The 115,343-nt window shown below is 49.5% G+C and carries 105 protein-coding genes (1 of these 105 cut by a window edge); 61 read left to right on the top strand and 44 right to left on the bottom strand.

Annotated features, from left to right (window positions below):
• The first annotated feature begins 393 nt into the window (after positions 1-393).
• From CHB92_RS04820 to CHB92_RS04805, 4 genes are all read left to right on the top strand, one after another.
• Positions 394-1,353, top strand: a complete 960-nt coding sequence (locus tag CHB92_RS04820) for a ribonucleoside-diphosphate reductase small subunit (protein ID WP_089318051.1) — start codon at positions 394-396, stop codon at positions 1,351-1,353.
• Positions 1,354-1,708: 355 nt separating this feature from the next.
• Positions 1,709-4,093 (top strand): ribonucleoside-diphosphate reductase subunit alpha, encoded by a 2,385-nt coding sequence (locus CHB92_RS04815; RefSeq protein WP_089318050.1) that lies wholly within the window; start codon positions 1,709-1,711, stop codon positions 4,091-4,093.
• Between the two features lie 140 nt (positions 4,094-4,233).
• The gene (locus CHB92_RS04810) at positions 4,234-5,271 is read left to right on the top strand and encodes a hypothetical protein (RefSeq protein WP_089318049.1); all 1,038 of its coding nucleotides are present in this window, start codon (positions 4,234-4,236) and stop codon (positions 5,269-5,271) included.
• Between the two features lie 835 nt (positions 5,272-6,106).
• Positions 6,107-6,625, top strand: a complete 519-nt coding sequence (locus CHB92_RS04805) for a transposase (protein ID WP_089318048.1) — start codon at positions 6,107-6,109, stop codon at positions 6,623-6,625.
• Between the two features lie 270 nt (positions 6,626-6,895).
• Here CHB92_RS04805 and CHB92_RS04800 read toward each other — a convergent pair whose 3' ends face one another.
• The gene (locus CHB92_RS04800; protein ID WP_089318047.1) at positions 6,896-7,606 is read right to left on the bottom strand and encodes a hypothetical protein; all 711 of its coding nucleotides are present in this window, start codon (positions 7,604-7,606) and stop codon (positions 6,896-6,898) included.
• Positions 7,607-7,772: 166 nt separating this feature from the next.
• Positions 7,773-8,171: a Dabb family protein gene (locus tag CHB92_RS04795; RefSeq protein WP_089318046.1), complete on the bottom strand. Its 399-nt coding sequence runs from the start codon at positions 8,169-8,171 to the stop codon at positions 7,773-7,775.
• Between the two features lie 278 nt (positions 8,172-8,449).
• On the opposite strand from CHB92_RS04795, the gene CHB92_RS26075 reads away from it, so the two are divergent.
• A complete protein-coding gene (locus tag CHB92_RS26075; RefSeq protein WP_089318045.1) occupies positions 8,450-9,982 on the top strand; it encodes an FAD-dependent oxidoreductase in 1,533 nt (510 codons plus the stop codon).
• Positions 9,983-9,989: 7 nt separating this feature from the next.
• Here CHB92_RS26075 and CHB92_RS04785 read toward each other — a convergent pair whose 3' ends face one another.
• Positions 9,990-10,457: a hypothetical protein gene (locus CHB92_RS04785; protein WP_179222954.1), complete on the bottom strand. Its 468-nt coding sequence runs from the start codon at positions 10,455-10,457 to the stop codon at positions 9,990-9,992.
• Between the two features lie 517 nt (positions 10,458-10,974).
• Here CHB92_RS04785 and CHB92_RS04780 point away from each other — a divergent pair.
• A complete protein-coding gene (locus CHB92_RS04780) occupies positions 10,975-11,361 on the top strand; it encodes an Hsp20/alpha crystallin family protein (RefSeq protein ID WP_245842288.1) in 387 nt (128 codons plus the stop codon).
• An 83-nt stretch (positions 11,362-11,444) separates the two neighbouring features.
• On the opposite strand, the gene CHB92_RS04775 is transcribed toward CHB92_RS04780, so the two are convergent.
• The 3 genes from CHB92_RS04775 to CHB92_RS04765 all read right to left on the bottom strand — a co-directional run bounded on the left by CHB92_RS04775 (position 11,445) and on the right by CHB92_RS04765 (position 12,341).
• Complete coding sequence (locus CHB92_RS04775) at positions 11,445-11,702, bottom strand: hypothetical protein (RefSeq protein ID WP_089318044.1); 258 nt, start codon at positions 11,700-11,702, stop codon at positions 11,445-11,447.
• Positions 11,703-11,855: 153 nt separating this feature from the next.
• Positions 11,856-12,035 carry a hypothetical protein gene (locus tag CHB92_RS25460; protein ID WP_144266268.1) on the bottom strand — a complete coding sequence of 60 codons (180 nt, stop codon included), beginning with the start codon at positions 12,033-12,035 and terminating at the stop codon, positions 11,856-11,858.
• 78 nt (positions 12,036-12,113) lie between these two features.
• Positions 12,114-12,341, bottom strand: coding sequence for a hypothetical protein (locus CHB92_RS04765; protein ID WP_089318042.1), 228 nt, complete (start codon positions 12,339-12,341; stop codon positions 12,114-12,116).
• A gap of 262 nt (positions 12,342-12,603) precedes the next feature.
• Here CHB92_RS04765 and CHB92_RS04760 point away from each other — a divergent pair, with 262 nt between their 5' ends.
• From CHB92_RS04760 to CHB92_RS04740, 5 genes are all read left to right on the top strand, one after another.
• Positions 12,604-13,065 (top strand): GNAT family N-acetyltransferase, encoded by a 462-nt coding sequence (locus CHB92_RS04760; protein WP_089318041.1) that lies wholly within the window; start codon positions 12,604-12,606, stop codon positions 13,063-13,065.
• A complete protein-coding gene (locus CHB92_RS04755; protein WP_089318040.1) occupies positions 13,062-13,367 on the top strand; it encodes a hypothetical protein in 306 nt (101 codons plus the stop codon). Before CHB92_RS04760 ends, CHB92_RS04755 begins: the two co-directional genes overlap by 4 nt.
• 54 nt (positions 13,368-13,421) lie before the next feature.
• Complete coding sequence (locus CHB92_RS04750; protein ID WP_089318039.1) at positions 13,422-14,180, top strand: hypothetical protein; 759 nt, start codon at positions 13,422-13,424, stop codon at positions 14,178-14,180.
• 152 nt (positions 14,181-14,332) lie between these two features.
• Entirely contained in the window at positions 14,333-14,776 is a 444-nt protein-coding gene (locus CHB92_RS04745; RefSeq protein ID WP_089318038.1) for a septal ring lytic transglycosylase RlpA family protein, read from the top strand.
• 162 nt (positions 14,777-14,938) lie between these two features.
• Positions 14,939-15,289, top strand: a complete 351-nt coding sequence (locus CHB92_RS04740) for a hypothetical protein (RefSeq protein WP_089318037.1) — start codon at positions 14,939-14,941, stop codon at positions 15,287-15,289.
• A gap of 24 nt (positions 15,290-15,313) precedes the next feature.
• Here CHB92_RS04740 and CHB92_RS04735 read toward each other — a convergent pair whose 3' ends face one another.
• Positions 15,314-15,652: a DUF962 domain-containing protein gene (locus CHB92_RS04735; protein ID WP_089318036.1), complete on the bottom strand. Its 339-nt coding sequence runs from the start codon at positions 15,650-15,652 to the stop codon at positions 15,314-15,316.
• Positions 15,653-16,020: 368 nt separating this feature from the next.
• On the opposite strand from CHB92_RS04735, the gene CHB92_RS04730 reads away from it, so the two are divergent.
• Positions 16,021-17,862, top strand: a complete 1,842-nt coding sequence (locus tag CHB92_RS04730; RefSeq protein WP_089318035.1) for a M61 family metallopeptidase — start codon at positions 16,021-16,023, stop codon at positions 17,860-17,862.
• 225 nt (positions 17,863-18,087) lie between these two features.
• On the opposite strand, the gene CHB92_RS04725 is transcribed toward CHB92_RS04730, so the two are convergent.
• The 6 genes from CHB92_RS04725 to CHB92_RS04700 form a co-directional block, all read right to left on the bottom strand.
• Positions 18,088-18,843, bottom strand: coding sequence for a ZIP family metal transporter (locus tag CHB92_RS04725; RefSeq protein ID WP_089318034.1), 756 nt, complete (start codon positions 18,841-18,843; stop codon positions 18,088-18,090).
• A 9-nt stretch (positions 18,844-18,852) separates the two neighbouring features.
• Positions 18,853-19,587: an SAM-dependent methyltransferase gene (locus tag CHB92_RS04720; protein WP_089318033.1), complete on the bottom strand. Its 735-nt coding sequence runs from the start codon at positions 19,585-19,587 to the stop codon at positions 18,853-18,855.
• Positions 19,588-19,759: 172 nt separating this feature from the next.
• Positions 19,760-20,071, bottom strand: coding sequence for a hypothetical protein (locus tag CHB92_RS04715; RefSeq protein WP_144266267.1), 312 nt, complete (start codon positions 20,069-20,071; stop codon positions 19,760-19,762).
• Between the two features lie 107 nt (positions 20,072-20,178).
• The gene (locus CHB92_RS04710) at positions 20,179-20,679 is read right to left on the bottom strand and encodes a hypothetical protein (protein WP_245842286.1); all 501 of its coding nucleotides are present in this window, start codon (positions 20,677-20,679) and stop codon (positions 20,179-20,181) included.
• A gap of 203 nt (positions 20,680-20,882) precedes the next feature.
• Complete coding sequence (gene nadC / locus CHB92_RS04705) at positions 20,883-21,743, bottom strand: carboxylating nicotinate-nucleotide diphosphorylase (RefSeq protein ID WP_089318030.1); 861 nt, start codon at positions 21,741-21,743, stop codon at positions 20,883-20,885.
• A gap of 68 nt (positions 21,744-21,811) precedes the next feature.
• On the bottom strand, positions 21,812-22,225 hold the full coding sequence (locus CHB92_RS04700; protein ID WP_089318029.1) for a DUF4783 domain-containing protein: 414 nt from the start codon (positions 22,223-22,225) through the stop codon (positions 21,812-21,814).
• Between the two features lie 253 nt (positions 22,226-22,478).
• On the opposite strand from CHB92_RS04700, the gene gpmI reads away from it, so the two are divergent.
• From gpmI to CHB92_RS04685, 3 genes are all read left to right on the top strand, one after another.
• Positions 22,479-24,005 carry a 2,3-bisphosphoglycerate-independent phosphoglycerate mutase gene (gpmI, locus tag CHB92_RS04695; protein ID WP_089318028.1) on the top strand — a complete coding sequence of 509 codons (1,527 nt, stop codon included), beginning with the start codon at positions 22,479-22,481 and terminating at the stop codon, positions 24,003-24,005.
• The gene (locus CHB92_RS04690; RefSeq protein WP_106219066.1) at positions 23,995-24,585 is read left to right on the top strand and encodes an RNA-binding protein; all 591 of its coding nucleotides are present in this window, start codon (positions 23,995-23,997) and stop codon (positions 24,583-24,585) included. Before gpmI ends, CHB92_RS04690 begins: the two co-directional genes overlap by 11 nt.
• Positions 24,586-24,742: 157 nt before the next feature.
• Complete coding sequence (locus CHB92_RS04685) at positions 24,743-26,251, top strand: M43 family zinc metalloprotease (protein WP_089318026.1); 1,509 nt, start codon at positions 24,743-24,745, stop codon at positions 26,249-26,251.
• A gap of 68 nt (positions 26,252-26,319) precedes the next feature.
• Here CHB92_RS04685 and CHB92_RS04680 read toward each other — a convergent pair whose 3' ends face one another.
• The 3 genes from CHB92_RS04680 to prfA form a co-directional block, all read right to left on the bottom strand.
• Positions 26,320-26,739, bottom strand: coding sequence for a secondary thiamine-phosphate synthase enzyme YjbQ (locus CHB92_RS04680; protein WP_089318025.1), 420 nt, complete (start codon positions 26,737-26,739; stop codon positions 26,320-26,322).
• Between the two features lie 39 nt (positions 26,740-26,778).
• On the bottom strand, positions 26,779-28,152 hold the full coding sequence (locus CHB92_RS04675) for a hypothetical protein (RefSeq protein WP_089318024.1): 1,374 nt from the start codon (positions 28,150-28,152) through the stop codon (positions 26,779-26,781).
• A 126-nt stretch (positions 28,153-28,278) separates the two neighbouring features.
• Positions 28,279-29,355: a peptide chain release factor 1 gene (gene prfA, locus CHB92_RS04670; RefSeq protein ID WP_089318023.1), complete on the bottom strand. Its 1,077-nt coding sequence runs from the start codon at positions 29,353-29,355 to the stop codon at positions 28,279-28,281.
• A gap of 309 nt (positions 29,356-29,664) precedes the next feature.
• Here prfA and CHB92_RS04665 point away from each other — a divergent pair, with 309 nt between their 5' ends.
• Together CHB92_RS04665 and CHB92_RS04660 are read left to right on the top strand one after the other, a co-directional pair.
• The gene (locus CHB92_RS04665) at positions 29,665-29,985 is read left to right on the top strand and encodes a thioredoxin domain-containing protein (protein WP_089318022.1); all 321 of its coding nucleotides are present in this window, start codon (positions 29,665-29,667) and stop codon (positions 29,983-29,985) included.
• Between the two features lie 9 nt (positions 29,986-29,994).
• Positions 29,995-30,237, top strand: coding sequence for a DUF6952 family protein (locus CHB92_RS04660; RefSeq protein WP_089318021.1), 243 nt, complete (start codon positions 29,995-29,997; stop codon positions 30,235-30,237).
• Between the two features lie 64 nt (positions 30,238-30,301).
• Here the strand turns inward: CHB92_RS04660 and CHB92_RS04655 are convergent, their stop codons facing one another.
• The 8 genes from CHB92_RS04655 to rbfA all read right to left on the bottom strand — a co-directional run bounded on the left by CHB92_RS04655 (position 30,302) and on the right by rbfA (position 39,786).
• Entirely contained in the window at positions 30,302-30,913 is a 612-nt protein-coding gene (locus CHB92_RS04655) for a TetR/AcrR family transcriptional regulator (RefSeq protein WP_089318020.1), read from the bottom strand.
• Between the two features lie 142 nt (positions 30,914-31,055).
• Complete coding sequence (locus CHB92_RS04650) at positions 31,056-31,727, bottom strand: carotenoid biosynthesis protein (RefSeq protein WP_089318019.1); 672 nt, start codon at positions 31,725-31,727, stop codon at positions 31,056-31,058.
• Positions 31,728-31,729: 2 nt separating this feature from the next.
• On the bottom strand, positions 31,730-33,217 hold the full coding sequence (crtD, locus tag CHB92_RS04645; RefSeq protein ID WP_089318018.1) for a 1-hydroxycarotenoid 3,4-desaturase CrtD: 1,488 nt from the start codon (positions 33,215-33,217) through the stop codon (positions 31,730-31,732).
• Positions 33,218-33,283: 66 nt separating this feature from the next.
• Entirely contained in the window at positions 33,284-33,727 is a 444-nt protein-coding gene (locus CHB92_RS04640; RefSeq protein WP_089318017.1) for an SRPBCC family protein, read from the bottom strand.
• Between the two features lie 269 nt (positions 33,728-33,996).
• On the bottom strand, positions 33,997-36,930 hold the full coding sequence (locus CHB92_RS04635) for a DEAD/DEAH box helicase (RefSeq protein ID WP_089318016.1): 2,934 nt from the start codon (positions 36,928-36,930) through the stop codon (positions 33,997-33,999).
• Between the two features lie 179 nt (positions 36,931-37,109).
• Positions 37,110-38,333, bottom strand: coding sequence for an ABC transporter permease (locus CHB92_RS04630; RefSeq protein ID WP_089318015.1), 1,224 nt, complete (start codon positions 38,331-38,333; stop codon positions 37,110-37,112).
• A gap of 229 nt (positions 38,334-38,562) precedes the next feature.
• The gene (locus CHB92_RS04625; protein WP_089318014.1) at positions 38,563-39,372 is read right to left on the bottom strand and encodes a class I SAM-dependent methyltransferase; all 810 of its coding nucleotides are present in this window, start codon (positions 39,370-39,372) and stop codon (positions 38,563-38,565) included.
• Positions 39,373-39,393: 21 nt separating this feature from the next.
• On the bottom strand, positions 39,394-39,786 hold the full coding sequence (gene rbfA, locus CHB92_RS04620) for a 30S ribosome-binding factor RbfA (protein WP_089318013.1): 393 nt from the start codon (positions 39,784-39,786) through the stop codon (positions 39,394-39,396).
• A gap of 229 nt (positions 39,787-40,015) precedes the next feature.
• Between rbfA and CHB92_RS04615 the strand changes: the two genes are divergently transcribed.
• The gene (locus tag CHB92_RS04615; RefSeq protein ID WP_089318012.1) at positions 40,016-41,419 is read left to right on the top strand and encodes a hypothetical protein; all 1,404 of its coding nucleotides are present in this window, start codon (positions 40,016-40,018) and stop codon (positions 41,417-41,419) included.
• A gap of 118 nt (positions 41,420-41,537) precedes the next feature.
• Here the strand turns inward: CHB92_RS04615 and rpiB are convergent, their stop codons facing one another.
• From rpiB to CHB92_RS04580, 7 genes are all read right to left on the bottom strand, one after another.
• Positions 41,538-41,975: a ribose 5-phosphate isomerase B gene (rpiB, locus tag CHB92_RS04610; RefSeq protein ID WP_089318011.1), complete on the bottom strand. Its 438-nt coding sequence runs from the start codon at positions 41,973-41,975 to the stop codon at positions 41,538-41,540.
• Positions 41,976-41,977: 2 nt separating this feature from the next.
• Positions 41,978-42,820: a twin-arginine translocase subunit TatC gene (gene tatC / locus CHB92_RS04605; RefSeq protein ID WP_245842284.1), complete on the bottom strand. Its 843-nt coding sequence runs from the start codon at positions 42,818-42,820 to the stop codon at positions 41,978-41,980.
• 37 nt (positions 42,821-42,857) lie between these two features.
• The gene (gene glyA / locus CHB92_RS04600; protein WP_089318009.1) at positions 42,858-44,132 is read right to left on the bottom strand and encodes a serine hydroxymethyltransferase; all 1,275 of its coding nucleotides are present in this window, start codon (positions 44,130-44,132) and stop codon (positions 42,858-42,860) included.
• Between the two features lie 167 nt (positions 44,133-44,299).
• Positions 44,300-44,992, bottom strand: coding sequence for a metallophosphoesterase family protein (locus tag CHB92_RS04595; RefSeq protein ID WP_089318008.1), 693 nt, complete (start codon positions 44,990-44,992; stop codon positions 44,300-44,302).
• A gap of 90 nt (positions 44,993-45,082) precedes the next feature.
• Positions 45,083-45,337, bottom strand: a complete 255-nt coding sequence (locus CHB92_RS04590) for a hypothetical protein (RefSeq protein ID WP_089318007.1) — start codon at positions 45,335-45,337, stop codon at positions 45,083-45,085.
• An 84-nt stretch (positions 45,338-45,421) separates the two neighbouring features.
• Positions 45,422-45,724 (bottom strand): hypothetical protein, encoded by a 303-nt coding sequence (locus tag CHB92_RS04585; RefSeq protein WP_089318006.1) that lies wholly within the window; start codon positions 45,722-45,724, stop codon positions 45,422-45,424.
• A gap of 90 nt (positions 45,725-45,814) precedes the next feature.
• The gene (locus CHB92_RS04580; RefSeq protein ID WP_089318005.1) at positions 45,815-46,672 is read right to left on the bottom strand and encodes an SDR family oxidoreductase; all 858 of its coding nucleotides are present in this window, start codon (positions 46,670-46,672) and stop codon (positions 45,815-45,817) included.
• A 127-nt stretch (positions 46,673-46,799) separates the two neighbouring features.
• Between CHB92_RS04580 and CHB92_RS04575 the strand changes: the two genes are divergently transcribed.
• From CHB92_RS04575 to CHB92_RS04550, 6 genes are all read left to right on the top strand, one after another.
• Positions 46,800-47,054 carry a 4a-hydroxytetrahydrobiopterin dehydratase gene (locus CHB92_RS04575; protein WP_089318004.1) on the top strand — a complete coding sequence of 85 codons (255 nt, stop codon included), beginning with the start codon at positions 46,800-46,802 and terminating at the stop codon, positions 47,052-47,054.
• A gap of 117 nt (positions 47,055-47,171) precedes the next feature.
• Positions 47,172-47,882 (top strand): 16S rRNA (cytidine(1402)-2'-O)-methyltransferase, encoded by a 711-nt coding sequence (gene rsmI / locus CHB92_RS04570; RefSeq protein WP_089318003.1) that lies wholly within the window; start codon positions 47,172-47,174, stop codon positions 47,880-47,882.
• 1 nt (position 47,883) lies between these two features.
• Entirely contained in the window at positions 47,884-49,116 is a 1,233-nt protein-coding gene (locus CHB92_RS04565; RefSeq protein WP_089318002.1) for an Lnb N-terminal periplasmic domain-containing protein, read from the top strand.
• Positions 49,113-49,916, top strand: a complete 804-nt coding sequence (locus tag CHB92_RS04560; protein ID WP_089318001.1) for an inositol monophosphatase family protein — start codon at positions 49,113-49,115, stop codon at positions 49,914-49,916. The genes CHB92_RS04565 and CHB92_RS04560 overlap by 4 nt, the downstream gene beginning before the upstream one ends.
• Positions 49,917-49,949: 33 nt before the next feature.
• Positions 49,950-50,129 (top strand): hypothetical protein, encoded by a 180-nt coding sequence (locus CHB92_RS04555; RefSeq protein WP_089318000.1) that lies wholly within the window; start codon positions 49,950-49,952, stop codon positions 50,127-50,129.
• A 156-nt stretch (positions 50,130-50,285) separates the two neighbouring features.
• Positions 50,286-50,624, top strand: coding sequence for a hypothetical protein (locus CHB92_RS04550; RefSeq protein WP_089318184.1), 339 nt, complete (start codon positions 50,286-50,288; stop codon positions 50,622-50,624).
• 56 nt (positions 50,625-50,680) lie between these two features.
• Here the strand turns inward: CHB92_RS04550 and CHB92_RS04545 are convergent, their stop codons facing one another.
• From CHB92_RS04545 to CHB92_RS04525, 5 genes are all read right to left on the bottom strand, one after another.
• Positions 50,681-51,625: a mechanosensitive ion channel family protein gene (locus CHB92_RS04545; RefSeq protein ID WP_245842282.1), complete on the bottom strand. Its 945-nt coding sequence runs from the start codon at positions 51,623-51,625 to the stop codon at positions 50,681-50,683.
• A gap of 27 nt (positions 51,626-51,652) precedes the next feature.
• A complete protein-coding gene (locus tag CHB92_RS04540; protein ID WP_089317998.1) occupies positions 51,653-52,675 on the bottom strand; it encodes an SPASM domain-containing protein in 1,023 nt (340 codons plus the stop codon).
• 121 nt (positions 52,676-52,796) lie between these two features.
• The gene (locus CHB92_RS04535; protein ID WP_089317997.1) at positions 52,797-53,987 is read right to left on the bottom strand and encodes a baeRF3 domain-containing protein; all 1,191 of its coding nucleotides are present in this window, start codon (positions 53,985-53,987) and stop codon (positions 52,797-52,799) included.
• Positions 53,988-54,214: 227 nt separating this feature from the next.
• Positions 54,215-55,594, bottom strand: coding sequence for a DNA repair protein RadA (gene radA / locus CHB92_RS04530; protein ID WP_089317996.1), 1,380 nt, complete (start codon positions 55,592-55,594; stop codon positions 54,215-54,217).
• A 146-nt stretch (positions 55,595-55,740) separates the two neighbouring features.
• The gene (locus CHB92_RS04525) at positions 55,741-58,686 is read right to left on the bottom strand and encodes a CHASE domain-containing protein (RefSeq protein ID WP_089317995.1); all 2,946 of its coding nucleotides are present in this window, start codon (positions 58,684-58,686) and stop codon (positions 55,741-55,743) included.
• Between the two features lie 261 nt (positions 58,687-58,947).
• On the opposite strand from CHB92_RS04525, the gene CHB92_RS04520 reads away from it, so the two are divergent.
• The 5 genes from CHB92_RS04520 to rlmF all read left to right on the top strand — a co-directional run bounded on the left by CHB92_RS04520 (position 58,948) and on the right by rlmF (position 63,810).
• Positions 58,948-59,430, top strand: coding sequence for an Mpo1 family 2-hydroxy fatty acid dioxygenase (locus CHB92_RS04520; RefSeq protein ID WP_089317994.1), 483 nt, complete (start codon positions 58,948-58,950; stop codon positions 59,428-59,430).
• A 25-nt stretch (positions 59,431-59,455) separates the two neighbouring features.
• A complete protein-coding gene (locus tag CHB92_RS04515; protein ID WP_089317993.1) occupies positions 59,456-60,172 on the top strand; it encodes a hypothetical protein in 717 nt (238 codons plus the stop codon).
• Positions 60,173-60,275: 103 nt separating this feature from the next.
• Positions 60,276-61,673 carry a class II fumarate hydratase gene (gene fumC, locus CHB92_RS04510; RefSeq protein WP_089317992.1) on the top strand — a complete coding sequence of 466 codons (1,398 nt, stop codon included), beginning with the start codon at positions 60,276-60,278 and terminating at the stop codon, positions 61,671-61,673.
• A gap of 140 nt (positions 61,674-61,813) precedes the next feature.
• Positions 61,814-62,635 carry a TIR domain-containing protein gene (locus tag CHB92_RS04505; protein WP_089317991.1) on the top strand — a complete coding sequence of 274 codons (822 nt, stop codon included), beginning with the start codon at positions 61,814-61,816 and terminating at the stop codon, positions 62,633-62,635.
• Between the two features lie 209 nt (positions 62,636-62,844).
• The gene (gene rlmF / locus CHB92_RS04500) at positions 62,845-63,810 is read left to right on the top strand and encodes a 23S rRNA (adenine(1618)-N(6))-methyltransferase RlmF (RefSeq protein ID WP_089317990.1); all 966 of its coding nucleotides are present in this window, start codon (positions 62,845-62,847) and stop codon (positions 63,808-63,810) included.
• A 111-nt stretch (positions 63,811-63,921) separates the two neighbouring features.
• Here rlmF and CHB92_RS04495 read toward each other — a convergent pair whose 3' ends face one another.
• A complete protein-coding gene (locus tag CHB92_RS04495; protein WP_089317989.1) occupies positions 63,922-65,529 on the bottom strand; it encodes a S8 family serine peptidase in 1,608 nt (535 codons plus the stop codon).
• Between the two features lie 234 nt (positions 65,530-65,763).
• Positions 65,764-66,075 carry a hypothetical protein gene (locus CHB92_RS04490; RefSeq protein ID WP_245842281.1) on the bottom strand — a complete coding sequence of 104 codons (312 nt, stop codon included), beginning with the start codon at positions 66,073-66,075 and terminating at the stop codon, positions 65,764-65,766.
• 558 nt (positions 66,076-66,633) lie between these two features.
• On the opposite strand from CHB92_RS04490, the gene CHB92_RS04485 reads away from it, so the two are divergent.
• The 3 genes from CHB92_RS04485 (at position 66,634) to CHB92_RS04475 (ending at position 68,391) form a co-directional block, all read left to right on the top strand.
• On the top strand, positions 66,634-67,410 hold the full coding sequence (locus CHB92_RS04485; RefSeq protein ID WP_089317987.1) for an SDR family NAD(P)-dependent oxidoreductase: 777 nt from the start codon (positions 66,634-66,636) through the stop codon (positions 67,408-67,410).
• A 223-nt stretch (positions 67,411-67,633) separates the two neighbouring features.
• Positions 67,634-68,032, top strand: coding sequence for a methionine-R-sulfoxide reductase (locus CHB92_RS04480; protein ID WP_089317986.1), 399 nt, complete (start codon positions 67,634-67,636; stop codon positions 68,030-68,032).
• 44 nt (positions 68,033-68,076) lie between these two features.
• Positions 68,077-68,391, top strand: coding sequence for a peptide-methionine (R)-S-oxide reductase (locus tag CHB92_RS04475; protein ID WP_089317985.1), 315 nt, complete (start codon positions 68,077-68,079; stop codon positions 68,389-68,391).
• Positions 68,392-68,394: 3 nt separating this feature from the next.
• On the opposite strand, the gene CHB92_RS04470 is transcribed toward CHB92_RS04475, so the two are convergent.
• Together CHB92_RS04470 and msrA are read right to left on the bottom strand one after the other, a co-directional pair.
• Positions 68,395-69,321, bottom strand: a complete 927-nt coding sequence (locus CHB92_RS04470; RefSeq protein WP_089317984.1) for a hypothetical protein — start codon at positions 69,319-69,321, stop codon at positions 68,395-68,397.
• Positions 69,322-69,458: 137 nt separating this feature from the next.
• Complete coding sequence (gene msrA / locus CHB92_RS04465; RefSeq protein ID WP_089317983.1) at positions 69,459-70,142, bottom strand: peptide-methionine (S)-S-oxide reductase MsrA; 684 nt, start codon at positions 70,140-70,142, stop codon at positions 69,459-69,461.
• A 140-nt stretch (positions 70,143-70,282) separates the two neighbouring features.
• Here msrA and CHB92_RS04460 point away from each other — a divergent pair, with 140 nt between their 5' ends.
• The 3 genes from CHB92_RS04460 to CHB92_RS04450 are packed head-to-tail and all read left to right on the top strand — an operon-like array spanning position 70,283 to position 71,585.
• Positions 70,283-70,663, top strand: coding sequence for a diacylglycerol kinase family protein (locus tag CHB92_RS04460; protein WP_089317982.1), 381 nt, complete (start codon positions 70,283-70,285; stop codon positions 70,661-70,663).
• 54 nt (positions 70,664-70,717) lie between these two features.
• Complete coding sequence (locus CHB92_RS04455) at positions 70,718-71,107, top strand: DUF6970 domain-containing protein (RefSeq protein ID WP_245842280.1); 390 nt, start codon at positions 70,718-70,720, stop codon at positions 71,105-71,107.
• 1 nt (position 71,108) lies between these two features.
• Positions 71,109-71,585 (top strand): DinB family protein, encoded by a 477-nt coding sequence (locus tag CHB92_RS04450; RefSeq protein ID WP_089317981.1) that lies wholly within the window; start codon positions 71,109-71,111, stop codon positions 71,583-71,585.
• A 201-nt stretch (positions 71,586-71,786) separates the two neighbouring features.
• Here the strand turns inward: CHB92_RS04450 and CHB92_RS04445 are convergent, their stop codons facing one another.
• Entirely contained in the window at positions 71,787-74,807 is a 3,021-nt protein-coding gene (locus CHB92_RS04445) for an AsmA family protein (RefSeq protein ID WP_089317980.1), read from the bottom strand.
• A gap of 149 nt (positions 74,808-74,956) precedes the next feature.
• Here CHB92_RS04445 and CHB92_RS04440 point away from each other — a divergent pair, with 149 nt between their 5' ends.
• The 4 genes from CHB92_RS04440 (at position 74,957) to CHB92_RS04425 (ending at position 78,175) form a co-directional block, all read left to right on the top strand.
• Positions 74,957-75,970 carry a PorP/SprF family type IX secretion system membrane protein gene (locus CHB92_RS04440; RefSeq protein ID WP_089317979.1) on the top strand — a complete coding sequence of 338 codons (1,014 nt, stop codon included), beginning with the start codon at positions 74,957-74,959 and terminating at the stop codon, positions 75,968-75,970.
• Between the two features lie 62 nt (positions 75,971-76,032).
• Positions 76,033-77,265, top strand: coding sequence for a gliding motility lipoprotein GldJ (gene gldJ / locus CHB92_RS04435; protein ID WP_089317978.1), 1,233 nt, complete (start codon positions 76,033-76,035; stop codon positions 77,263-77,265).
• A 149-nt stretch (positions 77,266-77,414) separates the two neighbouring features.
• Positions 77,415-77,828: a DUF4265 domain-containing protein gene (locus tag CHB92_RS04430; RefSeq protein ID WP_179222953.1), complete on the top strand. Its 414-nt coding sequence runs from the start codon at positions 77,415-77,417 to the stop codon at positions 77,826-77,828.
• An 8-nt stretch (positions 77,829-77,836) separates the two neighbouring features.
• Positions 77,837-78,175 carry an alpha/beta hydrolase gene (locus CHB92_RS04425; protein WP_089317976.1) on the top strand — a complete coding sequence of 113 codons (339 nt, stop codon included), beginning with the start codon at positions 77,837-77,839 and terminating at the stop codon, positions 78,173-78,175.
• A 55-nt stretch (positions 78,176-78,230) separates the two neighbouring features.
• On the opposite strand, the gene CHB92_RS04420 is transcribed toward CHB92_RS04425, so the two are convergent.
• Positions 78,231-78,923: a ComF family protein gene (locus tag CHB92_RS04420; protein ID WP_089317975.1), complete on the bottom strand. Its 693-nt coding sequence runs from the start codon at positions 78,921-78,923 to the stop codon at positions 78,231-78,233.
• A 90-nt stretch (positions 78,924-79,013) separates the two neighbouring features.
• Here CHB92_RS04420 and CHB92_RS04415 point away from each other — a divergent pair, with 90 nt between their 5' ends.
• The 11 genes from CHB92_RS04415 (at position 79,014) to CHB92_RS04365 (ending at position 94,213) form a co-directional block, all read left to right on the top strand.
• A complete protein-coding gene (locus CHB92_RS04415) occupies positions 79,014-79,367 on the top strand; it encodes a carboxymuconolactone decarboxylase family protein (RefSeq protein WP_089317974.1) in 354 nt (117 codons plus the stop codon).
• Between the two features lie 58 nt (positions 79,368-79,425).
• Complete coding sequence (locus CHB92_RS04410) at positions 79,426-79,791, top strand: hypothetical protein (protein WP_089317973.1); 366 nt, start codon at positions 79,426-79,428, stop codon at positions 79,789-79,791.
• Positions 79,792-79,954: 163 nt separating this feature from the next.
• A complete protein-coding gene (locus CHB92_RS04405) occupies positions 79,955-80,716 on the top strand; it encodes an exodeoxyribonuclease III (RefSeq protein WP_089317972.1) in 762 nt (253 codons plus the stop codon).
• Positions 80,717-80,860: 144 nt separating this feature from the next.
• The gene (locus CHB92_RS04400; RefSeq protein WP_089317971.1) at positions 80,861-84,172 is read left to right on the top strand and encodes a DUF4175 family protein; all 3,312 of its coding nucleotides are present in this window, start codon (positions 80,861-80,863) and stop codon (positions 84,170-84,172) included.
• A gap of 33 nt (positions 84,173-84,205) precedes the next feature.
• The gene (locus CHB92_RS04395; protein ID WP_089317970.1) at positions 84,206-84,631 is read left to right on the top strand and encodes an ATP-binding protein; all 426 of its coding nucleotides are present in this window, start codon (positions 84,206-84,208) and stop codon (positions 84,629-84,631) included.
• Positions 84,615-85,043 carry an rRNA maturation RNase YbeY gene (gene ybeY / locus CHB92_RS04390; RefSeq protein WP_089317969.1) on the top strand — a complete coding sequence of 143 codons (429 nt, stop codon included), beginning with the start codon at positions 84,615-84,617 and terminating at the stop codon, positions 85,041-85,043. The genes CHB92_RS04395 and ybeY overlap by 17 nt, the downstream gene beginning before the upstream one ends.
• A 64-nt stretch (positions 85,044-85,107) precedes the next feature.
• The gene (gene mnmG / locus CHB92_RS04385) at positions 85,108-86,970 is read left to right on the top strand and encodes a tRNA uridine-5-carboxymethylaminomethyl(34) synthesis enzyme MnmG (protein WP_089317968.1); all 1,863 of its coding nucleotides are present in this window, start codon (positions 85,108-85,110) and stop codon (positions 86,968-86,970) included.
• Positions 86,971-87,858: a class I SAM-dependent methyltransferase gene (locus CHB92_RS04380; protein ID WP_089317967.1), complete on the top strand. Its 888-nt coding sequence runs from the start codon at positions 86,971-86,973 to the stop codon at positions 87,856-87,858.
• A gap of 73 nt (positions 87,859-87,931) precedes the next feature.
• A complete protein-coding gene (locus CHB92_RS04375; protein WP_089317966.1) occupies positions 87,932-89,539 on the top strand; it encodes an Ig-like domain-containing domain in 1,608 nt (535 codons plus the stop codon).
• 1,977 nt (positions 89,540-91,516) lie between these two features.
• On the top strand, positions 91,517-93,595 hold the full coding sequence (locus CHB92_RS04370; RefSeq protein WP_089317965.1) for a cation:proton antiporter: 2,079 nt from the start codon (positions 91,517-91,519) through the stop codon (positions 93,593-93,595).
• A gap of 159 nt (positions 93,596-93,754) precedes the next feature.
• On the top strand, positions 93,755-94,213 hold the full coding sequence (locus CHB92_RS04365; RefSeq protein ID WP_089317964.1) for a hypothetical protein: 459 nt from the start codon (positions 93,755-93,757) through the stop codon (positions 94,211-94,213).
• A 269-nt stretch (positions 94,214-94,482) separates the two neighbouring features.
• Here CHB92_RS04365 and CHB92_RS04360 read toward each other — a convergent pair whose 3' ends face one another.
• Entirely contained in the window at positions 94,483-95,616 is a 1,134-nt protein-coding gene (locus tag CHB92_RS04360; RefSeq protein WP_089317963.1) for a hypothetical protein, read from the bottom strand.
• A 238-nt stretch (positions 95,617-95,854) separates the two neighbouring features.
• Here CHB92_RS04360 and CHB92_RS04355 point away from each other — a divergent pair, with 238 nt between their 5' ends.
• The 5 genes from CHB92_RS04355 to CHB92_RS04330 all read left to right on the top strand — a co-directional run bounded on the left by CHB92_RS04355 (position 95,855) and on the right by CHB92_RS04330 (position 107,052).
• Positions 95,855-97,354, top strand: coding sequence for a glycine--tRNA ligase (locus CHB92_RS04355; protein WP_089317962.1), 1,500 nt, complete (start codon positions 95,855-95,857; stop codon positions 97,352-97,354).
• Positions 97,355-97,635: 281 nt separating this feature from the next.
• Positions 97,636-99,297 carry a mechanosensitive ion channel family protein gene (locus CHB92_RS04350; protein WP_089317961.1) on the top strand — a complete coding sequence of 554 codons (1,662 nt, stop codon included), beginning with the start codon at positions 97,636-97,638 and terminating at the stop codon, positions 99,295-99,297.
• A gap of 1,183 nt (positions 99,298-100,480) precedes the next feature.
• On the top strand, positions 100,481-102,982 hold the full coding sequence (locus CHB92_RS04340) for an efflux RND transporter permease subunit (RefSeq protein WP_089317959.1): 2,502 nt from the start codon (positions 100,481-100,483) through the stop codon (positions 102,980-102,982).
• Positions 102,963-106,316 carry an isoleucine--tRNA ligase gene (ileS, locus tag CHB92_RS04335; protein ID WP_179222952.1) on the top strand — a complete coding sequence of 1,118 codons (3,354 nt, stop codon included), beginning with the start codon at positions 102,963-102,965 and terminating at the stop codon, positions 106,314-106,316. Before CHB92_RS04340 ends, ileS begins: the two co-directional genes overlap by 20 nt.
• 109 nt (positions 106,317-106,425) lie before the next feature.
• The gene (locus CHB92_RS04330; RefSeq protein WP_089317957.1) at positions 106,426-107,052 is read left to right on the top strand and encodes a lipoprotein signal peptidase; all 627 of its coding nucleotides are present in this window, start codon (positions 106,426-106,428) and stop codon (positions 107,050-107,052) included.
• 220 nt (positions 107,053-107,272) lie between these two features.
• Here CHB92_RS04330 and CHB92_RS04325 read toward each other — a convergent pair whose 3' ends face one another.
• Positions 107,273-107,878 (bottom strand): HAD family hydrolase, encoded by a 606-nt coding sequence (locus CHB92_RS04325; RefSeq protein ID WP_089317956.1) that lies wholly within the window; start codon positions 107,876-107,878, stop codon positions 107,273-107,275.
• Positions 107,879-108,064: 186 nt separating this feature from the next.
• Between CHB92_RS04325 and CHB92_RS04320 the strand changes: the two genes are divergently transcribed.
• The 6 genes from CHB92_RS04320 to CHB92_RS04295 form a co-directional block, all read left to right on the top strand.
• Positions 108,065-109,894, top strand: a complete 1,830-nt coding sequence (locus CHB92_RS04320; protein ID WP_089318182.1) for an ABC transporter ATP-binding protein — start codon at positions 108,065-108,067, stop codon at positions 109,892-109,894.
• Positions 109,895-110,120: 226 nt separating this feature from the next.
• Positions 110,121-112,400: a ribonuclease R gene (gene rnr / locus CHB92_RS04315; RefSeq protein WP_089317955.1), complete on the top strand. Its 2,280-nt coding sequence runs from the start codon at positions 110,121-110,123 to the stop codon at positions 112,398-112,400.
• Positions 112,401-112,407: 7 nt separating this feature from the next.
• Positions 112,408-113,382 (top strand): polyprenyl synthetase family protein, encoded by a 975-nt coding sequence (locus CHB92_RS04310; protein WP_089317954.1) that lies wholly within the window; start codon positions 112,408-112,410, stop codon positions 113,380-113,382.
• Positions 113,383-113,493: 111 nt separating this feature from the next.
• On the top strand, positions 113,494-114,117 hold the full coding sequence (locus CHB92_RS04305; protein WP_089317953.1) for a rhomboid family intramembrane serine protease: 624 nt from the start codon (positions 113,494-113,496) through the stop codon (positions 114,115-114,117).
• A 247-nt stretch (positions 114,118-114,364) separates the two neighbouring features.
• Positions 114,365-114,796 (top strand): hypothetical protein, encoded by a 432-nt coding sequence (locus tag CHB92_RS04300; protein WP_089317952.1) that lies wholly within the window; start codon positions 114,365-114,367, stop codon positions 114,794-114,796.
• Between the two features lie 172 nt (positions 114,797-114,968).
• A protein-coding gene (locus CHB92_RS04295) for an SLC13 family permease (protein ID WP_089317951.1) crosses the window boundary here: on the top strand, positions 114,969-115,343 show its 5' end (the start). It continues 1,404 nt past the right edge of the window; only the first 375 of its 1,779 coding nucleotides appear in the window; it begins with the start codon at positions 114,969-114,971; its stop codon lies beyond the right edge, outside the window.

The following is a 115,343-nucleotide window of genomic DNA, read 5'->3' as shown; positions in this document are numbered from 1 at the left end:
GCCTTAGCACCTGAGCTCACCCCGCATCCTAACAAACGCCACCCCCTCAGCCTCAAAAACACGACTCACAGCCCCTATAAAGCCTTTTCACAAGCTCTTGAGCAGTACTTAACATTGATTTAATATATAAATACAAATATTTATATTAATATATGTTTTCAACAAGGCGTGTGGAAAACAATGTTATTAACCCCAAAAATGCAGCAAAACAGACGACTGAGAGCGTGTGTATAAATTGAACAACTTTCGGGGCGAAATTCAAGTTCTAATTTCTATATTTGAAATCACAATGCTGTAGGAGCAAGTGTTTCTATGGCTGCTTTAACTTTCCGGATTTCAGGGCTGGCACACCATTTCATGCTTAGCCCTTCATTATAAAACGCTTACTTGCTTATGGAGCCAATACTGAAAGAGAACCCAAACCGCTTTGTCCTGTTCCCGATTCAAAACGATGAGGTGTGGCAGATGTATAAGAAGGCCGAGGCCAGCTTTTGGACGGCAGAGGAGATCGACCTGGGCCAGGACCTGAAAGACTGGGAAAACCTGAACGACGGAGAGCGTCACTTCATCAGCCACGTACTGGCCTTCTTCGCTGCCTCTGATGGCATCGTGAACGAGAACCTGGCTGTGAACTTTATGAACGAGGTGCAGATACCCGAGGCGCGTTGCTTCTATGGTTTCCAGATCATGATGGAGAACATCCACTCAGAAACCTACTCGCTGCTCATCGACACTTATATAAAGAAGCAGTCTGAAAAAGACCACCTGTTCAACGCCCTGGAAACAGTACCAGCTGTGGGCCGAAAAGGAGAGTGGGCCCTGCGCTGGATCGAGAGTGAGCATTTTGCAGAGCGCCTGATTGCTTTCGCCGCGGTAGAGGGTATTTTCTTCTCCGGCTCTTTCTGCTCCATCTTCTGGTTGAAGAAGCGCGGCCTGATGCCCGGCCTGACATTCTCTAACGAACTGATCAGCCGTGACGAAGGCCTGCACTGTGACTTTGCCTGCCTGTTATACTCTATGCTGCAAAACAAACTGCCGGAAGAGCGTGTTGTAGAGATCATCCGCGACGCGGTGAGCATTGAGCAGGAGTTTGTGACGGATGCCTTACCGGTAGACCTGATTGGCATGAACGCCAAGCTGATGAGCCAGTACATTGAGTTTGTGGCAGACCGCCTGTTGGTAGAACTCGGTTGCAAAAAGATTTACAACTCTGCGAACCCATTCGACTTTATGGAGATGATCTCGCTGCAGGGCAAGACCAACTTCTTCGAGAAGCGCGTGGGCGACTACCAGAAAGCCGGCGTGTTGGGCGACAAAGACAAAAACGTGTTCTCGCTGGACGAAGACTTTTAACTGTTCAGAACATTTCTTTAAGTATGGGAGGGCGTCCTGTTCCCCCTCCCATACTTACCTTTAGTACCTTTTTCCGGCAGGCACCAGGAGCACAGCGGCGACCGCAGCCACAGCCGGAACCCAATATGGCATCATCGCCAGTTTTACAGGGCATCTCAGTCCTACTATATAGTAAAAGGCTTTTGCTTTATCTATAATTGTTTGTACTGCAACGGCTTATGCGTTCGATCCCGTATGAGCTGACTGTATGTAACACCAGAGGTATTACCGCCGGCTGCAGCGGCAGCGGCTCATCTATATACTTGTACCTATTTATAAAAACCCGAGGCCTTTAACCTCGCTAACTGTATACGCTATGTTAGTAGTTAAACGAGACGGCAGACGCGAATCTGTCAAGTTCGATAAGATTACCGCACGCATCGAGAAGCTGTGCTATGGCCTGCACATGGACTATGTGTCGCCGATTGAGGTGGCCAAGAAGGTAATCGACGGCATTTACGACGGGGTAACCACCGTGGAACTGGATAACCTGGCAGCTGAAACGGCCGCGTCGCTTACCACCAAGCACCCCGACTATGCGGTGCTGGCAGCACGCGTGGCCATCTCTAACCTGCACAAGGTAACAAGCAAGTCGTTCTCCAATACCATGAAGCGCCTCTATACCTATGAGGACCCGAAGACAGGGGAGAACGCCTCGCTGATCGCGAAGGACGTGTACGAGATCATCCGGAAGAATGCGGCCCTGCTCGACTCTACTATCATTTACGACCGAGACTATAACTACGATTACTTCGGATATAAGACACTGGAACGCTCTTACCTCTTGCGCCTGGACGGCAAAATCGTGGAGCGCCCACAGCATATGTTGATGCGTGTGGCCGTGGGTATACACAAGGAGGACATCGAATCTGCCATCGAGACTTATAATCTCATGTCTGAAAAGTGGTTTACCCACGCCACCCCAACATTGTTTAACGCCGGCACGCCGAAACCGCAGCTGTCGTCCTGCTTCCTGCTGACGATGAAAGACGACAGCATCCCGGGCATCTATGATACCCTGAAGCAGTGCGCGCAGATCTCGCAGAGTGCCGGTGGCATTGGCCTGAGCATCCACAACGTACGTGCGACAGGCTCTTACATCAAAGGTACGAACGGCACTTCCAACGGCATCATCCCGATGCTGAAGGTATTTAACGACACAGCCCGCTACGTAGACCAGGGCGGCGGCAAGCGCAAAGGCGCCTTTGCCATTTACCTGGAGCCATGGCATGCCGATATCTTCGACTTCCTGGATCTGAAAAAGAACCACGGTAAGGAAGAGAACCGCGCCCGAGACTTGTTCTACGCTCTCTGGACGCCGGACCTGTTCATGAAGCGCGTAGAAGAGAACGGCGACTGGAGCCTGTTCTGCCCGCACGAAGCACCAGGCCTGGCAGAAAGCTGGGGCAAGGAGTTTGAGCGCCTCTACGAGAAGTATGAGCGCGAAGGCCGTGCCCGTAAAACAGTAAAAGCACAGGAACTGTGGTTTGCCGTGCTGGAGTCGCAGGTAGAGACCGGCACCCCTTACATCCTGTACAAAGACGCTGCGAACGGCAAGAGCAACCAGCAGAACCTGGGTACTATCAAGAGCTCGAACCTGTGCACCGAGATCATGGAGTACACCAGCCCTGATGAGGTAGCGGTTTGTAACCTGGCCTCGCTGGCACTGCCACGCTTCGTGAAAGAAGACGAGCACGGGAACAAGACCTTCGACCACCAGAAGCTGTTCGACGTTACCTACCATGTGACGAAGAACCTGAACAAGGTGATCGACATCAACTACTACCCAGTACCGGAGGCACGCAACTCTAACCTGCGTCACCGCCCGATTGGCCTGGGTGTACAAGGCTTGGCCGATACCTTTATTCACCTGCGCATGCCGTTCGAAAGCGACGAGGCGAAAGGGCTGAACAAGGATATCTTTGAGACGATCTACTTTGCCGCCATGACGGCCTCTAAGGACCTGGCGAAGAAGCAAGGGGCTTACGAGACCTTTAAAGGATCTCCGCTGTCTGAAGGCAAGTTCCAGTTCGACCTATGGGGTGTAACGCCGGAGAGCGGTCGTTGGGATTGGGAAAGCCTGCGTAGCGAGGTAATGGAGCACGGCGTGCGCAACTCGCTGCTGGTAGCGCCAATGCCTACTGCTTCTACAGCACAGATCCTGGGCAACAACGAGTCGTTCGAGCCTTATACGTCTAACATTTACCTGCGCCGCGTACTGTCTGGCGAGTTTATGGTGGTAAACAAGCACCTGCTCAAAGACCTGATCGCCCTGGGCATCTGGAACGACAGGATGAAGAACGATATCATCGCGGCCAACGGCTCTATTCAGGACATCCCGGCTATTCCGCAGCACATCAAAGACCTGTACAAGACCGTGTGGGAGATCAGCCAGCGTACGGTAATTGACATGAGTGCCGACCGTGGTGCTTATATCTGCCAGAGCCAATCGCTGAACCTGCACGTGCAGAACGTAAACTTCGGCAAGCTGACCTCGATGCACTTCTACAGCTGGAAGAAAGGCCTGAAGACCGGTATGTACTACCTGCGCACCAAGTCTGCCGTAGACGCCATCAAATTTACTGTAGAGAAACAGGCCGCCGAAACCCTTTCGCCGGTGTACAGCAACCAAGACCAGAACCGCAGCGACATGAGCTGCAGTTTAGACAACCCAGACGCTTGCGAAGCTTGCGGATCGTAATTAACTAAAGAAGGAGGGCACATCACCCTCCTTCTTCTTTTCCTACCTAATTAAAAGGCTATTCCCGTGTCACTGCTGGTTCCCCGCTAGCAGGTGGGATTGTATTGCCTATACTTTTCCCCACTCTAAAAACAGAACAGATGAAAATAGTATGCTTCATTGGAAGCGGCTTTAACTATATGTTAGCTGATATAGTTAAGTCACAAAGCATATATACAAAAGATGATATACCTCTTCATGAAAAACTTATTAGTTTGAATAATCTTTGGTACCAACTTGAACCTCTTTTCTTGCAGTTTCATGAGTTCATTCCAAACAGACATGGTGAACTAATGTTAGAGGCTCTTGATGGCATTCAAGCAATGCTGCAAAAGACAGCAACTAGAGGTAATGCTTCCTCCCTAGTTGACCAATCACCACTTTTTACTGCAAACCTTCTTATAAAAGAAGAAATGAGAAAAGTTGGAGAACATTTTACAATGTTCGAGAGAAACGAGGGTTACTCCACTATACACAGGGCTTTACCTAATTTTGGAAGAGCTTTTAATGGTCTGCTAAGAAGTCAACTCGTGAGTGATTTGTATCTATGTACAACAAACTACGATGGAATAATAGATAGTCTTCTAACATACTACTGTAGAGAAAGTAAGAGTAGTAAGTTCATCATGAAAGACGGATTCATACATGGCCGATTTAATGAAAGTTTTTTTAGAAACTCACGTTATAAAATAGCCCATATCCATGGTTCTTACAGGTACTTCCAAGGCAACAACTATACAGAAAAGCTTAAGAAAGAAACAATCAACAGTAGTCCTTTGATGGTATATGATAATCCAATACGCAAAGAAGCTACAATCTTACAAAACGAAGTACTTGCAGCCAACTATCGGGAGTTGAGGCGTCAATTAACAATGTGTGACAAGGTTATTACTATAGGAAACTCATTCAAAACCGAACCACACCTACAACGGCTTATAAACACTCACTTCAATAGACCAAACACACAGCTCTTAGTCTGCTCTGATAAGCCAGAAGAAGTAGTATCGGAATTAGAGCCGTATTACAATTTCCAAATCAACACTCAGTCAACAGAGCATGTGAAGTCTGAGAAGCAGCTTATAGGGTTATTTGATCGGCTGTTAAGTGCAAAGAGGATGGCAACACTAGCAAGAGCGTAACTCAAATTGAAAGTATATCCTACAGACCTCGCGGTGTCCTTATCCCGCGAGCGTCTAGCCCTCCAAGGCCCTATCCACGCAGCTACAGCCTATCCATTCCAGACGCTCACAAGAGCTGCGCACGCTGTGAGGTCTATTCTATTCGCGTTGCGAAGTATTTTATGCTTGGCTATAGCTCGTCTTCACCTATGAGTGGCGCGATAGGGATGAGATGCAGCGTTTTCCTCGTGAAAAGCTTTGTACCCCTCTCTGCCTCCGAACCACTCCAGCACCTCTTCCCGCTGCAGCGCAGTTTTACTTCTGGAGAGGATACTGTGATAAGAGGAGTAGGGCCAGTCGCTAAAGTCATCTATCAGGCCGTGGTGCTGCGGGTTGAAATGAATGTAGTAGATAAGTCGGGTAAAGTAAGCCTCGGAGACTACTCCCTTTTCCCGCCGTTGTTGGTGTTTTCACCAACAACTAAACTCCAGCCACGAAGCTGTAGCTTTACCTTTCGACAAAAGCCTACAACATACAACTTAAGATGGGGCTATAGTGCCCCTAGGTGCTAATGTGGTTGTTGGTGAAAACACCAACAACGGCAGAAACAACGGCAAAAAAGACATCCTTTCCCCTTAGCCTAACGGCTATGGAGAGAACACCAACAACGGCGAAAGAAGGGCGAAATGGCCAAGGCTGGAATGGTAACGGCAAATACTGAAAGCGGCAAAAGCGCCAGCATCAGTAAGAGGAAAAGCAGATACGACCTCCGTGGCATAGCGGCGGGCAAACCACTACCAGAGCCTAAGAACGACAGAAGTACAACTCAAACAGAGACACCGCAGTACTTTAACACATGTTCGAGCAACGGCATATCGCCTTCTTCACAGCTACAATATTAGAGTGGAAACATCTGCTGAAACCAGATAAGTACAAGGCCATCGTTCTAGCGAGCCTCAGATACCTCGTAGCGAACAAGCGTGTAAAAGTATATGCCTTCGTTATCATGCCAAACCACCTGCACCTGCTCTGGAAAATGGAAGAGCCCCATAAACGAGAAGACGTGCAACGAGACTTTCTTAGATTCACGGCACAGAAGATTAAGTATGACCTGGTTAAGAACCATCAGGCAGTGCTGGAGAAATTTAGAGTAGACGCTAAAGACCGACAGTACCAGGTGTGGGAGCGCAATCCGCTGTCGGTGTATTGCTACTCTGTTAAAGTTACAGAGCAAAAGCTGGACTATATACATCAGAACCCCACACAGGAGAAGTGGCAGCTAGCGACACTACCTGAGGAGTACTTCTACTCTTCTGCCAGCTTCTATCATAACAATACGGATGCATTCAGCTTCTTAACACACTACCTCGACTAAGACAACAGGCACGTTGTTGGTGAAAAATATCAACAACGGCAGAAGTAACCAGCAAAAGTATCTACATAAGGCGCTACATACTTGCGGTAGTTTGCAGGAAATGATGGTAGCCGTCCGGATCCCGGAACAATGTTTCCTATTTACTGCCCCGCGTATAGAGGTGATAGAATTTGGCTGGCTCCAGCGAAGCTGTCTGCTGCATCTGTACCTATGTGCGTGCTCCAACACATTTGACCAAAAGCTCCTGCCATCATACTCCTACTCACCGCATCAATACGCTAGCTCCACTTTAATGGTATTGTAGTAGACTGTAGTGGTGCCTTCAAAGCCAGAATCGGTACCGACAATAAGCCACAGGTTGCCTCTGTCGTCGGTGGTTATCGGAACAGGGTTCTGCAGGTTATCCCGGCGAATGAGTTGGTACTTCTCCTCACTGCCCGGTATACCGATGTTGCCTAGTACCACCATGTCTTTACCACTCTGTGCCTGGTTCCCTTTGTCGATGTTTATCCTTATATCATCGCCCTCCTCCACCGGCACAGGCTCTACAGGAGCGCCTCCTGCTTTCAGGTAAACACTTGCCCCGGGGCTGCCGCCTATCCCGAAAGACTCCTCGGGGTACTTGGAGGTCAGCTCTACCTCAAATGTAGCGTTATAGGTGTGATTGGGCCTGAGCCCGCTTATCTGCTTCTTCGTAAACAGGAACAGATCATCGCTTAGGTTTCTGCCCGATAGCTTTAGTGCCATTCCGTTTTCACTCACCTCTGCAGGAAGGCTCTCGTGGGCAAAAACAAACTCCAGCCGGTCCCGGTCCCAATCCTCCGGAAAGTCCGCCATTCCACCTTCCCAACCTTCGGCTCCCTGCTCAAAGCTATAGGAAAGGCTGTGCACAGGCATTATCGTAGTACCATCCTCATCGTTGCAGCCAAAACTAAACACAGCCCAAAGGCTGAGAAGGCAAAGCTTTACATGCGTTTTCATAGCTTTTGGTGTTAGACACTGTTTCACTATAAATACGACACCAACACGGAAAAGGAAGCCCTTCCCCCATAAGCTTTGCGCTGCATCTCCTCCTTTTAGTAAGTCATGAAACGGTAGCACAGGAACCGCGGAAAAGCCACCTTCCTATTTAAGGTAAAAGCTCTGTTTAAGGCGCAACAGGCGTATAATCCACCACAAAAGCATCTTCCAGCACGCCTAACCGGCCTAGCAGTGCACCGAACTTCTTGTGTTCCGGATGCGGCAGGTAGGCATCTCGTGCAGCAGCATCTTCAAAGGTTAGCTGATAGACGTGGGTAAAGCCGAGGTTCTTGTTCTCGGGGCTGTTGTTAACACCGTGCTCAAAGGCAATGATGCCCGGAATCTTGTCTTGCAGTTCCCCGAAGGCTTTAGTTACCTGCCCGATCTGGGCTGGGGTAGCGCTTGGCTTATACTTAAAAACAACGATGTGTCGCATAGGCTCTTTTCCTGAGGTTTGAAACGCTGATAGCAGTAGGGTAGCGGCGAGTACTGCCACCACGACGCTTAGTCCTGTTGTTTTGTTCATGCTAGATTTGTTTTAAGGCTTATGACAGCTAAATATCAACCTATTATAGTCATAATTAACAGGATATACAAAAGGCTATTTTCAGAACAACCGGGCTAAGGCTGCCCACGCATTTACAGAAAGGAGGCTTACCAACCTTCTTCACCTCTTTTCCTTTTTAATATAGCTAGCTTACCATGCCTTTTAAACCTCTCTACAATAACTTTCCGTGCTCCTTATAACCTGAGGGCTCCGATTTGCGAAAGCTTTAAGAAGCATAATCTTAAAGCAGAAACAGGATGGAAAAGCAACACATTACGGAGGCCTTATGGAGCGGAACGACAGCGTTTAAAGAATATCCCCTGCTACCAGGCGATATAGAAGTAGACGTAGCGATAGTAGGAGCGGGAATTACCGGCATCAGCACTGCCTATACCTTAGCGAAGGCGGGCAAGCGGGTAGCCGTGCTGGAGGCCCTGAAAGTAGGTTCTGGCACTACAGGCTCCTCTACAGGCAACCTCTACGCACCCATAGACGAGCGCCTGCACTCCGTAGAGACGAAGTTCGACGAAGAGACGATGCGCACCGTGGCTGCCGCCAGAACCGCCGCCATAGACTTTATCGAGAAGCGGGTACAGGAGTATAACATCGACTGCGAGTTTAACCGTGTGCCCTGGTACCTGTTTACGACCCCGGAAACGAGCAGCCAGAACAGCCAGGTAGAAAAGGAGCTGGAAGCGTCTAAAAAAGCAGGTTTACCTGTCAGTGGCGAGGCCCCTGCCAATTTCCCTTACGAGGTATCGGCCATCACCAACATTGCGCACCAGGCACAGTTTAACCCCCTGAAGTATGTACAGCACTTAGCCGCTGCCATTGTGGGCGATAACTGCCAGATATACGAGGGCACCAAGGTAACGCAGGTAGAGGACGGGGAGCCTTGCGTGGTACACACGCAGCACGGCAAAGTAACTGCCAGGCACGTGGTGATGGCCACCCACAGCCCGAAAGGGATTTATGCCGTGCATACCGAGATGGAGCCCTACCGTGAGTACGCCATGGCCGTGCGCCTGAAGGGCGACCCACCGGCAGGGGGCATTTACTGGCATCAGATGGCCAAACAGCACCACTCGGTGCGCCCTTACAGCAATGCCCAAGGCAACTTCCTGCTGGTGCTGGGCGAGCCGCATAGGGTGGGCCATAAGGAGCACAACGAGGATAGCTTCCTGAAAATAGAGGAGTACATGACCAAGCACTTCGATGTAGACCATATCGTGTACAAATGGGCCGCGCAGAACTACAAGCCTGCCGACAACCTGCCCTACATCGGCACCAGCCTAACGCAGGACCATACCTACATTGCCACGGGTTTTGCCGCCGACGGACTTACCTGGGGCACGGTGTCCAGCATGATCATCCATGATTTGATTGTGGGTAAGGAGAATGAATGGGCCAGAACCTTCGATCCAAAGCGCTTTACACCAGTTGCTTCTTCTAAAAAGTTTATGCAGGAAAACGTGCACGTTGCCAAACACCTGATCAAGGACTACTTCTTTTACGACAAGGATGTGCAGCTAAAGGACCTGAAGCCAGGAGAGGGGAAAACCCTGGAAATAGACGACGAGAAGCTGGCTGCTTACCGCGACGAAGAGGGCAAACTGCATGTGGTGTCGTCGGTATGTACGCATATGGGTTGCGTGGTGCACTTTAACAACGCCGAGAAGAGTTGGGATTGCCCTTGCCATGGTAGCCGCTTCTCGGTAGAGGGGGAGGTACTGGAAGGCCCTGCTTATGATAACCTGGCAAAGCCAAACACCACCAAGAACGAGCAATAGGTATAACTTAAGAAAGAGCGTTCTTCTGCGATGCTTTCTGTTGCGTGGAAGAACGCTCTTTTTCTTCCTCCCACGGCTCCTGCAGCCAGGCCATCGCCTCTTCCTTTTCTTCGAAGTTACGGATAGCTAACTGCTGACCTGAGCCATTGCACTTATCCACCATGGAGTCGATCGCCTGCCGGTTTTCTTCGTGCTCAGATGGCAGGTTTGCCAGCCGTAGCAGGGGGCTCTCAACCAACTGCGGCACAAACACCTCCATGCTCCACTGCAAGTCGGCTGGGGCAACGGACTTCATCTTCCGGTTGTCTCCCAGCCAGCCCTTCAATTCGAAGCGGTCTATCAGGTAGAGGCAGAGTAAGACCGCTTCCCTAAATTCCGCTCCCTGAAGCTCTCCCTGCCATTCGGCACCGCCTATTTTCAGGGCTTTATCATAATAGAGGCTTACAAAAGGGTTCTTAAAGTAAATGTTCTTCATACAACTGCTTTCTCTTAAAGTAAGAATATTATCCCCGAAAAAGAAATCAGGCCAAGGTAAACATGGAGTTTTACCCTGGCCTGACGATGCTTCATTTTATGAAAACAGAGCTTTTTTTAACCATTTGTACCGGCCTTACTGCTCTCACACGATAACCTCTATACAGCCTGTCTGCTAACAACCTGCAGGAGCTGGGTTTGTAGCCCCGGAACTGTTTTCACCTATTAACCAAACTTATGGCAGGAGAGCTCAACTTACTGCTTTCCTGGAGCCACCGCCCCACAGCCCCTACTGGGTACGCACCAAAATATTCAGCAGCAGCATCAGGCTGTACTTATTGCACTAATCTTATCCTTTCTCGATCATAAAACTGTCATGTTGGCGTAGGTGTAAAAGATAAAAACATCCAAATAAAGCCATAATGACACATAACATGACAAAGTTTGGCTTTAATACAGGAATACATGCTTGGCACCTGATTTGCATTATACTCCCTGAAAATGAAATAAGGAGAAAGATGAAACTGATAAATAATAAAGAGTTTTTAAAGAGTATTGCACAGCAGATCGACTTACTGAACACCATTGGTGGTGGCGTAAGCGAGACGTATGTGGATATCCAGAAATATAAGAAAGGTGCTGTTATTAACGTATGGGCTGCGGGTGTAGACCCAGAGGCTTTTAAAGTAGTGTTGAACAACAACCAGTTAACAATGTTCTCGCTACTACACAGCAAAGAAAACGCTGAAATGGCCGCCCCTTTGTTTAACCGTACATTCATGTTGCCACCGCAGGTAGACTTGAGCCGCGTAGAGGCCGTGTACCAGGAGGGACAACTACAGGTAAGACTGCCTTACTTAGAAGGAGCCGGTCAGCCAAGAGAGATTGAGATCAAGCAACTATAAGCTATAAGCAAACAAGGTTACAGAAAGGCTACCCAGTGGGTAGCCTTTTCCTTTGTAGCTCCGGTATGCAAGCAAAGCGTTTGCTACACAAACTTAGCCTTGATGATGGACGTGAGGTAATCGTAGACTTCTACCGTTTCCTTATCAAAGGAAAAGGTCTGATAGGCTTCCGCAGTTGTTTGCATCACACGGCACCCGTTCTCTACCATCATATAAATCAGTTCGCGCAAGCGGTACGGGTGCCCTGCAATATTTAACATACATATGGCGTCGCTGCTCTCCACATGCAGAAACATATGATGCACATGGTTCTCATCCGCCATTATTTTCTCTTCTGACATACTACTCTGAACTTTGGCTTACCTATAAAGCAAATCGAGTGCTAAAAAGTGCCCCTGCAGCACCGGTTCTCGCTAAACAAGAGAAAAATCTTGCTTTTAGCACTTATTATACTTTAGGATGTACAAAGCCACAAAGCGCGGGACTGCTTTTCGCTATTGCCGGGGGTGCTCCTTGCGCCAGCCCACCACAAACAAGATAAACCAGATAGGGTAGAGCGGCGAGAGAATGGAGGCGAAGTACGGGTCTACTACAAAGAACAGCACAAGCTGCAGAACCAGATTCAAGACAAAGCCGATGACAGCGATTTTGTAATAGAAGTTACGGAGTTTCATGTACAGGTATACGCAGAAAATAAAAAAGGCTGGCTGAAGGGAGGAAGCACCGGTGGCAAGGCATAAAAATACCCGGCTTTAGGGCCGGGTATTGATTAAACGGAAGGCCTGTGCCCTCGTAATGTCCTTCTCTACAATCAGCGGCGGGTCATCTTCTTTCGCTACTACCAGTTTAAATCGGTTTTGAGCATCCTGGTAATAGATAAGGGTCATGATATCTTCATAGCCCCTGCTAAAGATCTTCCTCGTCTTCTGATCATTAAAGAAATTATAATTATCTAACTTTATGTTACGTATTAACTTCATATCCCTACAATCTCCTAGTATTTTAACGGCATCTCCCCCTATTTATGTTTCAAATCCTGCAAAGGTCTAAGCTTAATCTATGGATAATGCAAGCGCTTCGTGGCCGGCTTTTATGAAAAACTAAGCCAGTATTAGCACCAGAACCTTATATTTGTTATGCATAAAGAGTATCAAGAATGCAGTGCGTCTCAGGAGTCTTTGCTACAATGCCGGGAACTACCAAAAGACAGCAGGCAGGCTAAGAGGAAACACATACTGTTACATGAGGAACCAAGCAGAGTTACCCGGTAGTGGCTACCAGATTCAGGAAATAAAGGGCCTGGAGCATATGCTGCGGCAGCACCGCCTTATCCAGCAACTGAACCCGTCCATGACGCTGGCGCGCTACGAGGAGCTGCTACGGCAAATGCTGCCGAACGGGTACCGCATGGTAGGCGCTTTCGATGGGGTGGGTACTTGCGTGGGTCTCTCCGGGTTCTGGATTAACACCAAACTATACAGCGGCAAGTACTTGGAGCCAGACAATTTCGTGGTGGAGGAAGCGCACCGTTCTGGCGGGGTAGGCAAGCTCCTGTCGGACTGGATGTTGGCAGAGGCACAACGCCACAACTGCGACACCGTAATGTTGGATGCCTATGTTACAAACAGTGCCGCCCATCGGTTTTACTTCCGGGAAGGGTTCCATGTAAAAAGTTATCACTTCTTTAAAAGCCTCAAAGTATGAGCTCAGGCAAGCACAGCTGGCTGCTCTGGCTGTTTTACTTTATTGTATTTGAGCTGATAGTCTTCTTTGGGCTACAGTGGCTGCTGTCGGGCATGGGCATGAGCAACCAACTGCAGCCCGAGAACACGGTGGTGCCGAACTGGGTAAAAGCGGTTACTTTTATTCTCCTCTACATCCTCCTGCTCCTCTTTATGGTCATGCTGATCAGCAACACCGTACCCAGCAAGCACCGCACGCAGTTGATGCGCTGGGTGTACCTGGCCCTTATAGGAATGGTAGTGATGCTCTTTCTTCTCTTTTGAAAAATATGCCGCTTGACGCAATAAAAACACGACAAAAGCTTTATATATAAGACAATGAAAAAAGCACTCTTATCTCTGATACTCTGCCTCATAGCTGCATATTCCGGCTATGCGCAGATCCAAAACAACCGCTCCGGGCGTTACTTCATCCAACTCCAGGACGGACGCGTGATATATGCTGACAAGATCCAGTATAAGTCGCCTATCTTTAAGTCCAGCTATTTTCTGCTGGATGATTCTCTGAAGTTTAACCCCAGCACAGTGAACGTCTTCCAGGATGATGAAGGCTTCTTTGCCCGTGTTTCGTATGGCAACAGCCCGGATGCCTTTGCCAAGCGCATTATGGATGGCCCGCGGATAGACAGGTTCTACACCTCCCGCACTTCTTACGATTACTCCCCGTACGGCTACGGTTACGGGGGCTATTCGCCTTATGGTTTTGGAGGTCCGCGTACCAGCCGCAAGCGCATTTACTTCTTCTCGAAAGATAATGGCCCGCTCTACCAGGTAGAATACGAGACCCTACGGGAAGCCCTTGCCGATAACGCCTCCAGTATGGCCTTGCTTGGTAAGTACCGGAAAGAAAAGCTCATCAACACGGGCGTGTCTGTCCTTGGTGCGGGCTTGCTTGCCGCCGGAGCTATTGTTTCTGTAAACAACTCACAGGAGGTAGGCAATGGAGGAAACCTGAACGTGTCGCCGCTGGTGTATGCCGGCGCAGGGGTGCTGGGCGCCCAGTTCGTGATCAACCTCTTCCAGAAAGATAAGTTAACCCAAGCCATAGAGGTCTACAACTATCAGCTAAAGCAGTAAAGGCGGTTAAAACCAAGGTCAGGGAGCCGGGGCAGAAGAAACTGTCCCGGCTCCCTTGTTTTAGGATTACAGGCATAAATGCGTATATTTGATCAGGTAGCTTTTACGATTTAAAAACAAGCAGCCAGTTTCGTTTACCAATACCCGTACCCATGTACCTGTGTTTACCCTTCACCCGCTTCTCCGCCCAACCCGTGCTTACCTGGGCGAAACGCACCTTCGCCTTTGCCTGTTTTGCTGTCTGCCTTAGTTCCTGTGCCGGCTCAGCGCCTGCTTTTGGGGAACGCGGCTATACCGAAGAGGGGAAAGCCTCTTACTACGCCCGCAAGTTTCAGGGCCGTAAGATGGCCAATGGCGAGCGCTATCGTCGTGGCAAACTCACCGCAGCCCACAAAACGCTGCCTTTCGGCACCAAAGTAAAGGTAACCAATGTGCGAACGCACAAAACGGTAAAGGTACGCATCACAGACCGGGGCCCCTTTGTAAGCGGCCGCATTGTGGACCTCTCGGAGAAAGCCGCCAGGCGGCTCGGTATGATCAAGGCAGGAGTCGTGCCCGTGAAGGTGAAAGTGATAAAGCCCGCTCCAGAAAGCTGATAAGGCTCTCCTGCCATACCGCTATGTGTTTGCCCGCCAAGACTGTAGCTCCACTTAAATCATAAATATATTCTCCATATTATCCAAGTACTTTCTTGCTTTTTGCAAGGGAAATGGATACTTTTGGACATGGAAAACCTATGGCGGCGAATACAGGAATACATGCCAATAGTAGCGCTGGTGCTACTAAGCATACTTATTATGCCTGCCGCCCTGGCAAATGGCAATAACAATGGCAACAGTGCCACCGTAAGCGCCTCTGCCACTCCTCAGGTTAGTCCCCTTGCCACCGAAGATACAAAAGCCTCTAAGGCAACCCCTGCAACCAAAGTAGCGCCAAAGCCAAAGGAAAAGTCTGTACTGGATGCAGAAGTGCTTGAGAGCCCCATGGAGTACTTTAAGAAAGCCTTCTCTTCCGATGAGGAGGGAGGAGCAGACACAGCACCGAACTCAGGCGCCGCCATGATGACGGTGAAAGCCCTGGTCGCCATGCTGCTTTCCACGATTATATAACAAGCTTCTTTTTACAGGTAGTCCCTATGCTTTAGACTCGCTTCTAAAGCCCTGCTTTCTGCGTAAAATATCAAAGAAAAGCTTAAGGTCAGAGGCAAGGCTATAAAACGGGTACCGGAACGTAGCAGGCTTGTTATGCTCAAAGAAAAAATGGCCCACCCACGCAAAGCCGTAGCCAATGACCGGCACAAACAGCAACCATGCATACTTCCCTAGTACGACAGCTACAATAGCGAGCATTAGCAGCAGCCCTGTTCCGACAAAGTGCAGTACCCGGCAGGTTGTATTTTGGTGCTCCGATAAGTAATAAGGGTAAAACTCTTTTAAAGAAGTGTACTCTTTTGCTTCTGCTGTTGTGCCCATAACTTTTCCTTCCGTTGTTTCTTTAAGGTACTTAAACCACTGTTGCTGGTCAACTCATTCAGCGACAAACTTTCTGGCCATCACCAAACATTAAGCCGGCAACCTTGTTTTAAAACTGAAGAAAAATCGTAGCTTTATTGTTCCTTTTTTAGTTTAAAGTTTATTCTGGCCGGGGCTTTCGCTTCGGCCTTTCCTTTTCGCCTATAGTCCCCCTTAAAACAGAAGCACAGCCGCCACCAGCCCTACTCCTGGCGAATAACACCTTCAAGAAGAGAAAGATAAACGAACTTTCTGCTTATATTTCGTATGTGTTGCCGGCCTTGGCACAAACTTGGCTTTAGCAGCAGAAAAACTTAAAGACCTTTCTGATGAAACGAATCGCTTTACTCGGCTCTCTGCTCATGCTATCGTCAGTAGTGCTGGCACAAGAGTCCTATACTGTCTCCCTGGACCTTAAGAACGTCGTGAATGACAAGGTGAAGGTAGTGGTGCAGACACCGGAGGTAAAGGAAAACAAGGTTACCTATGTTATTCCCAGCGTTATCCCGGGCTCTTATGCCAAGAAAGACTATGGCCGCTTTGTAAGCAAGTTTAAAGCATACGATGCCAAAGGCCGTAAACTGAAGACCACACAACAGGGAGAGAATCTTTTCGTGATCGAAAAAGCAAAAAAACTGGCCCGCCTGGAGTACCTCGTGGATGATACCTGGGATGTGGAGGAAGACGACAATTATATCTTCCAGCCCGGCGGCACCAACATCGATGCGGACAAAAACTTTGTGGTGAACCACTTTGGCTTCTATGGCTACCTGGATGGCTATAAGATGCTGCCTTACACAGTAAACGTGCAGAAGCCTGCAGCCCTCTATGCCGCTTCTTCGCTACCCGTTAACCGACAGTCGGCAGAGCAGGACGTAATACAGGCTACCGATTACGTACGCCTGGCAGACGCCCCGATCATGTACAGCCTTCCCGACACGGCCAGCTTCCGCACTGGCAATACCACCGTCTCCGTGTCTGTTTACTCCGAAACAGGGGTGGTGAAGGCCGACAGCATCAGCGAGATGATTAAGCCTTTGGCCTCCGCCCTGAACAATTTCTTTGGTGGCATGCCGGTAGACCGCTACCAGTTTATCATGTACTTCCCAAAGATGGGGCAGTCTGAAGTAACGAAGCATGGAGGCTTTGGCGCCCTGGAGCACTCTTATAGCTCCATGTACTTCTTGCCGGAGCAAACGGGGGAGGACCTTCGCAGCATGGTACTGGATGTGGCCTCCCACGAGTTCCTGCACATCCTTACGCCCCTGAACGTGCACAGTGAGGAGATCGAGTACTTCGACTTTAAGGACCCGAAGCTTTCCCAGCACCTGTGGTTGTATGAAGGGGTAACTGAGTACTTCTCGCAGCTGGTGCAGCTGCACGAGGGGCTGAAATCGTACGAGACCTTTCAGGAGGAGATGATGGACAAGATGCGCCGGGCCAGTGAGTACAAGGATGTATCCTTCACCGAAATGAGCCGCCGCATCATTGAGCCGGAGTTCCAGGACATGTACAGCAACGTGTATCAGAAAGGGGCGCTCATAGGTTTTCTGCTCGACATCCGCCTAAAGGAATTAAGCAAAGGGGAGATGGGCCTGCGTGAGTTGATGCTGAAGTTATCGCAGCAGTATGGTCCGAACAAGCCTTTTAAGGATGACGAGCTGATTGACGTGATCGTGGCCAATACTTACCCGGAAATCCGCCAGTTCTTCGACGACTACGTGATCGGTGATACGCCATTGCCGTACGAGGAATACTACAACAAGATAGGCTGGAGCTTTAAGGATAAGGAACCAGGCAAGAAGCTAACCTACGGGGAGTTTCGGCTGGGCTTTGAGAAAGAGCAAGGCTTTTTCTGGATAGCAGAGCCGATGGATAACAAGTTCGGCCTGGAGAAGTATGACATCCTGTATGCCGTGAATGGCGAGCAACTAACCGAGGATAATATTTACCAGTTGCTAAAACCTGTTCTGGAAGTAGAGAAACCGGACATGGTAGAACTGACTTATATCCGACAGAATGAGGTGTACAAAAAGACCTTTGCCCCGACAGAAGAGGACGTAGAGTTGACCTTCGTCGTAGCAAACGACACCAATGCCACACCAGAGCAGCAGCAGTTACGCCAGCAGGTACTTAAGCAAGTACCGGGGCAAACAGAGGCAGATCTGTAAGAGACACATAGCATTCTAAGCAGCAGCAGGAGCTTTTATAAAAGCTCCTGCTGCTGCTTATGGCTAAAGCTGTGCGCATCAAGCTTTCCTACAACCTGTAAGGCTAATGACAGGAGCGCAAAGGCAGATGCTACAAAGAAGGGTATATATGGCCCTGGGGTCAACAGTCACTACAACAGCTTAGTAAATAACGCTGTAATGCTATATGGCCTCAAGACACTACAACTATATAAAGTCACTAACCACAGCCAGTGTTAAACCCAGTAGGGTAGCAATGAGCTTGGTGCGGTTGAAATGGTGATCCGGGCTGGTTTCGAAAAGGATGGTCGTGGAAATATGCAGGAAGTTACCAGCCACAAGCCCTGTGAGGGCAGTATAGATCAATCCCCCCGGCGCTTCCTGCGATAGGATTGTGTTACTCATGATAATGCCCAAGGGAGAGCCCACTGCAAAGACCAGCAGCCACAAAAAAGCCTTCCGGAAGTTCTCCAACCTGGAGAGCAGTACCGACATCAGGGCAAAGGCCGCCGGGATGTGGTGCAGCGTGACCCCTAACAGTACCAGGTAAAAACTGTCTCCGGAGTAATGCGCATGCGCGTCAGGGGAGTGCCTCTGCTCTACTAGAATGCTCCCTTCCAAAAACGAGTGGACAAATAGCGACCCTAGCAGCAGGAAGGGCAGCGTTCCCACCTGCTCCTTGTGGTGGTGATGAATATGCCCGTGCTCTACCCCATGAGAGAAAAGCTCCAGCACTAACTGCAGAAAGAAGCCTGCCAGTACCCAATAACCAACGCCATGGGCACTGGTACTACTGTTTACCAGCACATCCGGCAGAATATGGATAATGGTAATCGTAAAAAGGTAGGCCCCACTAAAGGCCAGCGCCATCTTCAGCCATTTGCTGTTGCTCGGGGGGAAGACTTTTACCAGAAAGCCAGAAAGTACCACCGCAAAGAAGAGGGCAAGTATAGCTATGATCATGCAGGCGGGTTATTTCTTAAGCACAAAGATCATCCGATCGCTTTTCTCACGATCGTAGGGGGTAAGGTTGTAATCTCCGAAAACCTCTACCAGGCGCAGCTGTGCTATCTTAAAGTACTCCAGAAAGTCCTCCTCCCGCAAGGCCCGTACCCGCTCTTCAAAACGGAACAGCTGCCCATTGTCTTCGAAGCTGATGGTTTTCACGATAAAGCCCTTCTCTACGCCGCGCTTTATTTTAAAGTTTATGCCCTGCACCTCTTTCTCTTCCTCAGCCACCAGGTGCTCAATCGTCTTGTCCGTGTTCATGAAGTCTATCACCAGTTTACCGCCGGGTTTCAGGCTACCGGCAGTAGCGCATAAAGCGACAACATTCTCGGTCTCGTTGTCGAAATAGCCAAAACTGGTAAACAGGTTTACGATAAAGTCGAAGTGCTCTGGCTTGTACACCTTGCGCATGTCCTGCACCTCAAAGTGCAGGTGCTCGTTCTCAAAGGCTTTGGCAAAGGCAATGCTCTGCTCAGAAAGATCGATTCCTGTTACGTCGTATCCCTTTTGATTAAGGTACAGGGAGTAGCGTCCCTTGCCACAGGCAAGGTCCAGGATTTTATCGTGGGGCTTAGGGTGGAGGTAGACCAGTAGCCTGTCCATAAAGGCTTGTGCCTCCTGCACGTCCCGATGACTATATAAAATGTGGTAGTACGGAGAGTTGAACCAGGTACTGAACCATTCTTCCTGTAACGACATGTAATGGTCTAAAAGCGATAAGACTGCAAATATAACCGATTTTAGCGGAATAGGGGTGCAACACAGACAAGGTTAAGGCAACGGTGCTGCCATTACAGCGGTAACGGCATAAAAAAAGCCTGCCGCCACTGATTTGCTCAGTGGCGGCAGGCTAATGTTTCTTGTTAACAAGTTAAGGGTTTGTTACCGCTTCAGCCTCGTTGTACTCGGCCTCTTCGTCGATGCTGTCGCCTTTGATAAGGGAGTTAGCTCCCGGATCGTGGTTCAGCATGCCTTCGTCTTCTACGTCAGGACCAAGCCCCTGCACTGCATCTTCAGTTATTTCCGGAGAGCCGGCATCGGTTATATTAAAGGTGTTACGAGTGCCGGGTTCAACATACTCCGTAGATACCTTTTGATCTGGCCTGTAGTCAGATGGAGTGCCACAAGAGGCAATTGCCACGCTGCATACAGCGGCAAATACAATTATTAGATTCTTATTCATTTTTGTACGTTTTATACTTTTCCCTATAGCTATCCCGCCCATCTTAGCAGGCACAAAGCTTTATCTACTAATTATTTACGAACAAAGGCTGTGCTTTGGTTGTGGTACTATTGTGCCAGCAGATTCTTGCGGCGCAACAGGCTTTCCAGCAGCTTTAAGTCATTCTGACTGTTAAAGATGCGGAAGGGCAGGTAAATAAAGATGGGGGTCTGGAAGTTACGGGCTACCCAACCCTTCCAGCCTGTTGGCAGCTGCGCATCGGCGGCAGGTTGCAGCCACAGCATGTAGGCATCCTGCTGGCGCTCTGCCGACTGAATCATGTCCCAGGTCAGGGCCATTCCCTCGCGCTCGTTGCGCTTCATCAGCACCTGGCGCTGGTCTATCTCATACGTCAGCTTCTCGAACAGGGGGTTGCCCTGCTCGATCTGCGTTACCCCCATCACCTGTGCCGAGCGGAGCAGCACAAACAGAAGCGTAACGATAACAGCTGCTACAACCCACCACCAGGAAAAACTGAAGAAAGCGGGCAATAACAATAACACGAATGGGATAAGGGCATACCACCAGTCCTTGCGCCATACCTTTGCCAAGGCCAAACGGGTATACATGTTTTTGTCTAGCTGGTACTTTTTAGTGCGGATTCCTTGCGGAGAAGGTCCCTGAGGGCTTCTAAAACCTCTTTGATTTGGTCGCTGCATATACTTTTTAACTCTCGAGGCCCTAGCCCTGCCAACGCTACACCTTGGTCTTGCCTGTAGAGTGGGCCTCTTTTACTTTAATCTTTGCTGCGGCAAAGGTACGCTGTTTTAATTTATTTAAATGCCTTCAAGCTAAGATCCATGCTTTTAATCGAGTGAGTGAGGGCCCCTACAGAGATATAATCCACACCGCATTCTGCCACAGCACGTATAGTTTCCTCCGTAATTCCCCCTGACGCCTCCGTTTCGTACTTTCCGGCGATCAGTTTTACAGCCTCACGCATGGTAGCCGGGGCCATGTTGTCCAGCATGATACGGTGCATGCCTCCTGTCGCCAGCGCTTCTTTTACCTCCTCCAGGTTACGGGTCTCCACTACAATTCTCAGGTCTTTGCCTTTCTCCTGCAGGTAGTGCTGCGTAGCTGTGATGGCCGCTCGAATCCCCCCGGCATAATCCACGTGGTTGTCTTTTAGCATCACCATATCAAACAGGCCGAAGCGGTGGTTGTGGCCTCCCCCGATCCGTACGGCCCATTTCTCCATCATCCGGAAGTTAGGCGTCGTCTTGCGGGTATCCAACAGCTTTGCCCCTGTACCTTCTATCAGCTGCGCCAGGTGCCTGGTGTAGGTGGCGATGCCACTCATGCGCTGCATGCAATTTAATACAAGGCGTTCCGCAGTCAGGATAGACCGGGCTTTGCCGCTTACATGAAAGGCAACATCCCCGTGCTTTACCTGGGTGCCGTCCTGCAGCATAACTTCCAGCTGCAGGCCTGGGTCAACCGCATGAAAAACGTAGCTTGCCAGCTCTACACCCGCCAGCACACCCTCCCCCTTTACCAGTAGCTTGGCCTGGTTCCGGGCATCAGCCGGGATGGAGGCAAGCGAGGAGTGGTCTCCGTCGCCAACGTCCTCTGCCAGGGCTCTTGCGATAAACTCGCGTATACTTTCTTCGGTCAGGTATGTCGCTTCCATAGTGCAAAAATAAAAAAAGGCCCGGATATACTCCGGGCCTTCTTAAAATTCTCATTATTATCTGCTTATTAATCTTTGATAAAGTTCATCGAGTGGATCAGGTACCTGCCGTTTGCGGACTTCATTCGGATAAGGACCGTATAGGAGTCGCCTTTGGATGTGTAGGTGCCGATGGCATACAACTGCCCTTTGTCGGAGGTTCCGTTGTGGTTCACACTGAAGTCTACGGGCGCGTTCTTGGCGAAAAAGTTCTTCATCACAAACTCCGCCTGCGTGTTGCTGTAGCTTGTCGCCTCTCCACCATCTAAGGTCAGCTCTACCATGCTGCTAAAGTTTTTGGATAATTCTTTGGCTGATCCCGTTTTCATCGCCGCCTTCACGCTGCCCATGGCATCACCCTGTGCTACAGCCTGCCCTGCCGTAAAAAACACAGCCACCAATAACACAGAAAATACTACTGCAATGTGTTTAAAATTTTTCATAATGCTGTTTGTGATCTTGCCCTCATCTCAGCTAAAACTATGCCAAGAGAGGAGACAAGCCTTTTCGCCCCTAAATTAATTAATAGTATTCTTTAAATATACGAAAAGCATAGGTATCATGCCCAATTCTTTGCTCGTACACACAAACCTTAAAGAGAATTAAACAGTAGCTGCAATAACAGGCTGAGCCAGAGGAGAGGATTCCCCGCAAGCCTGGGACCGTGTTTTTAAAGATTATAGCTATATTTGTGGCATGGATAAAAAGGTACTCTTAGTGATTTTGGATGGGTGGGGTATTGCCACAAATCCAGAGGTGTCGGCCATTCAGAAGGCTGAAACCCCTTTCATAGATTCTATTCTTGCGAAGTACCCAACTACTACGCTGCAGGCTTCTGGCGAGGCCGTGGGCTTACCAGAGGGGCAGATGGGTAACTCGGAAGTAGGGCACATGAACCTGGGGGCCGGGCGCGTAGTATACCAGGACCTGGTGCGTATTAACCGTACCATTGCCGACCGTAAACTGGCCGCCATGCCCGCTTTGGCAAATGCTTTTGCTTATGCCAAGGAAAACAAAAAGCCTGTGCACCTGATTGGTTTGGTATCAAATGGCGGGGTACACTCCCACATCGACCACCTGAAGGCACTTTGCTCTGCAGCGTACGATCAGGAACTGCACGACGTGTACATCCATGCTTTTACAGACGGCCGTGACACAGACCCTAAAAGCGGTGTTAAGTTCATCAATGAGCTGGAGCAGCACCTGGAGCACGCTTCCGGTACGATCGCCTCGATTGTGGGCCGTTACTACGCGATGGACCGCGACAACCGCTGGGAACGTGTAAAAATGGCCTACGACCTGCTGGTAAAAGGAGAGGGGGAGCATTCTCAGAACCTGATTAAATCGATGCTGGCCTCTTACAATGAGGGGGTAACAGACGAGTTTATCAAGCCTATCGTGAAAGTGAACGATAACCAGGAGCCTATCGCCACTATAAAGAACGGTGATGTGGTGATCTGCTTTAACTTCCGGACAGACCGTGGCCGTGAGATTACGCAGGCCCTGACGCAGCGCGACTTCCCGGAGCAGAATATGCAGAAGCTGGACCTGCGCTACATTACCATGACGAACTACGACGAGACGTTTAAGGGCGTAGAACCGATTTTTGAGAAAGATAACCTGAACAATACTTTGGGTGCGGTACTGGCCAACCATGGCAAAAAACAGATCCGCATAGCAGAAACAGAGAAATACCCGCACGTAACCTTCTTCTTCTCAGGCGGACGCGAAGAGCAGTTTGAAGGAGAGAGCCGTTTGCTGTGTCCTTCGCCTAAAGTAGCCACCTATGACCTGCAGCCGGAGATGAGCGCCTACGATATCCGCGATGCGATTGTGCCGGAGCTGGAGAAGAAGAGTGCTGACTTCATCTGCCTTAACTTCGCCAACCCAGACATGGTAGGCCACACCGGCGTGTTTGACGCTGCCGTAAAAGCTTGCGAAACCGTAGACAAGTGTTCTGAGGCCGTTATTACCACTGCCCTAAACAATGGCTATGATATCATTGTAATAGCTGATCACGGCAACGCGGACTACATGGTCAACGAGGACGGTACTCCGAACACGGCTCATACCACTAACCTGGTGCCTTGCGTGCTGGTGAGCAATGATTTTGAAGGAAAGCTGCACCCTGGCAAGCTTGGCGACATCGCGCCAACTATTCTGGAACTGATGGGCGTTCCGAAGCCAGCGGAAATGACCGGAACTTCACTTATTGATAGATAAAGAACTGATGGCCAAGTATACCCCCATCTTATTGGGCCTACTGCTGGCCATTACTGCTTGTGAGAGGCCAGCTCCGCCTGTATCTGCCGAGGCGGAGCCCCCTTACAACCTGCTTGCCTACCTGCAACACCAGGTAGAACTCCTGGAAGCGAAGCAACCGATGGTGCTAAAATCAGTTACCACGGGTGAGGCGCCAACCGAAACCATAGAGACAGATGAGATCGGCTGGGAAAACGAACTAGCCGTGTTTGAAACGGCTGACCTAAACCGCTCCACCCTGTTAGAAAATTATGCCATGGAGGAGCAGGTATTACCCGATGGGAACATTTCAATTAAATACGTCCAGGTAGAGGACGCTGAGCCGGTGGTGCAATACCTGCACCTTGTGCTTAGCCCGGATCGGGAGTTCCGGCAACTAGAAGCCCTGCTAGAAGAGCAAAACATCATCTTTTTCTCCCGCAGGAAACTACAGCTTTCTGCCGACCCGGCTACAGGCAATATCTCCAGCTACAGGGTAGAGGGTGTGCAACGGCTTGCCTTTTCCGATTCACTGCACTACAAAATAGACGCTAACCTATAGGCAACGAAAGGTAAGAAGGAATGCATTTGTCTCTCCTATTGAATTATCTGCTTCATAGCTAGCCATTTATACAGCCGGTTAACTTCTTATTCCGTAAATTGCATAAAGGCAACATTTAGTGTGCCAGCGCGTTTTGTTTACCCATACTTGCTGTGGCATGCGTATATTTACCTTTTTCGTCTTTTTACTAGCTAGTGCCTTGCCTGGCTTTGCGCAGACACCATCTGTACCTGGTATTAACCGTGACCGCACCTGTGCCACAGATGCCTTTACCCACCTCCTGCAAACAAAGGACCCGGCATTTAAACAGCGGCAGCAGGAGCTGCAACAGATTACGCGTACAGCTCTGATACAGCAAAGCCAAGGGCAGGCCCTACGCGCCGCCACAGCCATCACCATTCCGGTGGTTTTTCACGTGGTCTACAACAATGCGTCTGAGAACATTTCGGATGATCAGTTACTCTCACAGCTGGAAGTGTTGAACGCTGATTTTAGCCGAACGAATGCCGATGCAGCAAATACTCCCGCACACTTTCTGCCTTTCGCTGCCGACACCCGCGTGCAATTCTGCATGGCCGTCATTGATCCGAACGGCGACCCAACCAATGGCATTACCAGGACAAGAACCACCCGTACTTCTTTTGGCTTCGGCAACGACTATGTAAAGTCCTCTGCCAACGGGGGAGTAGATGCCTGGGACAGGGACCAGTACCTCAATATCTGGGTCTGTAATATAGACGGGAACATTCTGGGCTACGCCACGCCTCCAGGTGTTCGCCCTTTTGAAGACGGGGTGGTCTTACATTACGGTGCAGTGGGAGCCGCACCGGTCAACACCTATAAGTGGAACTATAACAAAGGACGTACCGCCACGCACGAGGTTGGCCATTGGCTAGGGCTAAAGCATATCTGGGGTAACGGGGTTTCCTGCACTGATTCGGATGGCATTGACGATACCCCTAACCAGGAGCAGGAGACAACTGGCTACCCAACCGGGATTATCACCTCCTGTGATAACGGACCTTACGGCAACATGTACCAGAACTACATGGACTATACCGACGACGCCTGCATGAACCTATTCACGAAAGGCCAGGCAGACTATATGAATGCCGTTTTAAGCACATCTCGCAGTAGTATTCTTACCTCTCCTGCCTGCATTGGCAACATGCGTTCTGATTTCCAGACCGCCGTACCTTATGATACGTTAACCATAGCAGGAAGCAGCATTAACTTTACAGATGCCTCTATTGGTGCCCGGCCTACCTCCTGGTACTGGGAGTTTGAGGGAGGGGTGCCTGCCGTGTCTACCCAGGAGAACCCAACGGTGCTGTACCCTCAGCCTGGCAAGTACTCGGTAAAATTGACCATTGCTAACGATAAGCTGAGCAGTACCAAGGAAAAGACAGGCTATGTGCACGTTACCGTTAACGACCTCGTGGTGTACCCTAGTCCTGCCTCTGATTTTATCACCATAGAACAACCAGCCCGCGTGTGGGTACGGCAGGTAGAACTGGTAAACCAGTTAGGGCAGGTAATGGTGAATGCAGAGATCCGGGACCGGGTGCTGCGCCTGGATGTACGGAACCTGCCGTCGGGCGTCTACATCCTCCGGATCAAGAGCACCAACGGCACTGATACCAGGAAAGTAAGTGTCGTCAGGTAAGGGGCGGATAGCAGCATCAACGCCACACATTAAAAGGGTCGGTGTCACCCTTACTGCTTTCAGAGGCTCTATTCCCCTTGTAAAGTTACCACCACAGTACGTTTAGGGGCATGGTCGCGGTGCTCGCAAAGGTACACGCCCTGCCAGGTGCCCAGGTTCAGTTCCCCTTTGGAGATAGGGATGGTCACAGAACTCCCCAGAATGGCTGCTTTCAAATGCGCCGGCATGTCGTCTGGTCCTTCCAGCGTATGCCGGTAGTAGGGCTGCTTTTCGGGGACCATGTGGTTAAAATGGCTCTCAAAGTCCTGTCGCACGGTAGGGTCAGCATCTTCGTTAATAGCCAAGCTAGCGGAGGTATGCTTGATAAAGACATGCGCCAGGCCTATCTCTATCTCTTCTATTTCAGGCAGCTGTGCCACCAATAGGTCTGTAATCAAATGAAAGCCTCGCTTTACAGCGGGCAACCTTATCTCTTTCTGAAACCACATAATAACAAAGTGTAGGTTTGGGACGTGTACTAGCAAATCTTAGTCTATGGTACGCTCATACGCACCTGCATCAGGCTTGGTCGAACTACGGCTCGTGCCTTTCAGGTCCTGCAGAATGCCCGGAAGTAGCTTTGCTGCTCCACTGGCGGGAGAGAGGGTATCCAGACTAAAATTAGCCTTGGCAGGCGCCTTAAACTTCGGCTCTGCGCTTAACTTATTGTCCTGATCCGCCAGTGCTGTTTTATACACCTCTGTGCGGAGCAGGTTATGGCTTATCTCAAAGTCAGAGCGGAGTGGCTCAAGCAGGACCTCGTCTGTAAAACTGTAGCTATCGGAATAAACGATGGAATTAATTAGCCGGAGGGAGGTAGGTTGGTCTTTTATATCTGTGCCGGGGATAAAGTCTGCCACAACAAAAAGTGGTGTCTCGCGGAAGAGGAGGTTATTATAGCTGACGATGGTGGAATAGAGAATTTCATAGTTACCGCCTCCCAGGCCCCCGAAGCCATACTGTCCACAATTATGGATGAGCGTGTTAACTACCTTTACATCGGAGGTAAAAGCAACAATGCCATCTAGGAACGCATACTGCACTTTACATCCCTCAACCAAGGTGCCTGCTTTGCCTGGGTTACCGATGCGTAAGCCATAACGGGTGTTTCGAATATCGGCATAGCGGATACTGTTGTTTTCACTCTCTGTCAGTATCCGAACTCCTTCCCATTGGCCTGGTGCTGTCAGGTACTGCTCTTCCCGCCGGTACCCTGCAAATAACACGCGCTTGTCTGGCGTACCCTCTACTAATAACTGGCCGTTTACCAGCAGCACTGATTTGTTGCTCCCGTAGATCTGTGCCCCTTCCTTTATCGTAAGGGTAGCCCCCGCTTTTACCAGCACAGAGTCCAGTAGCACATGCGGTTTGTCATTTTCCCACACTGTTGTGCCAATCACTTCTTTGCGGTGGAAATAAGCGTTTTGCCCATGGGCAACCAGCTTTACGCTCTGCTGCTGCCCGTTCGTCCGGAAAAGGATGGAATCGGCTACCAGGAAGGGGAGGTTCTCGTCTGAGGGGTTAATGTTGACCTTTACCAGCACATATAAGCTGTCGCCACCGCGCAGTTCCAGGTTATTGGCCAGCGGGCTCTGTATTCCGTTAATGGTTAGCTGGTAGGGAGAGCTTCCTGCGCCCGCTAAAGTCACCTCGCTAATGCGTACCGCCTTTTCGTTGGGGTTGTATACCCTGAGGCGCTTGGTGATGCTTCCCTGGCTCACAAACACCGTGTCGAACAGGAGCGTGTCGGCCGAGAAAGCCAGCACAGCCTCCGGGTCGGTGGAGATCACCTCATCCTTTGGCTCGCATGACAACACGGAGAGCAATAAGAGCAGGGGCAGTATGGCGAGCAGGTACTTCAAGCTTAAAAAGATGGTCTAGGGATTAGGGATGAACGATTCACCCACATAGCAGCTAAAACAAAAAAGGATGCAGCACGAGCTAAAGCTCCCTGCATCCTTTTGATAACTTACTTATTCACAGGTTTATTATTCTGCTGCAGCGCCTTCTTTCAATCTTTCGGCGTTTTCTGCAATACGCAGCTGCTCTACAAAGTCCTCAATTCCACCGTCCATCACGTTTGGCAGGTTATATACGGTATAACCAATACGGTGGTCTGTTACACGGCCCTGCGGATAGTTGTAGGTACGGATCTTATCAGAGCGATCGCCGCTACCAACCATGCTCTTACGCTGTGCACCCTCCGCTTCCTGCTTCTTAGCCAGCTCGATCTCGTACAGGCGTGAACGCAACACGGCCAAAGCCTTATCGAAGTTCTTCAGCTGCGACTTCTGGTCCTGGCACTGGGCCACAATGCCTGTTGGGATGTGCGTTAAGCGCACCGCAGAATAGGTCGTGTTCACCGACTGGCCACCCGGCCCGGACGACATGAACAGGTCTTTCCGCACGTCGTTCATATCGATCTCCACGTCCAGTTCTTCCACCTCCGGCAATACAACCACCGAGGCAACAGAGGTATGGATACGGCCCTGCGTTTCGGTAGCCGGCACACGCTGCACGCGGTGCACCCCTGACTCGAACTTCAACTTGCCGTACACGTCCTCCCCAGACATGTTCACGATGATCTCTTTATAACCGCCCGAAGTACCCTCCGTGGCATCGATCAATTCGACACGCCAGCCCATGCGCTCGGCAAAGCGGCTGTACATGCGGTACAGGTCACCGGCAAAGATGGAGGCCTCATCACCACCCGCACCTGCACGGATTTCCATGATAATGTCCTTGCTGTCGTTCGGGTCTTTCGGGATCAGCAGCTCCTTCAGCAGATCTTCCATCTGTTCGCGCTGCGGGAGCAGCTCGTCCAGTTCTTCCTTGGCCATTTCGCGGAAGTCCTCGTCCTTCTCTGTGGCAATTACCTGCTTGGCATTATCGATATTGCTCAGAATGTTGAGATACTTCTTATATTCAACTACTATCTTGTCCAGGTCTTTATACTCTTTGTTCAGCGCCTTGAACTTCTTCATGTCGCTGGCCACATCTGGCTGAATAAGCAACTTGCTTACCTCCTCAAACCGCTGATTAATGGCTTCTAACTTATCTAACATCGTGTTTGTCTGGTTTTAGGCTGCAAAGATACAAATTTGGCCTGTAGATTATAATATCCATTTTAGCCGCCGCTGCGATTTATGCAGACATAATTTCTTCTTAGCTATAACTTTAAAGCCTTTGGTATAGTTTCCATGCCTTGGTTGATTTGGGGCAGGCACTGTACCTAACAGCATTATAGGATATACCAATAAGCCTATAAGTTAAATCTATCAAAACTATTGTCCTTCTTCCGGCTGAAACATTTACTTTTGACAGGAGTAAATTAGTGGTAGAATCTGATTACGTAAAATATAAAAAGAAGAAACATGGCCGTTATAAAAGCAACTGATAACGATTTTAACGATGTGCTGACAGCAAACCCAAAGGTAGTAGTGAAGTACTATGCCGATTGGTGTGGCAACTGCCGTTTATTCTCCCCAAAGTTTAAACGCATGTCAGACGACGAGACTTTTACGAACATTGCTTTCGTAGACGTAAACGCGGAGACCAGCCCGGAAGCACGCAAGCTGGCAAATGTAACCAACCTGCCTTTCTTTGCTGTTTTCAAAAATGGTAAGCTGATAGATACGGTAGCCGCCAGCAAAGAAGACGCCGTTCGTGAACTCATCCATAAACTTGACGCGTAGACTAATACTATGAAGATACCTGCTATTAAAAAGCTAGTAGAAAATTACACCCTTGAAGAATTAATGGCTGCTGAAGCCGCCATCGTGGACGAGCAGCAGCTCGCTATTGAAGTAGAAGGAGAAGACGAGGGCGAACAGCTGACCCACGTGCTTGCCGCCGTTTGGATCCTAAACGAGATGGAAGACAATGGCACGGAGTTTAAAGCTGCCCTGCGCCAGTATACCCAAAAGGTGCGGACTTCTATCAGCTAAGAGACATATACTTAAAAAAGCAGCGGGGCCAGTGTTTTTCATTGGCCCCGCTGCTTTTTTAGTGTTACAGGTTATTTCTCGAAAAGTACTCTTCTGCCATCTTGCCTCCTCTCTCGGTACAGATACCGCGCACATAGTATAAGTAAATGCTCCGGAACACCTCTCCCAATCCGTAGCGCTCCGGAGGGAAGATAGCAGGGTTGATCATCATGTTAAACTGCTCCAGCAGGATCTTTGCCACCAGCTGCAGGTTTATGTCTTTCCGGAAGTAGCCTTGCAGGATACCTTTGTTGATAATATCCATGTTCTGATAGTAAGAGTAAGATTGCAGGTACTCTTCGCACAGTTGCCAGGCCTCTGGGTAATACTGCTGTAAGTCTGAAATGTAGTGCGGATTAATGCTGCTCATCTTTTTGATGCCATTCCGTAGCAAGAGGATAATCTCCTCTACGGGATTCGCCGCTTGCTGCAGAAGCTCCTGCTCTTCCTGCTTCTGTGTCTCCATATCGAAGTTCACGACCTGCCTCACCATGTCAGCTTTCGTGGGAAAAAGGTCTTGATAGGCAGCCGGGTGGAGCCCTAACATGTGAACAAGCTCCTCCTCTGTTACTGCCTCTATTCCTTCCCGGTGAAACAGGGGTAGGACTTTTCGTGGTATGGGGTCTGACAAGGCCATGATAAATAAAGTTACCTATGCGCTAGATTATAACACAGCGTGCATAATACGAAGAAAAAGCACAGACGTCTATGTGCGTAGTATCAGGACCTACTGTAGCAGAATGCTTTTAAGCCAAACTGTAAGGCATGAAGCCCAGGCTTTACAGAAAGCACCAAAGCCCCACAAAGAACAGCAGCTGCAGCAGGTACACAAAAGGGGCTAACTTGTTTTCTTTCCTGAAGTTAGCCTTCTGGAAGTATAACTGCAACATAAAAGCGACAGCGAACCACCCTATAAAGTTGGACAAGGGAATTTCCCCACCGCGCCAGCTCCAGAAGTCATATTGCATGGCAACAGGCTCTATAAAAAAGTCGAGCAGGACCATGAGGGACGCCCCTAACAGCGCTTTTACCACCCAGGGCAAACGTGTTAGGTTACTGATATGGCCCGTGGTGTATACCAGCATCAGCCAGTTCAGGCCGATCAATAAGGGGACCTCCCACAGTTTAAAGCCTAGCGTTTCGCCATAGCTATAACTACCGAAGAGCAGGCCCGTGTGCACCCCAATTACTTCGGAGAGAAAGCCGCACAGGAACACAAGCAAGGCAAAGAGCACATAAGAGCCTGACCAACCTCTATGAAAACTAAACAGGAGGGCATTGGTGAGCAGCAGGTTTAAAGGCGTAAGCCGCTGAAAAGACTCTCGCGCTTCGCTTAGAGCCAACCCCCAGAAGCCTACGGCATAAAAAACCACCAGCAACGCTAAGGGTAGGGCAAAGGTAGCATACTTTCGGATGGCAGGAATGGGTACTGTTTGTGTTGTTTCCGACATTGTTATGATACGTTCTCCTCCTTTGGCACCTCTTTCACCAGTTCCCCCACAATCTTGGCCGATAGCAGGCACAGCGGAATACCGCCGCCAGGGTGCACACTGCCCCCACAGAAATAGAGCCCTTTTATTTTAGAACTAAAGTTAGGATGTCGCAAAAAAGCAGCCATCCGGTTATTTGAGCTGCTGCCGTACAAGGCTCCTGCAAACGAAGAGGTCCGGCTCTCGATCAAAAGTGGGTCTAAGACTTGCTCCTGTACGATCAGAGGCTTTATGTCCACCTGTAACATGCTATAAAGCTTCCTTAACACAGCCTCCCGGGTTTCCTGAACTAAAGCCTGCCAGTCCTGCCCTTGGTTGTGCGGCACGTTCACCATCACAAACCAGTTCTCGCATCCTGGTGGCGCATCCTCTGGCTCTAGTTTAGAGGTAATGTTCACATAAACGGTAGGGTCCGGACTAACACTTCTGTGTTGGAAGATATGTTCAAATTCCTTTTTGTAATCCTCACTAAAGAAGATGTTGTGCAGGTGCAACTCCGGGAATTGTCGCTGAATACCCCAATAATAGATCAGGGCAGAGCTGGAACGCGGTTGCCCGAGGGTTTTCTCCGGAGCCGAATGATTTGGCAACAACCTGCGGTAGGTAGGCACCACATCCATATTGCTCACCACCACACCAGCATGGCAGGTACCATGGCTCGTCTTTACGCCAACCACTTTCCCGTCTGTTGTTAGGATCTGCTCTACGGGCTCCTGATACCGGAACTCTACGTCCAGCTCCTCTGCCAGTTTCACCAGGCTAGCGGCAATGGCATAAATACCTCCTTTCGGGTAAAAAGCGCCCAGGTTATGTTCCAGGTGCGGAATAATGTTAAGCGTACCAGGGGCCTGATAGGGATCAGAGCCATTATAGGTGGCAAAACGATCTAACAGCTGCACAAAACGAGGATCCGAAAACTGCTTTGCGTTTTCCTGGTGCATGGTAGTCGTGAGCCCGAGATCGGAGAGGCAGGCAAGGGCCTTCAGCACTTCGGGGCTGAGGTAAGTGCCGGCTTTATGCAACGATTTCTGCAGAAAGGTGTCGGCTGTTCCTTTGTACAGGCGCTTACTTTTTGCCAGGGCCTGCTGCACGGCCTGTCCGCTAACACCTAACTGCCGCTCTGCTTCTGCAGCAAAATCATCCGGATTGGCATAGGCCTTCAGGTGACTGCCATCGGGCCAGAAGTAATGCGTGATGGGATCGAGGCGGGTATAGGTAAAGTAGTTTTCAGGATCTCTGCCGGCTAAGGTAAACAGTTCATCCACCAAATGGGGCAGGGTGAACAGGGAGGGCCCTGCATCAAAGCGAAAGCCGCCCAGCCAAAACTCGTGCATCTTACCCCCAAACGTATCGTTTGCCTCAAATACAGTTACGGCATAGCCTTTCACCGCTAACCGGATAGCTGCGGCTATGCCCCCGATACCTGCTCCAATGATGGCTGCTCGTTTCATACCTACAATTTACGCCGATTTTAGAACCTCCTGCATTTAACCTGCGAGGCAGGGGAAAGGTTTAGCTCAAGACGCTTTACCAAACACACGCTTGTATACCGGCTTACGCATGGAGAACTGCGCGAACATGAGCGGGTAGAGCAGCAGATCGAGTGCTTTTGAGCTCGTACGGTACGTAATAATATCATGGATGATGGCGCCACTGCCCCTTTGAGTCACCAGGTGCTTGTGGTGCCAGTACCGTAGGGGAGGGGGCAGCTCCTGGCCCTCGTCTACAAAATAAGCAGCCGTGTTTGTTATTTCCCGCTCTGTGATCAAACTCGTCCAGCGAAAGCTTTTTACCCCTATCTGCAGTTCTACTTCCACCCAGTCACCAGGCAAACTACCATCAAAGCGCAACAGCTTTAAGCGGGGGTAGGGCGGAGCCAGGGCCTTAAAAAGCTGCTCATCAAAAGCATGGAACACGCTCAGGAAACCCTGCTTAACTTCTGTTTGGAGGTGGAGCCGCATGTGAGCTATTATCTTTTATTTTATTTACGAGCGCAAGCTCACACCAGAGGTAACACGCTCACACCAGAGGTAAAACGGTTCTTCCCCAGCAAAGTTAACCACACCGGCCCCTCCTTACCCAGGAAAGAAATTCTCCTTCTCAATACTTCAAAAACCTGTTCGCAGCGCTAAAGTTATACTGCTGCAAAAGAAAGGCCGCTGCATTTATAAGTGCAGCGGCCCTTTTATACTTTTTTACTGTTGATAAGCAATGATAAAATAACTCATTCTTAGCTTAACAGGTTATCAATATCCTCTTTCGTCAGGCTCTTGATGATGGTCTCATCGGTACTGATCAGGTCTGTCACCAACTGTATCTTGCGGTTCTGTAGCGCCAGTATCTTTTCCTCCACTGTGTTCTTTGTGATGAACTTGTAGGTGAACACCGTATTGCGCTGCCCGATGCGGTGCGCCCGGTCCACGGCTTGTGCCTCTACGGCCGGATTCCACCAGGGGTCCAGGATAAACACATAGTCTGCGGCAGTTAAGTTAAGGCCCACGCCACCGGCTTTCAAAGAAATCAGGAACACTTGTATGCTTTCGTCTGTCTGGAAACGCTCTACCTGCTTTTGGCGGTCTTTGGTGTTGCCGTCCAGGTACGTGTAGGCAATTTCCCGCTCATCCAGAGACTTACGGATAATCTCCAGGTGCTTCACGAATTGGCTGAAGATAAGCACCTTGTGTCCCTTGCCTACAACGTTCTTGGTCATGCGCAACACCTCTTTCAGCTTCCCGGACTCTCCCTCATAGCCGGTGTCTGTCATCAGGGGATGGTTCGCGATCTGGCGCAGCTTGGTGAGGCCCTGCAAGAGCATGAACTGCGTATTCCCGGGCCCGTTCTCCTCCAGGCTCGTCAGGATCTTGTTACGATAGTAAGACTTCGTTTCCTCGTAAGCGTGCTCCTGCTCTTCTGTCATTTTACAGAAGGTAGTGTGCTCTATCTTCTCGGGCAGCTCTTTGGCTACCTGCGACTTATGCCGGCGAAGGATAAAGGGCTTGATCAGGGCATGCAGTTTTTTGGTCTTCTGCTCGTCCTTCTCTTTCTCGATCGGCTTCAGGAACTCGTTCCGGAAGAAGTGCTGGTTGCCCAGTAATCCTGGATTGATGAAAGACATCTGCGACCACAGGTCCATGGTGCTGTTCTCCACAGGCGTACCCGTCAGGATCAGCCTGTGCCGCGACTTTAGGGAGCGCACAGCACGAGAGGTGTTAGAATCCGGGTTCTTGATAGCCTGCGACTCGTCCAGAATGATATAGTCGAAGTAGTAGCTCTTGAGCAATGCTGCATCCAGGCGAACGATACCGTAGGAAGTAAGAATAATGTCGTAGTTATTAAACAACTCTACATTCTTCTCTCGGTAGGTGCCGGTGTAGTTCAGGATACGCAACTCGGGTGTAAACTTCTGTGCCTCGTTCAGCCAGTTGTATACGAGCGAGGTAGGCATTACAAGCAAGGACGCAGTCTCTGCACCGTTCTCTTTGCGGTGCTGCAGCATGGCCAGCGTCTGCACCGTTTTACCAAGACCCATGTCGTCTGCCAGGCAGCCGCCGAACTTATAGTTCTGCACGAAATGCAGCCAGTTGTAGCCTGCTTTCTGGTAAGGGCGCAGTTCCCCCATAAAGCCTGCGGGTAGGGGCTGGTCCTCGATCATATCGAAACCCCGCAGCTGCTCCAGCTTCCGGGTCATCGTCACGGTAGCGAGGTTCCCGTTCTGCAGGTCGTTCACCAGGGCCATGTGGTGCTTTTTCAGCGTCAGCTCGTCCTCCCCCTCCGAGAAAGCAAACAACTCGATGTACTGCGTAAACCACTCTTCCGGAATGATGGCAACCTGTCCGTTTGGCAGCAGGAACTCATTGTTCTTGGTAAGGATGTGGTTCTTCAGCTTAATGAACGGCACTGTAAACTCTCCAAAGCGAACAGTACCATAAATGTCGAACCAGTCGTTCTTCTCGGTGATGCCCACATCCAGCGAAATCTCGCCGATGAAGTAGTTCTTCCTGTTCTTCTCTGACTGCCGCACCGTAAAGCCAAGTTCCTCCAGGTCCTGCAGGTTATTGTTTAACCAGGCGAAGGCCTCACTCTTTTCCAGCACAGCCTGGCCATTCTTCACCTCCAAAGAGCGCTTGTTCAGCTCCTTCAAGAACTCTTTCTCATGGTGTACATCCCGCATCAGCTTGTGGAAGATATAAGAGTCCTTTGTCTTCTCCATGCTGACGCTAATACGCTTCGCTTCCTGCGTTTCTACCATGTGGTCGCCGTACATGAAAGACAGGTCAAACAGGATTTTGCTATTGCTTAGCGCGCCACGCTCTGCTCTGGCCTCACTGCTACCGGCTAGTTTAAGCACAGGTGCCTCTGAGCTCGTTACCTCCGAAAAGGTCAGGTAAGGCTTTGGTTCGTACTGCTCGTCCTTTATCTCAAAGCCCTTGGCATGCACGTCAAAAGACTCCAGCAGCGGCGCCACAAACTTGCGGTAGTAGTTCTCTTCTACGGAACGGGGTACTACAATAAATTTCTTGTTCAGGAAGGGCTGCAGCTTCTTGCCATCTACTGCCTTTTCAAAGCTGTAGACCACGTCATTCAGCATGAGCCAGGCCGGCTCGTGGCAGATCAGCGCAGCGTTGCGGTACTGAAACTCCAGCTTTTGACCGGCATATTTAATCGTAGGGAAGTAGTGCGTGTTATCATCGTTGCGCATGAAGTGGAACAGCACCGTAGCCCGCTCCGGGGCAATGTGAATCTGCTTCCAGGTGGGCTCACCGTCCTTGCCCATGATAAAGGTCATTTTATCACGTAGCAATTCCAGGATTTTACCCATGCGCACCTGCACGTAGTGGTTAATCGTTTCCTGCAGCGTTTTGTCGCCCTTCTCTGCATCGTAGGTTTTCAGGAAGAAATCTACCGGAGACATCTTCTTGGTGGCAAAGCGCTTGAGTACGGCGTCCTGCTGTATCTGGTCTATAAGTGTGATGAGCTTAAAATCACTTGCATCGAGGCGCGCGGCGAACTCGTCGGCATTTTTAGCGGAGATATTCTGATGCTGCAGGGTAAGCTGGCCTTTGGAGTTTACCTGCACCACGAAAGATTCAAACAGATAGCCCAGGTACTCATGCTCGAAGAGCGAGTAAATGACCTGAAAAGGCTGCGTGGTGTAAACTTTCATGCCAAAGACAATTTTAGGACTTCAAATTTAGCCTTTACGTGTTTTATTTCCTATCAAAAAAACAGCTTTCGGCCAGGTTAACTCCCTTGTTTACTAAAAGTTTTAGACAAAAGGAAAAGCCGCAGCTTCCTTCAAAAATCCAAGAAGGGCAGTAGGAGGGAGAAGGAGAGGAAAGGCTTTCAGACGTTTTCTGTAACAGACATACCCGCTGCTTTGCGGGCAGGCCTGATCGAAACGAGCAGGGTAATGATAATGATCGCCGCCCCGGTTAACAGGAAGTCCGTTACCTCCATTTTTACGGGGTAGGCCTCTACCACAGAGGTTGACATGCCCATGCTGACCAGGCCAAAGTTCTGCTGCAGGTTACAAACAAGCATGCCGAGGGTAAGCCCATAGGCGGCACCAATCAGGGCCACCAGTGCCCCTTCCAGCAAAAAAATGTTGCGGATGGTGGCGGCTGTCGCACCCATGGAGGCAAGAATGGCGATGTCCTTCTTCTTATCAATGACAAGCATCGAAAGCGAGAAGAAGATGTTGAGGGAGGCGATGCCCAGGATAAAGGCAAAGGTGATGAACACAAAGAGCTTCTCTACCTTTACCGCTCGCAGAAGGCTGGTATGCTGCTCATCGCTGTTTTGCACCTTAAACTCCTCGCCCAGCACCTGTTGCAGGCTGCGCTTCACCTCTTCTATCCGGAAGCCCTCGGCCACTTTTATTTCCAGGGCGGTGCGCCGGCTCCCATACTCCAGCAACTCCGATGCGAAATTAAGAGGCACAAACACATAGGAATCGTCGTACTGGCGTTCGATAGCGAAGATACCGGCAGGGCTTATGTTAAGGCTGTTAAAGGAACCCTCTGGGTTAAGGGGATTGAACGTGGTGTTGCGCGGGTACAGAAACTGCAGCGGAATAAACTGGTTGTTGGGCCGGATGGAGAGCTGGTACTGCACGCCCCTCCCAATCAAGGCCCTGTACATGCCATCAACAATCAGTTCGCTACTGCCCTCTACCACCGACGAGTCTATCTCATTCTGCTGAAAGAAGTTCTCGCTCACCCCTTTCACCTTCACCACCATCTGGCGGTCGTTGTAGCGCAGCAGGGCATTGTCTTCTATCACCTCTGAAACCACGGCTACGCCAGGTGTACGGCGAATGCGGTTCATGAACTCCGTGTCCGTTTCAAAGGACTTGCCCTGCAGGGCGGAGATCTTCAAGTCCGGGTCAAAACTGGAGTATATTTCCCGAATCAGGTCCTCCAGCCCATTAAACACAGAAAGCACAATGATCAAGGCGGCAGAACCTACCGCCACGCCGATCATAGCGATGTTAGAGATAATACTGATGATGTTCCTCTTCTTTCTGGAGAAGAAATAGCGCTTCGCGATCAGAAAAGGTACATTCATGTATTTCGTTATCCGTTGTTCGTTCGTCGTTGACTATTATCCGGACTGCGTTTTTTGCTAATGGTTAACCTGTTTATAGCTTCTGGCTGTGTCCTTTTGGGTGTTCCTGCTGCAAGAAACTATAATCCTGTCAGCTTGCCTGATGGTTTACGGTTGTTTTCTGTCCGGGATCGAACGCTCAGTGATTTACCCTTTCAACAAGTAAGCCATTTACCTCATTCAGCCAATCCTATTTCCAGGCCTTCACGATCAGTCCTGTTCCTGACGGATGATCCCCGTTTACGTCCAGCCAATTCAGCACAAGGCAAATCGGAAAGGTAAGCAGGTAGTAGAACGGCAACAGGACAAAGAAAATTTTAGAGACGTTCAGCATGAGCAAAGGATACTTCATAGACAAGCGCCAGGAGATCTGCCCTGGTTTGCCATAGGAGTAACGCGCTTTTACTTTGCTAAACCCTGCCAGCTTCAGCTTGTCCTGTATCTCCTGTATGTTGTACCCATCGCGTACGTGCTCCTCGATAAAAGAGCTCTCTTCCTCCCCGTGCACATCAGAGCCGCCTTGGTCAGAAGGGGTTGAAATAACGAGCAGGCCGCCTTTACGAAGCGATGCGCGGAGGTTTTTAAACACCTCTACGTCCTCCTCGATATGCTCCATCACATCCACAGAAAGAATCAGGTCGTAACTATCCGGCTGCTGAAACTTAACCAAGTCCGCAATTTTAAACAGCACATTATGGCGGCCAATGGCACGAATAAAGGTGTTGCTGTCACAGATCTGCTCTTCTTTCACATCCACGGCCAGCACACTCCACTTACTGCTCATGCTGGACAGGTAATAAGTATACTGCCCAAAGCCTGAGCCAGCGTCCAGAATATACTGCTCCTTGTCGCGCCTACCGGCAGCCCACTCGCGTAGCTCCTTGTGCACGTGCCAGGTGCGCAACAGCAGCAGGTCTAACAGGTTGTAAAACACGCGGCGCAGGAAAGGGGTCTTGTTGAACGCATCACCAAGCACCCGCTTTATCGGATCGTACTGCATAAAGAGGAAATGCCTCTAAGGCTATTTAGGGTAAGTCTCATCGTCCTCGTCATCCTCGCTGGCTGGCGGAATTTCCAGGTTGTCGAACAATTTATCAATGCGTGCGGCATACTCTGCGCTGTCGTCCAGGTAAAACACCAGTTCCGGTATAATGCGTACCTGGTTCTTGATGCGTTGTGCCAGCAGGTGGCGTATCGTTTTGCTGTTTACCCGCACCTCCAGCAACACCTCCTGCGGGTTCTTGGCCATCATTACGCCCAGGTACACTTTCGCCACCCCCAGGTCAGGCGACACGCGCACGATACTTACGGATATATAAGCGCCTCCAAACAAGTGCGGCACTTCCCTTTGAAAGATGTCCGCTAATTCTTTCTGAATCAGGCGCGAAAATTTCTGTTGTCTTTTACTTTCCATACGAAGCTGCAAATATCATATTAATTTCGCATTTTTACCCCAATAGCGCCCTACTCATTTCGGGACCGGGGCCTTCAAACGCTACAGGAACAGAGACGCTTGCTAATGTACGGGTACCCCCAAAGGTTTTGCCCGCTAGGCAGCACCCGGAAAGAGCAAATGCCTTTCCGGCAACTTTTGTCCAGCGTCTTTTGTCCAGGTATATAGTTCTTTCTAACACCATCTTTACTTGATTAGTTACTTCCGAAGCATACTGCCTTCCCGACTGATCCTGCTGGTTTTGCTTTTTCTGGCTATTCAGCTACCACTTATCTTATGGGGCATACCCGGCACAGCGCCAGAACTGCTACACATGTTGGTAGGGGAGCGCCTGGCAGAGGGCTTTGCCATGTACCGCGATGTATATGATAACACAGCCCCGCTCTCTGCATTCGTCTTCTGGGTACTAGATGTAGTAGCTGGGCGCTCATTCCTGGTCTACCGGTTGGCAGCCCTGGCGCTACTCCTGCTACAGGCCCTGCTTCTGAACGCCATTTTTAACAGGCACAATGTTTATGCCAGCAAGAGTTATATCCCGGCCTTGGTGTACCTGGTGATCGGCAGCCTCTCGTTTGAGTTTAACATGCTTACCCCGCTGCTGTTAGGCAATACTTTTGTTCTATTGTCCCTCCCCTATGTTGTGACCCTTTCCAAGGAAGGATTTGATAATAACCGCTTGTTTGTGGGAGGCTTTATGCTGGGGCTCGCTGCTATGTGTTTTCTTCCGCTGGCCCTCTTCCTGCTGATAGGCGCTTTCGGCGTTTTCTTCTTCGCCTCCAATACGTTCCGAAGCTTCCTGCTCATGCTCTGCGGTTTCATTTTCCCTTATGCCGTGCTGATGACCTATTACTTTTATACCAACACCGGGCAGGAGTTTATAGAGTTGCATCTGTTACGCCCCTGGCAACTGCAGGTAGATTTTCTGCGCCCACCTGCTGATGTGGCCAAGCTAATGGCTATCCCAGCCCTGGTGCTGCTGATCTCCTTGCTCAGTACGGCTTCCTTACCACAGCGCCTAGTATTTCAGGTAAAGTTTCAGCAGGTGATGTGGGTCTGGCTTTTTGTAAGCTTCCTGGTCATTTTTACCCGGGATGAGATTACCGTGGCTACCTTTGTGCTGGTACTGCCTCCGCTGGCTTACTTCTCAGAGTTCTTCTTTAACTCTAACCGGAAAAAGTGGCTTCTAAACCTTGTGTTCTTTATCGTGCTGGGAGGCGTGCTGGTACTCCGATACCGGCTGGTGCTGGGCATCAACCCCTACCTGTCGCTTGAGGAATCGCCGCTCCTGTTGCCGGAGGCTCCGGAAATGCCCGTGGAACAAACTACCGTGCTGGTACTGGGTAAAGACACCCGGTATTACATTCAGAACAGGCCTGTTACCCCTTATATAAACTGGGAGCTCGCGCAGCGCCACTTCAAGCGGTTAAACGAATACGACGCTGTTTTCCGCATTAGCCAGAACTTCAGTGGTGAGAGACCGGCTTTTATTGTTGACGAAGTAGGGCTGATGCCGGAATTAAGCTATAAAATACCTGCTGTGTTCGGCGATTACACCCCCACCGACGTACAGGGGGTGTACCAACTGACAGATTAGAAAGGCAGGCCTAGCCTCATAGGGGAGAAAACCAAACGCTACCTCCAGCTAAAAATAAAGCCGCAGCTAAAATAGCTACGGCTTTAAGACCTATATAGAATTATAAAATAAACTTTTTTTAGCAGGTGGTAATTTTATCTACGCGTGTTTGGTGACGGCCGCCTTCAAAAGCTGTGGTTAAAAACACACGCACCATCTCTTTTGCCTCATCTACCGTTACAAAACGTGCAGGGATACAAAGGACGTTTGCGTTATTATGCTCACGGGCTAGTTTCGCCAACTCAGACTGCCAGCACAAGGCTGCCCGTACCTCCTGGTACTTGTTGGCTGTTATAGCCACCCCGTTCCCGCTGCCGCATACCAGGATACCAAAGTCCACCTCTTTGCTCACCACTGCCTTTGCCAGCGGGTGCACGTGGTCAGGGTAATCCACAGAAGCCTCTGAGTCTGGCCCAAAGTCCTGGACAAGGTACCCCAGTTCCTGTAACTCGCCTTTTATGATCCCTTTATAAGAGTAGCCGGCGTGGTCTCCGCCTATTGCAATCTTTAGTGCCATGGTTAATCTATCGTATTATTTTCGTTAAGCCTCTTTAAGTCACTGTTTCGGATAGACCGTGAAACGCTTATACTCGCTTCGTATAAAAGCATGAGCGGCATAGAGATCAACAGCTGGCTTACCACATCCGGCGGCGTGATGATCGCACCTACCACTAATATCACTATCAGTGCATGCCGGCGATAGAGCTTCATAGTTTCCGGTGTGATCAGTCCTGCCTTCGTCAGAAAGAAAACGATCACTGGCATCTCAAACATAAAGGCACAGGCCAGGCACAGCGTCGTAAGCGTAGAGATGTAGGACGACAGGTCGAACTCATTTACAATGGTAGGATCTACCTGATACCCGGCCAGAAAGTTAATCGAGATAGGGGACACCACGTAGTAGCCAAACAGCAACCCCATGATAAACAGGATCGACACAAAGAACACGGCTCCCTGTGAGTTCTTACGCTCCTGTGGGTAAAGTCCCGGTCTCACGAAGCGCCAGATCTCCCAAAAGGCATAGGGGAAGGCACAGGCCAGGCCCAGCACCACAGAGACAAGCAGGTGCATGGTGAACTGCCCGCTCATCTGCCGGCTCTGGATGGTAAAGCCCATTTCTGTGAAACAGAGGGCATCAGTGCCTACCTTTTGACCCAAGGCGCACATGACCCGGTAACTCAGGAAGTCAGTGCGTGCCGGGGCCAGAATGATGTCATGGAATACAAAGCCTTTTGCCAGGAAGGCAATGGTCCCGAAAACGAAGATCGAGCCTAATGCCCTGATGATGTGCCACCGTAGCTCCTCCAGGTGGTCCACGAAGGACATCTCCTGCTGCTCTTCCTCCATGTATGGTTGATCCATCAAAACGGGGCTCCTCCTATCTGTCAATTTCTGTTATTTAATAAGCGAAAAGCGGATACTCCTGCATCCAGCCGTTAATTTCCGTGCGGACAGCGCTGATCTTGCTCTCACTATCGTGGTTGGTCAGCACAGTGTCGATCAACTCTACAATACGGCTCATATCGTTTTCCTTCAGACCGCGGGTAGTGATTGCCGCCGTACCTACACGCATGCCGGACGTCACGAACGGTGACTTGTCATCGAACGGTACCATGTTCTTGTTAATCGTGATGTCTGCTTTCACCAGCGTGTTCTCGGCCAGCTTGCCCGTAATGTCTTTAGAACGCAGGTCGATCAGCATCATGTGGTTGTTCGTTCCGCCGGAGATGATGTCATATCCGCGCTCTAGGAAAGCCTTAGCCATTGCCTGCGCATTTTGCTGTACCTGCTTCACATACTCCAGGTACCCGTCAGAAAGCGCCTCATAGAAGGCTACTGCTTTCGCAGCGATCACGTGCTCCAGCGGGCCGCCTTGTGTTCCCGGGAATACTGCTCCATCCAACACAGAAGACATCATTCTGGTTTCGCCTTTTGGTGTTTTCAGGCCGAAAGGATTCTCAAAGTCTTTCCCCATCATGATCATACCGCCACGTGGTCCGCGAAGGGTTTTGTGGGTAGTGGTCGTTACGATATGGCAGTGCTCGAATGGGTTGTTTAACAAGCCACGGGCAATCAGGCCAGAAGGGTGAGAGATATCAGCCAGCAACAGGGCTCCTACTTCATCCGCCGCTTGGCGCAGCTTCTTATAGTCCCAGTCGCGGCTGTAAGCAGAGGCGCCGCAAATGATCAGCTTCGGACGCTCACGTCGCGCTGTTTCCACTACCTTGTCAAAGTCGATGAGGCCTGTTTCCTGCTCCACACCATAGAAGGTAGGGTTATACAGCTTGCCCGAAAAGTTAACAGGCGAGCCGTGGGTCAGGTGGCCACCATGCGACAGGTCGAAACCGAGGATTTTATCTCCTGGGTTTAGCACAGCCAGCATCACAGCCGAGTTCGCCTGCGCCCCGGAGTGTGGCTGCACGTTTACCCACTCCACACCAAAAAGCTCCTTTGCCCGGTCAATAGCCAGTTGCTCCGACTGGTCTACCACCTCGCAGCCACCGTAGTAGCGCTTGCCAGGTAGTCCTTCGGCATACTTGTTTGTCATCACACTGCCCATTGCCTGCATCACCTGCTCCGACACAAAGTTCTCGGAGGCGATCAGTTCAATGCCGTGCGTCTGACGGGCTTTTTCTTTTGCAATCAGGTCAAATATAGCTGTATCTTTTTGCATCGGTTTAGGATAGGTTTAGTAAGCGTTCAAAATTAAAGTATGTGCCGGAATAAACCAATGTTTCAGAAGTTTATATGCCGCCAGCCACTTGTGCTACAAAAAACCCTTAGAAGAGGCACAGGAGGCTCCTATCACGGTATTCGCGTACACGAGGGATAAAACCGAAACTAGCTCTTCCTGGCCACGGGGTAAGGCCGGTCTTCGTTTGGCTGCACGAACAGCTCCTGGCTATCAAGGTCCAGCGCGACGAGGTTACCCAAAGCGGCATTTTTGTAATAGACGCAGCCGGCGTCCAGGTTTAGCTTTTGTTCCTGGTGGGTAGCCCCCTTTTTAATGCTGTGGAGAGCAGTGGGAGTATGCCCATGCAGCAAACGCTTGTTGTCCAGCCGCTCCCAGTCCACTTTGTAGTCCCGGATGTTGAGCATGGCGTCGGCCTCCTGAAAGATATCTTTCTGCTTAAAATCAAAACCAGCGTGCACCAGGTAATAGTCCGGCAGCTCTAAGTAGTAAGGAAGGCCTTTGAGAAAGGAAACGTATTTAGCAGGGAGGCTCTCAAAATGTTTAATGTCAAAGCTCTGCAAGGTAAGCTCTTGCTCTGCTGGGGTAAGCTTGAGGGCAGCGGCTCCCTTTTTAGTGGACTTCAACAGCATTTGGTCGTGGTTACCCCGTAGGCACTGCACCTGGTAGTGCTGTTTCTGCAAGTGCAGGATAAAGTCTATCACTCCCTTGCTGTCTGGCCCCTTGTTCACGAAATCGCCCAGGAGGTACAGTTCGTCTGTTTTTTGAAGCTTGAGCTGCTCTATGAGGGCTTTAAGCGTTTGAGAGCAACCGTGGAGGTCAGTAAGGGCGTAACGGGCCATGGAATTTCTTTTGCACTATAGGCAAATATAAACAGAAATAGCACCCGTTGTAGCAGGTGCTATTTCTGTCTATGTGTTAGGTACGCTTAATTAATTATACGAGCCCTTGTTAATATCCGGCTTGTCAAGGTTGCGGTTAGGGTTATTCGTGATAACATTAGCGTTGTTCTCACTTACATCAGGCGCTACGTCATCTGGCCCCGATGTGTACTTTTTCTTTAGCTCCTCGTGTTCTTCACGGGTTTGGCTAGGGTCTACGGGTTTCCCTCCAGCGGCTTTGCTTTGTCCTCTTCCGCTTGGGCTTCCCTCGTTTTCTGTGCTTGGTTTTGTGTGCTTATAAGGCATGATTTTTTCCTCCTTCTAATTAAATTCAACATCTGGCGCCATGGCTTCTTGCCGTACATGCACCAACTCCACTGATACCAGTGCTTAGGTTCCGCGGCCTTCTTCTTCGGTGCGGATGTTATCGCCCGGGCGTATACCGTCGTCAGCGTACTCGCTCAAGCCAGTGGCTGACGGGCCTTCCGCAGCAGTATCGCTACCGAAGCCTTCTTTACCGTCGCGGTTGCCGAAGCCCCCGCGTTGGTGCTCGTTCTTTGGCGGATCTGCTCCCGGAATAATATGCCCGGCTCTCATTTCCTGTTCACTTGTATCTGGTTCCTCCACGCGCATGCCTCGCTCGTTTGGCGACTGCCCCTGCAGCGTGTTTTTCTTATTTTTATCTTCAGCCATAATATTCGTTTTTAAATAGTGTAGCCCATGTTAAACCGGGCTTCTCTTATCTATTTTACTCCAATCAGGCCGTTAGGGTTGGCTTATGGCTTAAGTTGCCACCATCTCACCGCCATTTACGTGTACAATCTCACCAACAGTATAAGCGGAGTCCTCAGAAGCCAGGTATACATAAGCAGGGGCTACTTCTGAGGGTTGTCCGGCACGCTTAAGTGGCGTGTTCGATCCAAAAGACTTTACTTTCTCCTCAGGAAAGGTACCCGGGATCAGGGGTGTCCAGATAGGGCCTGGTGCCACACCGTTTACGCGGATTTTCTTTTCGGCCAGCATTTTAGCAAGGCTGCGTGTAAAGGCCAGGATAGCACCTTTGGTGGCAGAATAGTCTACCAGCACCTTATTACCGTGGTAGGCTGTAACAGAAGTAGTGTTGACGATGGTGCTGCCTTCTTTCAAATGATCTAAAGCGGCTTTCACAAAGTAAAACATGCCAAAGATGTTTGTGGAGAAGGTGCGTTGCAGCTGCTCGGCAGAAATATCCCGAATGTCCTTCTGCACGTGCTGTTCACCGGCGTTATTTACCAGCACATCCAGTTTACCAAACTGATCCACCGTCTGCTGTACGGCCTTTTGGGCAAAGGCTTCGTCTCCCACGTCTCCGGCGATCACAAGACACTTGCGCCCTTCTTTCTCGACCAGTTCCTTGGTTTTCTGCGCGTCCTTGTCCTCCTCCAGGTACACGATGGCGACGTCGGCTCCCTCTCGGGCAAAGTGCACGGCAACGGCACGTCCTATGCCGCTATCGCCCCCTGTTATCAGGGCCACTTTATCTTTCAGCTTGTCTGCGCCTTTATAAGAGTCCCGTATAATCTCCGGCTCCGGGGTCATTTCGCCTTCACGGGCTGGCTGCTCAAAGTGCTGTGGCGGGAAAGATTTTGGTTTGTTTTCCATAGCTTTTATTTAGTTTGTACTGGTTTCACGTTTAATAAGTCAACAGGTTAAACTATACGACAGCCTATATGGCATGTTGCTGTTATTCAGCAGAACAGGATTTCATTTGTGTACAAACTTCAAAACCATGTGGCAGAACGAAAACGATACGTTAAAACGAACATTTACCTTTCAAGACTTTAAGCAGGCCATGCAATTTATGAACGAGGTAGCAGAGGTGGCCGAGGAGATGAACCACCACCCCTGGTGGAGCAACGTGTACAACAAAGTAACCATAGAGCTAACCACCCACGATGCCAACAACACCGTAACGGACCTGGACCATGCACTAGCTAAACGGATAGACAGCATATACAACAACTTAACGCAAACTGCCTCCTGATATCGCTGCCATACGGCGTTGGTAAGCCAAAGGGCATACCTTTTGCTTATACTGTTGGCACCTCTACGCTAGCGCAAGGCCGTGTCTTTGAACTATAAATTGTAGTATCTTTGAGGTATGCAGGAACAGGACAAGACGAGTTTATACCTGGTGCCAACCCCCATTGGTAACCTGGAAGATATTACCCTACGCGCGATCCGCGTGTTGAAGGAGGTAGACGTGATTTTGGCGGAGGATACCCGTACCAGCGGCAAATTGCTGCAGCACCTGGGCATAGAGAAGCGCATGCACAGCCACCATTTGCACAACGAGCACAAAGCCACGGCCCACTTAGTTGACCGCCTGAAGGCAGGAGAGGTCATGGCGCTGGTATCGGATGCCGGTACGCCTGGCATTTCTGACCCCGGATTTTACCTGGTGCGCGAGTGCGTGAAGAATGGCATCAAGGTAGAGTGCCTGCCAGGGCCAACGGCTTTTGTGCCGGCGCTGGTTAAGTCTGGCTTCAGCACCGATCGTTTTACGTTTGAGGGCTTCCTGCCTGTAAAAAAAGGACGCCAGACACGCCTGCAGGCCCTGGCAGAGGAGGAGCGTACCATGATTTTTTATGAGTCGCCCCATCGCCTGCTCAAAACGCTGGGCCAGTTTAAAGAGTACTTTGGGGCCGAGCGTGAAGCCTCTGTTTCACGTGAAATCTCAAAAATGTTCGAGGAAACCATCCACGGAACCTTAGAGGAGCTGATCCAGATTTTCAATAACAAAGCCATCAAAGGTGAGTTTGTGCTGGTAGTGTCCGGGGCACCCAAAGGGGGTAAAGCCGATAAAGATTAACATGAAGAACTATATAAAAAAGATAGGGCTGGCCCTGCTGCTCAGCCTTTTCACCCTGCCTGGCTGGGCCCAGTTTGAGGGAATGGAAATTTCCCCGGAGGCCAAGATCAGCCTTCTTACCTGCTCCAGTGGGCAAGACCTGTACGCTATCTTTGGGCATAGCGCGGTACGCGTAACCGACCCGGTTTCTGGTCTGGACGTTGTTTTCAATTACGGTACTTTTGACTTCGATGAGCCGAACTTCTACCTTAAGTTTGCCCGGGGCAAGCTAAAGTACAAGCTCTCAGCAGCCAACTACCGCGACTTCGTGTACAGCTACATAGACGATAACCGTTCGGTGTACGAGCAGGAGCTGAACCTGACCTATGCGCAACGCCAGCAGTACTGGGCTTTCCTGACAAACAATTACCTGCCCGCCAACCGCTTTTACCTCTACGATTTCTTTTTCGATAATTGTGCTACCCGTATCCGGGATGGCATAGAGGCTACTTTCCCGAACAAGCTTGCCTTCAACATAGGCCAGTTCGACGAGGACATGACTTTCCGCAACCTGATTGACTTTTACCTCCCGCCCCAGCCGTGGGGAGACTTTGGGATCGACCTCGCGCTTGGCGCCCGAATTGACCAGGAGGCAAGTCCCTATGAGTACATGTTCCTGCCCGACTACCTGGCGAAAGGTTTTGCCAATGCCACTATCGTGCAGGACGGGGAACCGGTACCCTTAACAAAGGAAGTAAAAGTAATCTATGAGCGGGAGCCAATTCCTTTTGAGGCAGGCTGGTTCACGCCCTCGCTTTTATGGTGGGCTTTCTTTGTTGTCGTACTGGCTCTAACCGCAGCAGACCTGTTCAAGAAAACACGCAGCCGGGTGTTCGATATGACCTTCTTCTTTTTAGCAGGACTGATGGGCATTGTGCTGGTGCTGCTGTGGGCGGCTACCGACCACCAAGCCACAGCTTATAACTTTAACCTGCTCTGGGCAATACCGACACACGTGTTTGTGGCTGTGTTGCTGGGCAGAAAAGTACTGCCGGACTGGGTTCAGAAGTACATGCTGGGCACAGCTGTTGTGGCAGCTGTTTTGGTTATTTTCTGGCCCTGGTGGCCTCAAGAGTTCCATGCGGCCTTTCTCCCGATCGTGTTGTCCCTTGGCCTTAGAGCTGCGTATACCGTATGGTCATCGAAAAGAGCCCTTCTGGAGGCTCCTAAAGTAAGAACCCAAAAGACAACATGAATCTAAAGCAGTTATCACAAGACTTAAACACCGTTGCCCGCCGCGCAGGTGCCTTTATCAAGCGCGAAGGAGAGAACTTTGACCGATCGAAGATAGAGATGAAAGGCTTTAACGACCTCGTGTCTTACGTAGACAAAGAGGCCGAAAAGCAGTTAGTAGAAGGCTTGCGGAAGCTCCTGCCTGAGGCCGGCTTTGTTACTGAAGAGGGAACTGACACCACCAAAGGAGAGCGTTATAACTGGATCATCGACCCCTTGGACGGCACTACCAACTTTACTCACGGTGTACCTGTTTACTGCGTAAGCGTAGCCTTAATAGATAAGGAGGAACTGATCGCAGGCGCGGTGTATGACCCTAACCATGACAATTGCTTCTGGGCTTATAAAGGGGGAGGAGCCTTCTGTAACGATACGCCCATTAAAGTGTCCGATGCCCCTGCCCTTAAAGATTCCCTGATTGCCACGGGCTTCCCTTATTATGACTTCGGCCTTACCCAACAATACCTGCAGGTACTAGGGTCTTTTATGGCTAAATCGCATGGCATACGCCGCCTAGGCTCTGCCGCCATGGACCTGGTGTATGTGGCCACGGGCCATTTCGAAGGTTTCTTTGAATACAATCTAAATCCCTGGGATGTAGCTGCCGGAGCCCTTATTGTGCTGGAGGCGGGCGGCAAGCTAAGCAAGTTTACCGAAGAAGGGGACTACCTTTTTGGCCGGGAAATAGTGGCCAGCAATGGCCACGTACACGCCGAGATGCAGGAGGTGATCAAGGAACACTGGAAACCAACTCAGACTTAAACTTTTTTTACCCGCATTTAGTTTACAAAGCACATGGTACAGGAACTTCTCATTCTCGTCATCTTTTTAGTAGCAGCCTTTTACGTAGGCAGCGTGCTTTATCGTAGCTTCTCTGCTAAAAGCAGCTGCTCTAAGGGCTGTGGCGGCGCCTGCTCTAGCATCGACTTTAAGAAGATACAGAAAGACCTCGAGAAGAAACAGGTAAAGGCCTAACTCCGGCCTGCTGTTATCAGCCAACGGGCTAATTCCTACTTTGCCAGGTGGGCGCCGGATTGCCTCTTTTGCGCTTTATCCTATATATTTTGTATCCAATGCTCTGTTTTGCGTATAGTTCAATACCTGAACTTGAAACATTAAATGCAAAATAACATGGAAAACAAAGTTGAATTAACATCTCTGGTAAGCGCTTTAAACCAACTGCGTAAAGAAGGCTATAAGACAGACTTTAAGGTTACAGAGGACGGTCGGCTAAGTACAATGGACGATAAGGAGACTTTTACCCCGGAGCAGGTGCGTATTGTGAACTTCTATCGTTTTGAGGGAGAGACAAACCCGGGCGACATGTCTATACTGTATGTGTTAGAGACCACCAATGGGGTGAAAGGCACTATATCTGATGCTTATGGTCCGTATGCAGATGATAATGTAGAAAACTTTTTGAAGAAGGTGCAGGACCTCGGCAAAGACGTGGATAAGCCAGATAAATAACAGGAAAGGCCAGTAACACACTGGCCTTTCCTGTTATTACACTACTAACAGAGGCACTATTTTCCGTTGCCGCCTAAGTGCTGCCCATTCTTGATCTGAGCATTGATCTTTTGCAGCTCCTCACTTAGCTTCTCGCCTCCTTTTATGCCAAAATCCAAGGTACGAATCGGGAATGGGATCAGGATATCATTCGCGTCAAAGGCTTTCTTAATGCGGATAATGGCATCGCTTTTGGCACTCACATAATCTACCTGCCGGCTATAACTCACCCAGAAACGCGCCTTAAAGTTAATGGAGCTATCCCCAAAGGCATCATACATCACCTCAATGTCTCTGGTCTTTACTCGGTTCTTCACGTCCTGTAGTGCTTCTGTTACTACCTGCTGCACGTGCTCCAGGTCCTCGGCGTAAGATATGCCCACCTCTACGTCTATCCGCCGTATGCCATAAACAGAGAAGTTCGTGAGCGGATTCTCAAACACCATTTTGTTGGGCAGCCTTACCAACTCCCCTGTTGTCTGGCGCACGTCTATGGTACGCAGGGTAATGCGCTCAATGGTACCGAAGTAATCGTTTGTCTCGATCATGTCGCCAACACCAAAAGGCTTCTGCACGGCAATAATAACCCCGGAGATAAAGTTGGCCGCAATATCCTGAAAGGCAAAACCCAAGGCCAAACCAATGATACCAACACCGGCCAGCAAGGAAATCACTACCTTGTCGAGCCCCAGCACGTTGAGGGCAAAGAAGAAGCCCACCATGATCATTCCAATGTACAGGAGCGTCAGGATGAGGTTATTCAGGGCAGCGCTGTGCGAGAACCTGTTAATAAACTTCTCCAGCCAGTCTTTCACCAGGCCGGCCACGTAAAAGGTGATAATTAACAGTATGATGGCTACAAGAATATTGGGCAGCATCAGCACAGCCTGGTCCCCCCAGGCCTCCAGCTTACCCCATAGCAACTCTACTGTTTTATTCAGGTCATTCATATAATTTGTCAAGTTGGTATCTCGGTTAAGGTAAATTGATCATGCCCATACCCTCGTGCCTTCGGTACAGTTGCGGCACATCTCAATGTTCGCCCTCGAACCTAACAGCTTTTGCCGGAATTTGTTGTAAGCGGTGCCACGCCACACCTTCCTGAAGTCATAATCCTTCAGGTCGCCCATTCTGTACTCGGCATCTTTATCGAAACAGCAGGGCACCACCAGGCCATCCCAGGTAACAACGCAGGAATGCCACATTTTCCAACAATGGTTGAGTAGTTTGTTCTTGATAGTGTAGCTGCCATCTCCGTTGTTCTGGTACCTGGAGTAGTAATCAAGGGTCGGGATAAGCGGGGACCCCTGCTGGTAGTCGTAAATCTGAGCGGTTTTAAAAGCCACCTCGTCCACGCCCAGCTCTTTTGCCAACTCCTTTACGTCCTCCAGTTGGTGCTCGTTTGGCCGCACCACCAGAAACTGGAACATGATGTGCGGCGTTTTCGACTTCAAAGCTTTTTTCCACTTCACCACGTTCCTTGTGCCCTCCAGTACTTTATCCAGCTTACCACCTACCCGGTAGGCCGCATAGGTTTCCTGTGTGGTACCGTCTATGGACACGATCAAGCGGTCCAGCCCCGACTCCACGGTCTTACGGGCCATGTCATCGCTCAGGAAATGCGCATTGGTGGAGGTGGCCGTGTAAATTCCTCTATCGGAAGCGTACTTTACCAGCCCCAGAAAGTTCTTGTGCAGGTACGGTTCGCCCTGAAAGTAGAATATCAGGTACAGCAGGCGCCTGTGTAGCTGGTCGATAGTAGTTTTAAACAGGTCGTCCTGCAGCATGCCTGTTGGACGGGTAAAGGAACGGAGACCACTGGGGCACTCCGGGCAGCGCAGGTTACAGGAGGTAGTGGGCTCCAGGGCAAGGCTCAGGGGCATACCCCAGTGGCTGGCCTGCCCCGTAAGCTTCGAGAGCAGGTAACTGCTCACCACTTGCAACGCATTATAAGCGCGCAGGGGCGTTAGCTTAGAAAGAAAGTTGAGGCCATCAGTAAGGTGCAGCTTCATATAAAAAGGGAAAAAGCAGCAAAAGAGCTAAGTAGCCCCGGTATGCTAAATAAAAAGGGGCAGCCGCACAGGCTGCCCTCTAAGTTATACTTTCTGGTGCGAAAGGCCAAAACAAGACGTCTTAGTACCTGAAGAGGGCCTTCACGCTTCCGCGTCCGTTGCTCACCTCTGACATGCCGTCGTAGCTACTCACGTACACTTTACCGCCCTGCGAGATTGTCTTTACCGCTGCCAGGTTAATCAGGTCGTCGTCACCGCGCTGGTACTCTTCATGTACCTCGGCAGATGCACTTTTCGCGTCATAGCTTCCCCATACGGGCTGGCTAGGGGTAACGAACAGCGTATCAATGCGTCCGTGTACTGACTCTGCTGCCACCGTAGCGATATCATCGGAGGTAACGCCGGTACCTGCCACGTTCTGATAGCGGGTAAAGGAATCGGCATGGCTCTTCTGCATGAGTGGTTTTACTACCTCTATTGCCTTTTCATGTACATGCTTCTTGTTGATCAGGTCCACATTCTCATCAAACGGTACGTTCTCCGGCAAAATGTTCTTGTACTTGCTGTACTTTCGGTAAAGAGCGCAGTAATGGTCTACCCCAGCCAGCACCAGAGGCTCATCCGAGTCGTGCAGGATGTTATCCCATAGGCTGTTGTCCAGGTCGTTCATGAACTCCCGCACGCGGCCATGCTCAAAGTCACCTTTTGTCGAACCGGACTCATTGCCCATGATGTTCACGCCGTTCACGGTGGTGCGACTATGCTGGAAGTCCTGGTCATTGCCTTTTACATCAAACTTAAGGGACTCACTCATTGTTTCAGGGGCGAAAGAGCTAATATCTATCTGCCGAATATTATCAATCGTTGCTTCAAAGAACCCTATTTTCTCACGGTACAGGCAAAGGATAAAGAAGCGGCCATTCTGGCTCAGCACTGGCAGTAAAGGAGTTATATAGAACTGATTCAGCACATAAACGGCTGTGGGCATCGAGATGGGAAGGGTATAGTAGGTTGAAAAGCCTTTGGTGATGAACACCGCCAGGCCCTCGCCCTGGTGGCGCCAGAAGTTGTTATCATTCAGCAAGTTTTCTGCCGGCTTCAGGTACTCCTCTATTTCCGGATCCGATACGCCATGCTCTTTTAAAAGGTCTTTTGCCTTACGTATCTCGTTTTTAAAGGCAATGCCATCCATCCCGTTCAGCGTTTCCTTGCCTGCGCGGTGAGTGGGTAAATAGAAGGAAATGCACAAGGCGTTGGTGTTGCTCTGTACATTTATCAACTTCTCAATGTCACTTTTATTGATTAATGCCATATGCTTATCTATTAGTATTTATTGTTTGCAAATTCAGTTAAATGACCTCCTGCAAGGGGCAGGAGGTGTAAGATTTAAGTACGCATCTATTTATTTAACGGTTATTTGCGGGGCAAAGATGGGTTTATGCTTTAATCAGTAGGCATAAAAAAGCCGCCCGGCGCTTTTCGTATACCAGACGGCTTCTCTTACAGGAGTGACTACGGGCTTAGCAAAGCCCAGACAGTTTACCCAAACAGGCTGCTAAACACTTCCTCCAGTCTTCCGAAAGGATGAATGTTAATGGAGAACTTGCTGAAGTCTACGCCCTTCTTATTGTACTTAGAGATGTAAATATCCTTAAAGCCCAGCTTCTCGGCTTCGCTGATGCGGTTTTCTACCCGGTTCACGGCCCGTACCTCCCCCCCCAGGCCCACCTCGGCAGCAAAGCAAGCAGTGCTCGGTATCGGCATGTCTTCAAAAGAAGACAGGATAGAGGCACATACGGCCAGGTCCAGGGCAGGGTCTTCTACCTTCAGGCCTCCTGCTATATTCAGGAATACGTCCTGCGCCCCAAGGCGATAGCCTCCGCGCTTCTCCAGCACGGCCAGCAACATGTTCAGGCGCTTGGCATCAAAACCAGTGCTGGTGCGTTGGGGCGTACCGTAGGTGGCAGGGGAGACGAGGCTCTGCACCTCGATCAGCAGGGGCCGGTTACCCTCCAGGGTACCGCCAATGGAAATACCGCTAAAGGCATCCTCCCGTTGCGAGATCAGGATCTCCGAAGGGTTGCTGACCTCCCGCAGGCCGGAGCCCAGCATCTCGTAAATACCCAGCTCTGAGGTAGAGCCGAAACGGTTTTTGGTCGTGCGCAGGATGCGGTAAGTCATGTGGCGGTCGCCCTCGAAGGTCAGCACCGTGTCTACCATGTGCTCCAGTATCTTTGGTCCTGCCAGGTTGCCCTCTTTTGTAATATGGCCGATCAGGAAAACAGGCGTACCGCTCTCTTTCGCAAACTTGAGTAACTCTGCCGTGCACTCCCGAACCTGGCTCACACTGCCCGCCCCGGCCTCAATAAAAGAGGAGTGCAAGGTCTGGATCGAGTCGATGATCAGTACCTGCGGCCGTATCTGCTCCACCTGCTTAAAGATATTTTGTGTGCCCGTCTCTGTCAGAATAAAGCAGTCGGAGGTTTGGGCCGTGAGGCGCTCGGCGCGCATTTTTATCTGCTGCTCGCTTTCCTCTCCGCTCACGTACAACACCTTCAGGCTTCGCAGGCTCAGGGCAATCTGCAGCATCAGGGTCGACTTACCAATGCCCGGCTCCCCCCCGATCAGCACCATAGAGCCCGGCACAATGCCGCCGCCCAGCACCCGGTTCAGTTCCTGGTCCTGCGTGATAATGCGTTGCTGTTCCTGATAGCTGATATCGGCGATAGGTTTGGGTTTATTAGACACCTGTGCGGTGCTGCTGCCTACTTTCCAGGCCGTGGTAGGCGTTACCTCCTCGCGCTGTACTACCTCTTCTACATACGTATTCCACTCGCCGCAAGCCGGGCATTTGCCAATCCATTTAGCAGACTGGGCACCACAGTTCTGGCAGAAGTAGGATGTCTTTATTTTTGCCATTAATTCGTTTTATTCTCTTATTCTGGTTGTTTAAGCTGTGGCTGGCACAGCTCTATAAAACAAAAATAAGACACATATCGATCAACTTATGCTATTATTTTTAGGATAGAAGAAATTAAAAAGAAGCGGTTTTTACAGGAGGGCCTTCAGCTGCCATAGCCTTGAATGGCAGGGGCTGGAACAGGCTCCTGCTTGAAATAAACGCGGAAAGTAGTGCCCTCGCCCAGTTCGCTTTCCACCTCTATGCGGCCGCCATTGTTCTCGATGATGCGCTTCACGATGTAGAGCCCAATACCTGTGCCATCCACGTGGTTATGCAGGCGCTTAAACATGGTAAACAGCTTGTGCTGCTGCTCTTTCTTAATGCCCAGGCCGTTGTCCTGTACTTCCAGTACGATGTACTCGCCCTCCTGCCGCGTACGGATGTGTACCACCGGCTGGCGCTCCGGCGACTTATACTTAATGGCATTGGACACCAGGTTATAAATAATACTACGCAGGTTCTTTCGTGTGTACAGGATATTCTGCACCTGAAGGTCTGCTGTAATACTGGCACCGGACTCCGCCACAATGCTGTTGATGTCGGCTTTAATGTCCTGCAGCATGGCATCGAAGGAGAGGGGCTCTACCGAGACTTGCAGCTCTTTCTGTACCTTGGTGATCTCTGCTAGGTCGGCGATCGTGCTTTTCAGCTTGTTGACGGCCTGCTGCACCATGTCCAGTATCTGCATGTCCTCCTGCTCCAGCTTGCCCTGCAATATATCGCGTAGGAGCGAGGCAAGGCCTTCCATGTTGGCAATGGGGGACTTTAGGTCGTGAGAGGCGGTGTACACAAAACTGTCCAGGTCATTGTTTGTGCGTAACAGCTCGGCGTTTTTGTCGCTCAGCTCTTTGTTTATCGTGATCAGCTCTTTGCGCGCGTTTACCAGCTCTGTCACCTCTACGGCAAAAATCAGAACCGCCTCTACGTTCCCCTGCCCGTCGATCAGGGGCTGGTACACCAGGTTAAAATACGCCTGCACCTGTTGCCCTGCCTTCATGCCGTTGCGGTTAATGGTGGAGGGCATCTCGTTGCCCACAAAGGGTTTGCCCGTGCGGAACACCTGCTCCATGCGTTTAAAGAAGCCACGGCCTTCTTTCTCGGAGTGGGCCTCATAGATACTCTTGCCCACAAAAGACCGGTTGCCGTACAACTTGCGGTACTGCGGGTTAGCCAACACATACTGGTAATCCGGGGCTCGCACCAGGGCTACCACTGCCGGTACCTCCAGGAACAACTTCTGAATCAGCTCAGCATTTTGCTTCACCTTACGCTCGGCCTCTTTTATCTCGGTGATATCGATGATAGAGCCGATGTGCCCCAAAAACTCTCCATTCACGCCATAGCGAGGCATCGCCGTGTTCATCACCCAGCAGATCTGTCCATCGTGCCGGCGCATACGCATCTCCATCTTAAAGGAGCCTGCCTCTTCCGATGCTTTTTTAAATACATCGGCATATTGGGCGGCAGTGCTTTCCTCCAGTACTTGCCGCCATCCCAAGCTAATACTCTCTTCAAAAGATATCCCTGTAAAGTCGACCCACTGCTTGTTCACATAGATAAACTCCCCCCAAGAGTCACCCACCCAAATCATGACCGGGGCGTTATCCGCCATCGTTCTGAAGCGTGCTTCGCTTTCTATGATGGCCTCCTGTGCCCGCTTCTCATCTGTTATGTCCCGTACTTCGATAATAGTATATCCTACCTGCCCGTTCTCTATAATAGGCTGTACAGCACAGGAAACGTTAAAGAAAGAGCCATCTTTCCGCACGAAAACGTCCTCCTGGCCCTGCAACGGCTCTTTTGCCATCAGTGCCTTCCCGATCGGGCAGTCTGCCATAGGGAAAGGAGAGCCATCCGGGTGTTTGTAATGGATCAGGTCGTGCAGGGGCTTCTCCTGTATCTCTTCGAAGGTATAGCCCGTCATCTCCTCTGCGGCAGGGTTCATAAAGGTGCAGTAGCCTTTGGCATCGATGATAAAAAGCGCTCCTGTCGCGTTGTCTGTAATCGTCTGCTTCAGTCGGTTAACCCGACGGCTGTTCGACAGCGACCAGATAATAAAGAACATGAGCAGGCTCATGATACAGCCACCCAGCAGGATAAAGTAAGGGAGCTCCGTGTCGGCAGACCTGCCAAAATCCGGCTCGGCAGTTAAGTAGATGCGCCAGGTATGGTTCCCGATGCTGATCGTGCTGAGTTTGCTGAACCGCCTGTCACTAGGGGTATGATAGAAAAGGGTAGAGTCAGAGCTGTAGAGAACAGACGCCTCACTTAGGTCAGGATCATCATACACCTCTAGGTCTATATCATCAAAGTTATTGTCCAGGATAGAGGTCATCAGGTCTTTCGCCCGGAAAGGGCTGTACACGTAACCTTCTATCAGTGTCTGTCGCTCTAAAATGGACTCGGGGCTGGCGTTGTCTTTGTATACGGGCAGGTAGATCAGGAAACCTGCCTGCTCGTCATGTCCCATTTCCTGCACCAGCCGCACCTTGCCCGACAAGGCCGGCTGCTTTGTGTCGCGGGCAATGCGCATAGCGGACTGGCGCACAGGCTCACTGAACATGTCAAAGCCAAAGGCCCGCAGGTTGCTACCGGAGAAAGGCTCCAGAAAAACAATAGACGTGTAAACAGGGCGCTTCCCCTCCGGGTAAACCCTGTAATCCGAAAAGCCCTCCCTGCGGATCCGCTCTTCATGGGCCTCCAACTCCTGCGGATAAATCACGTGCGCATAGCCAAGCCCCAGAATGCCGGGGTAATTCTGCTCCAGGTTCAGAGACTTATAATAGGCCTGCCATGCCTGCCGCTCCACGGTATCGGTGGCTATAAAGAGCGCTTTGGCGCCGGACAGTACCTGGATATAGTCGCGCATGCGCTTCTCTATCGCCTCTGTTGCCTGTTCTGCACGCAGCACAAACAACCTTTCGCTGCGTTCCTCTGCCTTTTTCTTTGTTTCGGAGTAAATAAAAAGCGTGAGCAGGAAGATGAGCAGAAAGGAGAAGACCGCAACAAAGTAATCCCTGACAAAGAGAGCCAGCCTTGCGAATTTCATAGACTTTCGTTTTTCGCTGAATGTTTACAATACCAGCTATTCTGGCGCACCTGACACTCAACGTACAATTTTGGTACTAGTCAAATATAAGCAAAAAGTGCCCAAGCCCAAAGGAAACAGCCGATTCTGAGACAGTTGTACTGTTCCGAACCAGCCGCAGAAGGGCCTCTTTTTCATTGCATCTATAAGCCCGATTGTGTACTTTCCGTTACAAGACCAATAGCAGCAATTAGTTAAAAGCCTGAGAAGGAGGACAACACTATGAGAACAATGCAACAGTGGTTCGATGAGTATGGCCAAAGCCACCAGAACCATACGAACAAGCTTATTCATTGGATTTGCGTGCCTCTGATCTTTTTTAGTATCGTCGGCCTGCTGGCAAGCATCCCCAGTGGCGCTTTAAAAGAACCCTTCCCGCCACAGTTGCAGCCTTACGCGCATTTTGGCACGGTGGTCGTCCTGCTAGGTTTGCTGTTCTACCTGCGACTGTCGTTTCTGATGTTTCTGGGCATGGCTGTGGTTTGCACACTGGTACTGCTAGGGGTGCGGGCGGTGGATGCCACTGCGGAAGCGCCCCTGTGGCTTATTTGCCTCGTGATCTTCGTACTGGCCTGGATCGGGCAGTTCTATGGACATAAGGTGGAGGGCAAGAAACCTTCGTTCTTTAAGGACCTGCAGTTCCTGCTCATCGGGCCGGCCTGGTTACTAGGCTTTATCTATCGGAAATTGGGTATCCCGTATTAACTTTGCGCTTTCAAAGTTTACCCCCATGCTGGAAATCTTAAAGAGTTTACTTATTGCCTTTTTTGCGGTTGCCGTGTTACTGCCTGTTGTTCGCTTTGCTTTGCGAAAACTTTCACCGGGTCGGAACTTAGCAGCCATGACAGCCGACGAAATAAAGTACATACAGAAGCAAGAGCTAAAGCTAACGATCATTTACTTCATCTTTGCCTGTTTGCTATCCGTGTTCTGTGCCGGGATGCTGGCTTTAGTGTCCAGCATGATTCATGCCTCCAAAGAGTACATGTACGTGCTCACGCCTAATTTCAGAGCCCTTTTTGCGCCCGGCCTTTTGCTGGGGCTTACCCTTGCCGTACTACCGCTCCGCCTGCTACAGCGCATCCTGTTAACCGAGGACTACGACATGTACAAAAATTACATGCGCCAGGTAGAGGGGCACAAATCGAACAGGGCCTACAACCTACTGATTCTCCTGATGCTGACTATCTCCGGACTGGTAGCCTGGTACGCCTTACGCTGGCATGTAACGGTTAATGAGGATACGCTGGAAATAACGAACCTATTGCTGGAGCAACGCTCGTATGACCTTAGCGAGATCCAGAGCATTCACTTCCTTGGCAAGGAAGGGGAGTACCTGGTATCTTTCAACGACCAGACTAACATTAACACGGCCTACCTAAAGCCTGTGCACCTGGAGATGATCGCCTTGATGGCTGAGCATTCGGGCACCAGGGTAATATACTAGGTTTCCTTGTCCGGAGGCAGGCACCTGTACGCCTAGAACACTAGTAAAACTTTTTGTAGTTTTGCCATAGACACTTAATCCTTAAACCAATAGATAAAACTATATGCAAGTTCGTGTAGAGAAAGATACCATGGGCCCGATCGAGGTGCCTGCAGACAAATACTGGGGCGCGCAGACACAGCGTTCAAAAGAGAACTTTACCATCGGCGGACAGCGTATGCCGCAGGAGATCATCGAGGCCTTCGCTATCCTGAAGAAGTCAGCGGCGCAGGCGAACGCCGAACTAGGTGTGTTGGCACAGGACAAGGCAGACATCATCAGCCAGGTGTGCGACGAAATCCTGGCCGGCAAGCTGAACGATCAGTTCCCACTGGTAGTGTGGCAGACAGGCTCTGGTACGCAGTCTAACATGAACGTGAATGAGGTGGTGGCTAACCGTGCGCATGTACTGCTGGGCGGCGAGCTAACAGACGAGAAAAAGAAAGTTCACCCAAACGACGACGTAAACAAGTCGCAGTCTTCAAACGATACTTTCCCGACAGCGATGCACATCGCCGCTTACAAAAAAGTGGTAGAGCACACGCTGCCATTGATCAAAAAACTGCGCGACACGCTGCACGGCAAGTCGGAGGCCTTTATGGACGTAGTGAAGATCGGCCGTACACACCTGATGGACGCAACACCGCTAACCCTGGGCCAGGAGCTCTCCGGTTACGTGAAGCAACTGGACTATGGCATGCGTGCCCTGGAGAACACACTCGATCACCTGAAAGACCTGGCGCTGGGTGGCTCTGCGGTAGGAACAGGCCTGAACACACCGGAAGGCTATGCCGAGCTGGTGGCTGAGAAGATCTCTAAATTCGCTGGCCATGACTTCCGTACGGCTCCTAACAAGTTTGAGGCCCTTGCCGCACACGACGCTATTGTAGAAACCTCCGGTGCCCTGAAGCAGTTGGCGGTAAGCCTGATGAAGATTGCCAACGATATCCGTTTGCTGGCCTCTGGCCCACGCTCTGGTATCGCGGAGATTACAATCCCCGAGAACGAGCCAGGTTCTTCTATCATGCCAGGCAAGGTAAACCCTACTCAGGCAGAGGCCATGACCATGGTTTGCGCCCAGGTAGTTGGTAATGACGTGGCTATTTCGGTGGGTGGTATGAACGGCCACTTCGAGTTGAACGTGTTTAAGCCGGTGATGATCTACAACCTGCTGATGAGCGCCCAGCTGATCGGTGACGCCTGTGACTCTTTTGACAAGCACTGTGCTGTGGGTATCGAGCCAAACAGAGAGCGCATCAAACACAACTTGGAGAACTCCCTGATGCTGGTAACAGCCTTGAACCCACACATCGGATACGATAATGCTGCTAAAATCGCGAAGAAGGCCCACAAAGAAGGAACAACCCTTCGCCAGGCAGCCCTCGACCTTGGTCTGCTTACCAACGAGCAGTTCGACGAGTGGGTGCGCCCAGAGGACATGATCGGCAGTTTAAAGAAGTAAGACGCTAGATTTTTAACACAGGCTTTTGCCTGTATAATAGACAAAGGAAAAGCAGCTCCGGTTGGGGGCTGCTTTTTTATTTAGCGCATATTGATGTAGTATTTACTATATTTATTCTTAAAAAAGAGAATGATGAACTGATGGAAAGAAAGCCAAGGTTATTTATTGGATGCTCAGCAGAAAGCTTAATTATAGCAGATGCTATTAATGAGAATTTAGATCATTCATGTGAAGTCACGATTTGGAGAAACGGCACATTCAGATTAGCAAATAATACAATTGACTCCTTAACTGAAAAAGCGTTATCCGTTGATTTCTCAGTTTTTATTTTCTCTCCTGATGATTTAGCAACAATAAGAGACAATGAAGAGAAAGTAGTTAGAGATAATGTAATCTTCGAGCTAGGCTTATTTATTGGCACCATCGGAAAGCAAAGATGTTTTATAGTTAAACCTAGAGGTGTTGATCTACATTTTCCTACAGATTTACTTGGAGTAACAACTGCGGACTATGAGCCAAACCGATCAGATGGAGACATTACTTCTGCATTGAACTATGCTTGTACTTTAATCAAAAAAGAGGTAGACAGATTAGGCCTAATTAGAGGTGCGGGAACTTATACTTCTACTGTTTCAAACTTACAGGTACGAGATGAAGACTTAACAGATATTGATTTTCGTGTTTTAGCCGCATTGATGTCCACAGCAACTAGCTCACCAAGTGGTTTGGCTTTATGGGAGATAAAAAATGTTCTAAACAATAAAACACCAAAGGTCGATGTTTCATCTATAAAGCTTGAGAGGCTAGGTTATCTAGAAAAGGAAAATGATGTAGATCATAATGGATGGGACTATTATGCTTACAAAATCTCTCAAAATGGTTTGGAGATTATTCTCAGGAATGAGCAAAAACTATATAGCTTATACGAACCTACATCAGAAGATAATGACCTCCCATTTTAATTCTCCCGCTAGAGCTAACTTATAGCTCGTACTCTTTTTATATCATGGAAAGTTAGCACAGCTATAAGTTAGCGCCAACAAGAGGAAAAGCAGCTCCTGGGGCTGCTTTTTGTTTAACCTTCCATTGGGAAGCTTATGCTTATATTTGTGCCGCTAACCACGTTTGGTAGCCAGTAATTGGCTACTAAGAGTTTAAGGTCTTAGGTTGTATGGCTCAAAAAAAGAAATCACATCCGGAAGAAAAGTCCAATTTACACCCACGTAACAGGCACCGCACGCGCTATGATTTCTCACAGCTTATAAAGAGCTGTCCGGGTTTAGAGCCTTTCGTGAAGCTGAATGCCTACCAGGATGCATCGGTTGACTTCTTTGACCCCAAAGCAGTAAAGATGCTGAACAAAGCCTTGCTGGTGCACTTTTACGGAATTAAGGATTGGGATATCCCTCCAGGCTTTTTGTGCCCGCCCATACCTGGCAGGGCCGATTATATACATCACACAGCTGATCTATTGGCCCACACGAATCGCGGAAAGATCCCGACGGGTAACAAGATAACGTGCCTGGACGTTGGGGTAGGGGCAAGCTGCGTGTATCCTATCATCGGCATCCAGGAATATGGCTGGTCCTTTATCGCGGCTGATATCGACCCTGTTTCCATCGCCTCATCAAACAAGATAGTCGAGGCTAACCCTGCCTTAAAAGAGAAGGTAGAACTACGCCTACAAAAGAACCCACAGAATATCTTCTTGGGTATCATCCGTAAAGAGGAACGGATCGACCTGACAGTGTGTAACCCGCCCTTTCATGCTTCTTTGGCAGAAGCACAGGCCGGGACAATCCGTAAGCTAACGAACCTGAAACAGCAGAAGGTAAAAAAGCCAACCCTGAACTTCGGTGGCCAAAAGGGAGAGCTGTGGTGCGAAGGAGGAGAGAAAAAGTTCGTGACGGACATGGTTGACCAGAGCAAGCAATTCGCCACTTCCTGCTTTTGGTTTACCAGCCTGGTCTCAAAGCAGGCCAACCTCAGCAGTATTTATCATGCCCTAAAGCAGGTGAGCGCTTTTGAAGTGAAGACAATCCCGATGGGCCAGGGGAACAAAACAAGCCGCCTCGTTGCCTGGACGTTCCTAAGCCAGGAACAACAGAAAAGATGGGCAGAAACGAAGTGGCAATAAAGGGGATAGCAGACACTGCCTTACTGGTACTTGACTTCGTACTTACAGCATAAACAAGAAAAGCAGCCCTACCGAGAGCTGCTTTTCTTGTTTATCTGTTCCAGGTATGATCTACTGGATCGTGTCTGCCAGTTTTAGCGCCTTATAGGCGTTGACGATGCCGCCTGTGCGGGCAAGCTCTGAAATAGCCACTTTCTCACCAGTTCCAGGATTGATAACCGGCTCATCTATTTTCGTTACAGAAGCCTCGATAATATTCTTTATTTGGATAGCTGACAAATGAGGGTAATAAGCTTTGATCACGGCTGCCAGCCCGGTAACTACCGGCGAGGCCATACTTGTTCCACTAGACGAGCCATACGCATTGCCTCCCGGAATGGTAGAGTAGATATTAACTCCGGGTGCAAAAACGTCTACGATGCCTTTGCCATAGTTAGAGAACGGAGCAATTAGGCTACGCTGCATAGGGCCTGTGGCGCCAACTGTAATCACATTGGGCGCTTTGGTTTTGTCTTTCAGAGAAATAGGGTTCGGGAAATAAGGTACCTCATCTATGTTCGTGTTATCATTCCCTGCTGCCCGCACGATCAGCACGTCATGTGCCTCTGCATATTTGATCGCATCTTCGACCCACTCTCTTTCCGGAGAAAACGATTTGCCGAAGCTCATGTTGATGATCTTAGCACCATTATCTACCGCGTAGCGGATAGCCATGGCTATATCTTTGTCATGCTCATCGCCATCAGGCACCGCCCTGATCATCATGATCTTAACGGCATCGGCCACTCCGTCTATCCCTAAGTTGTTGTTTCGGGCAGCTCCAATAATACCAGCCACATGGGTTCCATGCTTCGGGTTACCGGCCATCAGGTTATTGTTGCCGTAGTAGCGGTCGTTGATGTTATTGTAGTCATCCTCCACTACCAGGCCACGGTAATCTACCGGCGGCGTTTCAGGTGCTTTTAAATTTGCTTTCAGGCTATCAGCATATTGCTGCAACAGCTCCGGAAGCTGTTTGTTGGTAGCACCCGGCGTAACCCGCTCGAAGACCATACCATACAGCTTTTTCCCTTGTGCTACTCTTGGGTCGTCTATTTTCAGAGAATCCAGGTCCTGTGCTGTGTAGGTGTCTTTTCTTAGAAGCATTTTAAAGAAACCATCCACACGCGGCAGCACCTCCAGCAGGCTATACATCATGTCCACCTCTTTGCCTGCCTCTGACACCTTCGTAGCGTGCTCCTTGCTTTTCAGCCAGACCTTGTAAAGTTCGCGGTCCTTCTTTTTTACCTGCTTTTCGGAAGTTACACCGGCAAACTTGTCTTTGTACTTAAAGTAAACCCGCTCGCTTTCGTAAGAATCCTTTGTTACATTTTTGCTCGGGTCATCTGCTCCCAGAAAATTCCATCCGTAGATGTCTCCGGCATAGCCATTCCTGTCCGGATCTAAGGATCCGCCTGCGGCTTCCAGCCGGTTCCGCCATAGAACAGGGGTCAGGTCTTCGTGCAAGGTATCAATGCCTGAGTCAATAACAGCGACTAAGACGGTGTCTGGCTGCTTGTTTTGCAACAGCTCCTGGTAAGCTTTCTCTATGCTGATTCCGTAAACGCCGTCCGTCTGCTGATCTAGTAAGTGCCAGTTTTGTGGCACCTGCTGTACATTCTGGCCAAGCGCAACGCCCGTGGAAAGGGCTAGTGCCAAGGCAGCAGTTAATTTCTTCATGCTATATGGGGTGTGATTAAATTCTAGCAAGTTAACTAAGCTATTACTGTGCCAGTTCCATTCTGGCTGCCTTGCTACAAACCGCCATTACCCCAATAAGGTTAGGAAGAAAAGCAATAACATCTAAAAAGGACGGCTCCGGGCTGTCTTGTCGCAGCCTGAACCGTCCTTTTTAGAAAGCTATCTGTTTCGAAAATAGCTTTGTCCGCTTTTAATTAAGAAATCCCTGGTCTTTTATACCCACTCTACTTCGGCAACTTCCCAGGTAGTTTGTTCGGTTGCTTTTACCTGCATGGTTCCGTTCGACGTTACCGTTACATTTTTCAGCTTGTAAAGCCCAGGTTTAAAATCTTTCGGTATCGTCAGTCCTTCTACTTTGGCCAGGGCAGGGATACTACCACCGTCTCCCGGACTTAGGGTTTCTAACACTTCAATAGACTTCATGGGGCAGAAGTACATCACCATTTTACCGTAGCTTCTTTCCAAGCGCACCGGAGATAAGTCTGCCTTTACTGTTTCGCCATGCGACATTTCTTTTTCACGCATTCTCTTGTGCAAAACCTCTGGCTGAGAAGAAGAAGTAATAATTACTCGCTTTGGCTTTCCGGCTCCTGAGGGCTGTTCCTTGGCACCGAATAAGCTTCTAAAGAAGGATAAATACTGCATTTTCATAGGGTTTAATGTTTAAGCTGTAAATCCAATTAAAGAGAGGTTCTGTTTCTTCGTCAGATGCCTATTCAACTTACCAACGCCGCACAGAAGACTTATTTTGCTTGGAACGACTTCTCTTCAATCATGTTCTTCCTAAACCCACCTAAGTTTCTTATAGTCAGATTTTTTAGTGTGAACGCAGCCAAGTGAAAAGGGAATAAATTTCCACTATATTCTAACTTTTCTATGAAAGGGTAGGGAGAACCGACCTACCTCTAAGGCAACAGCAAGCACAGCAGGTAAAGCCCTGTGCAGCGAAAAGGACACTGCTTACCAGATAGCCACTCATCTACTGTAGAAGTGTAACCAAGGAGTACCGATTAAAGAGGTTGCGTTGTAAAACAATCAGGTAGAACCGGTAGTATGCTTTAACAGGCCTTTAAGCAGTAAACAATGCAGAGACTAACAGGAAAAGTAGCCCTGATAACAGGATCGGACTCAGGTATTGGGCAAGCCACGGCCATAGCGTTCGCGCAAGAAGGGGCAGACGTGGTGATCTGTTATCACACAGACAAGAAAGGAGCTGAAGATACCCTTAAAGGGGGGCAGCAGCAGAACAGGAAAGGCATAACAGTGCAGGTAGACATTAGCCAGGAGCAGGAAGTAGCGCAACTGTTTGAGCAGGCAACTAAAGAGTTTGGTGCTTTAGACATACTCGTGAACAACGCCGCCGTGAACGGCTCGGGCATTTATGTAGCCGATATGAGCACGGAGACTTTCGACAGGACAATTCGCACCAACCTGTACGGCACCTTCTTTTGCTCCCGCGCTTTTATCCGGCACCGTCAACAAAAAGGTGGGCAGGGCAAAATCATCAACGTATCTTCTGTACACGAAGAGATTGTGTCGGCTGGCACAGCAGATTATTGTGCCTCGAAGGCAGGTGTTCGCAACCTGGCCCGTACTCTGGCCCTGGAACTGGCCGAAGAAGGCATCACGGTGAACAACATTGCCCCCGGCATGATCCTGACCCCTATGAACCAGGAGGCCCTGGAAGATAAAGCGAAACGTGAGAAGAGTGAGCAGCACATTCCGATGAAACGGGCCGGTAAACCGGAAGAGATTGCCAAAGTAGCGGTTTTCCTGGCCTCCCCGGATGCCGACTATGTTACCGGCTCTACTTATTTTATGGACGGTGGCCTTTCCCAATTTGTAGGGCAGGGGGCTTAGCAGAAGCAAGGTTCCCGGACTGATTCTGAAACTGTGCCAGGAGCAATTAACAGAAAAGTAAAAAAGAGGTTAGTCCCAAAGCTCCCGTTGCTTAGGCCGCTGTCGCTCCTGTAAGCGCACCAAGCCCATGTAAAGTAAACTACAAGACATACTGACATCCAAACCCTTTCGGCGCGTTGTTTGTTTATACAAGTACACCTACAAAAGAGCAAAACGAAAACCTATGAAAGTAGCAAAAGACCCATCAGAATATAATAAACTAACCCCGGAAGAAGCCCGCATTATTGTGCATAAGGGCACAGAGTACCCGGGTACAGGCGAGTACGAACACAATAAGGCGGAGGGTGTGTACCTGTGCCGCCGCTGCAATAATCCGCTTTATACCTCTGAGTACAAGTTTGAGTCGCACTGTGGCTGGCCTAGCTTTGATGATGAGATAACAGGCGCTGTAAAGCGGGTTCCGGACCCGGATGGCCGTCGTACCGAGATCGTGTGTGCCAACTGCGGAGGGCACCTGGGCCACGTGTTTGAGGGAGAGTACCTGACACCAAAAAATATTCGCCACTGTGTAAACTCCCTCTCCATGAAGTTTGTGCCGATAGAAGAACTGGAGAAACAGTAATATAGAACAAGCAGCTGCGAACAGGCAGCTGTTTTAATTTTGACATGGTCCGCAATCAGAAAATAGATCCCTCCAAGCAAGAGCAGCAAGAAGGCTTTTATGTTTGCTCCCGCTGCGGTACTACTTTATTCGAGGCCAGTAAGAAATTTGAGGTAGGCTCCGGCTTCCCAAGTTTCTGGTCACAGGTAGGGGAGAACGTGCAGCATAACCCGCTGGATACCTATGGCCGAGACCGTATTCAGTTGCTCTGCAACCATTGCAAGCAGCACTTAGGGCATCTCTTTGATGACGCCCGAACACCTACACATGTGCGCTATTGTATTAACGCGGATGCGATAAAAGCCGAAGCCGGCACCTGAAGTTTAACCCTTTTTCTTGGTATAGTATAGCCTGCTAAGGAATCCGGGAGCCAGAAAGCCGAGCCTTTGGTTAGCTTCATAATCATGTCCTGCCAAAAAGTCCTTTCTATTGAAGGTAGCTTCTGTGCTTTGCCACTTGTCGGGCGTGTACCCTGGGCTGCTGATGTGTACTGTGATCTTATCAGTAACCGGATCATCCGTAACGTTTAGGTTCACAGCATAGGAAGAAGGTTTTTTACCTGTTTTCATGCTGTAGTTGGGATAGTAGTTAAAGACCATGGCTTTTTTCGGGTCTTTGCCGGCACTTCGTTGCTGCATCAACACAATTGAGTTGTTTACGATCCGGATGATGCTTTCCTTCTGGCGCTTCTTAAAGCCTTTCGGGAAGCTGATCCTATCTACAGAAAAGCTGATAATGCCTGGCTCCGCCATGTTAACAGGGGCATATAACTCCTGCACAGGTACCAACCGGTTAAAAGGACCGGTCACGATACTGTCTGTGTAGTATTGCTGCTTGTGCTGCAGGAAGAGCTTCTCTGGAGAGAAAAGCTTTAGCTCATTGTACATGTCCGCTTGCACGCCCCCTTTGATCTTGCCGGTCCCACTGTTTGGCCGCAGGTATAGTTGGTAGTATACGCCTGGCTCTTCGCTTATCTCCAAAGGCTCTAAAGAGGCTACTAAGGTGTGGTTATACTTGCGGTAGCGTTTTTTGGCAGTGGTATCAATCCGGAAGATCTGCTTTTCCTCCTCAAGCCCTTTTATTTTCTGCAAAAACCAGCCGTTTACGCGCTGGAACTGCTCCTCATATTTTTCTCCTGCCGTGTTAGAGAATTCTAGCTGATCTATCGTTACAGGCCTTTTATAGATATCCGGAGTACAGGAAAGTAGACCAAGCAGCAACAGAAGAGAAGGGTAGAACGGTGTTTTCATAGGCTTGTTTTAAAGATACCGTAAGCAGCTCACCTTTAAGCTTATATCAATTAACTAATTTTATAGTTATAAAGCAAACTATTCTTATAATTGATTGTTGAAGTGGATGATAGACTAGGAGACAAGGTAGTATAGCTTTACCGCCCGCAGCTTATTTCTTTTGGGGCGCGGGCCTTTTCAAGCAAGAGTTTCTGACCGGCAGGGGAGAGACCAAAACAAGCGACTTCCTCTTCCAGTTTTTCCCTGCTGCCGTAGCCATAGAGGTAAGCATTCACACGGGCAGCAGCTGTGGAATTCACAAGTTCCACCATCTCAGGATACATCGCCCGAAACTCCTCCCATAATGTTGGTTGCCGCTGCAGTTTGTACTTCTGATGGCGATCCTCTGCCAGGTAAAAAGCCTTGTAAAGCGATCGTTCGGTATAGACCTTCTGCCCAAGCTGTGCCTCCAGCATCTCTTTCGCCTCCTGGCTCAGTCTTTCCTGTTCCTGATTATGGTAGAAAATGGCTGAAGCATACTGCCGCTTCCAGGGCTCCCGGGTTGGCTTGTGGTTGGAGAAGAAAAGCTGCAGCAGGTCCTGGTAAGTTATTTTGTCAGGGTCATAGTCCAGCTGTACTGTTTCAACATGATCTGCCAGACGCCAGTAAGTAGGGCTTAATGTAGAGCCGCCTGCATAGCCTACACGCGTACGTACCACACCCTCCACACTGCCGAAGAGGGCGTCGGGACTCCAGAAGCATCCCATAGAGAAGGTGGCTGTCTCTAGTTGAGCAGGTACTGTAAGATCAACAGGAGGTTTGTTTGCATAAGACTCAGGCATGGGCTACAGGTGTTCTTTACTGGCTTCTTTTACGAACTGATAAGCCCCTAGGTCATAAAGAACCGGCAGAAGGCTGTACTCTTTCCCTTAACTCATTTATCTTAGCCAAGTATAAGCCTTTTGTACTATACGCACCTGCTTTGCGCACTTACTTCAAGAAACGCTACAACAGCTTTAAATTTGCCTTCCGGGGCTTGAATTCAGCCATACGGTCAGAGCCGCACATGCGCCTGCACGCCCTGTCAACTGTTGGCGTGGTAGTGGCGGGTTTTTTATGTGGCGTCACAAAAATAGAGTGGTGCCTGCTGCTGGGGAGCATCGGGCTGGTCTTTACAGCTGAGATCATGAACACGGCACTCGAAACACTTACGAACCTGGTGTCTCCGGAGTGGCACCAGCTGGCAGGTAAAACAAAGGATCTGGCTGCGGGGGCTGTATTGGCAGCTTCCGTTACGGCTGCCGTCATTGGCGCCATCATTTTTTTACCTTACCTGCTTGCTTTCGTAAAGCTGTACTTTTAGGAGCTTCTTTTAGAGGGGAGGGTTTAGTACCTTAGCACAAAATTTTAAACCGCCATGATAGCCTTAAAAACAAAGTACTTTTGGGCAGCAGGCGCTTTGCTCCTACTCTTGGCAGGTTGCCAACCGGATACACCTCCTCAGGCATCAGAAAGCATGGACACGAAAAGCAGTCCCTGGCTTAGCAGCCTGGTTCAGGAGTTAGAACAGGAGCGGTCAGCAAACCCACCTGCCAAAATTTACCGCTACACGTACAAAGGGCAGGAAGTGTATTACCTCACGGGCCGCTGCTGCGATGTACCGGGTAAACTCTTCGACGCAGCGGGCAAGGTCCTGTGCGAGCCGGACGGAGGCTTTACAGGTAGGGGAGACGGCCGCTGCCCTGATTTTGTGGAGCAGCGCCAAAACGAAACTTTAGTTTGGGAAGATAAACGAGAACAAAAATAAAATGACAGGAAACGACGTACTTAAAAACCTATCGGAATACAACATCTGGGCTAACAAAACGATGTTAGACGTGTTCAGCAGCTTGCCAGAGGTACCTGCTAATTCCCTTCGCCTGTTCAGCCATGCCCTGAATGCGCAGGCCATCTGGATTGCCCGTATTACCGGCACTGAGAGCCCTGTAAAAGTATGGCAGGAGCACAACCTGGAAGAGCTGAAAAAGCTGCACGCCTTCGCTTCTTACCGCATTGCAGAGCTGGTGCAGCAAGCGGATGAAACAGAGTTTAACCGCCTGATCGATTACACTAACAGCCAGGGCAACAAGTACAGCACCCGCGTACTAGACATCCTGACCCATGCCTTTAACCACGCTACCTACCACCGTGCACAGGTAGCCACTGACCTGCGCAAAAACGGCCACACCCCACCCAACACCGATTATGTGACCTACGTGCGTGAGCTAATGGGGCAAGTGTACTAGGAGGATAGAGAACTGCTAGACGAAGAATGAAGGACAAAAGAAGAAAGATAAAAAGGAAGCTCATACTTAGGCCAACGCAGTTGTCTTGACTGTCTCATCTGAGATTACATAGATTAACAAAAGAAAAGGAGCCCTTCCACGTGAGGAGCTCCTTTTCTTTTGTTAGTCATCCTTTGTCTAGAAGTCTTTTATCCAAAAGGCTTACTGGTTCGTACCTGTCTTCGCGGTGTCTGGCTTGGTCGCCGGAGCCGGTTTAACAATTTGCTTCAGAAAGCCTCCCACTCTGTCAGCAGCTTCTTTCTTTACCTGCTGCGCGGCCTCCTGGCGTTTCTTCTCCAAAGCTTCCAGTGCCTTTTGCTCAGCCTCCTGCTTTCTCCGGTTCAGCTCAGCTTGCAGGCTATCCTGCAGCTGCTGCTTACGCTGGTCTACCTGCTGGCGGGCGTCATCCAGCTTATTCTCAACCGCATCACGCACAAAGTCTGTGGCCTTCTCTTTCACGGATCCTCCTACCAGCCCTACTTTCGGATCGGTATAGGTACCTCCAACGCTTAGCTTCAGGGTTACCCGCTCCATTTCCGTCATGTCTTCTCTGCCCAAGATACCGGCAAGACGCGACGTAACGGCTTTACCAACTTTACCGGCCGGCACGTTCAGCGCCGTCACATAATCCAGTCCGCCATCCGCACTCGTGCTACCACCCACTGTCATGTCGATGTTGCCTACGTTCATTTCAAAAGGCTTCACCACTAGCTTGCCATCTACGATCTCCGCATCGATGATCCTGTTCTCTACCACAAAACTGCGTAACTCTTCGAAGTTGGTCAGGCTGCTTATCTTATTTACCAGCGGTACGTCACGCACAGCTGCGCGCAGTACTTTTATCACACCGGTGCCATCCAGGGTCTGGAACACCGGCACCATGTCCTGTCCAAGCTCCCCCGCAAAAGCGAAGTTAGTGGAGAACTTACCCTCCAGCACACCGGCGATTGGCGCGAAGGCCTTTACCGTGTTAAAGGAGTTGAACGCCTCCTTAAAGCCCAGGTTCTGCACATCCAGCTTCATATCGAAGAGCGGACGCTGCAGGTCTTGCGTGTTATAAGTACCACTGGCAGCAAACGTACCACCCAAGGTATTAAAGCCTACCTTATTCAACCTGGCAATTTTATCCTTCACCAAAACTTGGCCGGTCACATTATTTAGCTTCAGGTCCGTGTACACTACCTCTTTGGCATCTATGTTCAAGGTGACGTCCAGGTTTTCCGGCACTTCCACCACACCTTCGGTAGAGGCATCGGCAGGGGCTCCTTCATCGTCCACCATCCACTCGTTCACGTCAAACCGGTTAGAGCTGATGTTAAACTCGCCGCGCAAAGGCTGGTCGTCTGCCAAGGCATAGCCCAGATAATTTGAGACAGTACCCGTAGCCCGGATATCGCTTTTGCCCAGGTAACCACTCAGGCTCTGCACCTGAACACGGTCACTGTTAAAGGTTGCGGCGGCCTTGTCTATGCGCAGGCCATTCGGCAAATCCTCGCTCACGTACTTCAGGTCGTTTACCGCCACAGTACCGTTTGCCTGTATGTTCTGGTATTTCTCAGCCTCTATGTCGCTCAACTTACCTTTTGCGGCTACGTTCGCTTTGATCACGCCCGCCAAAGTAGTGTTCTCTAAGGGGAAGATCTTCGTCAGTTTGGTCAGGTCTAAGACACCATCCACTTTAAAATCGAAAGCGGGCTTGTCTACTCCCACAATCAAGGCACGTCCTTCCAGGGGTTCCCCGTCGAGCTGCATGTTAAAGCGCTTTATGTCGACACGGGTATCGTCGGTGTTGCCGGTCGTGTTCACCACCGTGGCCAGCATGTTCAGGTTTTGGATAGGGGCCGGGAACTCCTCCGATTTTACGTAACCGTCCGTAAGATTAAGATCGGCCTCAATAACAGGCATGGAGGTCTCGCTGTAAACGCCTTTTGCTTCGGCATCTACGCGCAAGAGACCGCGCAGTGTCATACCCTCTACCGAAAACACCTGCGTCATCTCGGCCAGGTTAATCTTCGCCTGCACGTTACCCGCCACTTTCATCGTCTCCAGGCCCTCGATCACCACCTGGGCATCTACCGGGTTCTTACCTAGCTCCATGTGGAATTCCCTGATGGCAACATTCGTGTTCGCCGGTGTTCCGTCAGCACTTGCCACACTCATGTCCACGTTAATATTGCGGGCCGCCTCCGGCAGTTCAGGGTACTTAAACATCCCGTCCACTATTTTCAGGTCTACCCCATACCCCGGCATCAGGGTATCAATCATACGGCCTTTCAGATACCCCTCAAAGCTTAGCTTACCTTCTGTGGTAATGCTTGCAAACTCTTCGCTGTACATGCCGGGTACAACCGACAGCACGTTTCGGAAATCAGTTTCTAAGGCACTAAAGGTTAGGTCGAAATCTATCGCTTCGTCCGGCATCAGGATAGTACCGTCGAACCTAAACGGAAACTCATTGATGCGTATGTTATTGTCTTTGAAGGTATAGAGCCCTTCGTCCAGGTTCATCTCCATGGTTACCGCTGCAGCTAGTCTCGCATTCTCCAGGTAATTCACCCCATCGTAGGTAACCGCAAAACGCTCTGCCGTTGTCTCCGACACCATATCGAACACATTTTGCTCAAAGTCACCGCTTCCGCTATGGTCCACGTTATAGCCCACGAAGCCAAACGGAATACTCCTGTCCTCATAAAAAATGGTGCCGTCGTTCACCTCCCAATGCTTAATGGCCATATTAAAATCGGCACCAGTCGTATCTGCCTCTGTAACGGCAGTGGTGTCCTCTATCAGAATGTCCCAGTTGGCTTTACCGCTCTCCAGCACCAAAAGCCGTATAACCGGCTCGTTCAGGACGATCGAGTTTATTTTCAGCTCATCGCCTGCAATAACACTGGCCAGGTTCAAGCCCATACGGAAGGAGGGGATAACGGCCAGCGTATCGGTCTGGAAGGAATCTTTTCCGATCACGGCCAAATTGTCTACCCCCAAGGAGAGGTTCGGAAAGTCACGTAGAAGCGACAGACTTACATCGCCGGTTTCATACAACACCTCCGCGTTAATATTCTTGGCAATCTCTTTATCGAGGGCCAGCTTGATTTTATCTTTGAAAAGAACCGGCACAATGGCTGCTATGGCAACAAGCAGGGCCAAAAAGATAAAAAAGCCAATTGCTACTTTTTTCATATGTATCGGGTACTGATAGGTTCAACAGGTTAGCTCGACATAGAAGCGAATCTATATGTTTTATAGCTAAAACCATGCTAAATATTTTTTTAGAGACTCTAGTGCTATATTGCATACTAGTATGTAGCGGTTAAGAGTTTTGTACAGGCATGAGTTTACATAAATTACTTTGGGGATGTCTCTGTTTTGTGTGGTCGGTTGGAGCTTTGGCGCAGGATGTACAGTATTCTCAGCAATATGCTAACCGCTTGTACCTGAACCCCGCTTTTGCTGGTTTGGGGCACGACTGGAGCGTTTCTTTAGCCCACCGCAACCAATGGCCCGCCCTCAACGGTTCTTTCATCTCAAACCAACTGGCGGCCGACTACAGCCTGGCAGACTCTAAAGGGGCTGTTAGCCTGCTGGTGCAGCAAGACAGGGCCGGCATAGGAGGGTTGCAGAAATGGCAGATATCGGGGGGCTACGCTTACCACACAGACCTTTCTGAAAAGCTGACGCTTTCGGCAGGCCTACAGGCCGGGGTTGGTTCCCTGCGCATTAATTTTGATAACCTGGTGTTTGGCGACCAGCTCTCAAACAATGGCATGGTATCCCTTACCTCTGCCGAGGCAAACCGCTTTGAGCCTAGCTATTACCTAGACTTTACAGTAGGCGGACTTCTTTTGTCTGATCAGTTCTGGGTAGGTCTTACAGCCGCTCACCTTAACAAGCCTACTTATGGCTTTGAAGAAGAGTTTGAGTTACCCCTCAGCTTTACAGCGATTGCTGGCTATAAGTTCTATGCCAGGTCTTATGAAGAACGAGGAAGACTCTTCGAATTAAGCTTCTCTCCAACGGCTACCTATGTTCATCAGCTAAATGCCAGCAGGTTAGATGTAGGACTGTATACTATTTACACACCCTTAACGTTAGGTCTTATATACAACGGAGTTCCTGTAACAGGTGGAACTAACCAAGATCAAACCTTGTCCGTAATAGCAGGATTGCAGCTTGAGCAGTTTAAGCTCGGTTTTAGTCATGATATTGGCATAAAGGGTTTTAGTGAGGAAGCAGGCGGGGCAAATGAAATTTCACTAATTTTTGAACGAGTTGACATTAACAAATTGTTTAGAAGCCGCTTAAGATCCAAATTAAGCCGTGACATTGTTTGTCCAGGATTTTGATTTTATTTATAATTGCATATTAAACTACGTTACAAGAACCTTATCTTAATTGGGTACTATTTATGAAGTTAATTAAGTATTTATCAGCTGCGGTTGTAGGAGGAGCTCTTCTCGCTTCCTGCTCTAAAGGAGGACAGCCAACAAGCACATACCCAGGCGAATACAGTACTGCTACTGGTATCGAGTACGGGGAGGATGAAAACGCTTTCAATGTGGCAGACTACGCTGACATTCAGGGTGGCCCTGGCTTGGTATTTATTGAAGGTGGCCGCGCTGTGCTAGGTTCTATGGAAGAGGATATTGCCATGACCCGTGATAATATGGAGCGTACCGTAACGGTTGCTTCTTTTTACATGGATGAAACGGAGGTGGCGAACATTCACTGGCTGGAATACCTGCACTACCTAAAGCAGGACTCTTTGCCAGAGGTGTATACAGCTGCTTTACCAGATACAACGGTTTGGTCTCGCCAGCTTTCTTTCAACGACCCTTATGTAACGTATTACCTTCGTTATCCTGGTTTCCGCTTCTTCCCGGTTGTGGGCGTAAGCTGGCTGCAGGCGAATGACTATGCGATCTGGCGTACAGCCAAGGTTAACGAGAATCTTGCCTCAAGAGCAAACGGAGGTGGCAAGAGAGGCTTATTTGGAGGTGGAGGTGGAGACGAAGAGGCTCCAGCTGAAGGCTCAACTCCATCCATAGAGTCTGGCTATGTACTGCCGAACTACCGTCTCCCAACTGAGGCAGAGTGGGAGTACGCGGCGCAGGCTATGATCGGAACTCAGTACTCTGAAGATGAAAACCAAAATAACCGCCGTATTTATCCATGGGATGGCCATCAGGTACGTAATCCGTACGGCAAGCAGATGGGTAAATTTATGGCAAACTTTAAGCGTGGTCGTGGTGACTATGCGGGTATAGCCGGCGCCCTGAATGACGGCGCGATGATTACAGACTATATCTACAGCTACCCGCCAAACGACTTCGGCCTTTATAACATGGCTGGTAACGTAAACGAGTGGGTGCAGGATGTTTACCGCCCGCTCTCTTATCAGGATGTTGAAGACCTGAACCCTTTCCGCAGGGATGGTTATCAGGATGCTGCTGAGAACTATGACTCCAGCGAAGGATTCCACTCCCTGATCAACAACGAGGTGCGTGTTTACAAAGGCGGATCCTGGAAAGACGTAGCGTACTGGTTGTCTCCTGGCACACGCCGCTTCATGGCACAGGATTCATCTACCGCTACAATCGGTTTCCGTTGCGCCATGATCAACACCGGTTCAAATCACTAAGCGATAAAAGTTATTTCACAATAGAAAAGCCCGGAAGCAGTTCCGGGCTTTTCTATTTATACCTAATCCTGTTTCTTTGACGCATGAGCGAGAATAAACAATCTTCCAAAATAATTTTTCGGTTTTACAGTGAAATCTTTGACAGAGAAATGACCGAAACCCTCTGGGCTGTCGAAGTAGATGCCGCACAGGATCTATATAAAATAGACAGCATTCCTTCTTATGTCCCGCTTATTGCTACAGAGGACGTTGTACGGGCCGTTTACGACAAGATGGAGGAGGCACTGGTGTACCAGGAAACGGTTACACCCTCTGGTAACTCCACCATACAAGTAATTCGGCAGAATGAGCAGACACCATTGCTAGACCTGCGGAAGCAATTCGCCCAGCTAGGCTGTGTGTCGGAAGAGGTAAACGAAGACTTTTTTGTGCTTGAAGTTCCAGTAGGTGTAAACTATGCCGTAGTAAAAGACCTGCTTGATGAGCTGGAGCAGCAGGAGGAGATTGAGTATGCAGAACCCAGCTTGTCGGACATACACCGGGAGCAGACCGAGGCTGGCTAGACCTTTCGATGAGCAACCCTGCCATAGCACTTACGGCTGATAAAGACATCATGCTCCCCTTAGAGGATGTAAAGGACTCCACCAGGAAGTACGTGCAGGAGCAAGACCTTACAAACCCATTGGTTTCACCAATCTATGGAAATGTAAAAGGGCTCCTGCCCACACTAATACAGATTGGTACCGCAGAAGGCTTTTTGTGGGACAACCGGAAGTTCGTTCAGCGGCTAACAGAGGCGCAGGTAGACGTACAGTATGAGGAGTACGATGAGATGTTTCATGTGTTTGCCCTGATGCCGACACTAAAGGAAGGGAAACAGGCGCTAAGATCGCAGCTGAACTTTCTCTAATCGTAAAGGAGCATTAACAGGAAAAAGGCCCAGGCGAAAATAGTCCCTACGCTTTCTAGGCCGCCGCTATGGTCACTATACTTACCTCAGCTGCGCCTGCTGCTAACAGCACAACGGCGCAGGCTTCCAGGGTAGCCCCGGTCGTTAGCACATCATCCACCAGTAAAATGCGCTTGTCCTGTACTGCCGCTGTCTGCGCCTGCCGTACCTGAAACACCTCCTCCACATTTTGCCAGCGCTCTAGCCGGCTCTTTCGGGTTTGAGAGGAGGAGGCTACCTTCCGGACCAAAACATTACTGCTCCATGGTAACTGCAGGGCCTCTGCCAGCCCCTTCGCAAAGACATCAGACTGATTGTACCCCCGCCTTCGCAGCTTATACTTGTGCAAGGGCACGGGCACCAGTAAATCGAAGTGCTGGGCATACTGGTAGTTGGAGAGGAGGGAGCCGTACCGTTGCCCCAGGTGCTCCCCAAGTTCCTGCACCCCCTTGTACTTTAGCTTATGTAACAGCCTTTGTACCCGGCCCTTTGGGACAAAGTAAAAATATGAGAAGGCAAAACGTACCGGCACTTTTCCCCAGAACCGCCGCTGTAGTGGGTTAAGCTCTGTGGCCCCGTGCACATGAAAGTCCGTGTAAGGCAATTTGGCATTGCAGCTGGTACAAATACACTTCTCGCCACGAACTAAAGCCCCGTCGCAGGCATAGCAACTCTCCGGGAAGAGCAAGGACAGCAGGTCTTCAAACATTTAGGTCAGGAGCCGGTTTAGAATATTCTGGTTAACTTCGCGTAAAATAGATACATATCTTACAGCCTTTTAGCAATAGAACACATAACAATGAGCTTAGTAGAAGAATTCAATGACTACCGGAAGCGCATGAACGAGCGCATCATGTCTTACGACAATAAAGTAATCAAACGCTTTTTCAACCTCGACACCAATACCTATATGGACGGTGCCCTGGACGTAAAAACGAAAGAGATGTTAGGCTTGGTGGCCTCTATGGTACTACGCTGCGACGACTGCATTAAATACCATGTAGGCAAGTGCTACGAAGAGGGCGTAACAGACGAGCAGATCATGGAGGTATTCTCCATTGCCAATCTGGTAGGCGGCTCTATCGTGATCCCACACTTCAGAAGAGCCGTGGAGTACTGGGAGGAGCTAAAGGAACGCGGCAGCGCTGAGTAAACTATTTCAGGATACCTGTTTGTTGTATCTACAAATACAGCAAGTATCAACGCTACCTATGAACTACGACAGTGAAAATTTAGACCACAACTGGACGCAACTGCGTGCTGACCTGATGAAGCGCTTCGGTAAAAAGCCGGATATGAACGCCATCCTGTTTCTGATTGGGATACAGGAGCTGGGCATGGGCGTCCGGGAGTTTACGAAAGAGGAGAAGCAGGACCTGATGCACATTGCCACCTGCCGGGTATTCAGCCTCTCTGGCTTCTACGAATTCACGGGGCGCGACGAAGAGGGCTGGCCTCACTTTAAAGCAATCAAACCTATCCCGTTCGCCAATCTGAAGGAGCAGGAGAAAATGCTCCGGTGGCATGTAATAGAGTACTTTAACAAATTCAACGAAATACAGAATCCAGGTGCCTAGCACATACTGCGGATCAGGTAGCACGGCTTACTTAAAATCAGATGAAACATAGAATCCTTAACCTGGTGCTGATTTCATCGCTTTTACTCCTGACAAAGGACATAGGCAAGAAGTAAAAGCGTGCTACCCGATTCTGTGCTACTTGTTCACCCTAACATCACCCATGAGAATTATTACCTATAATGTGAATGGCATTCGTGCCGCCCTTACCAAAGGCTTTGCCGAGTGGCTAAAAGCCGCTAATCCTGATGTTCTTTGCCTGCAGGAGATCAAGGCCGATGCGTCGAAGTTTGACAAAGGCCTGTTCGAAGAAATGGGTTACCATGTATACCTGCACCCTGCCGTTAAAAAAGGCTATAGCGGTGTGGCCATTTTATCCAAAGAGGAGCCAAAGCACGTAGAAGTAGGCTGTGGCATCGAGTGCTATGATATAGAAGGCCGCGTGTTGCGGGCCGACTATAACGATGTATCGGTGATGAGCGTGTACATGCCGTCCGGATCAAGCGGAGAGGAGCGACAAGGCTTTAAATTTCAGTGGATGGAAGACTTCTTCGCCTATATCAATGATGTGAAGCAGCAACTTCCGGGCCTGATCGTGTGCGGCGATTACAACATCTGCCATAAGCCCATCGACATCCACAATCCGAAGTCTAATGCCAACAGCTCCGGCTTTCTGCCCGAGGAGCGTGAGTGGCTGGGCAGACTGGTGGAGAGCGGCTTCATAGACACCTTCCGTCACTTTAACCAAGAGCCACATAACTATACCTGGTGGAGTTATCGGGCCGGGGCACGCAACAAAAATCTTGGTTGGCGTATTGATTATAACATGGCGACCGATAACCTGCGCGACAGGCTGAAAAGAGCTGCCATTCTTACCGAAGCAAAACACTCAGACCATTGCCCTGTGCTGCTGGAGCTGGAGTAGGGGAGACATACTAAAGTATAGGCAAAAGCAGTTTATACTTTAGAGGCATAACAAGCACTTTTCATACTAGTACACAAAGTCTTAGTCAGGATTTCGTTATCTTACAAAATAGCCGCCATGCCCTAATTATCTAAGGAGTATACCATGAAACATACCGATGCACTCGATCAGTTGCTGCATCAGCTGCAGGAGTTCAAGCAGAAGTTCTACCTCAACATGCTATTGCGGGGTAGCATTTTTGCGGTTGGGCTCCTGCTTTCTATTTACATCGTGTACAGCTTGCTGGAGTACCTGTTCTACTTTCCGGTTTACGTACGCGCTTTCCTGCTCTTCTCATTTGTTGCCCTGGTGGTCTATGTATTCGTGCGGTGGATTGCCTTACCTTTATCGGCCATTACAAGGTTACGGCGTGTACTGTCTGATGAGCAGGCGGCAACAAAGGTTGGCTCCCATTACCCGGAGATACGGGACAAACTACTGAACGCTATCCAGCTCCGGAACCAGGACAGGACCAATGCGCTAATTGCAGCCAGTATTGAACAACGCACGGGGCAGCTGCTAAATTTCCGTTTTGGCGATGCGGTCAGCTATAGGGAGAACAAGCCGCTCCTTAAATACGTCGCTCTTCCCGCATTTATTGCCCTGCTCATTGCACTGGTTTACCCTACGATCTTCGTGCAGGGCACCGAACGCATCATTCATTATAAAAGGCATTATACGCCTCAGGCTCCTTTTACGTTTGTGGTTCAGAACGATGCGTTGCAGACCTACCGTGGAGAGGATTATGAGCTGCTGGTAGGGGTGGACGGCAAAGCTATACCCAGCGAGATCTTTATCAATTACAATGGTCGTAGGCAAAAGCTAACACAAAATGCCAGCGGCCTTTACACCTACACGTTCAAACAGCCTCAAAAGCCTGTCAACTTTCAATTAGAAGGGTCAGATTTTATGTCTGATGAATACACCCTCGCTTTGCTGTCGCGTCCGAACCTGAAGGATTTTCAGATGCTAATAGCCTATCCTGACTACCTCAAGCGAGCGCCGGAGGTGGTACAGAACACGGGTAATGCCAGTGTGCCGGAAGGAAGTACCGTGACCTGGAACTTTACCGCCACCGAAACAGAAAGCATGAACCTGAACTTTGAGGAGCCAGCTGAAACGCTGGCGGCTAAGAAGGATGGGGATAGCTTTAGTGCCAGCAAGGAAATAAACAAGAGCCAGAACTACAGTATTAAGCTGCGCAACAAGCACAGCGATAATAAAGAGAAGATCAATTACCAGATTACGACTATCCCAGACCGTCATCCACAGATCAGTCTGGAGCAGTTTCAGGACACCGCCCTGTACACCTTTCTGGTACTGGGAGGGGATGTATCCGACGACTATGGCTTAACGCGCCTGGCGCTGTACTACCGCGTTAACAACGACAGAAACCCACAGGCTAACTATAAAAGCCAGGCTTTACCGCTTAACCGGCAGCAGACCAACCAAACCTATTACTACGAGTGGAACACAGCCTCCCTGGGCATGCAGCCAGGGGATCAGCTGGAGTACTTCGTGCAGGTATGGGATAATGACGGCATCCATGGTCCTAAATCTGCCCGTACCCGCACGTATGAACTCAAGGTGCCAGACAAGCGGGAACTGCAGAAAGAGCTGGACAGCAACTCCCAGTCCATCGCCAGCCAGATGAGCAGCACCCTGAAGAAAGCACAGCAGCTGGAACAGGAGCTATCGCGGTCAGAAGAGAAGATGAAAACCAAAACGGATCTGAACTGGCAGGATAAAAAGCAACTGGAGGACCTGATGGCCAAGAAAAAGCAACTGGAGCAGGACATCTCTCAAATGAAGGAGCTCTTTGATGAGCTGAACAAAAAGCAAAACATGCTCAGCGAACAGGACCAGCAGTTAGCTGAAAAGGCCCAGCAGCTGCAGAAGCTGATGGAGGACCTGCTGGACCCCGAAACAAAGAAGCTGTACGAAGAACTGGAAAAGCTGCTACAACAGCAAAAGCCAAACGACACCGAACTGCAGAAGCTACTCAGCAAACTCGACAACCGCGAGAAGAACTTTGAGCGTGAGCTGGAGCGGGCACTTGAATTGTTCAAGCAACTCCAGTTTGAGCAAAAGCTGGACAATGTTGCCAGCCAGTTGGAGGAAATGGCCAAAGAGCAAAAGCAGCTAGCTGATAAAACAGAGCAAAAGCAGGAGGGCAACCAACAACTGCAGGAGCAGCAGGAAGAGTTGCAGCAGGAGTTCAATGAGGTAAAGGAGCAGATGAAGGAGCTCAAGGACCTGAATGAGAAGCTGGCCAACCAGAATCAGATGGACGAGCAGCAACAGCAGCAGGACCAGCAAAATGTAGAGCAGCAGATGCAGCAGAGCCAGGAGCAGCTGCAAAAGAACCAAAACAAGAAAGCCAGTGAGTCGCAGCAGAAGGCAGGGGAGAAGATGCAGCAAATGGCCCAGCAAATGGAACAGATGAAAAGCAGCATGAGCATGTCCGGTATGCAGCAGAACCTGGACAATCTCCGCGACATTCTAGAGAACCTCATCAAGCTTTCCTTTGACCAGGAGGACCTGATGAAACAGTTCCGGGGTGTTAACCAGAGCGACCCCCGCTTTATCACCTTATCGCAGCAGCAACTTAGCTTAAAAGACAATGCCCAGGTGGTAGAAGACAGCCTCTTTGCACTTGCCCAGAAAGTCTTCCAGATTCAGTCATTCGTAACACGGGAGGTGGCCGCCATGAACCAGAGCATGGACAACAGCGTGCAGGAGCTCCGGGACCGGAATGTGGGCAAAGCAAACGTGCAACAACAGCTAGCCATGACGAGTATGAACAACCTGGCCCTGATGCTGAACGATGCCCTGAAGCAGATGCAACAAGCTATGCAGCAAATGCAGGGGAACATGGCTGGGAAGCAGAAAGGAAATAAACCCCAGCCCGGCAACTTAGGAGAATTGCAGCAACAATTGAACAAAAAAATTGATGATTTGAAAAAAGGTGGCAAGTCAGGCAAGGCACTTTCTGAAGAATTAGCTAAATTGGCTGCAGAGCAAGAGGCCCTTCGTAATGCACTGAAAGAGCTGGAGAAACAGGGTAAAAAACCCGGCGAGAATGGTCAGAACGGTGACCTGGGAAATATCAGCAAGATGATGGAACAAAGCGAGACTGATCTCGTTAATAAACGTTTGACTGAACAAACCATCATGCGACAGCGCGAGATCCTGACCCGCCTGCTAGAGGCTGAGAAGTCTGTTAAAGAGCGTGAGTTGGACAATAAGCGTGAGGCTAAGACCGCACAGGAGATAGCCCGCCAGGTACCGCCTTCGTTTGAAAAGTATTTAAAGGCAAAAGAAAAGCAAACCGAATTGCTCAAAACCATACCACCTGCGCTTTCTCCGTATTATAAGCAGAAGGTAAACGAGTACTTCCAAAACATTAGCAAATAAAAACAGCACCTATTTTTACACTTAACGATTAATATGAATCAGGTTAAAATTCAGATTCCTTCCCTAATCGAGAACATCCGAGTAATAGAAAGCTTTATCGATAACTCTAAAGAAGAGTTCGACTTCGAAGATGATATCTATGGCAATATTATGGTTGCCGTAACGGAATCTGTAAACAATGCCATCCGCCACGGAAATAAGTTTGACAAAGACAAGAACGTGTACCTCACCCTGCAAGTAGAGGAGAACAAATTGTTGTTTGAAGTAGAGGACGAAGGCCCCGGCTTTGACTACGAGAACCTACCGGACCCAACCGCACCAGAAAACTTAGAGAACCCTGGTGGTCGCGGCATCTTTTTAATGCAGAACCTTTGCGACGAAGTTAACTTTATGGAAGACGGCAAAAAGGTACAGCTCATTTTCAACATAGTCCCTTCCCAGAATGGATCATCCAATTGAGTTCTTTAGCGAAGACATCGAGTTTGAGCTAGAAAACCCGGAGCAAGTTTCAGAGTGGATCACAACAGTTATAGAGCAACACGGGCAAGAGCTAAGCAACCTTACCTACGTCTTCTGCTCGGATGACTACCTTCACGAGATCAACGTAGAGTACCTCGACCACGATACCCTCACAGACATCATCACCTTCAATAATGCCGACGAAGAAGGCATCATTGAAGGTGATATTTTTATAAGCGTAGACCGCGTTCGCGAGAATGCCCAGGATTTAGGCACCGCTTTCAAAGATGAACTCCACCGCGTGATCATACACGGTGTCCTGCACTTACTTGGTTTTAGAGACAAGACCGAAGAGGAAGAGACGCTTATGCGCAAACAAGAAGATTCTTCCTTATCTTTGCGAAAGTTTTAAAGCAAAAAGGAATTACCAACCTCCAGCAGATGTTTCACGTGAAACATCTCTAAAATCAGATTACATGTTTCCAGAATATGATATTATAGTTGTTGGCGCCGGGCATGCAGGTTGCGAAGCCGCGGCAGCCGCAGCGAAAATGGGTTCAAAAGTTCTGCTGGCAACAATGAACATGAACACCATTGCCCAGATGTCGTGCAACCCAGCCATGGGTGGTGTCGCCAAAGGGCAAATCGTTCGTGAGATTGATGCCTTGGGTGGCATGAGCGGTATCATCACCGACCAAACGATGATACAGTTTCGCATGCTGAACAAATCCAAAGGCCCGGCCATGTGGAGCCCGCGCGCGCAAAGTGACCGCATGCGTTTTGCCGAAGCATGGCGCCTTAGCCTGGAGCAAACAGAGAACGTTGACTTCTGGCAAGAGATGGTGACAGGCATCGAGGTAGAGGGAGGGAAGGCCGTTGGCATCCGTACCAGCCTGGGGATAACTATACGTGGAAAGGCCGTTGTATTAACTAACGGTACGTTTTTGAATGGGATTATCCACATCGGAGAGAAGCAACTAGGAGGGGGACGTGCCGCCGAAAAGTCAGCCAAGGGCATCACAGAAGACCTGAAGAATCTAGGTTTCGAGGCAGGCCGGATGAAGACAGGTACACCTCCCCGTGTTGATGGCCGTTCCCTCGATTATAGCAGAATGGAAGAGCAGTTCGGCGATGAGAACCCTTCTAAATTTTCGTACGCTGATACAGAGCCGCTGCAGCAACAGCGCAGCTGCTTTATCACCTACACGAATCCGGACGTACACGAGATCCTGAAGACCGGCTTCGAAAAGTCGCCGATGTTCCAGGGCCGTATCCAGGGTCTAGGTCCACGCTACTGCCCGTCCATAGAAGATAAGATCAACCGTTTTGCTGAGCGTGACCGTCACCAGATTTTTGTGGAACCAGAAGGATGGAACACCGTGGAAGTTTATGTAAACGGTTTCTCCAGTTCATTGCCCGAAGATGTACAGCTGAAAGCACTGCGCAAAATCGTAGGCTTTGAAAACGCCAAAATGTTCCGCCCGGGGTATGCTATCGAGTATGATTTCTTCCCGCCTACGCAGCTCAACCTGACACTGGAGACCAAGCTGGTAGAGAACCTGTATTTCGCCGGACAGATAAACGGAACGACAGGTTACGAAGAAGCCGCCTGCCAGGGACTGATGGCCGGTATCAACGCACATAATAAGATCAACAACAAAGAGCCATTCGTACTGAAACGCTCAGAGGCTTATATCGGCGTACTGATCGATGACCTGGTAAACAAAGGGACTGACGAACCTTATCGCATGTTTACTTCCCGTGCCGAGCACCGCATCCTGCTGCGCCAGGATAATGCAGACATTCGCCTGACAAAGCGTGGTTTCGAACTAGGTTTAGCCGATGAAAACAGAATGAAAGCTGTGGATAAGAAGATAAAAGAAACAGCTGAGATCATCGCTTACTTAAATAACAAGCCGATTGAGCCAGGAGATATCAACAGCATGCTGGAAGAATTAGGCTCCGCTCCGATTACTGAAAAGCAGCGGGCAGGGCAATTGATCAAGCGGCCGAACGTTGAGATAGAGCACATCGCCAAAGCTGTTCCTTCTGTAGCTGAATACCTGGGCAAGTTTAAACTGGATAGTGTAGAGCAGGCGGGTATTCAGGTAAAGTACGAAAGCTACATAGAGAAAGAGCACACCATGGCTTCGAAGATGAGCGAGCTGGAAAACTACAGCATCAAGGGCAGGATCAACTACCGAGACATCCCGGCCCTGTCAGCTGAGGCAAAAGAGAAGCTGCTGAAGGTACAGCCGGAAACGATCGGACAAGCTTCTAGAATCAGCGGAGTGTCTCCGGCAGACATCTCCGTGTTAATGGTATACCTGGGAAAATAAATGAGCTACGAAAGACTGGAACATTGCCCGATCTGCGGCAAAACCGAGTTCAAAAACTTTTTAGTAGTAACAGATAACGCAGTTTCGAAAGAGAGCTTTGTGATTGTGGAGTGTGAGAACTGTACGTTCAAGTTCACTAATCCGAGACCAGATGAGAGGAGCATAGGAAGCTACTATGAATCTGAGGAGTATATTTCTCACACAAACACCAAAAGCGGAATTATCAACAGAGCCTATCACGTCGTTCGCTCTATCACTACCAAGCAAAAAGTAGAGCTTATCAACAGGTATGCGGCTGCCAAAGGAAGCATCCTGGATTACGGTTGTGGTACTGGTGTATTCCTGGGAGCCTGCAAAAAAGACGGGTGGGAGATAAGGGGCGTAGAACCAAGCGCAAAGGCAAGGGAGATAGCCTCACAGGAAACAGGGGAGATTATAGCGGCAGATCTGCAGGATATAGAAGGGGAGAAGTATGAGGTCATCACCCTCTGGCATGTACTCGAGCACATTCATTCGCTGAATGAGACGATGAGCCAGCTACTCGATTGCCTGCAGGAAGATGGAACACTGATCATCGCCGTACCGAATGCCGACTCGCACGATGCCCAGCAGTACAAGGAAAACTGGGCCGCCTATGATGTGCCGCGCCACCTGTACCATTTCACGCAGGCTACCATGAAGCGCTTTTTAAAGAAGCATAAAATGAAGCTGGAGGAAGTGCTGCCTATGAAATTCGACGCCTACTATGTGAGTATGCTTAGCGAAAAGCACAAGCAGGGCAAAGCCAACATGATCAGCAGTGTGCTGAATGGCTATAAGTCGAACAGTTACGCCGAAAAGAATGGCAACGACTATTCTAGCTTAATTTTTGTAGCAAAAAGAAAATAAGATCCGAATATTTGGAGCGATATAGGATAGGCAGACGAGAGTTTGCCTATTTTATTTAGAGACAACAAAAAGAATGAAGCTTTTAAAAGCAATCTTAGCCTCAGGCGTACTGGCAAGCCTTGCCTCCTGTGCCAGCATGAACCCACCCGAGGGTGGTCCCAGAGACCTGGTGCCGCCAGTGCTACTCTCGAGTAATCCACAAGACCAGCAACTGAACGTAAGTACAAATTCTATTACACTTGAGTTTGACGAAGAGGTGCAACAGAACAACCTTAACAAAGAGCTGTTGATTACGCCGAGTGTGGAAAACAGGTACAAGATCCTGCCGAATAAGAACCAGCTGACGCTGGAGTTTGAAAAGCCCCTGGAGGAGAACACAACCTATACCCTGAATTTCAGGGAAGGAATTGTGGATATAACAGAGAAAAACAAGGCTAAGAACCTTAAATTGGCGTTTAGTACCGGCTCGTTCATTGACTCTAGCCGCGTAAGCGGAACAGTTGTTAACCTGATGAAGCAGACGCCAGAGAAAGGGGCAGTGGTTGCTTTGTATAGGGCAGAGGATACCTTAAGCATTCGAAAAAACAGGCCTTACTACCTAACGACGACGGACGACGCAGGGAACTTTGAGATAGAAAACGTGAAGGAGGGAAACTACAGGGTATATGGCCTGGTGGATAAGAACAACAACATGTACTATGACTCTGAAGAAGAAAGAATCGCTTACCTCCCTCAACCGCTACGCATAACTCCCGATACAGAGCCTGTTAAATTGCAGACAGTCCGGATAGACACTAAAAAGCCAATCCTGCTGCGACGCGAAACTTACTCCGACCGCTTTATCGCCAATTACAATGAGGGCATTCAAAGCTTTTCCGTAAAGCCTTTGGAATCTACTGCTGATAGTACAGTAAGTGAAATAATACTGGAGGGCAAGGCTGCACAGCTGTTTAAAACACCGAAGTTCGAGGGTGGAAAAACAGTACTTACGGCTGTTGATTCTGCCGGAAATATCGCCATAGACACACTACAGATAGCGTTTCAGGGTAAGCGGGCACAGTTAATAAAAGGGGCACAGCTAAAAGTTATCAACGGTAAAAGCGGGAAGTACCGGCCAGGGCAACCTGTAGTTGTAGAACTGCAAACACCAGTTAAAATAACAGGCGAGGCCCCGCTAATGCTTATGGCTGACACTACTGTTTTGACGCAACTAACTTATCCGAATGATATCAGTTTAAGCAAAGCAAACACAGAGCTTCGCTTTAACTTGCCGAGCGTCAATAACCGGGTGAAGCAGGTAACGCTGCTTATAGACAGTACAGCAGTAGTACCTATGGAAGGAGAGCCTCTTTCGTATCCTAAATTAAACATTGGGATATCAGAGGAGAAAGGCGCAGGAAGCTTCCGCGGAATTGTTAAAACAGAGTATAGCTCCTACATTGTGCAGTTGCTGAACAGTAACTTTAAAGTAGTGGACCAGGTCCGGAACCAAAGGAACTTCCAGTTTAAGAACCTGGAACCAGGAGCCTATACCATCCGCGTGTTAATAGATGAGGATAATGACGGTGAATGGGAAAAAGCAGACCCTGCTTTTGAAAGAGCCCCGGAAAAAGTATATGTCTTCCCAAAAGCAATAGATGCAAGGGCAAACTGGGAAATAGAAGAAATACTGGAGTTCTGATAAAAGAATACCTGGCAAAAAAAGGAGGCATAAGACCTCCTTTTTTTGTTGCTGCGTCCAGTACGGAGGCAAAACTGAAGGCAGCTGTAAAGGGGCCCCTACTAAAAGCTATAGGTCTTTCTTATGCCGTAAAGAGGCTAAGAACTTTCTACCAAAACAGCTTGCCCGCAAAAACCAAAGGATAAAAACAAGGCAAAGAGAGCCGTTCCGTTTTTAAAACTTCCCCCCTACATCCAAAGCACATAAAGAACGATTAGTTTAGAGAGGCTGTCTTTTAAGCTACAAGAGCATGCGAAGGTGCAGGATATATGTTAAATACAGATGAAGATATTCTTCATCTTTTGGTTACAAAAGAAGTTTATAAACCTCGACTAGCACCTTGAACGGTAAGGTCCGTACAGATAAAACAAACCTGTTACAGGCCAGTTACAGCTACAGGAGCACCTAGTAAAGCCTACTTTCATTGCTAGAGTAAAACCACTGGGCCATATAATGAGAGGACTTACCAACTGCTGTCCAGTACCGTTGTAAGCCCTGTTCTAGTTGCCCGCCCTCTCCTGCTAAAGCAAGCACTAACGATTTTCAGGAACTATAACTGAACTTCTAACTAATTGGTAAGGACAGATGAGCCTGGTAAAAACTAGCTGAACGGACCCTAAGCCTGAGTTCAGCAGTCGAACCAACGAAACTGATCAATCCGATGAAGGTCTGAAGTATCGACAACACGCTTAGCCTTTTCTTATGATAAGATAAGGCAACAGGCGCTTTCTCAAATTTCTAAGCCCCTACCCGATCTAGTTTTAACTAGTTGTCACAACCAGCTTCTGTCTCCGGCTTAACCCGGCATGCCTTCAAAACTTCTTCTTTGCAGCCTGCTATTCTAAGTTCCGGCTGGCTACAGAGGTAAAGAGTCTAAGTTTAGATGACCGGGGTAAGGAGAAACCAGAGCCCCTAGCTCCTTAAGTTTTATCAAAGGTTTAAAGGATCTACCCCAACAAAAGAAGGAACACCAGACAGGCCCTAATGTGAAGTAAGTCTTTATCTGCTTCTAATAGCAGGAGCCTTCCTGCTTCCCCTTTCTATGCGAGCTTCCACTGCAAGCTGTCTGCAGTACTTTCCACTTTACAGAACTTACTGCTGACATAAATTTCTCTCCTTTACAATCTTCTCCTTCTCCAGCTACACCTCTTGCTGCTTAAGACTTCCGGATTGTCCGATTCGCCTTTTTACCCCTACCAAATTTTGGACTTAGGTAAACAGAGGCACCTGTTGCTAGTATCCTTTACAAAGCGTTACCTAACACTTGAGTCTTACACATGTGCAGGGGAGCGAGTAAGCAAAAGAAACAAGGTAACAGTACACCCGTACTTCTGCCTTACACATCCCGTATAAGAGCAAAAACACCTGTGTAAGCTGCTCATATGTTAGAAAAAGATACAGAAAGGAGAAATCCACAGAAAGGATGGGATAAGTTGTGGAAAAGCGTGGGTAACCACATGGAAACATTACACAGCCCTAAAGGTGACACCTAAAAAAGACCTGTGTAACAGTCCAAAAGTGGATACAGGTGCACAAAGTCTTCCAAAAATTACCCTTTTCCACGGAAACGTTCCGTGTGCAAAAAGAAATACACATAAAAGGGCAAAAAGTGGAAAATCCATTTAACGCCCTGACCGATAAAAGCATAGTGTAACCCGGAGTGTGGAACAGTTGGTGAAAAACAAAAGCGCTGTAAACAAGTTATGCGCACTACACAAGTATGGGAAGAGTTGTCAACTTATGAACACACCCAATAGTGAAAGAAAGAATGTTTTAAAAAATTCAGTTTATAAAAGTTATTAGGTGTGGGAAGTTGTGGAAAGGTGAAGAAACAGACTTGGGAAAAGAGTTAAATGATTTACACCCAAACCAAACAAGAGAAAAATCGATATATTTAAAGCCTTTTAAAAAGGTTCTAAAAGAGAGAAAAACTAAAGCATGCTTTTAAATGTAGACCTCACCCTTCCGTTTGAGGAGCCAGTGCTGATATTCACGCTGGTGTTGCTTATAATCCTGATGATCCCCATTGTCCTGAATAAATTAAGGATACCAGGTATCGTGGGTTTGATTGTGGCAGGGGTTATTGTTGGACCAAACGGACTACATATTCTATCGAGAGATGCCAGCATTGAGTTGTTCGGAACAGTAGGTCTCCTTTATATCATGTTCCAGGCAGGCCTTGAGATCGACATGATCGATTTCAAGAGGTACAAAGTGAGGAGTCTTATTTTCGGCACACTGACCTTTCTAATCCCAATGGTGTTGGGAACAGTCGTGTTCTTTTACCTGCACGGATACCAGATAAAGCCAGCCATTCTCCTGGCCAGTATGTTCGCCCCCCACACCCTGCTGGCTTACCCTATCGTCAGTAGATTCGGTTTAAGTAAAAACGAAGCCGTAACACTTACCATCGGAGGAACTCTGATCACAGACACTGCGGTACTCTTCGTGCTGGCCATTATCATTAACTCAACACAGGGAAGTACGGGGGTAGGCTTTTGGCTGTGGATGATCACGGAGATGATCATATTTGTTGGGGTCGTATTATGGCTGTTCCCCAAAATCGCCAAGTGGATGTTTAAGCAGCTGGAGAGTGAAAAGGGGGCACAGTATATATTTGTGCTAACGGTGGTGTTTGCAGCGGCATTTTTATCAGAGTTAGCGGGGATGGAGGCAATCATAGGGGCCTTCCTCGCAGGACTGGCACTCAACCCCCTAATCCCTCACACCTCCGCTTTGATGAACCGGATAGAGTTTGTGGGTAACAATATCTTTATCCCCTTCTTCCTGATCAGCACGGGCATGCTCGTAGACCTAACCGTTTTGTTTACGGACACCAATGCCATGCTTATAGCCGGCACAATTGTGGTGCTGGCGCCTCTCGCAAAGTTTCTGGCGGCCTATGTTACCCAAAAGCTCTTTAAGTTTAGCGTATTGCAGCGCAACCTGATCTTCGGCTTAAGTAGTGCCCACGCAGCGGCAACACTGGCTGTTGTACTGGCTGGCTTTGAGATAGGCATCATCGGTGAAAGTGCCTTGAACGGAGCCGTCGTGCTTATTCTGGTATCGAGTATGGTAAGCTCCTTCTCTACAGAGAAAGTAGGAAGAAAGCTGGCGATATTGGAAAGCAGAAGAAAACCGGACATCAGCGAAAAGCCAGACAGGATAATGGTACCTATCGGTAACCCGAAGACCATCGAAAGCCTGATAGACCTGGCTGTGATGCTCAAGAACCCGGATCACAGAGAGCCGATCTACCCGTTGGCTGTGGTCATTGACAACGAGCACGCAGAAGAAGAGATCTACAAGAAAAACAAAATGCTACAGGAGGCAATCAGACATGCCTCGGCCTCGGATAACGATGTGCAACTGGTCTCGAAAATAGACATCAACGTACCAAGCGGTATCTTACGGGCGATAAAGGAGCTGATGATTACGGAAGTGGTCTTAGGCTGGAACGCCAAGATCACAACGCGTGACCGGATCTTTGGCACCGTACTCGACAACTTACTCGAGAACACGGAGCAAATGATCCTGGTGTGCAAGATCATTCAGCCATTGAACACAACGGGAAGGATCGTGGTGATCGTGCCTACAAACGCAGAGCTGGAGAGAGGCTTTTTAAGGTGGATCAGGAGCGTTAAGCTACTGTCGCAGCAGTTGGGTGCCAAGCTGGTGTTCCGTGGCCGTAGAAGGACCTTAAACAAGATGAAGGCGGAGATTACGGATACCAAGCCAACTGTAGAGGCAGAGTTTATACCTTATACCGACCTGACAGAGTTCGCTTCTATGAAATCAGAACTGAAGCCGGACGATATGGTGGTGGTGATCTCTGCCAGAAAGAGAACGATCTCCTACAACAGCAATCTCGATTATGTGCCGCGCGTACTGTCCCGAAACTACAAGGATAACAGCTTCATCGTTATCTATCCGGAACAATATCCAATCTATCAAAGTGTACCCGTGAAGCCTGCCGCTTTCGCTCAGAACGCGGGGAACGATCAGGAAGAGGAATAAAGGCACAACAGTACAAGTAGCGAACAGTAAGTAACTTAGCAGGCAGGGCAATTCAGGTAAAGAGACGCAAGAAAATAGCTAAGAGCAGATATTCTAAAGGGAAGAAAAATTATCGAAAGAGTAAATCCGTATCTTTGCACATATAACCATTCAATTGACATGATCAACAAAGACATCAGGTTAGGCAAAGGCCTTGGCAAGATCAAGTTTGGCCTGACAATGGACGAAGTAGAAGAACTGGTAGGAGAGCCCGAGGAGGTAGAGGAGTCCGACGAGGAAGATGAGTTTGAGCATCAGGCCTGGAACTACTGGGAAGAAGGCTATTCGCTTTACTTCGATAAAGAAGACGATTACCGTCTGAGCTGTATTGAAACAGCAAACCGCGAAGTGCAGATATGGGGAGAACGGGTATTCGAAATGAGCAAAGAACAGGTAATCCAGTTGTTTGCCGACAACGACATCACAGACTTAGAAGAGGAGGATGCCGAGACCGGGGAAACACGCGTATCCTATGAAAAGGAAATGATAGACCTGTACTTCGACGATGATCAGCTAATTGCCATCAACTTTGGTGTTTTCATAAACGACAACCTGGAAGTAGTTTGGCCTGAGAAATAAGCGAGCTTCATTTTTTTAAAAAAATAGATAAAAGCCCTGGCGAGTGTTTTCGCCGGGGCTTTTTGCATAGAGGGATAACCGCAGAGCACTACTGAAAAGGTTTTCAGAATGGTGAATAATAGTAGCGGAAAGGCTCTAGACAAACTCTTATGCCAGTTTCTGTGCATTATAAAAGACAGCAACTGCAGGATGTTATGAACAGCTAAACAAGCAGAAAAAGCAAAGGCCCGGTGGATGCCGGGCCTTTTATAAGAAAACATGTGAAGGCCTTATTCAAAGAAGAAAGCTATGATCTCGTCCTGAATGACCGGGTTGATGGCTACAGCCAGAATAACGGAGATGATCAAACCAACGGTAACGGAAGCAATGTCTCTTCCGATCAGGCCAAAGGTCTTGGCAAACTTCTGCGAGCTATCCTGAGCGCGCAGGCGCATGCCCAGTTCGCGGCCAGCCAGGAGGCCAACAAAAACCCAGGTAGTACTCATCGGGATGTTGTTTACCTCTTTGAAGTAGTAGAGGATAATAGAGTAAACAAGGTCAATGATGGTCGCGCTGCGCACATCGCGTACATCTGACTTCTCATTGATGATGTTCTGGATCTTGTCTCCCTTCATATAGAACAGGAAGCCAAGGCCGAAGAAGATAAAGCCCGCAAAAGCTATGAACTCCCAGGTTTCCAGTTGACGGGGTAAGTACACGGCAATGTTGGCCAAGTCCTGGGCAAGCCACGTGTGCCATAAGAAACCACTAATGATCCACTGCGCCACAATCCACGCTCCGTGTGCCTCACCTTTCACAAACTTTTTGATGATCTTGGTAAGGGCCAGGTAAATAATGAAGGCAGCAACAAAAGCGGCAACATAGCCTACCAAGCTTTTACTTACCATGCTCACGATAGCGCCCGAGCTAACCGTGAACACACTCAGGAGCATGAACGTAGTAGACACCGGAATACGGAAGCGGGTAAGCAACAGCAGAATGATGGGGGCCGCCAACTGCAGGTACACAAAACTATCGATCGTCTGGTCGAACCCTTTAGAGGAGAGGCGTTGATAGGTAACGTCTCCGTCGAACACATACCAGCTGTAAAAAACAGTACCTAAGAAAATAGAGCCCATAAAGAGCCATTGCCAGTACCATTTCTTATCTTCGTTAGATACGATATATGTACCGAGCGTCTGGATACTATCATTGGCGATAGCAGAGTAACCGGCAAAGGCAAAGCCCACCCACATGGCTATAGAGGCATAAGGGTAAACTAGTCCGGCCAGCAGAAGGGAGAAAGCAATAAAATATAAGAACTTCTTTTCCTTTTGATCAACAATGTCCAGGATGTTATAGCGCCTCCTGAACTTATAAGGCTTAATAGGAGCAGGCTTCTTTGCTTTTTTAAGTTTAGCCATTTTGAAAAAAATAGGTAGATAATCAAAAAACAGTGCAAGTTACTTCAAAATGAAGAGAGGGCTGGCAGGCCAATGTTAAGAAATTGTTAACACAAACTCCGAAAGGCCCCGCAGGTGCTGTAAAGGCAGAAAATATTTGTTGGCAGGGGAGAGGAAGAGGAACAAGTTCAGTGGATAATAGCAAAAAACAACACAGCCCTAGTGGCATAATCAAACACTAAAAAGCTATCTTTGCGGCATGGCGACACAAGAAAAAACAGTAGAAAACACACAGTTAAAAGATATCATCTCACACGCGAAGGAGTATGGTTTTATATTCCCATCCAGTGAGATCTACGATGGCCTGCAGGCCGTGTACGACTACGGCCAGATGGGCGTGGAGCTGAAAAACAATATCAAGAACCTTTGGTGGAAGTGCATGACCCAGCTGAACCAGAATGTGGTCGGTTTGGACGCAGCCATTTTTATGCACCCGCTGGTTTGGAAGGCCTCCGGGCACGTGGACAGCTTTAGCGATCCGATGATCGACAACAAGGACTCGAAAAAGCGCTACCGTGCCGACGTTTTGCTGGAGGAGAAAGCCGCCCAATACGAGAACGAGGGCGATGTGGAAAAAGCCAACGCTCTGCTGGCCGAGATGGGTAAACTGCTGGAGGCTGAAGACCTGGACGGTGTACGGGAGCTGATTATCCGCGAAGGCATCAAGTGCCCTATATCCGGTACGGCTAACTGGACAGAGGTACGTCAGTTTAACCTGATGTTCTCCACAGAGGTAGGTTCTGTAGCCGATGAGACCAATACGATTTACCTGCGCCCGGAAACAGCACAGGGAATTTTCGTGAACTTTCTGAACGTGCAAAAGACGGGCCGTATGAAAGTGCCTTTCGGTATTGCGCAGATCGGCAAAGCTTTCCGTAATGAGATTGTAGCCCGACAGTTCATCTTCCGCATGCGGGAGTTTGAGCAGATGGAGATGCAGTTCTTTGTGCGCCCTGGCACCGAGATGGAGTGGTACAACCAGTGGAAAGAAACGCGTAAGAAGTGGCATGAAGCAATCGGCATTCCTGCCGAGAGCCTGCGCTACCACGACCATGAAAAGCTGGCTCATTATGCCAATGCCGCGGTGGACATTGAGTACAAGTTCCCGTTCGGTTTCAAAGAGGTAGAAGGTATCCACTCCCGTACAGACTTTGATTTGACCCAACACCAGGAACTGAGTCGTAAGAAATTGCAGTACTTCGATAACGACCTGAACGAGGAAGGCAAGCCCTACGGAAACTATATTCCGTATGTCATCGAAACTTCGGCCGGTGCCGACCGTCTGTTCCTGATGACGCTGTGCAATGCCTATACCGAAGAAGAGATCACAGAAGGCGACAACACGAAGTCACGGACGTTCCTGAAACTGCATCCGTCCCTGGCACCGGTTAAAGCAGCTATCCTGCCACTGACGAAGAAAGACGGCCTGCCGGAGAAAGCCGAAAAGATCTTCAACGACCTGAAGTTTGACTTCAACATGATCTTCGAAGAGCGCGACAGCATCGGCAAGCGTTATACGCGGCAGGACCTGATCGGTACACCATTCTGTATTGCCGTAGACCACCAGACCTTGGAGGATGACACCGTAACGGTGCGTGACCGCGACAGCCGGGAGCAGGTGCGCATGCCAATCAGCGAGCTGAAGAATTACATTGAGAAAGCTGTTAGCTTTAAGAGCATTTTCGAAAAGCTAGGCTAAGCATACACTCATCTTACAGAAAGGGCAGTGGCGGTAAACCGTACTGCCCTTTCTGCTTTTAAAGCCTGCCTGTTGATAAACAGGCCTTTTAACTGTGCTGAAATGTGCGAGGATAAACTGTAACAGACAAGTAGTCTATCTTTTACAGTAGATCATCAGCAAACCAAAAAGCTCTTTTTACGCGTCCAACAGAACGATAAAATGCCGGTTTGCTAACAGGGGATATAGGGGGAATAGGAAAAGTTTTAGTAGCTTCAGGAATCAAAACATCCTTTTATAGTATGAGAACCCTCCAGTTCTTCGCCTGCATCCTGTCTTTTTTTATTGTCGGGACGCTCGCTGCTCAGCCAGGCCCAGTGGCTAAAGAAAGTAGTATAGGAGCACCTGTAGTACTGCATCAAGACACCCTGTTCCACATTTACAATTCAGTTGGCTCCTTTACAAAGGAAGAGCGGGCCAGTGCTATCAGTAAAAGGGTACTAGCCCTTTCCAAAGAACGCTTTTTTAGGACAGACTCTGTAAGAGTAAGAACAAGTGCCCTGTCTACAGACATCGTGTACATGGACAGGGTGCTCATGAGTGTTTCAGAAACAGATGCCACGGCAGCCGAAAAACCGCAGGAGGAGCTTGCAGAGGTTTACGCAGCCCAAATACGCGAAAGCGTACGTAAAACGGTAGAGCAGTACAGCCTGCGCAGTATCATGATCGAAGTAGGACTAGCCCTGCTCGTGCTTGTGGTCTTCTTCTTCCTGATCAGGTATGTGAACAAGCTCTTCCAGTTTATATTCCAAAAGGTAGAGGAACAGCAGGACAAGACGCTCAAAGGCCTAAAGGTAAAAGAGTACCAAATGCTAACGCCGGAGCGGGAAGTAGCCGTTGTGCTGGCTGTGGGCAGGTTTATCCGCCTCATCACGATCTTTATCCTGATCTACATCTTGCTGCCCATCTTGTTCAGTATCTTTCCATGGACGGAGAGTTATGCCGACACACTTCTTCTATATATCCTAAGCCCCTTACGCAAGATTGGGCTTGGTATCATTAACTATGTGCCGAACCTTCTCACCATCCTGGTCATTGTGGTGGTCACACACTACGTGGTTAAGTTTCTGCACTTTTTAACAGGAGAGGTAGAGGAAGGAAAACTGGAGATCCCGGGCTTCTATGCTGAGTGGGCAAAGCCAACTTACAACATCATTCGTTTCCTGCTCTATGCCTTCATGTTCGTGGTTATCTTCCCGTACCTGCCAGGCTCAGATTCTCCTATCTTCCAGGGAGTGTCTGTTTTTATCGGTATCTTATTCTCCTTAGGTTCTTCGTCGGCCATTGCCAACATCGTGGCGGGTATGGTGCTCACCTACATGCGTTCCTTTAAAGTTGGGGACCGGATCAAAATAGGGGAGGTAACAGGAGACGTGGTGGAAAAAACGCTTTTGGTAACCCGGGTGAGGACTACCAAGAACGAGGACATCACGATTCCCAATGCAATGATCCTGAATAACCACACCACCAACTTTACGACCTGCTGTAGTACCGAGCAAAAAGGGCTGTTACTGCACACAACCGTTACCATTGGCTATGATGTGCCCTGGCCGAAGGTACACCAAGCATTGATAGATGCTGCCCTTGCCACACCGATGGTGGAAAAAGAACCTTCCCCTTTTGTGCTACAGACCAGCCTGGACGATTTTTATGTAAGTTATCAACTGAATGCCTATACCATGAATGCCAGTAAAATGGCTGCCATTTATTCGGGTATCCATCAAAACATCCAGGACAAGTTCAACGAGGCAGGCATCGAAATCCTGTCGCCACACTACCGTGCCCAGCGGGATGGAAACATGGTCACTATTCCAGAAAAGTACCTGCCGCAGGACTACCAGGCGCCGTCCTTCAGGGTTGAGCAGGTACAGCAGCAAACCCCTCCGGTAGTACATCAAAACTAACTTAACCCAATGGCAAACTTAGTGGTTAAAAGACCTTCAGAATAAAGTAGCCGGTTCCGTGCCTATAAACTCTTTTTAGATGGAAAAGAGCTAGGGGAGATAGCTAATGATGAAACCAGGCAGTTTAACATACCATCCGGCAAACACACACTCAGAGCTAAGATAGAACTGGTGTGGCAGTAAAGCCTATACCTTTGAACTGGCTGGCAAACCATGAAGTGCAGGCGATGCTCTTGCCTTTGGTGCTACCCCTGCTTGTTTATTTGCTTTACCTGCTAACACTCGGGCACAACAGGTTTCTGAGGTTAACAGTCCCTGGCTAAGGCACGCTTGCTACTGCATGTAGAGGCTGTAATACAACGGTGAAACACCCAAACATTCGGCAGCCTTTCCTGAAGAGTAAAGGCTGCTGCTTTTACAGTCCCTTCTTGTCTCACGAACTTTGCTGTATTTTCTACAAGTGCTGTAATTATGTAAAATAAAGGATTCCCTATTTTGTTTACAAGCAGCATCAAAATAGCTTAGCAAGAGCAGGAGAAAGCTTTCTTTTCTGTTTTTCCACAGGAAGTAGGGAAGCGACGCCTCAACTTCCTGCGTTTATTTGTCTTAGTTAGCAGGTATGATAGCCTCGCTAAACCCATAGTTGGAAGGCAAGTACTGTGTAAGTGTTACAGCTCTAAGGAGAGGGTAAGTTGTGGAAATGTAAGAGACTAGGAGTACAATAAATTTTGTGGATAAATTGTAACTAAGTGATTCATAGGGGCGATTAGTGTGTAAAAGTAAAAAGTTATACACATTGTAGAGAAGAGAAGCAGTACAATTTATAGGAACAGCCATTGCATTAGAGACAAGCACAGTAAAGCATGCTTGCTAACATAAGGTAAAGAGACTCGCTGCCAAAGAAGCATCATAACGATGGGTTAAGCCTAGCGGAAAGTCAGAAGCTCACAGGATAGAAAAGGAAGCATCATAGAAAGCATGGCATAGCAGCTGCTAAACTTAGCTATATAAGACTAGAGTAGAGATCCGAAAAGAGCCCATGTCCGGCTCCAGGTCGTTTGCCTTAAGTGCTGTGCCTTCTGTATGAGGAAGGTTACCACAGGTAGGCTTAAGGCCACATTTGGAGTTTGTTAGCCACATGAATGCGCAAAAATGCCTACCTTTGCCGAATTGTAGCCGGATCATGTGGAATAAGATTGCGATTTTTATTATCAAGAACAGGCTGAGGCTCATCCTGCTCTTAGCTGTGCTTACTGCGTTTATGGCCTACCAGGCCAAAGACGTAGAAATGTCTTACGATTTTGCCAATGTGGTGTCGCCAGACGACCCCGACATGGAGTACTTCCAACGCTTTAAACAAACCTTTGGCGAGGACGGAAACGTGCTGGTGGTGGGCATGCAGGACAAGCAGGTGTACCAGCTCCATAACTTTCAGGAGCTGAATAAGCTTACCAAAGACCTAAAGCAGGTAGAAGGGGTGAAGGCGGTGATCGCCCTGCCGAATCTGGTACAGGTAGTGAAAGATACTGCCGAGCGTAAGTTCATCACGCAAAATATATTCGAACCGTTTCCACAGACACAGCAACAGCTCGATGAGCATCTCAAGATAGTCCGCAACCAGGGCTTTTACGATGGGCAGATCATCAACGACAAGACAGGAGCCACCCTGCTGGCTGTCACCATGGACCCGGCTTACCTCAACTCTGCCCGCCGCACCGAGGTGATGGATAATATCCTGGTGCACACCAATGCCTTTTCAAAGGACACCGGTGTACAGTTGCACTACGCCGGTTTGCCTTTTGTGCGCTCCGTCATGACGACTAAGGTAGCCGGAGAAATGAAACTCTTCCTGGTGCTGGCCCTGATCGTGACAGCAGTTTCGCTGTTCCTCTTCTTCCGTTCGTTCTTTGCTGTGCTTATCCCGATCGTGGTGATTAGTGTGGTGGTGATTTGGGTATTGGGTATCATCTCACTATTTGGTTATAAGATTTCCCTGCTGACAGGACTTATCCCTTCGATCATTGTGGTAATCGGGATACCAAACTCTACCTACCTGCTGGCGCGCTATCATCTGGATTACCGCCGTCATGGCAACAAGATACTGGCGCTTACCCGTGTGATCAGCAAGATCGGTCTGGTGAACCTGGTGAACAACACGACCACAGCCATTGGCTTTATCGTGTTTACCTTTACGCACATCGCCATCCTGTACGAGTTCGGGGTGGTAGCAGGCATCAACATCTTCGTGACCTTCTTCATCAGCATGATTCTGGTGCCGGCCATGTTCTCGTACCTGCCCCCGCCAACCGAGCGGCAGTTGCGCCACCTGGATGCGAAACCACTTAACAAGCTGCTGGAGTTTTTCGACTATATCGTGCATTGCAAGCGGCACCTCGTGTACTTCTTTTTGACGATCATTATGGCGCTGTCTTTCTATGGTATCTACAAGGTAAAGACGGTATCGTATATGGTGGACGACCTGCCGGAGGAGAGCAGCGTGAATGCCGACTTGGCTTTCTTCGAGCAGCACTTTAACGGCGTGATGCCGCTGGAGGTGATTGTAGATACAGGCAGCAAGCAAGGCGTGATGCGCCTGCCGAACCTACGCAAGCTGGAGGAACTGGAGGACTATTTACGTACACAGCCTATTTTATCTGCACCTATCTCTGTGGTAGGCTTAGTGAAGACGGCCACGCAGGCATTTTATGAGGGAGACCCAAATTCCTACCGCCTGCCGGATAACACAGAGCGAAACTTTATTTTCAGTTATCTGGCCAAGCAGGACGAAGGGGCCAACCAGAAACTGCTACGCTCTTTCGTAGATAGTACCGGGCAGCGCGCCCGTATCTCTCTGAAGGTAGCCGACGTGGGTTCCCGCGAGCTGGACACACTCCTGCTGAAAAAGATTAAGCCACAACTGGCTGAGATCTACGGCGGCGAAGGGGTGAGGCTAGAGGAGGTTGGAAACAGCATGAGGTTCATCCGGGAGGATACGGGCAGTGAGACCTCCGTGAGCCTGACGGGAACGACGCTCCTGTTCATTAAAGGAAACGAATACCTGATCAACAACCTGCGCTCGAGCCTGCTGCTGGCCTTTGTGTTGGTAACTATCACCATTGCCCTGCTATTTAAGTCCATTCGGGTAGTGGTAATTTCGCTGATACCGAACATGATACCGCTTCTGATAGCAGGTGGCCTGATGGGCTTTTTCAACATACCCTTGAAGCCGAGCACAGCCCTTATCTTCAGTATTGCCCTGGGTATCGCGATCGACGACTCTATTCACTTTCTGGCCAAGTACCGGCACGAGTTGCAGCGGAACGGCTTTAACATCAGCCGCGCCATCACGTCCAGCTTAGAGGAGGCCGGCACCAGCATGATCTACACCTCCGTCATTCTGTTCTTTGGTTTTGTGATCTTCGCTTTCTCGGAGTTTGGCGGCACCAAAGCACTGGGCGTGCTGATGTCGGTAAGCTTATTGATTGCTTTATTTACAAACCTGATTATCTTGCCTACCTTGCTAATGAGTTTCGACAGCGGCAAGTATGAGCGGGATCCTTACGCCTTGATCGAGCAGATCGACGAGGCTTATTTTGAAGAGGACGACGAGGAGCTGGATTTAGCTCAACTTAGTTTAAAAATGAATCAAGAAGAACCTGATAATCGTGAAGTACAACGAGTATAAAAATCTGAACTACGCCAAAGTAGGCGAGGATGTACTGGCGTTCTGGAAGCAGAACAACATCTTCGAGAAATCGGTGGCTACCCGCGAGGGGAACGAAAACTTTGTGTTTTTCGAAGGGCCGCCTTCTGCTAATGGGAAACCGGGCATTCACCATGTGATGGCCCGTGCTGTAAAAGACATCTTTTGCCGCTATAAGACCCTGAAAGGTTTTCAGGTAAACCGCAAGGGCGGCTGGGACACCCATGGCCTGCCAATAGAGTTGCAGGTAGAGAAAGAACTGGGTATCACAAAAGAGGATATCGGTAAAACGATTTCGGTAGAGGAGTATAACCAGCGCTGTCGCGAAACGGTGATGCGTTTCAAAAACCAGTGGGACAGCCTGACCGAGCAGATGGGGTACTGGGTAGACCTGAACAACCCTTACATTACCTTCGAGAACGAGTACATCGAGTCTTGCTGGGCCCTGCTCAAGCGCCTGTATGACAAAGGTTACCTGTATAAGGGCTACACCATCCAGCCTTACTCACCGGCTGCCGGTACGGGCCTGAGCTCACATGAGCTGAACCAGCCGGGTTGCTACAAAATGGTAAAGGACACCACGATTGTGGCCCAGTTCCAGGTGAAGAAGATCACCCGCGACATGTTCCTGTTCGAGAACGAGGAGGAGAACGTGTACTTTCTGGCCTGGACGACAACCCCGTGGACTTTGCCTGCTAACACAGCACTAGCTGTTGGCAAAGGCATTAAGTATGTGAAGGTAAAAACCTATAACCCCTACACGCACGAGCCGATCTCGGTTATCTTAGGAAAAGACCTGGTTAGCCGTTACTTTAATCCGAAGGCTGCTGACCTGGCGTTGGAGGATTACAAGCCGGGCGATAAGCTCATCCCATATAAAGTTGTAGAGGAGTTCGTGGGCAAAGACCTGGAGGGTGTAGAGTACCACCAGTTATTGCCTTACGTGCAGCCGGAGAAACCTGCCTTCCGCGTGGTACTGGGTGACTTTGTAACGACAGAGGATGGTACCGGTATCGTACACATCTCCCCAACCTTTGGTGCCGATGACGCCAGAGTAGCTGCCCAGAATGACATCCCAGCCCTGCTGGTGATGGATGAGAACGGCAAGCCAGGCCCGATCGTGGATAAGCAAGGCCGTTTTGTACAGGAGATCACTGACTTCGCCGGCATGTACGTGAAGAACTACACTGGGGAGGACGAGAATGGCGTGGACTACAAGCCAACGGACGTAAAGATCGCCATTAAACTGAAAGAAGAGGGCAAAGCCTTTAAAGTAGAGAAGTACGAGCACACCTATCCACACTGCTGGAGAACGGACAAGCCCGTACTGTACTACCCACTGGACAGCTGGTTCATCAAAACTACTGCCGTTAAAGACAGGCTGATCGAGCTGAACAAGACCATCAACTGGAAACCGGAATCTACGGGTACAGGCCGTTTTGGAAACTGGCTGGAGAACCTGGTGGACTGGAACTTGTCGCGCTCGCGCTACTGGGGTACACCACTGCCGATCTGGAGAACAGAGGACGGCGAGGAAGAGCGTTGCATTGGCTCTATTGTAGAGCTAAGCGAGCAGATAGACCGCGCCGTGGAAAAAGGCTTTATGGATGCCTCTGTAGAGATAAACGACCTGCACCGCCCCTATGTGGACAACATCGTGCTGGTGAGCGATTCCGGCAGGCCAATGTACAGAGAGACAGACCTGATCGACGTGTGGTTCGACTCAGGTGCCATGCCTTATGCACAATGGCATTATCCACTGGAGAACGAGGAGCAGTTCGAGAAAAACTTCCCGGCCGACTTTATCGCTGAGGGGGTAGACCAGACACGCGGTTGGTTCTTTACGCTGCACGCCCTGGCGGTAATGCTGGAGGACAGCGTAGCCTACAAGAACGTGATCGCCAACGGGCTGGTGCTGGACAAGAACGGTAACAAGATGAGCAAGCGCCTCGGCAATGCCATCGATCCGTTCGACATGATCAACACCTATGGCCCGGATGCCGTGCGTTGGTACATGATCGCCAATGCGCCGCCATGGGATAACCTGAAGTTTAACCCGGATGGGGTGGTGGAAACACAGCGTCGTTTCTTCGGCACATTGCAGAACACGTACTCGTTCTTCGCCCTGTACGCCAACCTCGATAACTTTACGTATGCCGAGGCCGACGTACCGCTGGCGCAGCGTACCGAGTCTGACCGCTGGATCATCTCTAAGCTGAACACCCTGGTGCAGGACGTAGACAGCCACTACGAGGATTATGATCCTACCCGTGCGGCTCGTGCCATCCAGGACTTCGTGGTGGATGACCTGAGTAACTGGTACGTGCGCCTGAACCGTAAGCGTTTCTGGAAAGGTGAGTACAACATGGACAAGGTAGCCGCTTACCAGACCCTGTACACTTGTTTAGAAACGATCGCAAAGCTGGCGGCTCCTATCGCGCCGTTCTATACTGAGCAGCTGTACCGCGACCTGAACAGCGTAAGCCGGAAACACCAGGAAGAGTCAGTACACCTGGCCTACTATCCGAAAGTAGATCCGAAGGCCGTTGATAAGGACCTGGAAGAGCGCATGAACCTGGCACAGACGGTTTCCTCGCTGGTGCACTCGCTGCGCAAGAAGGAAATGATCAAAGTGCGCCAGCCACTGCAGCGTATCCTGATCCCGGTGCTGAATGAGAAGATGAAGCAGCAGATTGAGGCGGTAGCCGACCTGATCCTGAGCGAGGTGAACGTGAAGGCCATCGAGTACATAGACGATACATCCGGTATCTTAGTGAAGAAGATCAAGCCGAACTTCAAGAAGCTGGGGCAGGTGTATGGTCCGAAGATGAAGCTGGTGGCAGCCGCCGTACAGCGCATGGACCAGAACGACATTGCCCAGCTGGAGCGCGAGGGGGGCTTTGAGATTCAACTGAACGACGAGGAAACAGCCTTGCTGACCCCAGACGATGTGGAGATTTCCTCCGAGGATATCCCAGGCTGGTTGGTAGCCAGCGAAGGCAGGCTTACTGTGGCCCTGGACATTACCATTACTGAGGAGCTGAAGCAGGAGGGTATTGCCCGTGACCTGGTAAACCGTATCCAGAACCTGCGTAAGGACAGCAACCTGGAGGTGCAGGATAAAATCCACATCTACATGCAGCTGTCTGCCCCAGAGGTAAATGCCGCCGTGGAGAATTACCGTTCTTATATCTGCGCCGAAACGCAGGCCCTGAACCTGGACCTGGTAGAGCAGTTGCAGGACGCGACGCTGCTGGACATAGATGAATACCAGGTGTACATTCGTATTCAGATACAGGAGAACACCACTGTTTAATTTAGAAGCCGCAGGAAACCAAATGGCTCTCCTGCGGCTTTTATACTTAATAGAGTACATTGCAGCGGTAATCTTCACTTTTTCAGCGCCGTCTGCCTAACGCACTAATATGAAATACTGGAAATATTATCTGGCTGCACTTGCTGTTATCCTCTTGGACCAGGCGGTGAAGCTGATTGTGCACTACAACATGGAAATGGGCTTGCCCGGTGAGATACCCTTGATCGGGGACTGGCTGAAGCTGCATTATACCTTAAACCCGGGGATGGCCTTTGGCGTGGAGCTGGGTTCTGATTACGGTAAGCTTATCCTGACCCTCTTCCGTCTGGTGGCCATGTTCGGCATCGGCTATTACCTGTACTACCTCGTAAAGCACCATGCGCCCAAAGGTTTGATCTGGTGTATTGCCCTCATTTTGGGCGGTGCGATCGGTAACCTGATTGATAGTACCTTTTATGGTGTCTGGTTTGATAATGCGCCCTATGGTGCTGTTACCCCCTGGTTTCATGGGCAGGTAGTAGACATGTTTTATGTAGACATTTGGGAAGGCATCGTTCCGCACTGGGTACCGCTTATGGGGGGGAGGCCTCTGTCTTTGTGGCCTATCTTCAATGTGGCAGACTCAGCAATTTTTGTGGGGGTGGTACTAATCCTGTTTAATCAGAAACGCTTTTTCGGAGAGCATCCTGCTGAACCGGAACATAAGTCTATGATGGAAAAAGAGCAAGGCTTGTAAAGTATGAACAGTGTACAAACAGCAGGGGCTGCCTTAACTAAGGCAGCCCCTGCTGTTTTATAGGTCATGCAAAAGACCTCGTGGTGTCCGAAGGTACCGCAAGCGTCTGCTTGTGCCATGCTAGCTCAGCAGTGCTACATAAAGAAAGCAGCAGCACAAGTGGATGCTTGCACTATAAGTCAGCTTCAGCTACTCATAGGAGCATGCTGTGAGTAACCTGTTATAAAACGTCCTTCTCTTTTAAAGCCGCTCTTAGTTCTTTCGGCGAAGTAAAGTGAATAGAGGCAATACCTAGTTTTTCTGCTGCCTTTACGTTCCGAAGGTTGTCATCAATGAACAGCGCTTCTGATGGATGCACCTCATACCTTTCCAGCAAGGTGTGGTAAAAGGTATCAAATGGCTTCCTGTCTTTCTCGGTGCCTGACACCACAATACCGTCAAACCAGTTTAAAAACTCGTACCGTTCCTGCGCTATCGGGAAAGTCTCTGCCGACCAGTTGGTAAGTGCATAGAGGTTGTACTTACCGCTTTCCTTTAACTCGCGGAAAATATCTACGGTCCCCTCGATAGCGCCTCCAAGCATCTCGTCCCAGCGGCCATAGAAAGCACGAATGCTCTCCTCATGCTCCGGATATTGTGCTACCAGCATATCGGTTGCTTCCTGTAGCGGGCGTCCCGCATCCTGCTCTTCATTCCAGTCCGGTGTACAGATATTCGTCAGGAAGTGTAGCATCTCTTCTTCTTTGTCAAAAATCTTTCGGTACAGGTAATGCGGGTTCCAGTCGATCAGCACAGCGCCGAGGTCGAAGATGATAGTCTTAATCATACAGTTTAGCTTATAAGCGAAATATAGTCTTTAATTTAGTAGCTCTTCTTTGGCTTATCAAGTAAAAGAAGAGCTTTAACGTGAAGGAGCCTTATCTGTTACTGAAACAAGAGCTTTACGCTTTTTCTGATGCCCTGTGTCTCAAAAAGCTTTACTTTTACAAAAGGCAATGATACTCTTTCTCCCTTGTCCACACCTACGCCCATCCTGCAAGTAAAGAATTTAGAAGCCCTTTTCAGCACGAATCACGGTTCGGTAAAAGCCGTGGATAAGGTGTCGTTTGAAGTGTACCCAGGTGAGACCGTTGCTTTGGTAGGAGAGTCGGGTTCCGGAAAATCAGTTACCTCGCTTTCACTCATGCGGCTACTGGATAAGCCGGGGCATATAGCAGGAGGAAAGGCCATTTTCCAATCGAAGCAGTTAGGAGAGGTAGACCTGTTACAGCTACCGGAAAAGCAGCTACAGCAGGTGAGAGGCAACGAGATTAGCATGGTCTTTCAGGAACCGGGAACATCGTTAAACCCGGTCTACACCTGTGGAAAACAGGTGGCCGAAGTGCTGCTGCTCCATGCGGGTATCTCAAAAAAAGAGGCTAGGGAACGCGTAGTGCATCTTTTTGAGCGGGTCAGGTTGCCGAAGCCAGAGAAATTGTTTGAGGCTTATCCACATGAGATTTCGGGAGGGCAGCAACAGCGTGTGATGTTAGCCATGGCCATGGCCTGCAAGCCCGCTTTGCTTATTGCCGATGAGCCTACTTCCTCACTGGATGTAACTGTGCAGGCGCGTATACTGGAACTGATCGACGAGTTGCGCGTGAAGGAAAACAGTGCGGTGCTGTTTATCACGCACGATCTAGGCGTGGTTGCCGAGATAGCCGATAGGGTGCTGGTGATGTACAAGGGCAGACTGGTGGAACAAGGCAGGGTATTGGATGTCTTCACCAGTCCACAACACCCGTATACCAAAGGGCTTTTAGCCTGCCGACCTAAGCTTTCAGCTAATTACCAGATAGTCCTTCCTACCGTTTCTGATTTTTTGCAGGAGGATGTGTTCGGAAATATATTTGAAAAGAAGGAGCAGGCACACCAGTCATCCTTTACGGATGTGGTCAATGAGTCTTCATGGACTGTTACCCAAACGAAGCGAGAGCAGGAGAACAAACAAAAGCCTCCCTTGCTGCAAGTCGAAAACCTGAAAGTGTATTTTCCGATCAGGAAAGGGTTCTTTTCCCGCACGGTTGATCATGTAAGAGCGGTGGACGGCGTTAGCTTTGAGGTGCACGCCGGCGAAACCTTAGGATTGGTTGGGGAATCCGGCTGCGGAAAAACAACGCTGGGGCGCGCCTTATTGCGACTGATAGAGCCAACAGCGGGGCATGTTATCTTCCAGGGCAGGGACCTGGTCAGCCTCTCTGCAGAGGAGTTGCGCAAAAGCCGCCACGATTTCCAGATGGTCTTCCAGGATCCCTATGCTTCTCTTAACCCTATGTACCCTGTAGGGGAGGCCATTATGGAGCCGATGCGTGTGCATAAGCTTTACAAAAACGATAGGGAACGACGTGCAAAAGCCTTGCAACTGCTTGATAAAGTAGGTCTTTTGCCAGAGCACTTTGAGCGTTATCCACACGAGTTTTCCGGAGGGCAGCGGCAACGTGTTTGTATTGCACGGGCGCTTGCCTTGCAACCCAAGTGTATCATTTGTGACGAAGCCGTGTCTGCTCTGGATGTGTCCGTACAAGCTCAGATTCTAAACCTGCTGAATCAGTTGAAACATGAGCTAGGGATAAGCTTCCTCTTCATTACCCACGATCTCTCCGTTGCCAAGTACCTTTCGGACCGCATCCTGGTCATGCATAAAGGCAAGGTGGTAGAGAGCGGTACGCCAGAGCAGCTCTTTTTGAATCCGCAGCAGGACTACACCAAAGCCCTTATCGATGCTATCCCTAAAGGGGAGCCCGGAGATATTATCGCAGCACAGGAAAAGCGGGAGGCAATAAAGGCAGGTGTCATGCGCTAGTAGAGGAAATGCAGCGTAGTATACTTTTAGCATGTCCTCTTCCGACAACACTAGAAATCAAGGGCTTTATAGTTAGTATATAGCTTTTTCTATATAAATTCACCTCAAATTCTCTCTTCCCTTAACCTAAGCCACTCTCGTAGGCGTATAGTATCTAAACAATAAGGTTAAGGAATTTAAGTAGAGCTTACCTATTAGTGGCTCACTACGGAGATACCAATCATACATGAGAAGCAAAAACAACAACAAGAGCGGTCAGGACAAAGAGGGCCGTAGCGAAAGAAGCGGTTCCCGCAGAGGAAGCTCTTCTTCTAAAAGAAGTTCATCTACAAGGGGCGAGTCCTCATCCAGAAGAGAGTCATCCTCCAGAAAAGAAAGGTCCCGCGAACGGGAGCGTAAGTCAGCGAAAACCATTGTACTGGAATCTTTCTCCGATAGCCCGGACACTGTCTTTACGATGCGGCAGATCTACCGCCGTTTGGGGATAGTGGATAAAAAAGGCCGCGAAACAGTGACGGATATTCTAAAGGACCTGGTGCGTGAGAACAAGCTGTTATCGGTTGACAGTGACAAATACATGCTGAACCTGCGCGTGAACATTATCACGGGTCGTGTGGACTTAGCTAACAGCAAGTACGCTTACATTGTGTCGGAAGAAACAGAGGAGGACGTGCGTGTATTTCGGGAGCACCTGAATTATGCCATGGACGGCGACTTGGTGAAGGTAGAAGTGCTGCCAACCGTGCGCGGAGGCCGTGCCGAAGGGATCGTGGTAGAAGTGCTGGAGCGCACACGGACTGAACTCGTAGGCATTATGGAGCTATCGAAGAACTTCGGTTTCGTGGTGCCCGATTTCAAGAAGCTTTACTTTGACGTGTTTGTGGGAGAAAGCGGCCTGAACGGGGCCCAGGCAGGTGACAAAGTACTGGTGAAGATAGTAGAGTGGCCAAAGACTCACGGAAAGAACCCGACCGGGGAGGTGGTTCGTGTATTCGGTCCGGCAGGAGAGCATGAGGCCGAGATACATTCCATCATGGCCGAGTTTGGCCTGCCTTTCGAGTTCCCCGAAACAGTGGAGGAGGAAGCCGAAAGCATTTCAGATAAAATAACGGAGGCAGAGATTGGTAAGCGTCGCGACTTCCGCGATGTGACGACCTTTACCATCGACCCTGCCGACGCCAAAGATTTTGACGATGCCCTGTCTATCCAAAAGCTGGAGAACGGTAACTGGGAGATTGGCGTGCACATTGCCGATGTAACGCATTATGTAACGCCTAAGAGTATATTAGAAAAAGAAGCCTTCCACCGCGCCACGTCGGTGTACCTGGTGGACAGAACCATCCCGATGCTGCCGGAGCGCCTCTCTAACGGATTGTGCTCCCTGCGGCCGCATGAGGAGAAGCTTACCTTCTCGGCTGTGTTTGAGCTGGATGACAATGGCAAGCTCTATGACTCCTGGTTTGGCCGCACGGTCATTTACTCGGATCGCCGGTTTGCCTATGAAGAGGCGCAGGAACGCATCGAGACAGGCGAAGGCGACTTCGCAGAGGAAATCAACATCCTGAACAACATCGCCAAGAAACTCAAAGACAAGCGCTTTAAGAACGGTGCCATTAGTTTCGAAACCACAGAGGTTAAGTTTAAGCTGGACGAAAACGGCAAGCCACTTTATATCTATGTAAAAGAGCGCAAAGACGCGCACAAGCTGATCGAGGAGTTCATGTTGCTAGCAAATAAAAAAGTGGCAGAGTACGTGTACAACCTTGGCAAAGGCAAAAGACGCCCTACCATGGTATACCGTACCCACGGCTCACCAGACCCTGAAAAGCTCAGTACTTTCTCGCTCTTTGCCCGCAAGTTCGGCTATAAAGTAGACCCGGACGGAGACATTTCGGAGGAGCTGAATAACCTGACAGAGGAGATTGAGGGCAAGCCGGAGCAAAGCGTGCTACAGAACCTGGCTATCCGCACCATGGCCAAAGCCAAATACAGCACTGAGCCCGAGGGGCACTTTGGTTTGGCCTTTGATCACTATTCGCACTTTACCTCGCCTATCCGCCGCTACCCGGACATGATGGCGCACCGCCTGTTGCAGCACTACTTGGATGGCGGTAAGTCGGAGGACAAGGAAGAGTATGAAGAGCGTTGCCGCCACTCCTCAGAGATGGAGAAGCGTGCTGCAGACGCGGAGCGTGCCTCTATTAAGTACAAGCAGGTTGAGTTTATGAAGGACACCATTGGCAACCAGTACAAGGGCATTGTGTCTGGTGTCACAGAATGGGGTATCTTTGTGGAGATCGAAGAAAACAAGTGTGAGGGCATGGTACGTCTGTCTGACCTGAACGACGACTACTACGAGCTGGACGCTAACAACTACCGCATCATCGGACGGCAGAGCAAACGCATTATTTCGTTTGGCGATGAGGTGCTGGTAGAAGTGAAAAGCGCCAACCTGAACGACCGCACCATCGACCTGGAGTTAACAGAAACCCTTAAACAACACTAATTACCCTGTGGATATCAGCACCCTTTCTGATAAGATTAACAATACCCTGTCTTCACTCCGCTACGGCGAAAGCCCTGTGGAACTATACGAGCCGATCCGCTACATCATGGCCCTAGGCGGAAAGCGGGTACGGCCTTTATTAGTACTTTTGGCAGCTAAGATGTATGATGAGGATGTGGAAAAGGCCCTTTTGCCGGCAGCGGCAGTAGAGGTTTTCCACAACTTCACGCTCATGCACGACGACATCATGGACAAGGCGCCGCTGCGAAGAGGACAACAGACGGTGCATGAGAAGTGGAATGCCAACAACGCCATCCTCAGCGGGGATGTGATGCTAGTGCGTGCTTACGAGCTCTTGCTGGACGTAGCGCCGGACAAGCTGGCAAAGGTGCTGCGCCTGTTTAGCCGGGCAGCCGCCGAGGTGTGCGAGGGGCAGCAACTGGACATGAACTTTGAGCGCCGGGAGCGGGTGAGTATTCAGGAGTACATCCAGATGATCACGCTGAAGACAGCCGTGTTGCTGGGCTTCAGCCTAGAGCTGGGTGCTGTGCTACAGGGAGCACCCGAGGCAGATGCCGAGCACCTGAAGGCTTTCGGGAATAACGTGGGGATTGCTTTTCAGCTGCGCGATGACCTGCTGGACGTGTACGGTGACCAAACCAAGTTCGGGAAGCAGGTAGGGGGGGACATCCTCTCCGACAAAAAGACCTTCCTGATGCTGACGGCACTGGAGCAGGCAAGCTCCGAGCAGTTGCAGACCATCATCGGCTGGCGCGATAAGACAGATGAGAGCATAGCAGAGGAAAAAGTGAGGGCTGTAACAGCCGTATACGATCAGCTCAATATCCGCTATCAGACAGAACAGCAGATAGACCTTTATTTTCAGAAAGCGCTGCACCACCTAAATGCGATACAACTGCCGGAAGCGCGCAAGGCAACGATCAGGGGGCTGGCTATGCAGCTCATGGAGCGGGACAACTAAGTGCCTGTGTACATAAACCAAGAAAAAAGACAAAGGTGCTTGCTCAGAGTGTGAGCCTTTTGTCTTTTTTCCAATTCACTCATTCAGAATCCAATCTTCAAAGTTTAGCAAATGAGCGTTACCATCATCCTTATCATTATTACAGTAGGTATTTCGCTGTACGCGTGGCAAAACGAGAGCCTGATGCACAAGTGGATCTTTCAGCCATACGCTGTACAGCGCGATAACTCGTGGTACCGCTTTATTACTTCCGGCTTTCTGCACGCTGATTTCACGCACCTGCTTTTTAACATGTTCACGTTTTACTTTTTCGGGCAGGCGGTGGAGCAAACCTTTATCTACGTGTTTGGCCCCCTGACGGGAATCCTGCTGTTCCTGCTTATTTACCTAGGCGGCATTATTGTATCGGATATTCCTACCTTCCTCAAACACCGCAACGATCCGCCTTACAGGGCCCTGGGTGCATCCGGGGGGGTATCTTCTGTCGTGTTCTCCAGCATTTTGTTTTATCCTACTCAGGACATCTGCCTTTATGGCCTGCTCTGTATTCCGGGCTTTATCCTGGGCGTGCTGTACATCATGTACTCTTACTTCTCCGGGAAGCGCATGGGCGACAACATTAACCACGATGCGCACTTGTATGGGGCGGTTTATGGCTTTCTGTTGAGCATTGTGCTGGTGCCACGGGCTTTGCCACTCTTCTTCGAGCAGATCAGTAACTGGAGCTTATTTTAAGTGAATCTGTAAGGGTGTACTTGTAAAAACCTCTCTTGTAGTACAGTAGCTTATGGTAAAATGCAGGACTGTGGAACAGAAGAGCGAAGAGCAGGCTTCGCCAACAGTACAAATGAACTTACCGTCATTTATTGTACACTTTCTAGCTCTCTTGTTGCTCCAAAAGCTACTGAATCGGCTAAAAATTTAATAAAAACTTAACAGGGTGAAAGGCAGCTGTACCCGATCTCCGTAGAATGTACTAGATATGTACAGCACAGATAAAGATACCGCCTCCACTAAGATAAATACGCTGATCGCTAAAAATCAGTGCTATGAGTTGCTGTATCATTCCGAATCAAACAGACTATACCTGACCATAAAGGGCTTTTGGAAGAGCATGGATGCCGTGCCGGAACTGCTAAGCGATGTACGAAAGGCCTTGCAGTTAGTAAACCCTGCCTTTACACTCCTGGCAGATTATGGCGCTATGATCACCCATCCCCAACGCCTGAATAAACTGCACGTAGAAGTACAACGGCAGATAAAAGAAGCAGGTTTAGCCCGCGCAGCCACCATTGTGCCTACCGACCGCATTGCCACACTTCAGTTAGACGAGATCATCAGCCAAAGCCAGACGCCGTTTAGCCGGTTCGACTCTTATGAGGAGGCGGACGCTTGGCTGGACAACGTTTACTAGTTCTGTATTTGGCACATCTTCAGTGCTTTAATAAAGCTTTTTGGTGAACTTACCGTATGCAGGCATGTAAACCATGTTTTACTTGTTGTTGCCCGCATCAAATATAAAAGCACTTGGCTGCCCCTTCTTGCTAGTGTAGTTCTGTTGCAGGCAGCGGAGGAGCCCTGTGCTTATGACGTTCGAGATAGCTGTTGTATTAGGGATTATTATACTGGCAGTTATACTGTTCGTGACCGAGCGCTTTTCTATTGACACAGTAGCCATTCTGACGATGGTGCTGTTTATGCTCACTGGCATCCTGACCCCTGCCGAAGGCTTTGCCGGCTTTAGCAATGCGGCCACTATAACAGTAGCCAGCATGTTCGTCATCAGCTCTGCCATCTTTAAATCCGGCGCCTTAAGCAGTGTGGGGGCCGCCCTTACCCGCATCGGCCGTAAGAACTATTTGCTTTGCCTGTTGTCGTTGATGCTTATCTCCGGGGGGCTTTCTGCCTTTATCAACGATACAGCGGTAGTAGCCCTGTTAATGCCAGTGATGATACAGGTG

The sequence above is a fragment of the Pontibacter ummariensis genome (assembly GCF_900188175.1).
GTDB lineage: Bacteria > Bacteroidota > Bacteroidia > Cytophagales > Hymenobacteraceae > Pontibacter > Pontibacter ummariensis.
This window is presented reverse-complemented; position numbering and strand designations above follow the sequence as displayed.

Excerpts from the sequence above, each read along its gene's own strand:
- CHB92_RS04710 (WP_245842286.1), bottom strand. The coding sequence starts at position 20,679 with ATGTATACCCGTTTGGCCTTGGCAAAGGTATGGCGCAAGGACTGGTGG.
- CHB92_RS04395 (WP_089317970.1), top strand. The coding sequence starts at position 84,206 with ATGAATCAGGTTAAAATTCAGATTCCTTCCCTAATCGAGAACATCCGA.
- CHB92_RS04360 (WP_089317963.1), bottom strand. The coding sequence starts at position 95,616 with ATGGCTAAACTTAAAAAAGCAAAGAAGCCTGCTCCTATTAAGCCTTAT.
- CHB92_RS04300 (WP_089317952.1), top strand. The coding sequence starts at position 114,365 with ATGTACAGCACAGATAAAGATACCGCCTCCACTAAGATAAATACGCTG.
- CHB92_RS04585 (WP_089318006.1), bottom strand. The coding sequence starts at position 45,724 with ATGGCTGAAGATAAAAATAAGAAAAACACGCTGCAGGGGCAGTCGCCA.
- CHB92_RS04625 (WP_089318014.1), bottom strand. The coding sequence starts at position 39,372 with ATGCAGTACGATCCGATAAAGCGGGTGCTTGGTGATGCGTTCAACAAG.
- CHB92_RS04475 (WP_089317985.1), top strand. The coding sequence starts at position 68,077 with ATGGTCCGCAATCAGAAAATAGATCCCTCCAAGCAAGAGCAGCAAGAA.
- CHB92_RS25460 (WP_144266268.1), bottom strand. The coding sequence starts at position 12,035 with ATGAAACTCCGTAACTTCTATTACAAAATCGCTGTCATCGGCTTTGTC.
- rbfA (WP_089318013.1), bottom strand. The coding sequence starts at position 39,786 with ATGGAAAGTAAAAGACAACAGAAATTTTCGCGCCTGATTCAGAAAGAA.
- CHB92_RS04370 (WP_089317965.1), top strand. The coding sequence starts at position 91,517 with ATGCTTTTAAATGTAGACCTCACCCTTCCGTTTGAGGAGCCAGTGCTG.
- CHB92_RS04535 (WP_089317997.1), bottom strand. The coding sequence starts at position 53,987 with ATGGCATTAATCAATAAAAGTGACATTGAGAAGTTGATAAATGTACAG.
- CHB92_RS04565 (WP_089318002.1), top strand. The coding sequence starts at position 47,884 with ATGAAGAACTATATAAAAAAGATAGGGCTGGCCCTGCTGCTCAGCCTT.
- CHB92_RS04660 (WP_089318021.1), top strand. The coding sequence starts at position 29,995 with ATGAAGATACCTGCTATTAAAAAGCTAGTAGAAAATTACACCCTTGAA.
- fumC (WP_089317992.1), top strand. The coding sequence starts at position 60,276 with ATGCAAGTTCGTGTAGAGAAAGATACCATGGGCCCGATCGAGGTGCCT.
- CHB92_RS04820 (WP_089318051.1), top strand. The coding sequence starts at position 394 with ATGGAGCCAATACTGAAAGAGAACCCAAACCGCTTTGTCCTGTTCCCG.
- CHB92_RS04505 (WP_089317991.1), top strand. The coding sequence starts at position 61,814 with ATGGAAAGAAAGCCAAGGTTATTTATTGGATGCTCAGCAGAAAGCTTA.
- CHB92_RS04430 (WP_179222953.1), top strand. The coding sequence starts at position 77,415 with ATGACCGAAACCCTCTGGGCTGTCGAAGTAGATGCCGCACAGGATCTA.
- CHB92_RS04480 (WP_089317986.1), top strand. The coding sequence starts at position 67,634 with ATGAAAGTAGCAAAAGACCCATCAGAATATAATAAACTAACCCCGGAA.
- CHB92_RS04325 (WP_089317956.1), bottom strand. The coding sequence starts at position 107,878 with ATGATTAAGACTATCATCTTCGACCTCGGCGCTGTGCTGATCGACTGG.
- CHB92_RS04540 (WP_089317998.1), bottom strand. The coding sequence starts at position 52,675 with ATGAAGCTGCACCTTACTGATGGCCTCAACTTTCTTTCTAAGCTAACG.
- CHB92_RS04715 (WP_144266267.1), bottom strand. The coding sequence starts at position 20,071 with ATGAATAAGAATCTAATAATTGTATTTGCCGCTGTATGCAGCGTGGCA.
- CHB92_RS04745 (WP_089318038.1), top strand. The coding sequence starts at position 14,333 with ATGTACCTGTGTTTACCCTTCACCCGCTTCTCCGCCCAACCCGTGCTT.
- CHB92_RS04685 (WP_089318026.1), top strand. The coding sequence starts at position 24,743 with ATGCGTATATTTACCTTTTTCGTCTTTTTACTAGCTAGTGCCTTGCCT.
- CHB92_RS04650 (WP_089318019.1), bottom strand. The coding sequence starts at position 31,727 with ATGTCGGAAACAACACAAACAGTACCCATTCCTGCCATCCGAAAGTAT.
- CHB92_RS04450 (WP_089317981.1), top strand. The coding sequence starts at position 71,109 with ATGACAGGAAACGACGTACTTAAAAACCTATCGGAATACAACATCTGG.
- CHB92_RS04375 (WP_089317966.1), top strand. The coding sequence starts at position 87,932 with ATGAAGCTTTTAAAAGCAATCTTAGCCTCAGGCGTACTGGCAAGCCTT.
- CHB92_RS04330 (WP_089317957.1), top strand. The coding sequence starts at position 106,426 with ATGAAATACTGGAAATATTATCTGGCTGCACTTGCTGTTATCCTCTTG.
- CHB92_RS04425 (WP_089317976.1), top strand. The coding sequence starts at position 77,837 with ATGAGCAACCCTGCCATAGCACTTACGGCTGATAAAGACATCATGCTC.
- CHB92_RS04400 (WP_089317971.1), top strand. The coding sequence starts at position 80,861 with ATGAAACATACCGATGCACTCGATCAGTTGCTGCATCAGCTGCAGGAG.
- CHB92_RS04550 (WP_089318184.1), top strand. The coding sequence starts at position 50,286 with ATGGAAAACAAAGTTGAATTAACATCTCTGGTAAGCGCTTTAAACCAA.
- gldJ (WP_089317978.1), top strand. The coding sequence starts at position 76,033 with ATGAAGTTAATTAAGTATTTATCAGCTGCGGTTGTAGGAGGAGCTCTT.
- CHB92_RS04355 (WP_089317962.1), top strand. The coding sequence starts at position 95,855 with ATGGCGACACAAGAAAAAACAGTAGAAAACACACAGTTAAAAGATATC.
- crtD (WP_089318018.1), bottom strand. The coding sequence starts at position 33,217 with ATGAAACGAGCAGCCATCATTGGAGCAGGTATCGGGGGCATAGCCGCA.
- rlmF (WP_089317990.1), top strand. The coding sequence starts at position 62,845 with ATGGCTCAAAAAAAGAAATCACATCCGGAAGAAAAGTCCAATTTACAC.
- CHB92_RS04440 (WP_089317979.1), top strand. The coding sequence starts at position 74,957 with ATGAGTTTACATAAATTACTTTGGGGATGTCTCTGTTTTGTGTGGTCG.
- CHB92_RS04795 (WP_089318046.1), bottom strand. The coding sequence starts at position 8,171 with ATGAACAAAACAACAGGACTAAGCGTCGTGGTGGCAGTACTCGCCGCT.
- CHB92_RS04655 (WP_089318020.1), bottom strand. The coding sequence starts at position 30,913 with ATGGCCTTGTCAGACCCCATACCACGAAAAGTCCTACCCCTGTTTCAC.
- CHB92_RS04410 (WP_089317973.1), top strand. The coding sequence starts at position 79,426 with ATGAACTACGACAGTGAAAATTTAGACCACAACTGGACGCAACTGCGT.
- CHB92_RS04785 (WP_179222954.1), bottom strand. The coding sequence starts at position 10,457 with ATGAAGAACATTTACTTTAAGAACCCTTTTGTAAGCCTCTATTATGAT.
- CHB92_RS04350 (WP_089317961.1), top strand. The coding sequence starts at position 97,636 with ATGAGAACCCTCCAGTTCTTCGCCTGCATCCTGTCTTTTTTTATTGTC.
- radA (WP_089317996.1), bottom strand. The coding sequence starts at position 55,594 with ATGGCAAAAATAAAGACATCCTACTTCTGCCAGAACTGTGGTGCCCAG.
- CHB92_RS04725 (WP_089318034.1), bottom strand. The coding sequence starts at position 18,843 with ATGATCATAGCTATACTTGCCCTCTTCTTTGCGGTGGTACTTTCTGGC.
- CHB92_RS04800 (WP_089318047.1), bottom strand. The coding sequence starts at position 7,606 with ATGAAAACGCATGTAAAGCTTTGCCTTCTCAGCCTTTGGGCTGTGTTT.
- CHB92_RS04640 (WP_089318017.1), bottom strand. The coding sequence starts at position 33,727 with ATGCGGCTCCACCTCCAAACAGAAGTTAAGCAGGGTTTCCTGAGCGTG.
- CHB92_RS26075 (WP_089318045.1), top strand. The coding sequence starts at position 8,450 with ATGGAAAAGCAACACATTACGGAGGCCTTATGGAGCGGAACGACAGCG.
- CHB92_RS04305 (WP_089317953.1), top strand. The coding sequence starts at position 113,494 with ATGAGCGTTACCATCATCCTTATCATTATTACAGTAGGTATTTCGCTG.
- CHB92_RS04380 (WP_089317967.1), top strand. The coding sequence starts at position 86,971 with ATGAGCTACGAAAGACTGGAACATTGCCCGATCTGCGGCAAAACCGAG.
- CHB92_RS04455 (WP_245842280.1), top strand. The coding sequence starts at position 70,718 with ATGATAGCCTTAAAAACAAAGTACTTTTGGGCAGCAGGCGCTTTGCTC.
- CHB92_RS04810 (WP_089318049.1), top strand. The coding sequence starts at position 4,234 with ATGAAAATAGTATGCTTCATTGGAAGCGGCTTTAACTATATGTTAGCT.
- CHB92_RS04635 (WP_089318016.1), bottom strand. The coding sequence starts at position 36,930 with ATGAAAGTTTACACCACGCAGCCTTTTCAGGTCATTTACTCGCTCTTC.
- CHB92_RS04495 (WP_089317989.1), bottom strand. The coding sequence starts at position 65,529 with ATGAAGAAATTAACTGCTGCCTTGGCACTAGCCCTTTCCACGGGCGTT.
- CHB92_RS04520 (WP_089317994.1), top strand. The coding sequence starts at position 58,948 with ATGAGAACAATGCAACAGTGGTTCGATGAGTATGGCCAAAGCCACCAG.
- CHB92_RS04750 (WP_089318039.1), top strand. The coding sequence starts at position 13,422 with ATGAAAAAAGCACTCTTATCTCTGATACTCTGCCTCATAGCTGCATAT.
- CHB92_RS04630 (WP_089318015.1), bottom strand. The coding sequence starts at position 38,333 with ATGAATGTACCTTTTCTGATCGCGAAGCGCTATTTCTTCTCCAGAAAG.
- CHB92_RS04415 (WP_089317974.1), top strand. The coding sequence starts at position 79,014 with ATGAGCTTAGTAGAAGAATTCAATGACTACCGGAAGCGCATGAACGAG.
- CHB92_RS04405 (WP_089317972.1), top strand. The coding sequence starts at position 79,955 with ATGAGAATTATTACCTATAATGTGAATGGCATTCGTGCCGCCCTTACC.
- CHB92_RS04445 (WP_089317980.1), bottom strand. The coding sequence starts at position 74,807 with ATGAAAAAAGTAGCAATTGGCTTTTTTATCTTTTTGGCCCTGCTTGTT.
- CHB92_RS04735 (WP_089318036.1), bottom strand. The coding sequence starts at position 15,652 with ATGGGCACAACAGCAGAAGCAAAAGAGTACACTTCTTTAAAAGAGTTT.
- CHB92_RS04805 (WP_089318048.1), top strand. The coding sequence starts at position 6,107 with ATGTTCGAGCAACGGCATATCGCCTTCTTCACAGCTACAATATTAGAG.
- tatC (WP_245842284.1), bottom strand. The coding sequence starts at position 42,820 with ATGGATCAACCATACATGGAGGAAGAGCAGCAGGAGATGTCCTTCGTG.
- CHB92_RS04580 (WP_089318005.1), bottom strand. The coding sequence starts at position 46,672 with ATGGAAAACAAACCAAAATCTTTCCCGCCACAGCACTTTGAGCAGCCA.
- CHB92_RS04420 (WP_089317975.1), bottom strand. The coding sequence starts at position 78,923 with ATGTTTGAAGACCTGCTGTCCTTGCTCTTCCCGGAGAGTTGCTATGCC.
- rnr (WP_089317955.1), top strand. The coding sequence starts at position 110,121 with ATGAGAAGCAAAAACAACAACAAGAGCGGTCAGGACAAAGAGGGCCGT.
- CHB92_RS04665 (WP_089318022.1), top strand. The coding sequence starts at position 29,665 with ATGGCCGTTATAAAAGCAACTGATAACGATTTTAACGATGTGCTGACA.
- nadC (WP_089318030.1), bottom strand. The coding sequence starts at position 21,743 with ATGGAAGCGACATACCTGACCGAAGAAAGTATACGCGAGTTTATCGCA.
- CHB92_RS04525 (WP_089317995.1), bottom strand. The coding sequence starts at position 58,686 with ATGAAATTCGCAAGGCTGGCTCTCTTTGTCAGGGATTACTTTGTTGCG.
- CHB92_RS04755 (WP_089318040.1), top strand. The coding sequence starts at position 13,062 with ATGAGCTCAGGCAAGCACAGCTGGCTGCTCTGGCTGTTTTACTTTATT.
- CHB92_RS04365 (WP_089317964.1), top strand. The coding sequence starts at position 93,755 with ATGATCAACAAAGACATCAGGTTAGGCAAAGGCCTTGGCAAGATCAAG.
- CHB92_RS04340 (WP_089317959.1), top strand. The coding sequence starts at position 100,481 with ATGTGGAATAAGATTGCGATTTTTATTATCAAGAACAGGCTGAGGCTC.
- CHB92_RS04760 (WP_089318041.1), top strand. The coding sequence starts at position 12,604 with ATGAGGAACCAAGCAGAGTTACCCGGTAGTGGCTACCAGATTCAGGAA.
- CHB92_RS04555 (WP_089318000.1), top strand. The coding sequence starts at position 49,950 with ATGGTACAGGAACTTCTCATTCTCGTCATCTTTTTAGTAGCAGCCTTT.
- CHB92_RS04680 (WP_089318025.1), bottom strand. The coding sequence starts at position 26,739 with ATGTGGTTTCAGAAAGAGATAAGGTTGCCCGCTGTAAAGCGAGGCTTT.
- glyA (WP_089318009.1), bottom strand. The coding sequence starts at position 44,132 with ATGCAAAAAGATACAGCTATATTTGACCTGATTGCAAAAGAAAAAGCC.
- CHB92_RS04700 (WP_089318029.1), bottom strand. The coding sequence starts at position 22,225 with ATGAAAAATTTTAAACACATTGCAGTAGTATTTTCTGTGTTATTGGTG.
- CHB92_RS04470 (WP_089317984.1), bottom strand. The coding sequence starts at position 69,321 with ATGAAAACACCGTTCTACCCTTCTCTTCTGTTGCTGCTTGGTCTACTT.
- CHB92_RS04515 (WP_089317993.1), top strand. The coding sequence starts at position 59,456 with ATGCTGGAAATCTTAAAGAGTTTACTTATTGCCTTTTTTGCGGTTGCC.
- rpiB (WP_089318011.1), bottom strand. The coding sequence starts at position 41,975 with ATGGCACTAAAGATTGCAATAGGCGGAGACCACGCCGGCTACTCTTAT.
- CHB92_RS04765 (WP_089318042.1), bottom strand. The coding sequence starts at position 12,341 with ATGAAGTTAATACGTAACATAAAGTTAGATAATTATAATTTCTTTAAT.
- CHB92_RS04815 (WP_089318050.1), top strand. The coding sequence starts at position 1,709 with ATGTTAGTAGTTAAACGAGACGGCAGACGCGAATCTGTCAAGTTCGAT.
- mnmG (WP_089317968.1), top strand. The coding sequence starts at position 85,108 with ATGTTTCCAGAATATGATATTATAGTTGTTGGCGCCGGGCATGCAGGT.
- rsmI (WP_089318003.1), top strand. The coding sequence starts at position 47,172 with ATGCAGGAACAGGACAAGACGAGTTTATACCTGGTGCCAACCCCCATT.
- msrA (WP_089317983.1), bottom strand. The coding sequence starts at position 70,142 with ATGCCTGAGTCTTATGCAAACAAACCTCCTGTTGATCTTACAGTACCT.
- CHB92_RS04485 (WP_089317987.1), top strand. The coding sequence starts at position 66,634 with ATGCAGAGACTAACAGGAAAAGTAGCCCTGATAACAGGATCGGACTCA.
- prfA (WP_089318023.1), bottom strand. The coding sequence starts at position 29,355 with ATGTTAGATAAGTTAGAAGCCATTAATCAGCGGTTTGAGGAGGTAAGC.
- CHB92_RS04490 (WP_245842281.1), bottom strand. The coding sequence starts at position 66,075 with ATGCGTGAAAAAGAAATGTCGCATGGCGAAACAGTAAAGGCAGACTTA.
- CHB92_RS04560 (WP_089318001.1), top strand. The coding sequence starts at position 49,113 with ATGAATCTAAAGCAGTTATCACAAGACTTAAACACCGTTGCCCGCCGC.
- CHB92_RS04780 (WP_245842288.1), top strand. The coding sequence starts at position 10,975 with ATGAAACTGATAAATAATAAAGAGTTTTTAAAGAGTATTGCACAGCAG.
- ybeY (WP_089317969.1), top strand. The coding sequence starts at position 84,615 with ATGGATCATCCAATTGAGTTCTTTAGCGAAGACATCGAGTTTGAGCTA.
- CHB92_RS04590 (WP_089318007.1), bottom strand. The coding sequence starts at position 45,337 with ATGCCTTATAAGCACACAAAACCAAGCACAGAAAACGAGGGAAGCCCA.
- CHB92_RS04740 (WP_089318037.1), top strand. The coding sequence starts at position 14,939 with ATGCCAATAGTAGCGCTGGTGCTACTAAGCATACTTATTATGCCTGCC.
- CHB92_RS04595 (WP_089318008.1), bottom strand. The coding sequence starts at position 44,992 with ATGGCCCGTTACGCCCTTACTGACCTCCACGGTTGCTCTCAAACGCTT.
- CHB92_RS04720 (WP_089318033.1), bottom strand. The coding sequence starts at position 19,587 with ATGTCGTTACAGGAAGAATGGTTCAGTACCTGGTTCAACTCTCCGTAC.
- CHB92_RS04730 (WP_089318035.1), top strand. The coding sequence starts at position 16,021 with ATGAAACGAATCGCTTTACTCGGCTCTCTGCTCATGCTATCGTCAGTA.
- gpmI (WP_089318028.1), top strand. The coding sequence starts at position 22,479 with ATGGATAAAAAGGTACTCTTAGTGATTTTGGATGGGTGGGGTATTGCC.
- CHB92_RS04575 (WP_089318004.1), top strand. The coding sequence starts at position 46,800 with ATGTGGCAGAACGAAAACGATACGTTAAAACGAACATTTACCTTTCAA.
- CHB92_RS04775 (WP_089318044.1), bottom strand. The coding sequence starts at position 11,702 with ATGTCAGAAGAGAAAATAATGGCGGATGAGAACCATGTGCATCATATG.